The sequence below is a fragment of the Paraburkholderia kirstenboschensis genome, from assembly GCF_032806925.1.
Classification (GTDB): domain Bacteria; phylum Pseudomonadota; class Gammaproteobacteria; order Burkholderiales; family Burkholderiaceae; genus Paraburkholderia; species Paraburkholderia kirstenboschensis.
The window spans coordinates 1325711-1441053 of record NZ_CP136511.1 but is presented as its reverse complement, the minus strand read 5'-3'; the positions used below and the strand labels follow the sequence as shown (position 1 = coordinate 1441053).

Sequence of the window (115343 nt, the reverse complement as noted above, 5' to 3'; positions counted from 1 at the left end):
TCCGCAATCCGCACCTAACCAGCCGTTCGACGCGCAGCTATAGCCGTTTCAGGTAACCCGCGGCCGCTCCTCGCCCCTCGTGCGCAAAACCGCAGTCGCGCAACGCCGCGGTGACCGTCCTGCTCGGCGGGGCGAAGCGCACCCCGGCCCGGTCCTTGCTCACTGATCCTCGCGGGGGATGCCGGCAATCATCCAGTCATCGAACTGGCGCAACGCATGGTGAGTCAGCGCGATCGAGGCCGCAGTCGCCGGCATCTGCGCGAATTTCCCTGAAGAGGCGGTCGCGGCCCTGAAGATGTCGATCCGAATGCCTTAGGCACCCAGATTGCGCGAGGCATTGCTGATTTGTGGAGGCAGAAGATATGTCCCAGTCTAGTCCTCTACAGTGGTCCAGACGGTCCGCTCTCGTTAACTGTGCAGTTGCAGTTCTGTCGGTTGTTGCGGCCCTCGTCGCCGCGCTGCTACTAGAACCTCACATGCACAGTAGTCCGTTCGTATCGCTGTCTCTATGCGCGATCATGTTTAGTGCCTGGTTCGGTGGCTTCGGCCCGGGTTTGTTCGCGACCGCACTGTCGGTTGCGGGTTTCATTTATTATTTTGTCCCGCCGATCGGTTTCGCGGTTGCGCCTACGGACTTGCCGCGCATCGTCCTGCTTGCGGTGACAGCCCTGTTTGTAGTGTGGCTGAACGTCGCGCGAAGAGGAACCGAAAGCGCATTGCGGCGGAGTGAGGCCTATTTGGCTGATGCCCAACGGCTGAGTCATACGGGGAGCTTTGGTTGGAGGATAGGTAGCGGCGACATTATCTGGTCGAAGGAGACATATCGGATATTTGGCGTAGACGAAACGGTCAAGCCGACGATCGACCTCATCCTCCAACGTGTTCACCCGGATGACCGAGAGTTTGTACTGCATGAAATTGATCGTGCGGCACTTGGCAAGCCATCCTACGACTACGAACACCGTCTTCTGATGCCGAATGGAGCGATCAAACACCTGACCGTCCGGACCCATCGCGTGAAATACGAATCGGGCGAAGAGGAACTCGTTGGCGCACTGATGGACGTCACGGCAACAAGGGAAGCGCAGGAGGCATTGCGCACGTCACAGGCGGAACTCGCCCGCGTCGCTCGCGTAACAGCCCTTGGACAGATGAGCGCCTCGATTGCGCATGAAGTGAACCAGCCCCTCGCCGCCATCGCCACTGCCGCCGCAGCTGGCCTGCGCTGGCTGACCCGCGAAGTTCCGGAAATAGGCGAGGCGCGCGCCTGTGTGAGTCACATTGTCGAAGAAGCCAATCGGGCGGGCGAAGTGATCCGGAGCGTTCGCGATCTTGCCAAGCGGGCCGATCCGGAGCTAATCTCACTCGACATCAACGAGGTCGTCGACGAGGCGGTCGCTCTTGTAAAACCGGAGGCGCTCAGACATTGCGTGACCGTGGAGCTGCAGCTTGCGTCGGGCTTGCCCCTGGTGCGTGGCGACCGGGTCCAGCTGCAGCAAGTGATCATCAATCTTGCAATCAACGGGGTCCAGGCCATGGCGACAGTCACCGATCGCGCGCGTGTGCTAACCATCCGAACCGAACAGCGCGAATCCGACCAGGTGCTCGTGGCCGTACAGGACGTCGGCATCGGCATGGAGCCCGACGGTCTGGACCGGCTTTTCAGCGCGTTTTACACGACGAAGCCAGATGGTATGGGTATGGGACTCTCCATCTGTCGTTCGATCATCGAAGCTCACGGAGGGCGGGTGTGGGCGTCCCGCAATATCGGCTCGGGAATGACATTTCAATTTACAGTTTCCGCGCATCGGTGACGTTGCCGTGTCTAAAGGCGGCTTGTCTCGCGAGAGCGGCCGATCGCAAATCGATTGCGATGGACCGTTCCTCGCCGTTCGTTGCCTCATACGGTCTGCACCCCTACATCGGTTTGAGACGGAGCCGACCGGTGAATCCGCTCACCCTGAACTCAAATCTCCCTGCCACGGACGCTCATGAAACCTGAAGGTTTCCAGAAAATAATTCGCAATCGTTCCGGAAAAGATAGGCTCGACTTGGCCGGTCAGAACTACGCCGCCGCCTCCATCCCATTGAACCCTCACTGCTCCTCCGTCGCATTCGACCTCAACCATCTCATCCAAAAGACCGCGCCGAATTCCCCCGACAACGGCACCACAACCGCAAGAGCCCGATCCTAAAGGGATTCCACCTCCGCGCTCCCAAATACGTAAGCGAATACGATTGCGGTTGACCACCTGAACGAAATGCACGTTGGTCTTATTCCGAAAGAGAGGATTGGTTTCAATCTTTGGTCCGATAGCCGCCACGTCAACGATTGCCAGGTCATCAACGAAGAACGTGCAATGCGGATTGCCCATGCTGCAGGCAGTGGGACTGCCGGGAAGAGGCAATGTATTCGTATCTACTGCCTCAGTGAGCGGGATATCCTGCCAATCGATAAGGGGTTTTCCCATATCGACCGACACCCTTTGATCCGAGTCTCGCACGCAAGTCAGCAAGCCGCGATTGGTTCTCATCGCGACCGAGGATGTATTTGCCTCACGCATGATCACATCTGCGACTCCACGGGTTGCGCTGCCGCAAGCGTCGAGGATTGATCCGTCTGGATTCCAGAACTGGACACGGGCCATTGCGTCACCGCAATCGAGCAAGACCGCCAACTGATTGAATCCAATTCCTCGATTCCAATCACCCAAGCGACGAGCTAACTCGATATCGGATTAACTTTGCCGCGCGTGTCGACAACGACGAAGTCGTCTCCATAAGCATGCATCTTTACGAAACACAAGGTCATAGGCTGTCCTATTCTCGATAGACTGCGCGGTTCCGGGCGCGGTATTACGTCGACGATTGTCTGCCATCTTCATCGGGGTGTCGAACGTCTTTTACTGGCCGCGTCCTGCCTCATGCAATCGGCATACACCTCTTCAAGCTCGCCGAAACACGACGCCTTCGAACCGAAGCTGCTCCAGCAGATCGCCGCGCTCGATCGACTCGACGAGCTCGTCAGACCGTCTTGAGGTCGCGGAGCAAAACCGGGTATTCATTACATAAGCCTTTCTTTCATGGTACGCTGATGCCTGTCTTTGGGGAGTAGCCGGCTTCTACCCAGAAGCGCCTGCGTCAACATTCTCGGTCGCACAGGCCGTGGTGCAGGTAGCCCTTTGGTTGGCAAGACCATCGACACACCACGCGACCGGTCGGGCGCGGCGGTGTGTCGCGGTTTTCCGCCCGACCACGAGCCACTTCTCTTATGAATCCCGTCGCAACGCTTTTCCTTGCTTTTGCAATGTCGACCGATGCCTTTGCAGCAGCAATTGGCAAAGGGGCCACTCTTCATCGCCCTCACTGGCGCGAAGCTCTCCGGACCGGCATCATCTTCGGTGTCATCGAAGCGTTGACGCCTTTGGTTGGCTGGTTCATCGGACGAGCCGCTGCCCAACATGTCTCCGCCTGGGATCACTGGATCGCGTTCACACTGCTTTTTGTTCTCGGGGCCCGCATGGTCTTCAACAGCTTTTCCGTCAAGGAAGCCGAGGAGACGAAACCGGCCGCTCATTCGTTCTGGTTGCTCGCGCTGACCGGCTTTGCCACAAGCATTGATGCGATGGCGGTTGGCGCAGGCCTTGCCTTTGTGAACGTCAACATCTATTCCACTGCAGCTGCAATCGGCCTTGCCACAACGCTCATGGTCACGATTGGTGTCCTACTTGGCCGTGTCATTGGTCACGTCGTAGGCCGGCGCGCAGAACTGGCGGGCGGTGTCGTGCTCATCGGCATTGGTTGCGCGATCCTCGCCGAGCACCTGCAGCTGTTCTGAAGATCCTCCCGCTTCAAACGAGTGCATATCAACTCGCCCAGGCGAGCTTTCGTCCCCAACCCGTTAATCCTATGCGACGACCCAGTCGTGGCCGCTGGCGCGTGCGCCGCGACAATCTCGCTGGCGCCCTTGTCCCCCAGGTCCGCCAGAATCAATCGAGGCTCATATTGCGTAAAAGGGTTGGTGGTATCTACCAGAATGCGACCCGCCCAATTGGGCAGCCCATCCAGGGCCGACGGGACTTGAAGCCATGGAATGGCGAGCACGACCAGGTCGAGCCCGGCCACCTCCTGGACCGTATCTGCCGACGCGTTCGGACCGAGTGCGGCCATGATATCGCCCAAAGCCTGTGGCCCACGACGAGCGCTCAAGACAACCTCGTGTCCTGCTTGAATGGCACTCCTGGCGATGGACTGCGCTACAGCACCGGCTCCAATAAAACCAATCTTCATTTCGACACCTCAGCGGCAACGTGAGTCAACGAAGCCATGCTCCTCCAGGAGCACGGCACTTGGGAGAACGGCTTGATCAGGTTGATGAGTGCAGGTCGAGCAGCACCTTGCCACCCTTGATTGCGTGAGCGACGGCCTTCTGGTAGTCCGCAAGCGGATACACGGCAGCCACTGGCAGGTCAAGTTCGCCGCGAGCCATCAGTTCGGCAGACTCCTTGATTGCGTCTGCGATGTACGGCTGGTATTCGGGAAGGTCCATATAGATGCCGCGCACGACGATGCCGCGCAGATGCAGGTCCACGACCTTGACCGGCGTGACCAGCTCGCCGCTCGTGAACGCATACCCACATGGCGACCTCCCGCGCGTGAGCTTCCTTATAGTTCACGCTGGCTGCACATGAGAAGCGGCATCGAAACGCTTTGTAGATGACCGCTCCGATGGCTAACGATTTCCCTAACTGTCGCCGCTGCCAAGCTCGCTGTGCTTATGCGAATGCGTCGCACCGTGAACGAGTTCATAATGCGCGCCCTTCCCCGACCGGGTTGGCGGAAAGTGCTGACCTTCCGCGCACGTGACTTCAAATTCTGGGCCGCCACCACCCCCTTCACGACCTTGTAGATACCGGACGTCTTACCGTCTCGCCGGGCTTACCGCGCGGCGGGACTCGGTTCAGGCTACAGCAGTCACTCCGGGCGCAGGACATTCGCCACCCGACTGGTTGCCAATGGGCATTCTCTTGAGAGGGGAACAGACACTGTTAGGACACGTACACCTTGATCATGTGGCCCCGTATATTGACGTATTCAGCAGCGACATGCGGGAGACGATTGCTGCCGATCTTGCGAGTAATGCTCAAGCTCGGTGAGAACAAGGCCGTTAGCCGTGTGACAGGACGATTGCATTTTGTAGTTAGCTAGGCTAAACTAAGCTAACCCTGATGGAGGCATTATGCAGACTGTAAATATTCACGAAGCAAAGTCGCAACTCTCGCGTCTTATCGAGGCGGTTGTCAGTGGCGAGGAGGTCGTTATTGCGAAGGCCGGAACTCCGTTGGTGCGTCTAGTTTCCGTCGATCAAAAGCCCAAGCTTCGCTTGGGCTTGATGAAAGGGAAGATCAAGATCGCTGAGGATTTCGATGCGTCTTTGCCGGAAGATATCTTGGCAACGTTTGAGGGTCGGTAATGCGCCTTTTGATCGACACACATGTTTTTTTGTGGGCAATGGCCGGCGACAAAAAGCTTCCGAAACACGCCGAGGCAACCATGTTGAGTGCTGACGCCGTATTTGTCAGTGCTGCGAGCATTTGGGAAATCTCGATCAAGTCGGGGCTCGGGAAGCTTGATGCTGACGTGAACGAGCTAGTGGCGCGCATGGAAGAAGCGGGCTTTCGTGAACTGCCGGTAACAGCGGTCCACGCTGCGGCAGTTCGCGATCTGCCTGATATTCACCGCGATCCGTTTGATCGCATTCTGGTTGCACAGGCTATTACTGAACCGCTACGGCTATTGTCCGACGACGACAACGTAGCGAGGTACACGGACCTCGTAATCAAGATTTGATCGCGAGGCTGTTGCGGGAACGAGGAAGTAACACCCAAAGGAATGAACGGGCCGATGCGCGCGGACACATGCTCTCCGAAGCCGCCGATCACCTCACAATGTCTGTCTGCGAGACAGCGCTTGAGCGCGAAGAAGCGGGTCGACCTTCGGAGCGGCTGAGAAACCAAGCCGGTTTCTGGTTTCAGCGGGCGCGTCAGATCGAGCGCGACTTGAAGTCGAGCGCGGCATAGGAAAACGACGGCGAGCCGTCTTAGTAGAGCGACAGTGAAGACAGTGCCGGTTCTTAGCGCGACTATGCTGCTTGCCGCTTGCGTGACGGCGACGGGAACGTATGGCCCCGATGGGCGACCTGCATATACATTGAATTGTTGGGGTGCGGCGCCGTCTTGGGGGAGTGTGAATCGAAGGCTGGCAATATCTGCGGAACGCGCGGATACACGGTCGTTTCACGCAGCAGCGACCAAAATTCCACTGTCGGCGCGGGCGCTGGTGGTCTTTTTGGATCGAGCGCCAACAGCCGGTCGATGACTAGTGCAAGAGCTAGGAAAAGAGGAACCGAGCGTCATGGATAAAGAAGCCGAATGTCAAACACAAGCATTACGCGAGTTCGCTCGGAACGTTGCCCGCTTAAACGCGCATGGGGACAGGCTCAAGAATGGCGATGAAGTATTGTGGGACGGGGCCTAGCCTCTCTTTATCATCTAGAAGCACAGCAAAAGGACCCCGTTCTCTTCATCGGGCACGACCTCGACAAAGACAATGTGCAATTGTTACGTGACGGACAGATACAGGCTATTCTTCATCACGACCTGCGCCAGGACATGCGCTCGGCCTGTCATCACGTCATGCACTATCACAAGCTTCTGCCAGCGTCATCCGTCGCGACGTCTACATCAGTTGTTGTAGTGACTCCAGAAAATATTCCGGACTACATTGCCAGTCGGTTCCGTGACTGACTCGGCCGCTTGCAGCCCCCTTCGTCAGCGTGCGAGGTCCGAGCGAGCAACGTCTGCCGAACCTCTCGACGCCATCAGAACCTTGTCGCCAGGCCTGCAATTACGCCGAACTGGCTCTTCCCATAGTTAGGGTTGGTGCTTGAAGGGTTTCCGTTGACGGGGTCGTCATTGGTGTTCGCGCCGTACAGGCTGCCATCGAGGCCCAGGTTGGAGGTCGAGCTGTTTCGCACATAGGCAAGTTCAGTGTAGAGGAGCGTTCGCTTCGAGAGCGAATAGTTCGCGCCCAGTGTGTAAAGGGTTGCGTTCCCGTTCCCCTTATTTGCGTTGGCGTGATACACCGCGCCGGTGATAGCAAGCGCAGGAGTGGTCTGCCAAATCCCGCCAATCCATTCGTGATTGACCGTTGTGGGGAGACTGGTTCCGGCTGGCAACGCTGACGGCGCTGCGGTACCGAAACACCCCGCGTTAGATGCATCGGGAGCACTCAAGTGCTGGTAGCCGAGATACGCCGTCACAGGCCCGAAAGCGTACGTCAGGCCCGTGAGAATCGAGCGAGACGTGAGATACACGTTGCTGAATTGGCCATTCGGGTCGCGGACTTCGTCGTAGGTTGCTTGCCAAAAGAGGCCCCGGTTCGAGTAAGACAGTTTGATACCGTCGGAACGTCCCTGAGCGCTTCCAAGCCCGGTCGAGGTGCCCAGTTGACCCGGCGCGCTGCCGGGGTTGCCGGCGTTCCAGGTCGGAGCGTTGGTCAGGTCATACTGGCCTTGCAACGTGAACCCCGCAATCGTCGGTGAGAGGTACTCGACGCCATTTGCTGCCTGGGAGAAGATGCGGCCGCGAACCAATGTCCCAATTGCATACTTCTTCGTCTGCTGCGGGTCGACATCGCCTGAATATTGACTGATTTCAGCCGAGCCCATGTTCCCGAACTTGATTTGCCCCCACGTGTCGTTCTGGAGGCCCACAGTCGCCTGGCCCTCGAAGAAGCTCCCGTTCGCGAAACTTCCGTTCATCGTGTTCAGTCGAGATTCGAGCTGGAAGATCGCATGCGTGCCGCCGCCGAGGTCTTCGGCGCCCTTAAGGCCGAATCTGGATTGCGCCCAACCTCCGCTTTGCGGGCCGAACGTGCCCCTTCGGTTGATTCGTCTCGTACACGATACCATTGCCCACGATGCCGTATAAGGTGACGCTGCTTTGAGCGGTGGCGGTCGCAGCGACTGACAATGCGACGACGCTGAACAGAAGTTTTTTCATCCTCATCTCCATGAATATAGTTGTACTACTTAATCTTCCTATCCTAGGAAGCGTCAATCCATTCGCTTAATCGCGACTCGAAATCAACAGCTCCGCTGTACGAGGTCCTTCAATTGCTGGACCGTAGTCCCCGAGCAGTCGCTCAGGGGCGTTGGAAGCGGAAGAAAGGAGGAAGCCTTCAAGTGGCGGAAGCTTCCGTGAGGAGCGTCTCCTGCACTGCTCTGTATTTTTGCCCGAGTGTATATTCCCCATCCGGTTGAACAAAGAGCGGAAGAAGGAATCTCTTTCGCGGAACTCGGGAAAATAATTTGTCCTGCAATTCAGACCGGCCCTTCGGAGTTATTCTGTGCGTTGGCCCCGCGGTTAACCCTTGTTTTCGGAACCGGACGCATCGAGTACGTTTCGAGCGTTTCCATGGAAGCTTGGTTAGTAAGGAGCGAGACGAACACTCAATCTGCAACGTCACGTCGTCTAACGAGTCACAAGGGAGAATGTCATGGAATCTAAGAAGCTGAATGTCGTTGCTGTTTGGGCCATCGCAACCTTCGCCCTGGCAGCAGTACCCGGGCTCCAGGCGCGGGCCGCTACTGGCGATGTGGCAGCCTCGGGCGCCACTATGTCGAAGCAAGAACTGAAGGCGCAAAAAAAGCTGAGCGGCAAGCGCGTCGAGCAAAGAAAAATGCGGAGTTGAGCACGTTGGAAAAGAACGGCTACAACCCCGGAGGCAACCAGACCAACTACCCTCAGAATCTACAAAATGCTCAACAGAAAGCGGCAGGGCAAAAACCTACGAACGCGCCCGCAGTTGCGCCGTGAATCGCGATGGCGGTGGTGGGAAAGGCTAGGCAGTTCATGCGCACGCTCGCTCAGCGGGTGGTGCCCGGATAAGTCCGCTGCGCTCGAGTATTTCAATGATGACCGTCGGCGAACCGCAGTGTCGGCAAAGAAAGGTTGGGGAACTGTCGCGGTGGCTACAACGTCGGCACCGAGTTTGATGCCGGGAGGCAATTCGCTCAGCAAATCGCGTATCTTCGCCAGATACAACCAGCCACCGTCGAGCTTCTTGCCCTGGGCTCGGGCCACTCGCCACCAAACCCGCAGGCGTTCGAGCAGCACCGGCGAGAGCATCGCATAGCGATCCTTGCGACCCTTGCCCTGTTCGACGCGCAGTGTCATGCGTTGGCTATCGATGTCGCCCACCTTGAGCCCGACCACTTCGCTGGCACGCAACCCGTGCCGTAGACGAGCGACAACGCTGTCTGATGCTTCAGGTTACCTGTTGCCGGAATCAGTCGCCGGACCGACATCGGGCGAAATCACGCACAATGCGGAGGTAGCGCGCCTGAGTCTTGGGAGAAAGCTGGCGCATGCGCATGTCGTCTGTCATACGCTGACGCAATGGGCTGACGCCCGGTTGATTGGACGTCATGATGCAGCTCCGTTTGAAGAACGAGGCGGATTGCCTCGACCTCCAACATACGGAACTGCGCCGCGGACCTCATTGAACCGCGTACGGCTGGACGGAGCCCCTACCGCGCGAGCGGTTTCGTTCCCCGACCCACAACCGCCTTTGGACCTGGGGGCATCGCTAGGGCAGTTACCAAAGGTATAGCGGTCTTTCGTTGGACAAGGTTGCGGCGGCCGTCCTGCTCGGACTCAACCGCTCGACGTAGTGCACGGCGGTTCCCCTGCGGGTCGAACATGACTACAGCAACGGCCCACTTGATTAGCTTTGCGAAACGTTATCCGTCGCTTTTTTAACCGGCCACGGCGTCGACGTTCAACCAGGCGTCGAGGTCACCCGTCGCTTTGCCAAAGCGCTCTACCAGGAAGTCGAGAAGTGCCCGAACACGCGGTGCCATGTGCCGGCTGGGCTGATACAAGGCATGCACGGGGACATCCGGAGACCGCCAATCCGACATCAGGATAGTCAATTTCCCCACGCGCAGATCAGATCCAATGTCCCATATCGATTTCATGGCGATGCCGTGACCCGCCACCGCCCACTCGCGAGCAAGCGCACCATCGTTGGTCTCTCGGGAATTTGCCAGCGGTACGGTATAAGTCTCAACCTCCTCGTTGCGCGTGAACCGCCATTCGTTCGCAAGACCGGATGCTGACGCCAGGACGATGCAGTCGAAGCGATCCAAATCCTGCGGGCGCTCAGGCACGCCATGCGTTGCCACATACTCAGGCGATGCACACAGCACGCGTCGATTGGGCGCGAGGCGCCGCGCGACAAACGAACTGTCCGGTGGCAGGCCGAACCGGATGGCAAGATCGATGTCATCTTGCAACAGATTCAACAACGAATCCGATAACACAACCGCGAAACTGACCTCCGGATACTGCACGTTGAACTCATCAAGCCAGCCCTTGAGGACATGACGGCCAAAGTCCGATGTCGCCGAGATCCTGACCTTTCCGCGAACGATACTGCGACCGGCTTGTAACGCCGCATGAGCGTCGCCAAGGGATTGAAGCGCCTGCTGACAATGAAGCAGATAGATCCTGCCCTCCTCCGTCAGCCGTAACTGCCGCGTCGTTCGCTCGAAGAGCCGTGTATGCAGGCTCGTTTCAAGTTTGAGCAGACGTGCGCTCGCGGCTGCAGGAGAGAGTCCGAGCTTGCGTCCCGCTGCCGACAGCCCACCAAGGTTTGCTGCTTCGACAAAAAGCCGGATGTCACCGAGGTTGTCCACGATATTTCCGCTTTTTTTGAAGATGATTCAAATGGTATCCCAATTATCAAAAGACCCCTGGCTCCGCACAATGCGTCACATCGTCAACGAAGTCCGGAGATCAGCACCATGTCGACCACCCCCTCGCCGCTTTTCACGCCCGTAGTTGTTGCAGGCCACACGCTCGCTCATCGCGTCGTCATGGCACCCATGACACGCGCTCGTAGCACCCAGCCCGGCGACGTGCCCAATGCGATCAACGCCCGTTACTATGCCCAGCGTGCCTCGGCCGCCCTGATCGTGACCGAGGCGACCCAGATCTCACCGCAGGGCAAGGGCTACTCCTTCACGCCGGGCATCTACAGCCCCGAGCAGATCGCCGGATGGCGGCTGGTGACCGATGCGGTCCACTCGGCAGGCGGCCGGATCTTCCTGCAACTCTGGCATGTGGGCCGCATGTCCCATACGGACTTCCACAACGGCGAGTTGCCGGTGGCACCCTCCGCCGTCTCCTTCGATGGTCAGATCTGGAAGGTCGACCCCGCCACCGGCATGGGTGCCATGGTTGCCTCCCCGACTCCGCGCGCACTCACCCGCGACGAGATCGACGATGTTGTCGCGGATTTCCGCCAGGCCGCTCGCCATGCGATCGATGCGGGCTTCGACGGGGTCGAGATCCACGGCGCCAATGGCTACCTCATCGATCAGTTCCTGCGTACCACGTCCAACGTGCGCACCGACGAATATGGGGGTTCGCGTGAGAACCGCTTGCGCTTTCTCAAGGACGTCGTCAACGCCGTGGCGGACGAAGTCGGTGCGGAGCGCACCGCCATTCGCCTCGCGCCGTTTCTGACCGCCCGTGGCATGGCGTGTCCCGACATCCTGCCGACCATCCTCGCAGCCACCGAATTTTTGCAGGCACGCGGCATCGGCTATCTGCACCTCGTCGAAGCGGACTGGGACGACGCACCGCAATTCACCGAGGAATTCCGCGAGGCCATTCGCGCCCGGTTCAAGCGGCCCATCATCGTGGCGGGCAACTACGACAAGGCGCGTGCCGATTGGGTTCTGTCCAGCGGGTATGCCGACCTGGTCGCCTTCGGCCGGCCATTCGTCGCCAACCCGGACTTTCCGCGCAGGCTCGCCGAAGATTTCCCGCTGGCGAGCTTCGACGGCAGCACGCTGTTCGGCGGCGACGAGCGCGGTTACACCGACTATCGCGTTGCGCCGGAAGCAGCGGCATCCGACAAGGTCAGTGAAGCGCTTGGCCTTTCCTGAAGTCCGATGTTGCGCGCAGCCAATACCGGTCCAACCCGCAGCAAGGAGCAGAAGATGTTTGTCTATCGCGGTTCAACCGCTCTGATTACCGGAGCATCGAAAGGGCTAGGAAAAGTCTTTGCACAGACCCTTGCCGCGCGCGGCATGAACCTGGTGTTAGTCGCCCGATCCGCCGAGGCATTGCAGGCCCTGGCGACCGACCTTGCTGGGAGGTACGGCGTGGAATCCATCGCGCTCGACGCGGACCTCGGCGATCCCGACGCAGCTCAGCGGATCGCTCAGGAACTCGAGCGCCGTGGCGTTCAGGTGGATCTGCTGATCAACAATGCAGGGCTTGGTCTGACCGGCAGCTTTCTCTCGCATGACCTTCGGAAAAAGCAGTCTGAGATCCAGGTCAACGTACACGCGCTCACCGCACTCAGCCACGTGTTTGGCGGCGGCATGGCAAAGCGCGGCAGCGGCGGCATCATCAATCTCGCGTCCAATGCAAGCTTTCAGCCACTCCCCTATATGGCCACCTACGCTGCGACCAAGGCGTTCGTTCTTTCCTTCAGCGAGGCGCTGCAATTTGAACTCGCAGGAACGGGTGTTCACGTGATGGCTGCTTGCCCGGGGCCTACGGCAACGAGCTTCTTTGATGGGGTGTCGACCAACGTGTCACCCAAAGACATGGACAGCTCGGATTCGGTCGTTCAGCAAACACTGAAGGCGTTCGACCAAAGGAAAGTCGTCGCTTACCCCGGCCGGACAAGCGTGCGAGCCGCTACGTGGTTGTCGCGACTGCTTCCGCGAGCGCTGGTTGTTCGCATCGCAGCCATGGCCAGCGGCAAGATGGGACTCCACGGCTAACAGGACGTGGGGCGATGACAGCACAGGAAAGCGGATTGCATTCGCGGACCTACCTGACCAAGCAGGAAGCCATTGAGGAGCGGCGCCGACTTTCGCATTTCAGGCGGCACGCGACGCGAGTGATGACGAATCGGGTAGCCGCGAAATCCGAGGACATCGACCCGGTCGATCAACCCCGACATGGTTCTGTGTCGCTCAAGGAGCGCCGTCGGGTGTCAGCGAGTCGCATGGGCATTCGCCGGGTCCATACGGCGGTTTTAACTCTCAGATCAATTGGAAGTGGATATGAAACAGCAGGAAAGCATGCCGACCCCGGCAGAAAGAAACACGATGAAGATTCTGGTAACCGGAGCGACCGGGTATATCGGTGGCGCTGCCGCCAAGGCACTCGTCAAGCGCGGATACGAGGTCTTCGGACTTGCGCGATCGCAGGATTCCGCTGAGCGGCTTCGCATCGCCGGCATCACCCCTGTTGCTGGCGACCTCGCGGACACAGCGAGCCTGATCAGGGCGGTCGCCGAAGTCGACACGATAGTCAGCACGGCAAGCGTCGGATCGCTGGCGGGTAGTGCTGAAACGTTCGCGCAGGATCGGGACGCAATTCGCGCGATGCTCGGCGCTGTCGAAGGCTCGGGCAAGACCCTGATCTTCACCAGCGGCTCGGCGGTCCTTGGCATCGTCAACAGCGGCGAGGCAACGCATGACGTATTCAACGAAGATGTTAGCCTGCCTTTGCCACGCGCGGTCTTTGCGCCCGCATCGGCCAACGTACCGCCTGTGATGGCTCAGATGTTCGGCGCGGCCATGGCTGCACGCGTCGAGACGGAAAAGGAAGTCGCGAATGCTGCGGGGATCCGCGGCATCGTTATGCGTCCCGGCCTCGTGTATGGAAACGGCGGCAGCTATGACCTGCCCGGCCTGATCAGGATGGCTCGTGCCAAAGGCGTCGCTCCACACCTCGGATCAGGCGGTACGCTGCAGGGATACGTTCATGTCGATGACCTTGCCGAACTCTACTGTCTCGCGGTCGAGCGCGCGCCTGCGGGCGCGGTCCTGCACGGAGTGGCCGGTGAAGTGAGCCAACGCGAACTCGCCGCCGCCGTCAGCCGCATGATCGGAGCAGGCGATCACACGATGAGTCTCCGGTTAGAGGAAATGTACGCTACGGGCGGCCCGGTCGGCGTGAGTCTTTCGTTAAACAAACGCATGGCTTCAGAAACGACGCGGCGTCTGCTGGGCTGGTCGCCGACCCGCACGGATATCCTGCATGACATCGAGTTCGGGTCGTACGCCGCCTGAGTTCGTTGCGGTAGCGCATAGAAGCGATCGCCCGCGCCGCACGCGCGCGGCGGAGTGGCGATGATCTCCATCGTCGCCGGGCGTCAAGTTGCTCGACGATGAGGACAGAGAGGTCACCACCGGGCGGTCGGGAGATATTTGTGTCAAGCGACCACAAGTGATGCGCGGGTATAGGAACTACGACCGGCACCTGGGGTAAAGCAGCCGCTCCGATGTCCGGTTGCTGCGATGGGCGAACGACACTTCATGGCCGATCAGTGCCTGATGCGATTGCATATGGAGCCGCCCGCCAGCGAAGGTGGTCGGCTGTACGCGAGCCGATCCGGACGCCCGGGACGACCTCACCTCTACGGCAGCTTTTGGGCCATGACGGCCGTTCGCGTGCCCCCCACGACCTGGCGTTCGGGACGTCCGCTCCCGAGGGCGAGGAGATGCTGCGGCCGACTCATCCAGACGACCCAGGTAAGAAGAACGGCCGCCCCGCTGCTGACAGTCATGAATCCGGCACCGGAATGGTCAACCTCCGCCCACCGATATCAAGCGGCTGCTGAAGTCTGCCTATGTGCGATAAAGTCAATTTCGACGAGCGCGTCACGCGCCAATCCAGTCACGCCGATGCAAGTCCGCGCCGGCAATTTCGCAGGCGGGAAATAGGCAGCATAGACCGCGTTCATCGTCGCGTAATCGCGTTTGAACTCGGTCAGAAAGATCCGCGCGGAGACGACATCTTCGAGCCCAAGCCCGATCCCCTTTAACACGAGAACCAGATTGTCCATCACCCGGGTTGTCTGTGCGGCAACACCTTCGGGAAGCGGGGCGTTGTCATCGTCAGGCGATGTCGGCATTTGGCCAGTGAGGAACACCCAGCCGTGCTGCTCGGTGGCATGAGAAAAGGGACCGACTGGCGTAGGCGCATCCTCGACCATCCAGAATTTCGTCGATAAATCCATCTACCGTAACTCCATGAACAAAGAAAAGCGTCGTACGCGTACGACGCTTGGCAGCGCCATAGCGAACGTCACAAAACAATTAATCCGCGAACAAGGCCTTGCGGATAATCGCGTGCATCCCCCAGTTGCCGTCGACAACCTGTGTCACGCCGAAGTCGACCGCAACCGACATCAACGAGATTGCTTCATCTTCGGTGAGACCCTTGGTTGTCATCAGAAAGCGGCGCGTCTTGATGAACGCGTCGCGCATCGCGAGGTCTAGCGTCGACTTCTCGTAGACCTTGCTCTGCGCGTGCGTGCCGAATTCAGTCAGATAGTTTGCATGGCTAAAGCCGTGCAGCACCCACTCTTCGGGGGTTTCGACGAGCGGATACGTGAGGTCCGCATACGGTTGACCGGCAAGAGTCGCTCTCTTGTGCAACACCAGTTGGAAGTCGCCGGTCAGCGAGCATTCGATCGCGGTCCCACACAGCTCCGAATCGCCCTGCGACGCGTGCGGATCCCCGACTGACAGCAACGCGCCGGGAACGCCAATCGGCAGATAGACGCTTGCGCCCTGCGCGACGCGCCAGTTGTCCAGGTTGCCGCCGAACGCGGACGGCGGGATCGAATCGATGAGGCCGTCCTGTTGCGGCGCAACCGCGATCAGGCCGAAATGCGGGCGCACGGGGATCTTGACACCCTTCAGGATCCCGTGATTCTCCTCGACCGTCGAATGGTCGACGGGCACGCCCGGATAATCGATCGTTGGATGCACCACACCGAACGGATCGCGCTGCGGCGTCCAGCGGTAGTTGTAGACCGCACGCGCATATGGCGGACCGTCGTGCGGCTGCGGCTCGGCGTCGAGTTCATAAATCGTGACAACTTCGCGCGGTTTAGGCTCGGTCAACAACTCGCGGTAATGGAAGCCCCACCACGCGGCCGCATTGCTGCCGAACGCGCGCCCGCTGAATTGCGGATTCGCGCAGCGCCGCGGATGTACATCGAGAATCCTGACTTCCAATACGTCGCCCGGTTCGGCGCCGCGTACCGCGATCGGACCAGTGCAGATATGCACCCCGAACCCTTCGCCGGCGCCGCGTCCGTAGATCGATGCATCGATCGGTCCGGCACCGCGCCGGTTCACGTTCTTGCGCTCTGCAGTCCAGTGGAACACGCTTTCGGCGCCTGGGTCACCGGCAACCATGCGCGCCCAGTCGTCCGATGCATGCTGCGTCAGCGTCTCTATCGTCACGGTATCGCCGCTGTCGACTTCGAGCACCGGCTTCAGGTCGTGCGAAAAATAGCCCCAGTGCACCGTGTTTGCCGTCGCACGCAACAGGTGGTGGCGCGGCTTGCCCGGCCGGCGGGCGACGCCCCTTGTGGACTCAGTCCGCGTCTCGACGGTGGGGCTGGCCACGACCGTACCCGCATCGTCGAGCGTTGCTTCCCGCAGCCCCGCTTGCGCGCTGGCCTGCGCCGCGGCTTGCGCATGGAGCAGCAGCGCTTCCGTGTTGAACGGCAGTCCGCGCGAAATGCGCCGCACCAGATGCCGGGCCAGATCCGGGCTCGCTTCGTTACGGAAGGCGCGCGGCGAGGTGTGATACCGGTCGCGAAACGCACGGCTGAAATGCGCGGGATCGTTGAAACCCCAACGGAAACAGATATCCGAGATCGACATCTTTTCGTGTAGCGGATCGACTAGTTCGGCCCTGCAACGTTCGAGGCGGCGCAGCCGCAAATAGGTGGAGAAGCTCTGGCCGGCGGTTTCGAACAGCTTTTGCAGGTAGCGCTGCGAAACGCGCTCTTCTGCGGCGAGAAGCGCGAGACTGATTCTCGAGTCGCTGAGCCGCTCATCTATACTGCGGCACACGCGCCAGAAGATGGCCGCCTGCGACGATGTCAGCCCGCTGATCGGCGTTTCGCGCTGATGCACCGCGAGAATCGCTACTAGGAATTCAATCAGCGCGAGTTCGAGCGGACGCAACTCGTTGGCCGACAACGTCTCCACGCTTTCCGCCAGCGACTCCAGAAAACCGGAAAACACGTGTCCGACGCCGGCATCTCCGGCAATCCGCCCGGCACACATCGACGACGGCGCAAGCAGCCGCCCTCTGATCGCCGCACGCGGTATACGCACGACAAAGGCGCGGAAATCCGTGGCGAAAACCAGCGAGCAACCCTTACGTGACGGCAGATAGACGAGGTCGTTCACCGTCAGGGGCTGGCGTCGGCCGTCGGCGAGCAGCGTCGCCACGCCGTCAAGGTGCAGCATGATCAGCACACTGTCGCCGCCGGCAGCATTCGGCTCGAGCGTCTGCGCAACGGACGCCAGCAGGCTCAGATCGAAGCCCCCGACCGACCGCTGCGTCTGGATCGTCCCGTGCAACGCTCGTGCAGGAGGTATCGCGCTGCTGCGCCATCCCATCCTGTCGAGCGTTTCCCGCCACGCGCGAAGCCGTTCGACTTCCGGATAGGATTCGGTAGTAAAGCGCAGCAGATCCAAGTGGACTCCAAGGCCGATGCCTGCGGCGCGAGCGCGTCGCAGGGCGCCAGCTACCCTTGGATGGATGCGGGGAGCCGGACGGATCATTGCAGACCCTTCGTCGACGGCGCGGGGGGCTGAGCGTTCCCATGCGGGCCGCGGGGCGATGCGGAGTTCACATGGGTTGGCGTGCCGGGTGCATCGGCACGGTGCATATGCGCGCTGCTGGTGCAGCGTCGCGCACGACTGTGGCGGCCTCGCGCGCGCTGCCACTCAGGGCCGGCCGGGCATCATCGATGCGGTTCACGTGCTATGGCGCGAATATTGCTCTTCTTGCGAATCGAGCCATGCACGCCCCAGTTGCCGTCGACGACTTGCGTGACGCCGAAGTCCGCGGCGACCGACATCAGCGCGATGGCCTCGTCTTCGCTCAGCCTGTGTACGGTCATCAGGAAGCGGCGCAGCTTGCGGAACGCGTCGCGCATCGCCTTATCGAGGCTGGAGTGCTGTGCCACCTCGATCTGTCCGGCCGGGCCGAGTGCCGCCAGGTAGTTTGGGAAGGTGAAGCCGTACACCGACCATTGATCGTCGGTTTCCAGCATCGGGTGCGTGAGGCCTTCGAGGATCGTGCCGCCCAGGTCGTTCTTTTTGTGCAGCACGAATTCGAAGTCCCCCGTCAGCGAGGTCTCGATCGCGGTACCGCCGAGCTCGCTGTCGCCCTGAGCCGCATGCGGGTCGCCGACCGAAAAGAATGCACCTTCGACCGCGACTGGGTAATACATCCGCGCCCCCTTACCGACGCGCCAGTCGTCGATATTGCCGCCCGTGTAGCTGGGTGGATTGGAGCTGACGTAGTCGAGTTCCGTTGGCGCCAGCCCCATCGTGCCGAAATGCAGCCTGGCCGGCACCTTCACGTTCGACAGGATGTTCTCGCGCTTGCGAACCAGCGAATGATCGACCTTCACGCCCGGATAATCGATCATCGCATGAACGACGCCGTCCGGATCGGTCTGCGGCGTCCACACGTAGTTGTAGACCGCGCGTGCGAACGGCTCGCCGGACGTATCGAGCTCGAAGATGGTCACGACTTCACGCGGCTTCGGCTCCTCGATCAGATCGCGATAATGGAAGCCCCAGGAGGCGGCGACGTTCGAACCGAAACAACGACCGCGATAACACGCATTGCAGCTCGGCCTCGGTCTTACGTCGAGAATCCGCACTTCGAGCACGTCGCCGGGCTCGGCCCCTTCAATCGCGACCGGCCCGGTCAGCAGATGCACGCCGACACCTTCGCCGGAACCTAGCGTAAAGGGTCCATCGGTTGGCCCTGCGCCGCGGCGCGGCATGGCCTTGTGTTCCCGGGTCCAGTGAAAGATGCTTTCGGCGCCGGGGTCGCCCGCGACCATCCGTTCGTGATCGTCGTTTGCATGGTGCGTCAGCGTCTCAATCGTGATCCGGTCGCCGGAGCGCACCGTCAACGCGGGCTCGACTTTTTTGCTGAAATAACCCCAGTGAACCGTTTCGGGCGACACGGGGAGGGTATGGTGCTTCATGTGTGTTCGGACCTCGTAAGGCGCCCGGCGCAGGGCCGGGCGATGCTGAATGGTGCGTGCCGTCACGACGCGACTTCGAGCCGGTCGTCGGCGCCCATCACGCTCAAGAATCGCGCCGTCAACGGATGACGCGGCTGTGTGAGCACTTCGTGCGCAGGGCCCTGTTCGATCACCGCGCCGCCGCTCATGAACACGACGCGATCGGCGACCTGCTCGGCGAAGCGTAGCTGGTGCGTTGAGATGATCATTGTCAGACCGCCTTCGTCCACGAGCCGCTGGATCACGTCGAGTACTTCGCCGACGAGTTCGGGGTCGAGCGCGGACGTCGGTTCGTCGAGCAGCAGCACGCGAGGATTGGGCGCAAGCGCGCGGGCGATCGCGACGCGCTGCTGTTGGCCACCGGACAGATGGCGCGGCAGCGCATCGGCGCGATGACTGAGACCGACCCGTTCGAGCAGTTCGCGCGCGCGGCGCTCCGCATCGGCGGGCGCCGTGCCGTGCACCCAGCGCAGCGGCCCCGCGATGTTCTCGCACGCCGTCAGATGACTGAACAGGTTGAAATGCTGGAACACCATGCCGACACCGGCACTCGCACGTTCGTTGGCGATATCGCCCTGGGTCATCTGCTGACCATCGATCCGAAAACCGAGGCGCTTCCCGGCGATGCGAATTTCCCCCGAATCCCACTTCTCCAGGTGATTGATACAGCGCAGCAGCGTGCTTTTGCCCGATCCGCTCGGCCCCAGCAGCGCGATAACCTCGCCGAAGCGGACTGTGAGGTCGAAACCGTCGAGTACCGTCTGCCCGCCGTAACGCTTGCTCAGGCCCTTCACCTGCACGGTCGCGCTCTGCTTTTGGAGCGCCGTGTAGCGCTGCGCGCGCGCTGCCGAAACGTCACCCGCGTTGGGCATGGGGGACGGCGCCGGTTTGAACGGCACATCAACGGGTAACGTCGGGCTCGCGGCGGGCGAGTTCGCCGCAATCCCGACACGGCGCCACGGCAGCAGCCGGGCGAAGCGCCCGGACGGGCTGCGATCGAGATCCAGCGCGGTTTCGGCGAACAGCTGAATCGCGGCGACCACGCCGGTGAGCACGAGATACATCAGCCCGGACGCGAAGAAGATCGAAAAGAAATCGAACGTGGACGACGCGAGCTGGGTGCTGCGCAACGTCAGTTCGTCGACCGCGATCACGGAGGCCAGTGACGAGTTCTTCAACGCGCTGACCGACTCGTTGCCGAGCGCCGGTATCATGGTGCGGATGGCCTGCGGCGCGATCACGCGGCGCAGCAACACGGTCGGCGTCATGCCCAGCGCCTGCCCTGCGAGCAGTTGCCCGCGGTCGACGCCGAGCACGCCAGCACGCAGTATCTCCGCGATGAACGGCCCCTCGTTTGCCGCGAGCGCGAGACCCGCTGCGCCCATCGCACTCAACTTCAGCCCGATGTGCGGCAGCGCGTCGTACGCGAATACCAGTTGCAGGATCAGCGGCGTGCCGCGAAAAATCACTGTGTAGCCGCGCGCGATCGCAGCGAGCGGCCGCACCTTGCTCAGTTGCATGCTCGCGAGCACCAGTCCCACGATCAGACCGCCCGCGAGCCCGAGCGCCGTGACTGCGATCGTAAAACCGATGCCGCTTAGCAGATACGGCAGGCCGAGATAGTGCAGAAACAGATTCATCAGTTCGACGCAATCAGCTTGGGGGTTTCGAGGTTTTCAACGCCCAGCGACCACTTTTTCAGCAAGTCGGTCTGGATGCCGGCCTTCTGGATCGCGACAAGCGCTGCCATCACGGCTGCGCGCATTGCCGGATTGGTTTTCGGAACGCCAATACCGATCGAATACGGCAGCGTCACTGCGCTGGCTTTTTCGAGTTGGTTCGGATACGCCTTGACCGCCTGGTCCACCGTGTTCACATCGTTGATGTACGTATCGGCGCGGCCCGAAAGAATCGCCTGGATCGCGTTCGCGTTGTTGTCATACAGCTGCACGGCCGCTTCCGGCTTGTTCGCCGCCTTGCAGGCCGGCGCAAGATTCTGGATCAGCGGCACTTCAACGTAGCCGGTGTTTTCTGCCGCAGTGGTGCCGCACATTGTCGGGTTGATGCCGCTGATCTTCTTTGGATTGCCCTTCGCGACGAGCACGCCGTCGAACACTTTCGAATAGGTGATGAAGTCCGCCGCCTTCGCGCGCTCTTCGGTCGCATAGATGTCGGAGATCACGATGTCGGCCTGGCCGCTTTGCAGCGTGGTCAGCAGCGCCGCGAAGGAGACAGGCTTGTACGCCATCTTGAACCCAAGACAGTTGCCGATCGCGTCGCCGAGGTCGATGTCGAAGCCGATGTATTTAGTCGGGTCGTTCGGGTCCAGCGCTTCATAGCCCGGCGTGTGCGGATTGATCGCGTTGATTAGCGTCTTGCCCTTGAATTGCGGGTACTTCGCCTGTAGCGCTGCGCATTCGGCAGGCGCCGGCGCGGCAGCCTGTGCGTGGCCCGACATCAGCAGCGCCAGCAGACTGACGGCGCCAAGAATCAGCTCGCGCCAGCGGCGGCCGAGACCGCCCGCGCGCAAGACTACTCCATGCCCGTGACCGACAAGATTGGTATACATCCCGGAACTCCCTGAGCGGCAGATGTCAATGGCCCACACCATGTACGCCTTGTTGCATCGCACCAGCGCAAGGGTAGATAGACGAAATTCCGCATACTTGTTCCAGCGCGCACAAATGTTTGCACAGAGGCGAAGGAGGTTGGCATACAGCGAACCGCAATCGATCAGTAGATCTTCCGCGCGACCGAACTGTGGGCACGCTTCTTCGAGGCGTTGCGGCCGCTGCACTCCGAGTACGTTTCCTCCATTCTTACCGGTCGGTGCCCGGTTTGAAGACCGGCGAGGCATAGATCGCGTCCGTGTCGGACTCAGCCTTGATTTTTCGGGTCTGTTCGTCGTTGATGAATCCGTCGGCCGTCAACGCCGGCGCCGAATTTCCGGCATTCGGCGAGGTTGCTGTCGATCGCGCGCGGCGCCCTCGGCGCGTGCCTCCGAGGCAGCGAGCTTGCGGGCAGCACTCAACTGGTCATCAATGATCTTGCTGACGTCTTGCGGATTGTTCGACTTGTCGACGACCTCAGCGGCTTTCGCTTTCTTCCTGAGTGCTGCTTCTTCGTCGATCTTCGCGCTTTCCTTGACCTGGTAATAGAAGCCAAGCCGCGCGATCACAATAGCCGCGACACCACCTACCGCGAAGAGCGCGTTAGGCGCTGTTGCTTAAAACGGGTGCGGCTAAGGAATGTCCGCCTCCACTTGCCCCATTTTTTATTGGTCATTTTCGGACCGGGTGTCGTTCGCCCACGTTTGACACCGCGCAGAACGCCAAAAGAAATCGGCGATGAAATCGCTGAACCATCGAGCTTCGTACCGCGAACAGGCCTTGAGAAGTCGACTGTCCGATCCGTCGCGGAAATGAGATCATCCGAGTGGAAGATCTGTCATACCTTGCGCAGGTAGAGCCGATGCCGAATATTTGCTGTCGACTGGCGCGGCGCGTCCGTGCGGGGACTGGCAAAAGCTGCGCGAAAGCTCCAATCGGTCACTGAGGGCAGCGTGGCGGCCGGCCCAAGCCTATACGTCTCTCGACTCAGACGTCGGCCGTCGTTGAGCACGGGCTACCAATTCATCTACCGGATTTTCCAACAACGACAGCCGGACTAGAGGCTCTTGCCAGTCTTCGATCTATTGAACACATATCCGGCGAATCCGTCCTTGAGATCCGGGTATTTCTCAATCATTGCGTCTGACAAATCCGCGCCGGGATCGATGCCTAACCGCCGCAACGTCAGTTTTCCCGCCGGCGTCCCTTTATAGGTCCGCCGCCAGTCCTCCCGCTGCTTAATCGTCGCCGCTTCGTATGCTGCCCAACCGCGGCGGACCTCCTCCACCATTCGGTCTTGTGCGTGCACATCTTGCGCAGCGATTCGCAATGCCATACGGGTTTGAACGTGCTGCTTCTCTTCCAAATCGCGTTTCTCTGTCTGCGCTAGACTTTCTTGAATCTGGACCATCTGGCGTTCAGCGTCGGAAACGATCCACTGCTCCCTCAAAGCCTTCATGAAGAACCCCGCAGGGCTTTTCGATATATTGCCCAGTTTCAGGCTGAAACGAGTACGCTCGATCGCCTGCTCCAGACGTTCGTCCGTGTATGTGTCACGGTCCGCCGCAATCTGATTAAGCTGCGCGCTGGACAGTCCGAATTCCTGCTTCATCGTCCTGTATAGCGCCTGGGCTTGTTCATGCGTGTGCAAGACGCGCTCGGCCAACTCTTTGCGCTCAATGCGGAAGCGCAGTCGACCAATTTTACGGGAGCCGGGCTCGTTGCGAGTCTCGTAGGAGATCTTCAGGTCCGAAACCTCATTGATCTGGTCCACGGCCGGCGCGAGCCAGTCTCGCTTGAAATATTTGAACTCGTGCGCCTTGGCGCCCATTGCCCCCTGCCATGAGCGCAGCTCGTCTAGCTCAAACCAATCGGTTGCCCCATCGTCCGCGTAGGGCAATAGATGGTCATACATCACTCGCGCGTAGCTGAGCGTAAAGAGGGACGTTATGCGCAGGCTTAGCCAATGCGACTTCCCTGGTCCACGGATTATTCCTATGAGGTCCGGCGGAACCCGGAACTGGAAGCGTCCGCCCTGGTAAGAAATCCGGCCAATCAACTGCACGGAGCCAAAAGGCTTAGTCCCGTCGGCATCGGCCGCAGTGGTGGCTTGTATTAGGGCTCGTTGCGCCTCAGTGATGACCTGCTCAAGGTGAGCATTGTTGCGGCTAGAGTACCGCATGAGCCACTTGAAGTAGTCCAATTCAACGTCATACAGGTCCCGCGGCTGCTCTTCTTGTGCAACGATGAAATACGCTGCGTCTATCAGCCGACGAGCTGCCACGCCGAGATCAATGATGCGTATCAGGACGTTCTTTCGTGCGAATCCAATATCTGAACGGGCGGCATCGAGCGGCAAGTCTTCCGCAGTCGCATCCTCAAATAGCGCCAAGGCTAGTTGTCTGGACGTGGCCACCTGCCCTGCTGTCGACATTCGGCCTCCCGGTCTTTATTGACGTTTGATACCGGACCGTACCGTACCGACGCGAGGGTGCCCTGTCAACACAGATTACCTCACCTTAAACTAACGATTGAGCACAAGACGCCTCACCTTGCTGAAGTCGATGCTCAATTCACCTCACCTACCTACCAGTACGCACCTCACTTTCCTGCCCAGATCGCATCACCTTTCCGTACAAGACACCTCACCTAGTCGCTCAATCCACAGCACCTCCGACACACGATACCTCACCTTACGGCTATAAGTGATTGTTTTTTAAGAGTTTTCTAGTCGGCCGTTAGTAGTAAGTTGGTTTTCTTTTTTTGAAATGCTAACTACTCGCGCCCATTCCGACTAGATATCCAAAACCGAGGTACTGCCGGTTGCGTACGCGTGGATCAGGACTGTCTGGCGTGCGTATGCGTATCACCGTAACGAGGACACCGATATCGTTCGGGGCTCTCGGAGGTGAGGCGAATTGTGCACTGAGCGGAAAACCGCCCCAGCTCGGCAAGCTTTGCGCGTACAAGGTGAGGTCTTTTGTGATGGGAGGCGAGCCCGAACAGGGACCCTCCCTTCCCGTATTCTGCTCGGCATCGTCACTGTATAGGCTAAGTGTTTGATACATGGAGATTTTTTTTTGGGCTGGTTGGGATGGAGTTTAGTTTCGTGTTGCGATAGCCATTCTGCGGTTTGAAAGGTATTCTACGGTTCTGTGATATCTAGGTATGAAACCGTAAAAACCCATGGTGAGCGTGGAGAAAACACCTCACCGTCGAAAGCCATAAAGGGAAAATGCTAATGAATTTCAGCGAGTTGCCCGGGATTGACCGAAGCGTCAAGCTCTCTGACCTAGGAGACTTCTCCGAGCGCCTATCGGTCATGACGAACGAACTGCGTGATCAAATATTGGCCCCGCGACCGCGGAAAACACCGCCTGTATTTACGATTGGTGAGCTGTCGGAGCTTTGCGGAATCGACAGGCAAAAAATCAACTACCTTGCGACCAAAGAAGGTGGCGACCTGCCGTCGGGCGAAGCGCATGGCACAGGTCGAGCGCGGATATTCTCACTCAAGGACGCACGTACTTGGGTCCAGCAAGTATCCGACATTTATCAAACGCCGTTGGTCACAGGTACGCGTGAGCATCGTGGGCGCGTGTTGATCACGGCCAACTTCAAGGGTGGATCCTGCAAGACAACAACGACAATGTGCATTGCACAAGGGCTTAGCCTACGCGGTCGGAAAGTGCTCGTGATTGACCTTGATCCGCAAGCGTCATTGTCCGAGTTGTGCGGTTTGTATGCGGAAAAGGACGTGACTTGGGAAGATACAGTGCTTCCGTTTATCTATGATCCCACCATTGAAGGGGGATTGACTGCAAAGGTCCAAAGCACGTATTGGGACGGACTTGACGTTATCCCTGCCCATAACTATTTGCACGACGCAGAGTTCCACCTTCCGACGGCCCAGAAGACGAACCCGGGGTTCGAATTCTGGTCCGTGTTGCGCAAAGGTATTGAGCCGTTGCGCGCACAGTACGACTACATCGTCCTCGACACCGCGCCGTCGCTTTCGTACATGACGCTGAACGGCTTGATGGCGGCCGATTCGATGGTCATGCCGTTGGTGCCCGAGAGCTTGGACTTTATTTCGTCGGTATCTTTCTGGTCCTTGTTTGCGGAGGTGGCGAACGGCTTTGTCGAGCATGAGGTCGATAAAACATACGATTTCATTTCGGTTCTTCTGTCCAGAGTGGACTATGGCACCACGTCCTCCGCGCCGGTGGTCCGCTCATGGGCGCAACGGGCATACGGGGAGTGGCTGCACACAACGGAGGTGCCCGCTAGTTCCGTAATGAGTAATGGCGCCTTGGCATTTTCCACGGTGTTCGACCTGTCGCGAGCTGATTCCGTGGCCAAAACACTGGCGCGCGTGAAGCTACCGCTCATGGAATATTGCAAATGGATCGATGATCAATACGTAGCCCAATGGAGGGCCGGACAATGAGCAGTCTTCGCGACCGCATGATGAACAAGACTGCTGAGGTGCGAGCAGCCAAAGACATAAAAATTGAGCATCAGGACAAGCCATCTACTCCGCGCACGGCGCCCGGGATGGCCGGGGCCCTGGCAGCCGCGCAGCAGCGTATCGTGGAATTGGAGAAGTCGGGCGCGGCTTCAGAACTCCCTGTGAGCGAAATCGTCCCCAATCCGTGGCAGCCGAGGCAGGTTTTTAACGAAGCTAAGCTTGCGCAGCTTGCCGAATCTATACGGGAAGCAGGACTGGTCCAGCCCATTGTGGTCCGCCGTGCTGCAAACGGTTTTCAAATCGTGGCCGGGGAGCGGCGCTGGCGCGCGCACAAGATGATCGGTAAGCAGTCGATCAAGGTTGTCATCATCGAACTCTCCGACGAAGAGATGGCGATGTTGGCTCTAGTCGAGAACGTTGCGCGTGAAGATCTATCCGACTATGAGGTTGCTCGATCGATCCGGCGGGCGGAGAAGGAGTTCCCCAGTCGCAAACGGATGGCAGAAGCGTTGGGGATGTCTCGCTCGGAGCTATATCGATTCCTGGCATTCGGTGAATTGCCAGATTTCGTGCTGCAGGATTTGGACGTCCAACCACGACTTATCGGCGCGCACGCGGCGGAAGGAATGGTGTCTGCACTCCGAGAGAAAGATGAGCGCGCAATCCAACTTGCCCGCGGGGTGTGGAAGAAAGTGGTCAGCGGCGAACTGGACCAGACGAAGCTCGCACGGGCGCTCAAGGGGGCCATAGAGGGTGACGGTGGCCCGTCCGTCGGCGTCAGTGATCGAAGCATTGAGAAGATTTTCTCCGGGAAGAACCAGGCTGGGTCCATCACGAAGGACGCCGTGGGCTTCACGGTGAAGATCAAGGCGGGGATGCTGTCCCCCGACAGGGAGCAAAAGATCCGTGCGCTTATTGGAGAGCTTTTTTCCGGGAGCCAGGGCAATCCGGATTGAGCCCCGTGGGTACCCTTGCACACGGGCAACCCGATATAGGTACGCGCCGTGCGAGGCCATGCGCCAGTTTCGGCAGCGCTCGCTACCGTGTCCCCATTGGGGACATTGTGGGCGTCTTGCGGCACCGAAATTTTTCTGATGCTTTGCGTTGTCCCCCGAGTTCGCTGAACGCCAGCGAACTCGGCGCCCCAGCATACGCCCGACGCGCTCAACTTTCTCGCCCGAAGTCGCCTTGATTCGGCTCGAACGTGCATCGCGTGCACGTCGCGTGCACGGCATCTCTCACTTGCGCCGCTTGCGGGCCTAATTGCGGCCAGTTGTGTCCCCAGTGGGGACACCCTTCTACACCTGCAGACCGACGTCAGTGCCTTCAAAGCAGTGCGGACGTGCTCGGCACGCTTCCGAAACAACTTAACGACTGCCCCGCATTTATCTGGGTACGGCCACTGGCCCAGCGCGCTGCGCACACAGACCGGCGCTGTTGAACGCAATGAATGAATCTGGAATGCGTGTCAAACCAATGTCGAACTTCGGAGCGGCGGTGAAGCATCAGCGACATAGCTGCAAAGCGCCGCTGGCCGAGGGGCCCAATACGTTGCTCAACAGCGCGACTTAGTCTAGCCACACGACATCTAACGGAAACAGGGCCTGACGTGGCGACGCGCTCCTGTTGGCTACCAGTCAATGCAGATGTACGAGCACGCGCTGAGTGCCATGCACATGGAGGCGATAGGGTAGCGACCGTTCGGCTTGCATCAGAAGGGCCGCGACAACGTAGCCCGCACGTCACCTACCGTTTCAGCAACTTCACACTCCCCGCTGCGTGCGATTTCGGTCCTCGCATAAATGGCGACGGTGCCGCGGAGCTGCGGGATGCTCTTACCTCGGGCGCGAGGGCGGCCAACGCCTCATCCGCATCAGCGCCGCGCCCATGACTTGCGGACGCGTTCCGCCTAGGCCCATTGCGCCGGCAATGTCGGGACGAACTGAGACCCGGCCGTCGACCAGCAGAAGGAGCGGGAACCCGCGCGGAGGGCCGCGGTGATCGGGTACCCAAAGCGAATCGGCCCGGAGAGCAAGGAAATGCGCCGTCTCGCAGGGGGCCAAGGCGAGTAGCACACCGATGATGCCAAATTCTCGGGGTTGGAGGCTCTGGATCGACGAGTCTGTCCCGCGACGAACCGCCGGTCTTTGCGAGCGCGCAACCGCCATGAACCCAATATGCCGCTATCGCGTCATGGCACTTGTTCAGTGCCGTGCGTGCTGATGGCTCTCGACCCACGGCGACCACCACTCACAACTCTCCCGCGTTCGGCCGTCCACCTAGCACACCACGAACCTGGCGTTTGAAGGTCTCCGTGCGCTCACCAGCGTCTTCTATCGCTCTTGGTTCGCCCATTTTGAACGGCCGAGATCAGGGAATGAAGAACATCGAGCTCCACATGCCGAGAGGCTCACATTATGACTGCCAGTACCCTGCGGCTCGGCTCTGTGTGCGCCGGCGCTCGCAGTTTGATCTCGGAGCCGTCGAGGTTACGGTACCTCGAGGTAGTGGCGATCGGACGCGCACGGCCAGAGAGGGACCTCCGTCGGCGAGAAACTTCAATTACCGTTGCGGCTGCCGCGCCGGGGCGCGGATGACCGAAAGCACCACTCGACGGAAGTCGGCTAGTCGAGCAATCTCGGCTGTAGTGCCAGATACAGTTAACTGAGCGGAGAGATGCGCGAAGTATAGATTCGAAGTGCAGTAGGAAGGATTTGGTCGCAATCAGTTGGCACACCGAAATAACTCACCGCCTTGGCGAAGTCCGTTGAATTCAATTCGTGAAACAGGGGCGGCAACAGGTAGATGCTTGCAAGATGTTGTTTCTCCGAAGTTTTTAATGTTTTCGCAAAAATGTTCCACGACAAATGGCCAACCTCGGACCCGTCGTGGGCTTTAGATCGGCGATTTGTCGTGGAGGGGAGCATCCAGCATTGACGCGACACATGGTTGTAGCAATGCACACGTTTTTTGTGGTATTTGTTACGTGCCGGAGCGGAAGCCGAGCACGCCCGGGGAATAACCCGCTGGTGCTGTGGGTGATTGCCGCGGTGGCGACCGGACTGATATCCCTTCTTGAGACGTCCACGCTATTCTCTTTCCGCTTGTGTCAAGAGGCCGATCCCGCTGGTTGGTTTCGCTTGCGCCAGACTGCTGGTGCATGCGTCTGCGGTTATACATTGTAGGTCGTCGCAAGCTCGCAAGGTCTGCGAGGCCGCACGCTTGAGGACGATGTTTGTTGGGTAGCGCGATGGGCACATCACGCTCGGGGGCGCCCCCCGAATTTCGCACGTGGCCGCACGTCGGTTCGCCCGGGTAGCGTTCTCTTGTGTAGGAATGCGGCGCCTGCCGACGTGGAGCACGCTGTCCGGTTCACGACCGCGCTGTACGGATGCTTTCCGTCTGGCGCTGCCGCAGCGAGCCGGCTCGCTGCCCGCGGTGTGCACGCTCGCGCACGATGCTTGTGTGCCTTTCAGACCAGCTATAGCCGCAGAGTTTTGTTCCTCAGGCGGATTCCTGATATCAACGTGACCCGCGCCGGCAAGCCCGGCACCGATTGCCAGAAGCAGCGGGCCGCGTCTCGTTACCGTGGTCATCATTTCTCTGATTCACGGGCGCTGTCATTGGGCCGCACTGCGCGCTCGCCCATGGAGGCAAGAGCAGGGCGCCGTTCGCCACCTGGTTGGCAGTCACGCGTCCGCGCACTCCTTAGGGCCCGCTGCAGTACAACGGACCGTCACGGAAAGACGACGGAAGGGCAGGGGCCTAGGACACTAGAGTCGCCCATCGCAAATGATTTTAGACAATCTGAGTATGAGTCGGGGAGGGCGGCAGTTTCGCAGTCCCGAAAGCACCTTGAAAAATGCGAAGTTCTCGCCGATCGACCGCGCGTCGGCGGCGAAGCTACCTACAATGGCACATTGACTTGTCGGACATGGATATCACCACGATGAGCAACCCACTAAACTTGGACCTGCACGCACGCGCCAAACTGCTTGCCTATCTCGTTGCATCGCATCTTCTTGCGCGGCAGATGACGGGCGAGTGGCTATCGGTCGACCATCTGGTGGAGTCAACAGTGCTGTGGCTGAAGGCGAACGGTGGAGGAGCGGATGTGATGGAGCGCGTTATGCTGTCCGCCCGCGCTCATGATATCGCTCGAGGCCTTGAGAATACTTTGGGCTCAGCCGTCGCCCCGGATTCGGTGGCAGCGTTGTTCTGCGAAAATCTGCGCCTCGACTTCCGCTCGCCGGTCGCGCGAGATATTTACCAACACTGCCTTACGCCTCTGGTCCCGTCGAATCTCTCGTGGCGCACTACAGCTGCTTACAAATCTCACACTGACCTGGTGCACTGACATGAGCACCAACCTGACTTCCAGTTCACCGCAACGCAGCCGTAGCATCCTCTGGTTGCAGGTGCTGCCGTAGCCGTCATCCTGGCCAGCGCTACGGGTATCGCGGCGATGACAGGCCTTCTTCGACGTCCCGCGCTGTAACGGCGCCTTCGCAAGCTATGTTGGTCGCGGCACAAATCGCCAGCGCGCCGGTTGCTTCACCGCAACAGAACGCGGAGCAACGGGTGACCCGGGAGGAAGCGCCTGCCCAGCGGCGCGTCCATCACCACCCCAAGGTGCCGGTCGAGCAGGGTGCGAGGGATGCTCACAGCGACGCATATCAATTCTCGGCGACATCCACACCGAGGCCAATCGCCGTTGACCGAACGCCGGCGAAGTAGTTGCCGTCAACTGTTGGGAAATCAGGTCGGTGGGGGGCGTGGTCGCATTCTGACCACGGTTGCCGGCGCGGTCGGCGGCGGCCTCGCCGGCAATGGTATCGAGCATGCTGTGCGGAAGGCGACGAGCTACCAGGTGCAGATCCGAATGCAGGACGGTAGCTGCCGGAATTTCAACTACTCAACGCAGCCGCCGGTTTAGGTCGGTGAACGCGTTCATGTCTCCGGCGCCTCATTGAGCGCGTCATAATCGGCCTCAAAATGGGCGACGCTCTTAGCGGTGACCGCGGTACGGAATTGCCAATCGGGGCCGGACCGGGTGAATCACTCTTCAGGATTCCTCACAGAGTTGTCTGGGCCGTCCATCGCGAGTGAAATCGCGCGATGTACGGGTGGCCCCTGCAAATTATGCCGCCTGCTAAGCGAGTGACCCTTCGAATTTATTGGGTGAAACATATCCGAGCGTGGAATGCATGCACCGGTCGTTGTAGACGCCTTCGATGAACACTGGCAACTGCGATAGATATGTCTTTACTCATTCGTATCATCGAAGAGTCTCTTCAGACATTCAAGCCATTCAATGGGTGGGACTCTTTTTCCGATACGCAAACTGCACCGTGCGGATGCTGCAAGGAAGCCTCAGGCGTGCCGGAAGACGGCTCGCCTGGCGCAATTTGGAGCCTTTCGGTAGGCAGGTCAGGCGGTGAACTCAGCTATGTGCATCGACCCAGGCGCAGGCCCAATCCAGACCTGCGAGCTGGGCGTCCTCCTCACTTTCAAAGTGGCCGAGGACGCCCGATGCTTCGATTAGCTTGCCGCCCTTGGTGATGGTCCCGCTCGCCGCGTAACGTTCCGGCTGAAGGATGCCGTCCTGTTCGAGGATAGCGTGCCCCCAGACGTCATAGCCGTGGTAGTCTGCGATTGCATTAGCGCATAACCCGGGCAGATGCCGCACGGCCTGTCACGCGAAGGACGTTGCCTTCCGGCGTGATTTGCCGCGGAATGTCGGACATGCCCGGCTCGCCCTTGGGCATAGTCTTTGCCATGTTGCCGTGCTTCGCGACGAGCCTTGGTGCAGTTGCCGATGTGCGCCGCGAATGCACCTTCCCCGCACGCGGAACTACGTTCCGTCGTACTGCGAGCTTACGCGCGGCACCGACGCTGTGTGCGGCGGTCGCGCGCGCCTCCGGTGGATTCCAGACTTCCGAATATGTACCAGCCCCGGAAACAGCCGGCGCAAGTGTCGCCGTCAGTAACGCAAGTCCAAGTTTTCTCACGATGTCCCCTTGCCAGCCTCTCGTTGCTGCCACTGTTTGCATCCCATCGCCTGATTCATGCACCTCGCGCCCGACAAAATTGAAAGCCCGGATGGAATTTCGCTTCTCGAATGCATCGACACTCAGGCCGCGCGACCAGACGCCCTTTGACAGCAAGAGCAATGCGGTCAAAAGTTGCAGCCGTTGGGGCGCAGTGTGGCCATGTTGTAGCCGAATGGTCGACCAAGTCTACTCCCGTAGACTTGCGGTCTGTCGGCTCCGCTGTGTTCTGGCGCGTGTCACCGGTTCTAGTGATGCGCGTACAGTGGCAGAAAAGGGTCCTTCGACCGCGGAGCCCCTTCGCTGATGGGTCTCGGGTCACCACTCGCAGCAACGGGTGACGGGCATTGCGGGATATCGGAACGAGGGGTGGAAAGGCTCAACATCTTCGCGAAGTTGTCCGCTGCGCGCACGCGCGCCGTCAGGTTGAGCACCCCATTAAGCCCAAGCAGTGTATCTGTTGTTTTCAGAATCGAGCTGTGCTCATACACCGAATGGTCGATGGTGCCAGCGGGAACGAAAGGGGAGACAACGATGGCCGGCACCCGTACGCCGAGCCTGTCAAACGCAAAGCCGTGAGTCTTCAGGCGGGCATTTTCAGCGGAGCCCGGCGGCTCGGCATCTGGAGGCGTCACATGGTCAAAGAAGCCACCATGCTCATCGAAGACTATGAGCAGCACGCTGCTGGACCAAAGGTTAGAACCACTTATAGCGTCGTACACCTGCTTGACCAACGCTTCCCCGTTCCGAACGTCGCCGGCCGGATGCATTGAATTGCCGTTCCTGAAGTCATTCTTGGCATCGTACGTTGGCTCGATAAAGATAAATTTCTCGGTCAATGAATTATCGGCAAGCCGAGAAAGCAGCGTATCCGTTCGAACGAAACGACTGAGCAGATTTTGCATCCCGTGAATACCGCGGGCCTGTGCAACGTCGCCTTGCACGATAAGCCAGTCCGACTCCTGAAGCTTAGAGAAAACCGTGCCGTTCGGAAAGGTGAAAAGCGGTGCGTTGAAGAACACCGCTTCCACAACTTGCGCATCACTCGGAGAATGGTCGAGCCCGGACGAGGTGCCAGCCACGGCAAAGAAACGATTCGGCCACGTTGGTCCCGGAATCGATGCGAACCAGTTATCGCATACGCCGTACTGGCGGGCCAGGAAGTTCAGTACCGGGAGCTGGTCCGGTGTAAAGGCGTTAAAAGCGTCGGCTACCGCGTCGGAATGGTCTTCGTACGTCGCGGCAAAGCCCATCGTCGAAGTGTCCGTCGCAAATGGTGGATAGCCGTTCGGGCCGAAAACGAGGGAGTCATTACGCACGGTATCTCCACTGGCGACCTGTAGTCCGCACAGTTGGACACAGGCGTCGGTGAACTCGTGTCCAGGGTCGAAGCCAAGTGCATAGGGCGCACCCTTGCGTAGCTGATAAGCCGTCCCAGTTCGTCCGAAATTGACTATGGGCGTAGCGGGCAGTCCGTTGGGGGTTGTGGCCTCACCTCCAGGTGAGACGCCCGTCAGGTTGGACCATCCAAACACGCTGTCGTAAGAACGATTCTCAAGCATCAGAACGAAAACGTGCTGTATCGCCGACATAGGGCACCTCAGAATGTATTACCCGTGGGTCTTTCATGGCGGCGGCAAGCCAGCGCAGAAAGGCATTCGGGCCGTTATTGCCAGTCGGCTTCGCCCTAATTAGTCGGCCCTGAACAATTCGTCTTGAGTTCCGGCGGTCACACCATCGCGTCGGTGGCCATTCTGGACAAAACAGCAAGAACGAAGGCATAAAGAAGCCGTAGCTTCCTGAGGATCATCCGCAGGTTGTGGCCAGCGCCGCACAGCACGGCGTGCAGTGCATCGCCCAGCGCACCCTTCAACCAGTTGCGCCCGAGCTTGGCATCGCTCTTCATGTGACCGATGGCAGGCTCGATCGCACTTCGCCGTTTGATCATCGCGCGTAGTCCGCATGTGATGCCGCGCCGCAGGCCGGGGTGATAGATCTTCACGCCATCAAGCGCAACGCCCTTGTAACCACGGTCCACGATGGCGACCTCTGGCGTAACGTCGCTGAGGATCGCGGCCTGCTCCAGCGCCTCAGCCAGCGTGTGGCCGTCGTATGGGTTGCCCGGCATTGAACGCATCCCCACCACGAGCCCTTCCTTGTGAGTCGTCGTGATCGACACTTTCACGCCGAATTCGTACGGTATGCGCGCCTTGCCCTTGGCCAGACACTCGACTTCCGGCGCGTGCAGCGCATACAGCTTGTTCTTGTCCTTCAGCTTCTGCGACAGAATCCGCTTCGTGCGGCCAATCAGTTCCTGCAATGCCGCGCGGCTGCAATCGGCCACCGCGTCGACTTGCCGCTCGACGTCGCGCATCACCCGACCCACACGCGAGCGCAACGTGCGCAGTGTCTTTCTCATCCGCTTGTATTGCTTCGCATGCGCGTAACGACTGATCTGGCTTGCCAGCCGTGGCGCCTCGCGATTGTAGTTCTGCCGCAGCTTCAGGCCGTGTCTCGCAGCGGCCTTCACCAGGTGTTCGCGACATCGTTCGAGCAGGCGTGAATCGGTCGGATACGCAATCGCCTTCTCCATGACCGTCGTGTCGACGATTACGCGTTTTACGCTCGAGGCCTTGATCACGCCGGCGCGCTTCGCTGCTTCAATCGTCTCTGCCAGCAACTCTTCAACGCCGGCTTCACCCAGCCGCTTGCGCCAGCGCGTCAGGCTCGATGGGTCGATTGGTGGCTGCGTCTGCAGGTAAGTCTCGCCCGTGAACGGGTTCTCAACCCATTGCCACACAACCTCTTCGTCAGACAGGTCGAAGGCATGTTGCAGGTAGAGCAGACCCGCAATCAGGCGCGGTGATGTTGCCGGGCGGCCCTTGCCGGACACGAAGCTCTCGCTCATCGACGCGCCCAGCCGTTCCCAGTTGATCAGGTCCGTCAGGCGTACCAGCGGATGCTTCAGGTTGATCTGTTCACGCAGCGGTTGCCGGAAGAAATCTCCTTCCGTCACAGGTGTCTTGGGACCCATCCGCACCTCGTCAGAAATTGCAGGATTCCCGTACCAATATGCCAGGTCCCTGCAATTCCCACAACACCATTTCGGCCGTAAAGCCTCACCACACAAGGACTTCCGGATTGTTCAGGTTCGACTAATTACTGTTGAGCGCAACCAACTGGTTTATTTATATGCTCACGTCTGGAAAACACAATGACAATCCACCCCGTACTGCATTGCCCACAGCGTCGTATTCGGTTATTGGGTGGGCTTCATGTGTGCCCGCGACGCGCATGAGCGTTCGGCGAGCGCGTCGTCAATACTTCTGCAAGTCCGAATCGCTCGGCTTCTGATTGACGTCCGCTTATCGTGCCGTGCGGGGCTGTCCGACGCCCAAGGGCAAAATCAGCACATCTGCTCATTCGGGCGCGGACTGACAAACGGGGCTTACAACCGGGACGGCTTGCGCTGTTGCGACTCGATTGCATCAAGGCTCGCCTGCGCCGTCTCATCAGGGTACTGACGCTGATACGCCTCGAATAGGTGCGAGCAGAGTTGTGCCAATGCAGCGAGATGTACAGCCTGGTCCGCATGCTCGACCTCACCTGCATTGAGCAAGTCGTCGAGAACCGGAGCGAGACGGCGCAGTTGCCGGAAATCGGCGTCGTCGAGTTTCATGTTGGACTTCCTGTCTTCAGCCGACACGGCAGATGCCGCAGGAGCCGTAGCTTACGGCTTCCCTTGTGCCGTCCCGTGTCGGCAGAGGGACCCGTTATGACCCGAAGGATGTTTTGATGCCGTTACCTGGGAGGGACGCATAACATCAATGCAGGTACAGATGCGCCAGCGCCTGCTTCGACGTCCATACGCTAAAAAGGTACGGCTTACAGAACTCGGTGCTTCCAGAGTCGTATGTGCGGCCTGGCGACCCTTCTACGTACGAGCGCATGGTGCTCCTGGTGCGTCGTGTCGGTCAATGCCCGTGGGAAGTTCGAGTTGACTCTGATAGCTGGCGGACGAACTCGAGGCTCAATTGACTGTTGGCCTTTGCCTGGTTCCGTTTCTCTGGCCGCTCTGGTTCTGTCAGAGCGGCCGGCTTGGCGCCGCACTGCTATCACCACTTTTTCTTCGACCAGAAAAGCCTGAGTCGCCTACTCTAGAAATCGTAGCCCGGCATTACGGATGCTAGTGAGCGCTTGGGTGGGCTGTCACGTTTGTGAGGGTGCGCACATAGCTCGCCGTCGCCCGTTGCTAGTCTTGCAGACTTGGGGGAGGTACCTGCCATGCACGCAAAGCCGGTTGAGTACGCAGGCGCGACCATAGTGCCTGTGGCGTCGCTATCCGCGAGCGGATATGCCGCGATTGCCATCGTTACCACTGGACTCGGCAAACAGCGCGCCTATGGGCCGCTGAAACATTTCCCTACCGAGAAAGCCGCGTGCGAATACGCCGTGTCTTACGCAAAATCGCGGCTTGACCGCCGATGGAGACGCGGAGAAAAATGAGGATGGCGACGGCATTGCCGCCTGAGACGAAGCCCGGTTGGCAGACCATGAGAAACGCGCTGAGAAATCGGTCGAAACGGCTCCGGGAGAACACCGTGACTTCCGTTACCCACGCCTAGCATGCGAGGGGCGGCCCCTACTCGCTGTCGTTTGGAGGTGGCCACGGCTCTCGACTCTTCTACTGGTATTCGGCGCAATAACCACTTTTGCATCCATTGTTTTAGATGTCACGAAACTGTGACCAATCGCCGGAGCGTCACCAGCCTCTACCTGGAAGGCAAGCCGCGCTTCTTGTCCGGGCGTTGCTTGAGGAACTTGACGTGAAGCGTGGTTGAGAACGAGCGGCGGTAAAGTCCTGCACGTCGTCGTTCCGCTCGCGCCAGGACTGGACCACAAATCCGTAAAGGCGTTTTCGCAGGCCTTCGTCCGGCATCTGGCGAAAACCATCCCAGAGCGCTTTTCAGCAACATCAGGGGCAGGCAACCGAATCGGCAAAATCTATGTCGACTACCTGCGCAACGGTCTGGATCACGTCCCGGCGCCGATAAGTGCCCGGCCGTTCACGCAGGACCTCACTGATGAGATGCGGATCGGCGATCGCGACGAAGGGGCGACCCATCAGCCTGAACGTGTACATGGGCCGAACTCCCGGCACCACTGCTCCAGCACGAGGTGCAGCCTGCCAGGCTTGTACTGCAATGTATTCCCCAGAAAGGGAAAGCCTTTTGGGCCAGGAAGTTGCTCGACTGTACGAGCCGGGGACACACGGGTTTGCCGAACACTCTTATCTTGGGAAGACCGCTGTGCGTTCCACTCGAGCACCTCGCTTCGATCCACCTTTACTTCACTCTCTTCGGCGATGGCCTCAAACTTCTTCAGATCCGAGGTGCTTTGCCCCTGTCTGTATCCAGATGAACAGGCGAACTGCCAGCCGTGCGCCCTGCAGGTCAACAAACCGTCCTTCAACGTTCCTTCGGATAAGAGGGTGCCTTGGTGCGGACAGCGGCCCTGAAAGACGCAAATGCCGTTCGCGTGCAAGACAACGCCCAAGTCAATCCCGTCAAGGTTCGCCGCCTTGACGTTGCCGTCTTCCAGATCTTGCGTGCGCGCAATGACAACCATGTCTCTGGAACCCGATTGCGCTGCCTGAAGACCCGCATTCATAATCGCGCTCCTTCACACCAGATGTGCACTGGCCCATCCCAGGCACAAATGCGCGAAAGACGGTTTCACGTGACCACGGCCGCCGGCTGAGAATCGCGCCTTCCAGGTATCGGACGACACCCGATAGCTCAAATGGAAAGCAATGTCAGGCAGGCACAACCGGCAACCAGTTAGCACTGCTGCTTCAGTTCTGTGTAGATTCCGCACCGGCTTTGCATGACACATTCCAGAACATTCACTCAACAAGAATACTAGTCATTCAGCGATGCTAGCCAAGCACTCTTTGTAGTTTCGTGCCGCCCTTTTGACTTGTCCCGAGCGGTGCATTCAGTCACCTATTTGGGGGGCGAATCTGGCGTGTGCACAACCCCAAACACGGCGGGTCCCAGGCGGAATATGCATGGAACGGCTACTGAAACACCTACCGCTTCAACGGCGTGTCGGTTTCGTAAAAATAGATACTGGCGACGAAGCCATAGATCGCCGCGTCAACGGTGGCAGGATCGCGGCCAAAAACATAGCTGGTGTCGCCGAGCATGTCCGCCACGACGCGCAGATTCGCGATACCGCGCGCATAGATCTGCTCCAGTTCATATCGGCCGGTGCCCTGATAGTGGTACCGCAGGCGGTTGTATTCACGAGCGGCTTCAAGGCGGCTTCAAGATCATTCGCTTGAACGTGCGGGTGGGCGGCAAGCACGGCGTGGCGGAACAACGGCCAGAAGCGCTCGTCGAGCGTTGGGTTACGCGATGATCGATGAGGTGTTTGCTCCGCGCATGTCAGCTGTGGCGACGCCGGTGGTGAGTGGCTCGCGCTGCGTTGGCGTCATCAGTCTGGCCGGGCCACGAGTGCGCCTGACCGCCGGGAAAATACACGAGTATTCGGTACTGTTGCGCGAGGCGGCAAACGAGCTTGCTCAGTTGAGCGATGTGGCCGGCTTTCCGGGCCGGCCGCCGGTCGTCAAGGGATGAAGACAAAACGAGCGAATGATGGGCAGCCGCGAGTCACGTTCGCTAGGACTCAAGGCGACTGCCGTTGTACAGACGTTGTCACTTCGCCGGGGCGGCGCAGCATCTTGTCGACTTCGCCAGCGTGCATCTCTTCGACATTGATCATCTGGCGGGCGAACTCTTCGAGCGCGACAGAGCGGCCCTCGACCAGCGTGAGAAGTTCGCGGTAAAGCTCCAACGCGAGGTTTTCGGCTTGTAACGACTCACGGAGGATCGATGAAATATCGAAAGTATGTGAATCGAGGAGGGGACCGATCGCAAGCGACGGATAGGCGCCCAATGTGGTGATCCATTCTCCGGCTAGCTGGGCGTGCAACAGGGATTCGTTGGCCTGCTCGCGCAACCAGGACCTGATCGGAATGCGTCCGAACCCGAAGACGAGAAACGAATAGTGCGTGTATCTGACGACGCCGGCCAGTTCGGACTCGAGAATCCGGTTCAGCAACGCAACGACGCCTTCCTTATCGATCTCTGCCATCTTCACTCTCCTTTTAAGTCAATGCCACCGACCCGTGCGCGCCGAGCCGCTCGGATCACGCCATGCGAGGAAAAGATTCAGGTTGGCTGCCGCCGGCAGCAGGGTGGGCCAGCCGCGCTCCGCTCACCAAAGTTGCATCATATCGTGCAGGCTGCCGCTGAACCGATTGGAGAGAATGAACTCGCGTTTGTCCAGCGAAAGTGCCCCAGTAAGGTGAGCGCAAACGGATCGCACGATTGCCGTTCTGCACGGTTGCCTACCCGCATGCATCGACTGTTGGGTAAGATATCCCTAGACCACACATGGCCATCTGATTGGTAATCGGTAATAAAGACTTGAAAAACATTGCCATACAATCGCATCCTCGATTCCAGATCCACCCCTTGCGAGTGGAGTTCAGGAATGAAGACATCGAGCAGAATTTCCAAAGTCACCATCTGAACCGGAATCAGGCGTCTCTACATACGACGCTGATCTTCTGCTCATTCTTCTACCTCGCATTTGCTCTGACAGACCTCAGTGTTCTAGGTTATACGAGCGAGACACTGCTGCTTCTCGTTGCCCGCACCTTCGTTGCAATCACGGCCGCTATCGGGCTCTATATCGTCCGGGCACGTCCCGGTTCGACCAACGCGGTTCAGCTTGCCGCCACTGCAGCAGAGATCGTCGGAATGGGCACGTTCATGCTGATTGTCCGGCATCGACCCAGCGAGATTCCCTGGCACGCAATGTCTTTCTGCATCATGCTCATTGTGGTCTATGTGTTTATACCGAACCGACTGATCGTTTCCTTGAGCATTGCGTTGCTCGCAACGGCGGTGTTCATCATCGTCGTGTTGCATACGTCGACGCTCAGATGGTCCGACATGGTGACCATGTCGATGTTGCTCCTGCTCGCAAACAGCTTCGGGCTGGTGGCTGCGCGCCGTTATCATCGACTATGGCGCGATGAATACCGGGTCCAATCGCTTCTGACAGAGCAGGCAATGAAGGACCATCTCACCGGCTGCTTCAACCGGCGGCATCTGCATGAAGTTCTTCTTCCAATTGAACTCGAACGCGCCCGGCGTCACAATCTTTCGTTCAGCGTGATTTTGTGCGATATCGATCACTTCAAATCCATCAACGACACCTACGGCCACCTTTGCGGAGACGCTGTGCTCCGGAATTGCTCCGCTATTCTCCAGAGGTCTGTTCGTCAGCAGTTCGACTGCGTAGTTCGATATGGCGGCGAAGAGTTCCTGTTGTTGCTGCCTCAAACGGACAGAACGGGCGCAGCTGACCTCGCTGAGCGGCTGCGACGTGCGTTAGCAAAATCGCCGACTGTGAGTAGCCAACACAGCATTGCCATAACGGCGAGCTTCGGCGTGCTGGCAGTGGATCTGACTGACGGCGACTCGCATCTCACGGAGGAAATCATCATCGCGGCCGCAGACAAACTCTTGTATCGCGCCAAGACGGAAGGCCGCAACAACATTCAGTCGGACACTTTGCAGGACGCACCGGCTATTTAGTGACTGGTGAACTGGCAGGAACGGCTTGCGCGCAGGCATTCCTTGAAGGTCAGGCGATCATCACTTCGATCAGTTCGTGGGTTGTCTTCACGCCGTACTTCTTCAGAAGCGCGGAGCGGTGCACGTCAACCGTGCATGGGCTGGTCTTCAAGGCCCTTCCTATCTCCTTGCTGGTGCGGCCATCCACGAGCAGCGCCGCAGCAACGCGCTCGCGCCGTGCCAATGTGCTGGCCGTGTCCTCGCCGTGATGACCACCAGGACGATCGTCGAACGTCCACGTCGCGAGTTCGTAGGGTTCAGCGGAAATGGAGCCGTAGCCGCGTACCGCCAACCGGAAATGGCCTTCGTCGATGCGTCGCATGATGCGCGGTGAATGGATCTCTGCGAGGCGATGAACATACGGCCTTAACCGTGCAGCGCTTCCGAGATCTCCAGACGTTTGGCTGATGTTCGTCTTGTTTTGGCGAATGTGGTGGACCAACTGTCTGATAAACATCTAGGTTGGCGATCCAGGGCGGGCGTTCGGCGCGATGTCCACGGTGCGTCGACCGCTTGTTGATCGGCGAGCGACTGCAGAAGCAGAGGCGCTCCAAAAGGGACGGCAGTCAGGACGAAATCACGAGGGAGACTGTGATGAGACTGTTAATTTGCCCGAAATCCTGACCCCCAACGATTTGCCCGAAATCCCGACCCCCAACGCGCATTACCCTCCGCTTTCCAACACATCACCTTCGGGCCAGCACGCTTGCCCTGGCTTGGGGCCGCAGTGGGCCGAACAAAGCTTACTTTTGTCGGCCGCTCGTCAGTCGCTGGCGCACCAGGTGACATCGCGCGCCGGTTTGGACTTCAAACCTCGCTCACGCCCCGACGCCCCCTTGAAGCCACCTCGGAAGACAAGGGCAGCCGCCGGTTTACGGCCTCGGCCGAGTATGCAAGTATTTGCAAGCGCACACTGCACACCTTTGCGAGGTTCAGGATGGCCTGGAAGCTCTGGAAAACCGAGAGGCGACACAATGAGACGCAAATGTGGCCCAGCGATACGCATCAGTCGATACAGCAGCTTCTGGGCATGTACCTGGGCAGCGACGCCGCACCCTTCGCAGGCTGGGCCGCGCCTGGCATCACGTTCACGCAAGAGGTCGAACCGCTCGTACGTAACGGAGTCCAGGGATATCAGCTTGCCCTGTGGTTCTGGCTCTTTGCCGAGAAGCACGGCACTATTGCGGCACGAATGGTACGCGAGTCGTTCTGCCTGCTCGCCGAGGTAGCGCAGCCGTCGTCGGGCGACAATATTGATGCGCTCCTCGAGCTCGAAAACCGACTGGCGCATTCTGTCGAGGCGATTTCCCCTGAACAGCGCACTTTCCTGCAGGAGGGCCTGTCCGTGGAACTTCCGATGGAGTTTTTCCTGGCCGCAGGCTTCCTACGTCTCGCCCCCGAATCGCCTTATGCCGGTAACGAGGGTGCCAATCTGCAAGGGAACGAGTACAAGCTGGCGGACTGTTTTCGCCATGCAACCGAGGAGGCGCTGGCGGTGTTCCGACCGATGATAGCTGCAGTCGACTTCGACGCAAAATCACTGCCCAACTGGAAATGGAGCGCTCATCCAGGCGCTATCGAGCGGCACCTGCAACGACGCTACAGCAATCCGCTGTTTCCCCTGCATCGCCAGATGGTGACGGCTCACGAGGTCTATGAGGCCCGTCTCGCCGACGCGCAAGCCCTTCAGGACATCGGGAACGAGCTTAGCGAGGTGAGCCGCACGTTTTACCAGACGGCTGAACTGCCGTTGAACTGGCAGTCCTTCCTCGAAGGATATCGTGACCAGGTCGACAGACTCGATGAACGTCGCCTCGTGGCTGGCGGGCAGAATGCACCACTCGGCGACGCCATTGGACGCCTGCGCACCGACATCCTCACGACCTGGCGAGCTTCGATTCACAAGAACCGGCACAGCCTTGCCGCCCTTGAGCAGCAAGAGGCGCAAAGGACCGAGCGACGCGCGCTTCTGTACGGGTGCGACTGGACTGCACAGCTTCTAAGTCACGGGTCTCTGATACCGCCAGACGAGGTTGTTCCTGCCCTGTTGAGCGAGTCCCCGTCTGAACTGGAAAAGGTGGTGACCGGCCTGCAGGCCGAACCACGACTGCATGAGACGTTTGCGCAATGTCGTGCAGCCGCGCATCGGCTTGTCGACGAGTTGCGCGCGGGCGGTCACAATATTCCCGATTTCGGCAACAAGCTTTGCATTCTTGACAGCGCCTCGGGGCAGGCGCCGGCCTGACCTCGCCCTCTCTAAGGCGTCGGACTCCGGAGCTGGTTATGAAAACGCTGGATGTGGGCGGTGTCGTTGCGGTGGTCGTCCTGTGCGCAGCTTTGTCCGCTTGCTACTACTACGTGCCCTACGGTTACGTTCCGTACGGCGAAGTGCCGGCGGCAGCGCCGCAGCAGCAATATCCTTTCTCGATGACCGACGCAGCCCCGACCGGTGCGGTCGCGGCTGATGTAACTGCATCGACGAACGCCTATATCGCACCAGCCGCGCCCGTCTTCGTCGTGCCTCCATATTACTCAGTCGCATATCCGTACTACGGCTGGCCCGCGTGGTGGGGACCATCGGTGTCACTGAGCTTCGGCTACTGGGGCGGATGCTGTTATGGCGGGGGCCGGCACGGCTACTGGGGGCACCACGGCTATTGGGGCCATGGATATCGGGGCGGTTCGGGCGGTTGGGGCGGTCAGGGCAGCTGGGGTGGGCACGGATACCCAGGGCGTGGCATGGGCGGCGGCGGCCAATACTGGGGCGGTGGCGGCGGTCACGGGCGTTCGCATTGAACGCCAACTGCGATGAGCTCGTTTTCAAGAATTCCCCGACAGCTGAGGCCGTGGGTGAATCGGACGCAGCGCGCCAACGCGCGGCAGCGTCGGACCGTGCGGTGACCAGTTTCAGCCTCCATTGCACGTCGACGAGTCTTTTCAAACCAGGGACTAATGAAAGCAGCGGAGCCATTATCTGACGTCGTCGAGCGCTAGCCCCGGATAAGCTGCGAGCTGCCCATGAATCATTCGACGCCAGTGAATGTCGCCGCGTGGCAAGGTCAGAAATGCCCCCTTATTGCAGCGGCTAAATAGTGCTGATTATCGTATACAACATCAAGCAAGCGTCACACGCAGTCGCGAGCAGCGGATTGGCGGACATTGTCTGGCTACAACACTGGTAGGGCGCGGCAAAACGATTTAAGATATTAAGTACATTAGTTAGGATAATATAATAATAAGAAACGGTGTGAACCCGCTTTTCGAAATCGAGGAGAGTCTGGATGGATGTGCTGGTCGTCGAAGACAATGAGGATGTGGCAGACAGTCTGGCTTTCCTGCTTGACTGCTATGGTCATCACGCCACTGTCGCGCAAGACGGAGAGACTGCACTTTCGCTGCTAGGCGGCCATGCCTTCGGGCTGGTACTTCTGGATGAGAACCTGCCGGGAATCAAGGGAAGCGCAGTCGCACGGTCGATTATCACAACGCCTTTCGCTGGGCGGCCCTTCATCGTGTCCATGACCGGTGACAGTGAAGTCGGTGGACTCACCGGGCTTTTCGACGTCTGCCTGCGGAAGCCGTTTTCTCTCGATGCATTTTTGCAAGCCATTGAAGATGCCCGAATGTGGGAGCAGGCCAGCGCTCTTCTGGCAGCGTAGGCACATTGCCTTGCTGTCAGGTACGGTCCGCCGCAAATCCGATATGACGCTAGCCAACGTGGTTCTCAAAGGACCCCAAAGTTCTGCTTTTGCGCTCGTGCAAAGTCACATGCGAGCAGTTCTTTCATGTCTGACATGACTGTATATGCGGTGAGGTCGAGGGACCGACAACTCGCAAGCACTCAGGCTGCATAGAGCCTGCCGGCGCGAGTTCGGCATGGCATCACGAAAGCGTCATCAGGAGCAAATAGCCTGCGGCGCGCAGCCGGAAGAACTGGTAGCGAATTGCATAAAAACATCTATCTGAGAGAGCTGTCACATGATGAGTCCTCATTCCGAAAGCCTCGGTCATCTCGAGCGTAGTGCCGGGAACGACCGCCTCAGACGCGCCTTGGCCGCACGCCTGGACCGTGCATTGAAGCGGGCTGGCATCAGTTCGGCACGCGCAGCTAACTGGCTCGGTGTCAGTGAATATGAGGTGGAATATTGGCGTGGCGGAATCACTGTGCCGCCGCTGAACGCCTGCATGCGTCTTGCCACGGTCCTCCAGCTCGACGTTCACTGGCTTTGCACCGGGCAGCCACGGGCCCCCTGATTCGCACGTCGTGGCAATCGGGGGGCCATGCAGTTCTCTCCCTTGCCTATACGTTCTGACGTTCGCGGGCCGCTCGGCATCGCGGTCACAATCACGCCGCTGCGCGCTTTGTCTCATGCGAAAAGTCCTTTTTTCGCAGCCGGGGGTATCGATGTGACGAAGCCAGCGGAAAGAAACGGCGCCTTCGAGGAGACAGCACGTCTGAAGGTCTATGAGATGGAACTGGCGAGAGCCACCTCGCATATCGCGAGCACGCTGCACGAGCACACCATGCTGGAGGCGGTCGCAGAAACCATTCAGGACTTCCAGGCGTTGCACGGACGCGACGACCTTAGGGAATTTGCGCTCGCCCTTCGCGCAAGATTGGAGCAGCGCGGCAGGTCGGCCGCGGCGAGGGTGCTTCAGTACTTCGCGGAATGCGGAAATTTGCCAGATGCAATACCCAAGGCGCCACACGAACCGGTGCATGCTCCCCTGCCCGGCGTCCGGAAGCGAGCACGAACTCGCGCAAAGTGAGTGGGGGGCGACCGACGTCGGCCGCATGCATACAACATTAACGTTTATGGAACTGACATGACAACCGGAACAGTAAAGTGGTTTAACGACGCGAAGGGGTTCGGCTTTATCACGCCGGACGACGGCGGAGAAGACCTGTTCGCTCACTTCTCGGAGATTCAGGGCAGCCATTTCAAGTCATTGCAGGAGAATCAGAAGGTCAGCTTCGATATGAAGCAGGGACCAAAGGTAAGCATCTGATTTGTACCGTTCCCCGTCTTGCGTAGAAGATGCAATCATCGCCTGCGACGGACACGAGTGACCGACTCTGTCCACAAACAGCGGGAATGGACACAGTGCCCCAGACAGTCGAGTTACCTGCCAAACGCCAGAACCGACGGTATCCATTGGAATGGAAACGATCGGTCGTCGAGCAGACGTTTGAACCCGGCGCCTCGGTCGCGAGGGTCGCTCGCGACAACAGCATCAACGCCAATCAGGTGTGGGCCTGGCGCAAACTGTACGCTCAGGGCCTATTGATCGAAGATGCGCAGACGGAGACCATGTTGCCTGTCGTTGTCGATGTACAACCCGATCGACCGGCGGCCCGTGTTCCGGAGGCGACGAACGCGCCGGCACCTCGCCAGGCTGCAAAGGGCAGCATTCAGCTTCAGCATGGCAATACGTCGGTCCGGATAAAAGGCGTGCCCGACGCGACGATATTGCGCCTGGTCCTCGAGCGGATTCTGCGATGATCGGGCCGCCTGCAAACACACGGATCTGGATCGCTGCCGGCGTCACTGACATGCGCTCTTATGGGGAGTTGCCGGTTATGCGCAGTTGGCCGGCAGTACACGGGTCGGAAGTGGCCGTGGGCTTGATGACGCTGCGCATAATGGGCTAGTGCTTCGTTGATCTCAGCATCTCGATCAGAGCGTCAGGCGGACGGAAACGGCCTCGTCGAAGGTTCGGAATTCCGGTCGCGGCGAGCGCTTCCAGTTTCTCTGTCGGGTCTGCGCGGAGATAAATCTCCGTGCTCTGAACTCTGGCGTGCCCGAGCCAGAGAGCAACCCTTCGGACATCGTGTGTTGCCTGCAGGGTATGCAACGCGCAGGAATGTCGCAGCACATGTGGCGAGATGCGTTTCGCCGCAAGTGATGGCTGGAGTACTGCGGCAGCCTGCGCATGTTTGGCCAGGATGTATTCGAAGCCGGCGCGTGTCATGGCACCACCGCGTGCATTCAGAAACAGTTCTGGATCGCTCAGCTGCTCTCGCACGGCAAGCCATGCACGTATTGCCGTAGCGGTTTGCTTCCATAACGGGAGCACGCGTTCACGCCTCCCTTTGCCATAGACGTGAACCGCAGCCTGCGGCGGAAGCTCCAACTGGTCGAGCCGCAACGGAACCAGCTCTGAAACTCGAAGGCCTGCCGCGAAGGCAAGGTGCAACATGGCACGATCACGAATACCCATTGAAGTCGTCAAATCCGGTGCATCCAGGATGGACTGGATCTCGGCATAGTCAGGTAGTCAACGAGCGTCTCGTCGGTTCTCTTCTGAGGGATTGCATGACTGCGCCTTGCCTCTTCGCCGGCGGCGGCAATCTGTGCCGTCAAGATCGGCGTAGCCTGTAGATACCAGTACGTGTCTGCCACGTGGGCATGGCCCAGGTATGTGCTGAGGGCAAGCACATGTCGCGCTATAGAGCGTGGGTCCCCGGTGCACTGTTCCAGCGATCGCACGGCAAATGTGTGGCGTAAATCGTGAATCCGCGGTCCTGGTTTGCCGGGACCTTCGCGTAGTCCGCTTGAACGGACAAGCTTTAGAAACACAGACATAACTGTGTCGTAGCAGAGGCGATGCCCATTAGCCGAGACAAAGAAGTTCGAATCGCAGGCGCCGACTCGCGCACGTCTCGCAAGATAGGCGCGTAGTGCCAGATCGGTGGTCTCATGAAGCGGCACCAGCCTGTTCTTGCTGAATTTGGTCGCCCGGATGAGGAGCCCATCATCTGTAAAGTCGTCGATCGTCAGCGCGAGCGCCTCCGAGATTCTCAGTCCTGTTGCCGCGAGTAGCGCGAACAATGTACTGCCCTTTGCAGCCTGGCGAGGTGCCGGCGCGTTCGTCGCCTCCGGAACACGGGCCGCCGGTCGATCGGGTTGTACATCGACAACGACAGGCAACATGGTCTCCGTCTGCGCATCTTCGATCAATAGGCCCTGAGCGTACAGTTTGCGCCTGGCCCACACCTGATTGGCGTTGATGCTGTTGTCGCGAGCGACCCTCGCGACTGAGGCGCCGGGTTCAAACGTCTGCTCGACGACCGATCGTTTCCATTCCAATGGATACCGTCGGTTCTGGCGTTTGGCAGGTAACTCGACTGTCTGGGGCACTGTGTCCATTCCCGCTGTTTGTGGACAGAGTCGGTCACTCGTGTCCGTCGCAGGCGATGATTGCATCTTCTACGCAAGACGGGGAACGGTACAAATCAGATGCTTACGGTCGGTGCATGTGACAGAGCTTTGCATCAACATGCGCGCCGGCCATTGTGCGCGACTGGATTTTATTCAAAAAGCGGAGTGGGCATTACATTCCCTTTGCTCCATCTTCACGGGCCGTAGTTATAGAACCCGGTCCGTCTCCACCAATGACAGTATGGTTCACAGGCTGATTTCAGTCGGAAGGCTGAAGCTAAACGTCACGCCCCGACCCTCATTGGGAACGACCCAGATACGGCCGGCGTGTGCTTCGACAATCGACCTGCAGATCGCCAGCCCCATGCCCATGCCTGTTTCTTTTGTCGTGGTAAAAGGCTCGAATATAGTTTCCAGATTTGCCAGCCCTGTGCCCTCATCCCGGACGTCGACCACCACGTTGTCGCCGTCGCGCCGGGAGCGAATGACTAGACGCTTCTTACGCTCGATCATCGCCGACGCTTCGATGGCGTTACGCACGAGATTGACGATCACCTGCTGAATCTGCACTGCGTCGGCTTTGATCGTCGGCACGTCCGGGGCTAGCTGAGTCTCGAGCGAGATCACGTTTCCGTGAATGTCGTCAGCCATCAGCGTGCAGACCTGAAGTATCAGCTCATTGATGTCAAGTTCAACCTTTGCAAGAGGCGTGCGCTTGAACAGCGCGCGAATGCGGCTTATTACATCCGCCGTGGCATATCCGTCTCGGACGATGGCTTCCGCGCTGAGTCGGGCTTTGCCGATGTCGGGTGGCGTTGCGGCGAGCCAGCGCCGGCACGCCTGCCCATGGGCCACAACGGCCTGCAGCGGCTGATTGATTTCGTGGGCGATGGACGCGGACAACTCGGCCACTGTCGCCATCCGTGATGCCCGCGCAAGCTCTTCCCGCGCATGTCGCAGCGCGTCTTCGGCTCGCGTGCGCTCGATGAATTGCCCGACCTGGCAGCCGACGGTGGTCATCATCTGCAAGAGTTCGGAATCGGCGTCGCGGACCTCGCGGTTGAAGAACTCGATCACGCCCAGGACATCGCTCTTGAACATGATCGGGAAGGCCAAGGCGGCGCAGAACCCACCGTTCGCGGCCGATTCTGCGCGCTGGAACTCGCGATCGAGCGCCATGTCAGGAATCCAGACAGGTGCGCCACTCGACCATACTCGCCCGGGGAGCCTCATACCGGATCCGCCCGTCCCGGACACTGCCCCAGAGCTGGCAGACGGCCATGCCTGCACGTGCACCAGCACGCCCGCCTCGGGATCGACGCTCCAGAATGCGCCACCATCCCACTCGAGCGCCTCGCACATTTCGCGCAAAATGCGCCGTGCTGCCTCTTCAAGGGAGCCCGCTTCCGACAGCGTCCCGGTGACGCTGAATTGCGCGAGCTGCCGCTGCTCGCGGCGCCTGCGATCGGTGATGTCGCTCGCGAGTGCAATGGCAAAAAGACGTCCACCGCGGTCGAACGCCCGTGCACGCACCTCGACGGGAAAGAGACTTCCGTCTTTTCGCCGGCGGCGGCCGTTGAACGTCACACTTCCATCTTCGCGCAGCCGCTGCGCGATCCACTGGATCTTCTCCGGCGTGATGTCTCGGTCGAACTGGCAGACATGCATGCCGATGAGCTCGTCGCGCGTATAACCTAGCGTGTCGCACGCCTGCCGGTTGACGTCGAGCACGGTGCCATCCTCGTCGTACAGGAAGATGGCATCCGTCGCGTGGTCGACCAGGGTTCGGAAGCGTTCCTCACTTGTGCGCAGCGCGTCCTCGCTCGCGAGCAGGTTGCGGTGCGCGAGCGCGCTCGTCAACGCATCTTCCAGGCGTCTGCCTATCTCCTCGAAGAGCCGCCGCTCCATGGTGGTCCAGGAGCGCAAATGCGAGCACTGGTGCAACCCGAACAGATATGGCCGGTCGCCCCTTGAGTGAACCGCGATCGCGATCATCGACAGGACGTTGAACCGCTCGCGAATCTCCTGCGGGATGTCTGGATCTACCACCGCGCCTGGGGCGTGCAGAACGTCACGCAGGAATTCGGCTGTCCGGGCGTCCACGGGCAGCTCCTGGTCGAGTGCGAAGGCGCCCGGATAGTCGGGATGCGTATGCTCCATTACGGCGCGACAGGTCGGCGCATCGGGATCGCACGGGTAGAGTAGCCAGGCCCTGTCGCAATCGAAGATTGCCAGCGCCTCCTCCAGCACGCCGCGCGTCATGCCGTCGACCTCATTCGTTCGCTGCATCGCGCGGTTAATGCGGTCCATGCACTCGAGGAACCAAAGATGTTCCTCGCGCTCCTTTTGTGCGCGCTTCTGCTCCGTCACATCGATCACGGTGCCAATGTACTCGACCACCTGGCCCGAGCGGTCATGAATCGGATGCCCCACGGAACGGATGGTTCTCACTCCGGTATCGAAGTTCCCGAGTCGATACTCGGTCTCCCAGTCGGAGCCTTCGCGTACAGCCTTGCCCCAACTCTCCAGGACTCGGGGGCGGTCGTCCTGACAAACGTCCTCCACCAATTGCTCGAACGGAGGCGGACCCTTCGCAGGGTCGTGGCCCATCACGCGATAACACTCGTCCGACCAATACAGAATGTCATTCGAAATCGGGCTCCATGCCCAGCTTCCGGTGTGACTGACCTTCTGCGCTTCCGCGAGGTACTCGCGGCTGCGCCGCAATTCTTCCTCCGCACGCTTGCGCTCCCTTATGTCAACGACAAAGCCGACACCGCGCTCGCATTCGCTGTCGAAAGCGGCCACGCCGATCAGTATCGGTACCCGGCTGCCATCTTTGTGGAAATATTCCTTTTCATAGGCAGGCAGACTGCCGGTCCGCCTGAGCTGCTGCGAGTTTTGTTCCTGCTGCTGTTCGAGCCATTCGCGAGGTGTCAGGTCGGTCCACCGCAAGCCACCCGAGACGAGATCCTCACGCTCGTATCCGACCATGCGAAGAAACGCGTCATTGGCCTCTATGATCTGACCACCCCGGTCCCAAAAGATAATCCCGACGATGTTGGCATCGACCAGGCGGCGAATCTCAGCCTCCCGTTTCTGCAGTTCGTGGTACAGACTGCTGTTTTCGAGCGAAATCGCCGCCTGGGAAGCAATCACCTTCAGGACAGAAATCCTGCCGGGCGTGAAAACACCTGGAGCAAGCCTGTTTTCCAGGTACAGCAGGGCAACCAGCGCGCCCTGCTTGATCAACGGCAGGCAGAGTACCGAGTTGACGATCTGTGCGCCGATGTACTGATCGGTGGAATGCGGACCCGGGACTGAGGTATCGTCGAGAATCACGATTTCCCCGGTACGCGCGGCATAACGGACTACTGACTCGGGAAGCGTGTCGGCGGAAGCTCGCGTCTCTTGCAGGATGACTGCCACGGAGCTGCCGCTGGTCTTCGCCTCCGCCTGAATCAGTAATTCTCCGTCACGCGGGACGATCAGCAGCCCACGGTCCGCGCCGGCATGCTCGATGGCCGTACGCAACAGCGATTCGATGAGCTTTTCCGGGACAAGCTCGCCCGACACTGCCTGCGACACCTTGATCACAGTGGCCAGATCCAGACCTTCGACCGGCGCGTCTATGACGCCTGCGGAGCCAAAGGTACGATCGTCCTGCCTCTGAGGTTGACCCGGTTTGACGGACAGATTTGTAGTCAGCGATTCGATTTGGTCTAGCCTCCGTTAAGGGTTGACTCGCGGGTTGTCCACGGCCGGGCGGCGGGTCGCTTCTCTCGACCCTGACGCTGCCCGGCGGTGGGCAACCCGCGCTGTGGTGAGGGCTGATGCGGCGCATGCAGGTTTTCGAATTCGAGCGGCGAGCAATACCCGATGCTGCTGTGCAGGCGGCGTACGTTGTACCAACCTTCCAGGAACGAGAACACGCGCCGACGCGCCTGCTCATGAGTTGCAAGGTGTTCGCGCGATAGCAGCTCTGCCTCGAGCGTGCCGAAGAACGACTCACACATCGCGTTGACGCTCCTATGTCAAGCGAAGGCTTTGGAATCCGCTAGATCGGCGAGAATGAGAGGATAGAGTTCTCTGACTATGTACCGCTTCAAGCAGCGGTGAATTTCTTTCTTCGACATACCCTGATGGGTGCGACGTTGCACGTACGCTTTGGTTCTCGGGTCACTGCGCATGCGGACCATCGCTATTGTCCATAGCGCGTTGTTTGCAGAACGGTTTCCCCCGCGATTCAGTCGATGCCGTACTGTTTTACCAGATGACGCCTGGAGAGGGCTCGTTCCGCAAAGCGCTGCGAGAGACGCTTCATTTTTTAGTCGTTCAGGGTTGTCGCCCGCAACAGTAACGAGTATCGCGGCGGTGTGAGGTCCGACACCGAAGCGCCCCCTAAGCCGACGAGCGTACTGGTTGGTAAGCTTCTCCAACATTGCATCAAGCGCCTTCAGTTCATCCTCCAAAGCCATCCACCGCTTCGCCAGCAAGCGAAGCGTGATGGCCAGAGTCTGCAACATAGGAGTGTTGCCCAGCGACCTGACGCGAGCGCAGTTCGCAACGCATTCGGCGATCTTTGTGCTCGAAAGGCGCTCGCGAATGTCTTGAGGTGCGCTGACGAGCAAGCTTCTCAGCTGATTGATGGCTTGGGTTTTCGCCTTAACAGCACTTCGCCGTGAGACGGTGACAGCGCGCATAGCCTCAGCAGCGCCCGATTTGTCTTTTGGGATCGCTGCGGCCTTGCCTGAAAGCACGGCGCGTGCAGCGCTTTCGGCGTCGGTGGTATCGGATTTGCCTCGAAACCTGCGATCCGCGCGGTCCGGCCGATTTACCTCCCGGACTTCAATCTCATGATCCAGCAGGACGCGCGTCAGCCCGGCGCCATACGTGCCGGTCCCTTCTACGCCGGCGCGACGAAGCACGCCGAACGATTGCGCCCAGATGAGCAGATCCAGGTATCCGCTTGCACTTGCCGAAACAGTGAGGGTTCCGAGCAGTTTTCCCGTCTGATTGATGACGGCTCCAACATGAACATCCAGATGGGTATCAACGCCTAAAATCACTTCCACTTGTTCCATTCGTGTCTTCCTTGTGGGTGAACGCATCGCCAACCCCAATCGCAGGACAGGACACTCACGGCGCAATACGAAGCTCCTATCAGGTCACAGACGCTGGGCCCGGCAACGCTCGGGGAACGTCGAATCCAATCGACAGGTCAACGCGAAGGCAGCGCGGCCAATCATAGGCTGGGTCAGATCGGAACGACGTTCAAGGCGTATTTTGGACTGAGTGTCATAGGCGTCGCCGGCGGTCCCCATTGACGGTTGCACGCCGGCCTCGCGACAACGTCGGCCGAAGGCAATGGACGTGTACTGACAGCCCTGGACGCCCTTCTAAAGATCAAGCGGTAATTTGAGCCTGCGTGATCTGGCGGTTGCGTTGCTGGATTACGTAGTAGACCTCCCGCGCGATATAGCGCTTGAGGCAGCGGATTGCTTCAAGTTTCGAATGCCCCTCGCCGACACGTTTGGCGACGTAGGCCTTTGTGCGAGCGTCGGTTCTCAAGCGACCGATGGCAATGATGTGCAAGGCGCTGTTGGCTGCGCGATCCCCACCGCGATTTAACCGATGTCGCGTCACCTTACCGGAGGACGCCGGGACGGGGCTCACGCCACAAAGGGCGGCGAAGCTGGCCTCTGACTGAAGCCGGTCGCTGTTATCGCCTGCGGTCAATAACAGTTGCGAAGCCGACTCGTAACCAATCGAATTTCGCGAGACAAGATCGGGGGCGAGTTCGTCCACGAGCGTTGCGATCATGACGTCGAGGTCGGCAATCTCGTCGTGCAACTCCAGATACCGACGTCCCAGCGACTTCAGTGCAATTCGGCAAGCAGAGGTCAGGTTCCGATAGTCCGACAGATCCGGACGCCACGCAGCCAATGTTCGGATGAGCTGCATTCGTGTCATCGCGCGTAGTGATTCACGTAATTCATCGGGCGCGCTGATGATGGTACTGTGGATCAGCTGTAAAGCGACGCGACGCGCCGAAATGGCCGTCTTCCGGCAGACTTTCAGAACGCGTAGCGACTCAATCATGCCATCGCGCGTCTTGGGCGTGACGGTACGCACGCCGGCGAAGGCAGCGTGAGCCGCGTTGTAGGCGTCCAGCGTGTCGTCCTTGCCACGTTTGCGCCGGTCGCTCTTATCCGGTGCGGTGACCTCCAGCACGGTTACATGGGCCTGCTGCAGGTAGCGCAGTAAGCCCGCGCCGTAGCTCCCGGTGCACTCGACGCCGACCCGGACAAGCTCACCGAATGAGCGCATCCAAAGCAACATCTGCTTGTAGCCGTGCCGCGTGGTTGGGAAGCATTCGCTGCCGAGAAGGCGATCAAGTTCGTCAACCACAGCCGCGAAATGCAGATCCTTATGCGTATCAACGCCGCCTACGATGCTGCGACGGCCAGCAGTAGCCTGTTCTTCTTTCATACAGCCTCGCTCCGGTTGCCGATAGGATATGGGCGATCTCACCGGCATCGAGTACCTGGACAAGACAGTAAAGTGACAGGGCGTCAGGCCCTTCTTGAGTCACACGTATCGACGAGGTGAAACCTCGCCGTTCGGCAGTTCCAGAGGACCGACGGGTCCAGGGAAAGACATTGAGTCGATCGGAATGTGGGTCAGGTCGCCCGGAACGCTCTACGGCACCAGACCTCTCCCGAAAGCCCCTCTTTCGAAACGGTGACTGCCCGGAAACATCTGGTACCCGTATTCTTACTGTCCGAATGCAGAATCACCCCATCGTGGTGGCGCTGCTGCAATGCCATGTCCAGCGCTCGCAGCATCAGTTCCGTATACAGATGATTGGACATCGCCCAGCCAACGATGCGCCGGCTGAACACGTCGAGCACCACGGCCAGATACAGAAAGCCCTCGTCAGTCGGGATGTAGGTGGCATCTGCAACCCACAGCACGTTCATCGCATCAGCGCTGAAGTGCCGGCGTACCAGGTCGGGTGCGCGCCGTGCCCCCGCACGTTGCCGCGTGGTTCGTGGCCAGCGCCGCCGGCTGGCCCCACACAACCCTGCCATGCGCATGAGCCGCGCCACCCGCTTGCGTCCCACGTGCATGCCTTCGCGTGCGAGCTGCGCGTGGATACGTGGCGCGCCATACGTCCCGCGCGAGCTCGCATGCAGCGTACGGATGCGCGCCAGCAGCAGCGCATCGCTGGATGCTTGCTGCGATGGCTCGCGTACCAGCCACGCGTAGAAACCGCTCGTCGAGACCCCGAGCAGCCGTGCCATCCTGGCAATGGGCCAGCGGGCCCGGTTCGTTTTCATGAATCCGTACCCTTCGGTGGCACGGCTCCCGTCTCTCTCGCGAACCAGGCCGCAGCCTGCGAGAGAATGTCGCGCTCCATTTTTAACTGGCGATTCTCACGGCGCAGACGCGTCAGTTCCTGCCGTTCAGCCGTGGTCAGCCCGTCATGCCGTACGCCAGCATCACGCTCAGCCTGCGCGCACCAGTTGACGATGGTCTGTGCCGTCGGTTCGAACTCCAGCGCGAGCTCCTGCGGTGTACGCCCGGCCTTGACCAATTCCACCATATGCGCCCGGAACTCCGCCGGGTACGGTGTACGAGTCTTGCCCATTTCGACACCTCCTCTTCAAAAAGAATAGGTGTCCGTTTTCACGGGTCAACTTCAGTTTCGCTCGATGCACGCCTGCGTTGAGCGACACAAGGCATGTGGCGAAACGCGATTGCGTCAGGAACAGTATTCGCCAGAGGGGCCGTCTGCGCCATCGAATCGGTCTCGATGTTCTGTCAGGACTAGCTGATACAGTTTTATGTAATGGCGATGTTTCATATGGCCAACTAACATAAACGCAAACTGGAGATGTGGGCATGAAGAGCCCGGGCCACCTGACACATCAAGAGATTTTCCCGGCGCGGTTGTAGATGCGTACGGCCGCTTTGACGACGTGGAATCGGCCATGAACAAAGACTCTTCAGGCAACCCCAACGAACTGTCATCAGGCGGAAGCCGCCACCATCAGGTATATCCCACGCTGAACGAAACGCAGGTGGCGGTATTGGAACGCTACGGCGATCGACGCAAGCTGAAAGCCAACGACATCCTCTATTCCGAAGGCGACCGGCTCACGGGCATGTTCGCCATTCTTTCCGGATCGATCGAGGCGACCAGAGGGTACTTTCAGGGCCCTCGATTGCTTGCTACATATGGCCCTGGCAGTTTCACCGGCGAGGTTGGCGCGCTCGCCGGCCGGGTTGCGGTGGCCACGACACGCGCCCTGTGCGATTGCGAGGTCATCGTCGTCAATGAAGAATCCCTGCATTCGACGACTTGTCGTATCCGATGACGGGCGAAAGCGCTGTCACGAGCATCAGCGAACTGTCGACGTCTTCCTTAGTTTGCTTAGATTTGGCTTTGTCCCTTCGACGAGGAACTTGCGGAAGTTCGTGCACGAGTCGGTCATGATCGTGATCGAATGCGTGATGTCGAAAATGATCAGCGGCTTGTACACGTTCATTTCCAGATAGCCGCTTGCACCCCATACCGGTGGACACATCGTCGCCGATCACCTGCGCAGCGACCATCGTGAGCCGCCTCGGCTTGCGTCGGATTGACCTTGCCTGGCATGATCGATGAGCCTGGTTCGTTCTCGGGAATGATCAGTTCGGCGAAGCCTGCACGCAGACCGCACGACATCAGCCGGATATCGTTCGCGATCTTGAAGAGCGAAACCGCGAGCGTGCGCATCGTTCCTGACATATGGACCAGCGCGTCATGCGCGCCTTGGACCGTGAACTTGTTGGGCGCGGTCACGAACGGCAGCTTCGTGAGCCGGGCAATCTCGGCCGCCGACGCTTCCGCGAAACCGGGTGCCGAATTCAGGCCGGTGCCCACCGCCGTTCCGCCGAGCGCGAGACGGTAGGCGCCCTTCAGCGCGAAGTCGAAACGGTCGAGGTTGTCGGTCAGCATGCCAGCATAGCCGGACCATTCCTGACCGAGCGTGATCGGCGTTGCATCCTGCATATGCGTGCGCCCGATCCTGACAATGTTTTCCCATGCGATTGCCTTGGCCGCGATGGCGTCCCGCAACGCGGCCACTGCGGGTATCAAACGCTGTTTGACGTTTATCGCTGCGGCCATGTACATCGCCGAGGGAAACGAGTCGTTCGACGACTGCGACATGTTGACGTGGTCGTTCGGATGGACGGGTGACTTGCTGCCGAGCGGCGTACCTGCAAGCTGGCAGCAGCGATTCGAAACGACCTCGTTCACATTCATATTGAATTGCGTGCCGCTCCCGGTCATCCAGGCGTGCAGCGGAAACATGTCGTGGTATTGACCGTCGAGGATTTCGTCGGTCACCTGCACGATCAGCTTGTGTTGCAAACCGTTCAGGTGCCCGGCGGCATAGTTCGCATTTGCGGCCGCTTTCTTGAGGATCGCGTACGACATTATCAGCTCACCCGGCATGAGGTCGCCGCCGATGCTGAAGTGCTCCAGCGACCGCTGTGTCTGCGCGCCCCAAAGTTTGTCCTCGGGCACGCTTACGACTCCCATGCTGTCGGTTTCCTCCCGGTAACGAATAGACGCAGCGTCGCTAGAGGCGGATGCGGGCGACGTCAATCGAAGTGTCTCTCCGTGGTTAATGCAATCCTCTGCGATGCCGGACCGCGCCCAAACGCTGTTCGCGAAACCGGTGTGCAACACGAACTTCTCCCATCTGGTCTGCGCAACGGCACGCGTCCATGCCGCGTCGTGAGAATGCCCACCGTAAGCTGACCGTCGCGGCCGTCGATCGTGACGGTAATGCGTGCTTCTTCTGCCAGCTTGAGTTCCTGTCGGAAGCGCTCGCCATACGCTCGCACCTGTAAATGCACCGACCGTGCCGTCGGCGCACTCCGCGTTCCGATCGACCGGCGCGGGACCCGCGAGCCCCGCAGGGCAAAGCCGGTGGCGGCCATCGTCATTGGTTGTGGTTTGTGTGCGCCCCTTGCCAGCCATACGGATTTCGGAACACGGCGCCTCGTGGCAGCACGAAAATTCGTACGCGGGACAGCCCCCGTACAGGACGAACCCGCCGCGCGACAGTCCGTCAGATCGAAGTCAAAACGTTGGCCCGATCGAGGTGGGAACGCCGCCCAGCAAACCGTGTCGAGTGGACGAAGGTCCGGGCGAGATGACGACAACGGACCATCACGATGAACGCGATGGGTTCTCGGCACACGATGGGGAATCGTTGACGTCGTATGCCAGGGGACGTCCCGGCAGGTAGCCTCTTAGGGGGATCCCGTTGCGGCGGGCGAGGCTGAAGGCTGGCAGCTTCAGCGGTGGCGGCAGCGCCGCGGGCGACCGCTCAGGCCGGCTGCATGCGCCGGCGTTCGAGGATCGAATTGCTGTCGGAGTCTCCTGCGGCTGCAGGAGGTACCGGTCAGATGGTGTTTCGCGCAGCGCTCGTCATGGAAGGTGTTGGCGTCGCCGCCCGTGCCCTCGACACTTTGCTGCGCCAAGCCTGAATACTGGAAGCGATATGACCGGCACCAAGCTCGCCACGCTCAACACGCCTGACTCCGGTCCGCAGGACATCTCCGTGGAGTTCGAACATCTGTTCCCGGTCAAAGCGCCAGACGCGGACCTCGATGATCCGACGCAGCGCTTCCAGGGTGGCTCGTTCGTGTTGCCGGGCCAATGAAACCGAACTCCTGAACCCAAGGGCGCCGCCGCGGGGCAGTTCCGGTCCGGGGCATACTGCATCGCACCGCGCATCCGCACCAGGACTCCGTAAGCGGCCCAATCATCGCGGCCGCTTAGCGATGCGCGAAGAGCGCTTGCCCGCTCACGCTCTGAGCGCGGCGACCTGCATTCGACAGCGCGCTTGCCACTCCGCCGTATGCACTGCCATTCTCGCTGTACGTGGTCTGCTCAGCGGCGAGGGTCTGCGCGCTCTGGCCACGTTGCGACGCCGGGGCGCCGACGAGCGGGTTATACGACGGCGCCGGGCCGTAGCCGTTGCTAGCGAATGCGGGTGCTGCCACTGCTGCGGTAGCGACGACCAGAAGGGCTGCGATGAGATTACGGTTCATGAGATTCACTCCAATGTGCGTTAAGTGTCTTGTGATTCCGGTGGCTCTCCAGCGCGCGGAGACGGCGGCGAAGTATTGCTTGACGACTGCGCCGCGGCCGGATTAGCCGGGTCTTGCCAGAGTCTTACTTCAGGCGCGACTGCAACTCGTTGGCGAGCTGTTTGGTCGCAGCCTTCGTCGGTGCATCTTCAGCGAGTGCGTTGAGCAAACCGAAGTCATGGATGGTGCCGTTGTAGCGCACCGTGGTCGCCTCATCGCCTGCCGCGTCGAGTTTGCGGCCGTAAGCCTCGCCTTCATCACGCAGCACGTCGAACTGCGCGACCTGAATCAGTGCCGGCGGCAGACCCTTCAACTGGTCCAGCGAAGCATGCAGCGGCGACGCGTAAATCCCGTTACGCTGCTTCGGATCCTTGGTGTACGCGTCCCAGAACCACTTCATCATCGGACGGGTCAGGAAGTGGCCTTCCGGATAGGCGTTGTACGAGCCGTCGTTGAAATCGTTGTCCGTGACCGGCCACATCAAGCCTTGAAAGCGGATCGCGGGACCTTGCTGGTCCTTCGCCATCAGTGCGACGACCGCCGCCATGTTGCCGCCCACGCTGTTGCCCACTACCGCGAGACGGCTGCCATCCACACCGATGTCGTTGCCATGTGCCGCGACCCACCTGGTCGCCGCGTACGCCTGATTGATCGCCACCGGGTAGCGCGCTTCGGGCGACGGCGTGTAGTTGACGAACACCGCCACTGCGCCAGATTGCACGACGAGGTCACACACCAGGCGCTCATGGGTCTGGAAGTCGCCAAGGATCCAGCCACCGCCATGGAAGAACATGAAGACCGGCAACGTACCCGTTGCGCCTTGCGGTCGGACGATCGTGACCGGCACCGTGATGCCGTCCTGCTCAATGGTCTTGTTCGACACCTCGATGCCCGACAGATCGACCTTGACGCTGTTCTGCGCACCGATCAGCACCTGGCGCGCCTGTGCCGGGGTCAAGGTGTTGATCGCCGGTACGGTGCCGCTGTTCAGGGCATGGAGGAACTGGCTCGTCACCTGATCGGGCGTGGCGGGTGCCGCCGGGGTTGCAGCAACGGCGAAGGCGGTGCTGGCGGCCAGGGCCGCGGCGAGCAACAAAGGCTTGAAGGTCTTCATGGCAGATTCCAGTTTTTGAATTGATGGGGCGTGTGGGTTAGGCGATCGTCAGCGTGACGTCGATGTTTCCGCGGGTCGCGTTCGAGTACGGGCAGACGATGTGCGCCTTGTCGACCAGCGTCTGCGCCGCTTCACGCGCCATGCCGGGCAACGAAATCTTCAGTTCGACCTCGATGCCGAAGCCGTTCGGAATCGCACCGATGCCGACGCTGCCGTCAATCGCGACGTCCGCCGGGATGGCGATCTTGTCGCGTGCGGCGACGAACTTCATCGCGCCGAGGAAACACGCGCTGTAGCCGGCGGCGAACAGTTGTTCCGGGTTGGCGCCTGCGCCGCCCGCACCGCCCAGTTCTTTAGGCGTGGTCAGCTTGAAGTCGAGGTTGCCTGCGGGGACGACAGCCCGGCCGTCACGGCCGCCGGTCGCGTGGGCATGGGCGCGGTAGAGGACTTTGTCGAGGGACATGGTGAAACTCCTTTAAAGAGGTTGGGTTGCCAAATATTGACTATCTATGTGTAGATAGATTCATGCGTAAAAACGGGTGTTTCCACGTCACATCTGCCGCCTATCTATCTATGCAAAGATAGATAGATAGGCGGGCCAAGCAAGGAGGTGGCATGCCACCTCGCGTTCGACTGCTTTACCGCGTAATTCTCACCGAGGCTTCGACATCTTCCAGCCGAGCCCTGGTATGAAACAACCGGCTTGCCAGCACGCTACCCTGAAAAGCCGCGTAGAGCGCACGTGCCGCGTTTTCCGGTTTGCCGTTCACCGCCAGCGTCTTTTCCTGCGCACCCTGCGCGAGAACCTTGGCCAGCCAGTTTTCGTTCGCCTTGAAAAACGCCTGCACCGCTTGCCGGATGTTCTCGGGCAGCGACTCGATGTCCGCAGCAAGCATGCCGCACAGGCAGATCTGATCGCCGTCACCGAGGGTCCTGCCGAACATCTTCGTGTACTTGCTGAGCTTTGCATCGGCCGGCAACGAAGCGCCGATAGCGTGGACGGCGTTGAGTACCTCTTTGCTGTACTCGTTGACCGCTTCCAGCACCAGATCGTCTTTCGACGGAAAGTAGTAGTGGATGCTCGAGGTCTTCACGCCGACCAGACTGGACAGATCACGGTAACTAAAACCGTTGTAGCCGCGCAGCATGATGAGCGTGACTGCGTGGTCGAGGATCTGTTCGCGCACTGTCGTTGTCGTTTCCATGGATCGAACTTTATCTACTCGTAGATAGATTGTCAAGCGCGGAGGTGAAGAATTTTTGTGGGAGGACAGGAGCAACCCTGCAACCCCCGCACGTGCCTGCGGATTATTCGTTCACCAGTTTTCCGAGTCGTCGATCTGCTTGGCGCCGGCGACCGTTCCTGTGGCGCCGAACAACAGCAAGGTCAGGCCGCCATGCGGTGCTCGTAGTATGGCAGTTTGCGATCGTTGGGGATCACGTACTGCGCGGCGAGATCGCCCGGATCCTGGTTCAGCGAATCGCGGTGTCAAGGGCCAGCGACAAGCAGGAATCCGACGCCGAGTACCAGCCCGAACGAAATAAGCCACGCGCGCACCATCATTGGAATGACAGGCAGGAATGCCGTGTCCGAAGCGCTGGGGTATCTACCAGTCTATACGGTGCTTTTCCTCGGTCTCCCGGTGACGCTCTTCGTCGGGCGTGTGCAGGTAAAGGTTGGTGCTCGGCAGCGACGCGTGGCGCAGGTTGTCGCGCACCGTACGCAGATCGGCGCCCCCGTCGGCCATGTGCGATCCGGCGGTGTGGCGCAGCCAATGGCGGAAGCCTGTTCGAGCAGATCCGCCTGTCCCGCGAACCCGTCGCCGCGCAGACGGAGCCGTTCGGCCGCGCCGGCAATGGCCTTGACGATCGTGTGCAGCGCGGCGCGCGTCAGCGGCTTCATGGATTTGCCCAAAGGCAGCACGAGTGGCGTGTCTTCATGCCGCGAGGGCAGGGTGCACAGGCCGCGCTCGCGCCGGTAGCGCCCAAGTTCCACCATCATTTCTGCAGAGGCCGGCACCAGCCCTTCCGTGTCACCCTTGCCCAGCACCTCGAGCCGCCAGCGCTCGTGACCGTCGGCATCGCGCCGGCAAAAGAAGCATCCCATCGCGTTGCCGCCGACCTCCGGGATACGCAGGCCGCCGAGATACGCAGGCCGCCGAGATAGAACAGCGTAAACAGCCACCGTGCGCGCAGGTAGCGCTCCTGCTCGCGGGGCGTGTCCTTCGGCAGGCTGTCGATATAGGCCTTCACTGCCTGCCACAGCTCGCGGTCGAGATAGCGCGTGATCCGGGGCTTCGAACGGCGGGCGCGCTGGCGCGACAACGACAGGGGGTTGCCTGCCAGATAGCCAGCTTCGACGAGCCACGCGAACAGCGCGTTGATGATCAACACCGCCTGATACTGGCTGCTCGGCCGGAGTGTCCTGAGAACGGCCGCCATCGCGGATCATGGCGCGGATACTTGCGCCCGCTGTCGGCGACCCAGCGCGCGCGCGGCAGCGGATCCTTGAGGAATTGCCGGAATAGTTGCAGGTCTTCGTGCGTGAGCGACGACAGCGGTTTGCCCAGTTGCACGATCGCCCACAGCAGCAGCCGCTCGGCTTCCTTGCGGTAATTCTCGAAGGTGGTCTTTTTGTCGGCGACCCGCGCGAGCCATGCGCGCACCGCGGCGAGGTCGTCCTGGGCCGCATTCTGGGCGGGTCCGCGCGCGCGGTTTCATCGGCGTGGGAACCGATGCGGGCGGGGGTTCAGGGGGTGACGCGGTGATTGTCGCATCGGGACCTACAGATCTCAGCATTACACGGATAATGTCAAATTGAGGGAATAGGGCGTTAGAAAACATACGGTTTACGTAGTAATAGGTCGATCGCGGAACGTCTCCCGTCTCCCTTAATGCCGCGATCACCGGGCTGAAGTTCTTCTTCGAGATCACGCTTCAGAAGCCGGAACTGATGGCCCGGATGCAGCCAGTTCGTGTGCCGCGCATATTGCCGGTCGTCCTTAGTCCTGACGAGGTCCGGCGACTGATTGCGGCAACAGGTAACCTGAAGCATCAGACAGCGTTGTCGCTCGCCTACGGCACGGGGTTGCGTGCCAGCGAAGTGGTCCGGCTCAAGGTGGGCGACATCGATAGCCAACGCATGACACTGCGCGTCGAACAGGGCAAGGGTCGCAAGGATCGCTATGCGATGCTCTCGCCGGTGCTGCTCGAACGCCTGCGGGTCTGGCGGCGCGTGGCCCGCGCCCAGGGCAAGATGCCCGATGGCGGCTGGTTGTTTCCAGGGCTCGATCCTGTCGACCCGCTGACTCCACAGCAACTCAATCGCGCGATTCGCGCCGCTGCCGAAGCCGCACAGATCGACAAACGCATATCGATGCATACGCTGCGCCATAGAATGCCAGCGCTTCCCCGATATCGCCGACTTCCAGCGCTACGTGGTTGAGGGCGCGCGGCTTTGTAAAGGCGACCATTTAACCGGCCGATGGCCCCGCGATTGCACAACTGGCCGTCTTGGCTCGACGAGCCTACGGTCGGCCAGCCACGCGCTGCACCATCGCGTAGAGCACCGACATCTGCAAGCCGCTCTTGAGCGCGTAGTTCGGGTCGTATTGATTGGAGTAGCCCTACCAGTCGAAGCATGCATTCGGGTTCGTCGGCCCAGGCGCAGATGACGCGATCGTGCCGGGAGACACGACCACCAGTTCGTTCGTATCGGCCCATTCATTGATGCCGGCCTCGGCGACCCGGCGATTTCCGATAAGCGACGCGGGCACTGTCAACGTGCCGCGAGTAAGACGGCTGCGTCAAAGCAATGCTTCGACTGGTGGGGCTACTCCAATCAATACGACCATCTGTGTATTGAAACTTCGAAGGTGACGTTCGTGGCGCGCAGCCTTTACGGTTCGAGCAGGCGCAACAGGCGAAGCTCTTCGAAATCGAGTTCGGATTCGATGCGATGCAAGACCCCATCGTCGACCTTGCCGTCGCGATGCAGGCCAAGGAGCGCTTCGCGCGACACGCTGACCAGCTTAAGTTCAATACGCAGAAAGTGCGCGCGATCTTCGACCTGTTGCGCTCCCATCGCATACGCGTTTTCGTTCGCCGTGACGCGGATCCGGTATTCGGCGAGCAGGCGCTCGAGCGCTGCGCGTTCGATACCGGATGCGTGCTTGCCCATCTCTTCGAGTACGGCGAGCGAAGCCCCGAAGGTGCGCGCACGCGTCTCGTGCTCGGACATGGTCTGCCGCGCGACCGGGCGCAGCTTCAGCAGATGGATGAGCGGCGCAAGACTGCCACCCTGCACGACGAGCGTCGCAATGATGAGCAGGAAGGTACTGAAGACGATCAGGTCGCGGCCCGGGAAATTGCCCGGCAACGCGAGCGCGGCCGCGAGACTCACGACGCCGCGCATGCCCGCCCATCCCAGCACGACGGCTTCGCCGGTCGACCACGGCTGGTTGCCTGTACGCTTCGCGAAGATGCGGCTCGGCAACCAGATCGCAGCAAACACCCACAGGAGGCGGACCGCAGTCGCAGCCGCTGTTGCAGGCAACGCGACACGCAAGCCGGCCATCAAGACGGCGACGTCGTAATTCACGCGCGCCAGGATGCCGTGCAGCGCGAGGCCGATCAGGATGAAGACGAGCGCGTCGAGCGCGAACACGATAGCTTCCCAGGTCGCCTTGGCCTTGATGCGCATGCCGGCGTCGAACACGCGATGCTGGCGGATGCCGAGCACGAGACCGCAGGTCACGACAGACAGCACACCCGAGCCGCCGACCACCTCCGCAACCCCGTAGCTCGCCCACGCCATCACGAAGGTCAGGACGATGCCGAGCATCGCATCGGAGAGGCGCTGCAGCACCCAGCACAGCGCCTCTCCGCACGCGAGACCGACCACGACGCCGATCAGTGTCAGCGAGAAGAACAGGCCCGTTGCGCTCGCAACCGTGATGGTGGCGGCAAGCGCCGCCGAGACCGCCATCTGGTAGAGCAGCAGGCCTGACGCGTCGTTCACGAGGCTCTCGCCTTCGAGCACAGCGACGAGCCTCGCAGGCAGCGGGTGGCGCAGCAGGATCGCATTCGCGGCGACCGCATCAGGCGGCGAGACGATCGCGCCCAGCGCGAAGCATGCGGCCCAGGGCAGACCCGGGTTGAACGCATGCACGGCAACGGCGACCACGGCGGTCGTGACCGTCACCGCGCCCAGCACAAGAGAGACTATCGTCCCAAGCTCCTCGCGGAATTCCTTCCATGCCGTGTAGAACGAACTCGACATCAGGAGCGGCGGCAGAACAGCCGCGAGCATCAGGTTCGGGTCCATCTCGGGCGCGCGCTTGCCCGCGACCGCGATCACGCAGCCGCCGAGCAGCAGCACGACGGCGGGCGGGATCGCAACGCGCCCGGCGAGCCAGGTGAGCGCGCCCGCGCCGCAGATCAACAACAGCAGGTAATGAAAGAGCTCGACGTTGCTCATCCGTGTGCAGGCAGATTGTGCAGCACGGAACTGTGTGAAGGATGGTGGGTCACGATGGTTGCTTGTCCTTTGCAGCTGCATCGGCAACGTGGCCGCCGGGCAGTGGGCCGAACATGTGCTGGCTGCATTTCGCTTCGCTCCATGCGGCTTTGAGCTTGACGCCCAACAGCATTCGACGTGCGACGGGCAGGATCTGCTCGCCGGCGAGAATGCCGAGCAGGCCCGCCAGTGCGACGGTGGGCGGCGCCGGCGACTGCACGCCGATCGCGCTGTAAACGATACCGGCAAGAATTCCGGCGAGGAACGAGAGGATATACGGCTTCATGATGCGAGTCTCCTTGACGGTCGGCGGGCGACGGGCACTGCGCGACAGATCGTTCACAAGCGTTTCGGGTCTGATCGAGTAAGGAAGAGTAGTTAAGTTCACGTAAAGGTGCAATTCTTGAAATCGCACTCGTTTTTCGGGATGTTCTTTCGCCGGTTTTGGTATTAACTGTTAACGCTGGACGACGCATACCCCAGCGCAATGGATATCGGACTCCTCGCGGTCACGCCGGCGAGGCGAGGCTTTATTTTTTCTCCGCACCGAAGGAGATACACGTCATGAGCAATCCGAACCTTGAAGTACTCACCCCGCAGAACAGCCAGCTCATCATCATCGATCAGCAGCCACAGATGGCCTTCGGCGTGCATTCGATCGACCGTCAGATGCTGAAGAACAACGTCGTCGGGCTGGCCAAGGCAGCCAGGGTGTTCAAGATTCCGACCACGATCACGACCGTCGAATCGGAAAGCTTCTCGGGATTTACCTATCCCGAACTGCTCGACGTCTTTCCGGGCATGAAGCTGCTCGAGCGCACCTCGATGAACTCGTGGGACGACCAGAAAGTGCGTGACGCGCTGGCCGCGAACGGGCGCAAAAAAGTGATCGTGGCGGGTCTGTGGACGGAAGTGTGCAATACGACGTTTGCGCTTTGCGCGATGCTCGAAGGCGGCTTTGAGATCTACATGGTAGCCGATGCGTCGGGCGGTATGTCGAAGGATGCGCACGATTTCGCGATGCAGCGCATGGTCCAGGCGGGCGTCGTGCCGGTCACGTGGCAACAGGTCATGCTCGAATGGCAGCGCGACTGGGCACGCCGCGAGACCTATGACGAAATCATGGCAATCGCGAGGGAGCACTCGGGCGCATACGGCATGGGTATCGACTACGCCTACACGATGGTCCACAAGGCGCCGCAACGCACGGCTACGCCGCATGAGGCGCTGCCGGCCGTGCCGGCGAAGTAAGACGCGCTCACGTACCGCCCGCGGAACGTGCGCAAGATGCTCGCCGAGAAGGTCGAGCAACGCCGTAACGCGCGCGGTGCGATATGCCCAACCCGAACGACATCAGGGCGTTCATGCGCACGACGCCGTGCGACTCGAGCACGTGAGCGCGGACGTCTCGCTTGCACCGACCCTCGCTCCGCCGGACGGCTGAACCGCCCGGTTCTGCACCCTAATTTGGCAGAGAGAGGGATCATATGAAACCGTATCTGGTGTCACTGGGTGCGGGCGTGCTGATAGGGGTGATCTATAGCGTGATCAAGGTCCGCTCGCCGGCGCCACCGCTGATTGCCCTCGTCGGCTTGCTCGGCATGTTGATCGGCGCCCTGGCCGTCCCGACCCTCAAGCAGTTGCTCGGCCTTTGATTGAATCAAACGAATTTTGCGAATTGAGCGAAGTGAGGAGACGCACATGAGCGCTACCGGCACCCAACCCGATCTCATTCTGCATAACGGACGGTTCACCACGCTGAACCGTTCGAACCCGGTCGCTACCGCGGTGGCGATGACCGATGGCCGCTTCGTCGCGGTCGGCAGCGATGCCGACGTGATGCCGCTCGTGGGCGGCTCGACCCGGGTCATCGACCTGGGCGGCCGGCCCGCGCTGCCTGGCCTGATCGACAATCACCTGCATCTGATCCGCGGCGGCCTCAACTACAACATGGAGCTGCGCTGGGACGGCGTGAGCTCGCTCGCCGTGGCGATGGAAATGCTCAGGCAGCAGATCGCGATCACGCCCGCGCCACAATGGGTGCGCGTGGTGGGCGGCTTTACCGAGCACCAGTTCGAAGAAAAGCGCTTGCCGACCATCGAGGAACTCAACGCGGTGGCGCCCGACACGCCGGTGTTCATCCTCCATCTGTATGACCGCGCGCTGCTCAACGCAGCCGCGCTGCGCGTGGTCGGCTATACGAAGGACACGCCGGAGCCGCCGGGAGGCAAGATCCTGCGCGATGGCGCGGGCAATCCCACTGGCCTCCTGCTTGCGAATCCGAATGCAGCGATTCTCTACGCGACGCTCGCCAAAGGGCCCAAGCTGCCGCTCGAGTATCAGTACAACTCGACGCGGCATTTCATGCGCGAACTCAACCGGCTTGGCGTGACCGGCGCGATTGATGCGGGCGGCGGCTCGCAGACCTTCCCCGAGGACTACGAAGTCATCCGCAAGCTGCATGACGCGGGCGAGATGACGGTTCGGGTCGCCTACAACCTGTTTACACAGAAGCCGAAGGCCGAGAAGGAAGACTTTGTGAAGTGGACCAGCATGTCCCGCTATCACGATGGCACGGACTACTTCCGCCACAACGGCGCGGGCGAGATGCTGGTCTTTTCGGCTGCCGACTTCGAGGACTTTCGCGTGGCGCGACCGGACATGGCGCCCGAGATGGAGGGCGAACTCGAAGGCGTGGTGCGCGTGCTCGCGCAGAATCGCTGGCCGTGGCGGTTGCATGCCACGTACGACGAAACCATCAGCCGCGCGCTCGACGTATTCGAGCAGGTGAACAAGGACATTCCGCTCGCCGGCCTCAACTGGTTCTTCGATCACGCGGAAACCGTCTCCGAGCGTTCGATGGATCGTATCGCGGCGCTCGGGGGCGGCATCGCGGTGCAGCACCGGATGGCTTATCAGGGCGAGTACTTCGTCGAGCGCTATGGCGCAGAGGCCGCGCAAGCCACGCCGCCCGTCGCGAAGATGCTGGAGAAGGGCATCAAGGTCTCGGCCGGCACCGATGCGACGCGCGTGGCGTCGTACAACCCTTGGGTGTCGCTTGCGTGGCTGGTGACCGGCAAGACGGTCGCGGGTCTGCAGATGTATCCGCAGCGCAACCTGCTCGACCGTGAGACGGCCCTGCGCATGTGGACTGAGTACGTCACCTGGTTTTCGAACGAAGAAGGCAAGAAAGGCCGCATCGCGGTCGGCCAGCTCGCGGACCTGATGGTGCCGGACCGCGACTTTTTCGCGTGCGCCGGGGACGACATTGCCGGCACCACCGCGTTGCTCACAGTGGTGGGAGGCAAGATTGTCTGGGGCGCGGGCCCGTTCTCGCAGCACGATGCGCCGATTCCGGCCGCGATGCCGGACTGGTCGCCGGTGCGGCAGTACGGCGGTTTTGGCGGCTGGGGTCGCGGGGATGTAAGTCAGCAGCGCGAAGGCGCGCCGCTTCAGCGCGCGGCCGCCGCGGCGATGTGCGGGTGTGCGAGCGCCTGCAATTTGCACGGTCACGCACACGCGCGCGCATGGGGCAGCGCGTTGCCGACCGTGGATGCGAAGGGCTTTTGGGGCGCGCTCGGTTGCTCCTGCTGGGCCATCTGACATGACGGCATGGTCCGGCCGCAGCAACCCGGCATGGGTCAGCGCGCTGCTTGCGCAGCCATGGGTCGGGCCGCTCGTTCGCCTCGCGCTCGTATCAGCCTGGCTGATCGGCGGCTTCAACAAGGCGCTGCATTTCGACAGCGCAATCGCGGAGCAGGCGCATTTCGGCTTGCACCCGCCCGCGCTCTGGGCGGCGCTGGCGGTCGCGGTCGAGATCGGCGGATCGCTATGCGTCGTATTTCGCCGCTTCACGTGGATTGGCGCAGGCGGCCTCGGCGTACTGACTGTCGTCGCCATGCTGGTCGCCAACGACTTCTGGAACCAGACCGGCGCCGCGCGCTTCATGGCGCTCAACAGTTTCTTCGAGCATCTGGGACTGATCGCGGCGCTTGTGCTCGCGACCATGCTCGGCGATACGAAAGGTGCGGCCCGCGGCAGCCGCCTCTGATGATCAGGCAGAACGATGAAACAACAAGGAAATTCCGTCATGAAAACGATTCGCTCTGCGTTGCTCGCGGTGCTGATCGCGGGCGGTCTTGTCGCCGCGCCGGTTGCGTTCGCGACGCCACCCAGACCGGCCGTGTTGCCGCCGTACGTCAGCGTCGGTCCGCAGTACGATACGACGCACGTATATGTTGCGGAGGAAGATTTCGATCGCTTCACCGATAGCTTCGTTGCGACGTTTGGCGGCAGCAAGTCGAAGCAGGGCGTATTCCAGGTCACGCCAACGCCGAGCCAGACGATGTCGCAGCTCGTGTTTACGCCCTCGGGCACGATCTCCGTGTTCGCCTTCAAGACGCCCATTCCGTATCCTTTCGGCGAGGAGCGCACGGGCTACCTCGTGACCGACATGGACGCGGCGATGAAGTCCGCGCGCGCGCTCGGCGCGGACGTGATCGTCGATACGTTCCCCGATCCGATCGGTCGCGACGCCATCATCTCGTGGCCAGGCGGCCTCAAGATGCAGCTCTACTGGCATACCCAGGCGCCGCACTACGATGCGCTGCAGACCATTCCCGAGAACCGTGTCTATGTGTCGCCGCAAAACATGCGCAAGCTGGTTCACGCTTTCGTAAAGTTCTCGCACGGCCGGGTGGTGTCCGATGTGGCCAATGCGCCCGGTATCGAGATCGGGCGGCCGAACGACACGTATCGCCGCGTTCGTATCGAAACGGGCTTCGGCAAGATGACCGTGCTCGTGACCGACGGCCGTCTGCCCTATCCGTTCGGGCGGGAAGTGACGGGCTACGAAGTGCCGAATCTCGCCGCGACGCTGGAGAAGGCGAAAGCGGCGAGCGTGAAGGTGCTCGTGCCGCCGTTTACTTCGCAAGGGCGCGACGCCGCGATCGTCCAGTTCCCGGGTGGCTATATCGCCGAGATTCACGCGAAATCGGCGCAATGAAGTCCGAAGACACGATCCTCGCCGCGATCGCCGGCTTCGTCGATACACTGAGTTTCGTCGCGCTGTTCGGGCTGTTCACCGCGCACGTGACGGGCAACTTCGTGCTGATCGGCGCCGGCATGGCGGGCTTCGGCCGCGGCGTGCTCCTGAAGCTGATCGTGTTTCCCGCGTTCATCGGTGGAGTGGTCGTCAGCGCTTTGCTCGTGCGTTCGTTGTCAGAAAAGCATGCGTGCCAGGGCGCGCGACTGCTCCATGCCGTGCAGGCCGTGCTCATGTTCGGCTACTGTCTCGCCGGCGTCTGGGCGACGCCAGTCAGCCAGCCTGAAAGCCTCTCAGTGACGGTTGCCGGTGTCATCGGCGCGTTCGCGATGGGCGTGCAGAACGCGCATCCGAAGCTCATCAGGCGCCCCGGCGTGCCCAATACCGTGATGACGGGCAACGTCACGCAAGCGATCCTGGACGTAGTCGACATGCTGTCGGCGGACACGGCCGAGAGCGTTCGCGCAACGGCGCGCGCCCGATTCGCGACGATGATGCCGGCCATCGTTGCTTTCGCGATCGGGGCGGCGGCCGGTGCATTGGGCTACCGCTACACAGGATTCTGGGCGCTGCTTGCGCCGGCGTGCGCGCTGGTGGCGCTCGCATTGACCACTGGAAAACACGAGCGCGCGGCCACGCCAGGGCACGCGTGATGTTGCAGGACAGCGAGAATGGCCTCGATTTCGCCCGCCGCGCCGACCGGCGGGCGAATATAAGCCCACCCGGACAATGGCGAGGGGAAGCATGGTGTCGACTGCAATGCGCGAGCGTCGATTCGAAAAGGCCGCCAGTGTCATGGCCTTCGCGGGTCTGTTGCTGACGGGTGCAGACGCGGCTTTAGCGGATACGGTCGCGCAACCCGCAACCGGGACGAGCCTCGCGGCGGATGCCGCCGATACGGTAGCGCCTGCGAGCGGCAGCACATTGGCAGGCGCCTGCCATGCAAAGCGGCCCGTCGTCATGTTCAACCGCTGGCAGGAAGACTGGTCGGTGCTCGCGAATCCGTGCGTGCCGCGCGAACCGCTCGACGGCCTCAAGTACATTCCGCTCGGCGGCGACCCGGCATCGTATCTGTCGCTCGGCGTGAATATGCGCGAGCGCGTCGAAAGCAATAACGCACCGCTGTTCGGCATCGGCACGCAGTCGGATACGTATCTGATCCAGCGCGTCGAGGTCCATGCCGATGCGCATCTCGGCGAGCACTGGCAGTTCTTCGTGCAGATCGAGGATGCACGCGTGTGGGGCAAGAACGTGGTCACCCCGGTTGACAAGAACCCGCTCGACCTCGAACAGGCGTTTGTCACCTACACTGGCGCGCTCGGCGGTGGCACCTTCAAGTTTCGTGTCGGCCGCCAGGAGATGGCATTCGACCTGCAGCGTTTCATTTCCGTGCGCGATGGCCCGAACGTGCGCCAGGCGTACGACGCGGTCTGGGCTGACTACGAATTCCAGAAGTGGCGCTTTATCACCTACGCGACGCAACCCGTGCAGAACCGCGACGCAACCGTGTTCGACGACGTATCGAATCGCGACCTTACGTTCAGCGGCGTGCGTTTCGAGCGTCAGTCGGTAGGGCCGGGCGATCTGTCCGGCTACTGGTCGCGCTATAACCGCAGCAACGCGCGGTACCTGGATGCAAGCGGCGCCGAGCGCCGCGATGTCTGGGATTTGCGCTACTCCGGCACACGCGGTCGTTTCAATTGGGATGTCGAAGGGATGCTGCAGACTGGAACGGTCGGCAACAGCACGATACTCGCGTGGGCGATGGGCTCGATCGCGGGCTACAAGCTCGACATGCCCTGGTCGCCGCAAGTTGCTGTGCAGGTCGACGCGGCTTCAGGCGACCGGCACCCGCACGACGGCAGAATCGAGACCTTCAACACGCTGTTTCCGAACGGCTACTACTTCACGCTCGCGGGCTATACGGGCTATTCGAACCTCATTCATATCAAACCATCCATCACGCTCAAGCCGACGGCCAATCTCGCGCTACTCGGCGCGCTCGGCTTCCAGTGGCGCGAGACGACCGGCGACGCCGTGTATCTGCAGGCGAATCAGGCTGTACCGGGCACGGCGGGCAGAGGCAGCCGGTGGACAGGGATGTATGTGCAGTTCCGCGCGGACTGGACGATTGCGGCGAACCTCATTGGTGCGATCGAAGCCGTGCACTTCCAGGTGGGGAACTCGATCCGTCAGGCGGGTGGGCGCAACGCTGACTATGCCGGCATTGAGCTTAAGTACGGGTGGTAGGTTGGCGAATCTGAACGGGTGAGCTGGTTAGTCCGCGGTTGACTGTTGCAAGTATGCACGGCCGAGACCCCAAAGGGATATTGTTACCGCTGCGCGCCGAACGTAGCACGGGCCAGTTCGATGTCCGCTACCAAACTCGCGACTTTAACCCCAGGAGCCGACCCGTCACCTGACAAAACCATCGGATCGCGTCATATAGATCGGGTGGAAGTCGGCGTTCGCCTTCTTGAACTCGTCCGAGGGCGTGCCATAGATCACCCAGCGAGTGAGCTTGGCCACAGCGAAGAACTCCTCCGACAATGGGACGAAGCTTTCCGCTTGGTGGGACAGCGCCGCTTTCGAATCCGAGTAGCGTTCGAAGATGTCAACCGTCTTCTGGTCGTCCGAGATGTTGAACTCGAATTGCAGCGCGCCCGGCTCCTTCTCTGTCGCGGCCACAAGCTTTGGTATCAGCGGCGTGAACTTGTCCATCTGATCGACGGTAACGGTGAAAACCCAGTACACCTGTTCGCTCTGCATCCCTGCCTCCATGGTACGGTACCTCAAGGCTTACGCGACGCTGACAACCGGCGCAACCGCCAACTGCGGTATTGGATCGTAGTCCAATAAGAGTAGCGGCCGCGATGCTCGCGCTCAGGCCCGCGGGCACTAGAACTGCGCAACCAGTTTTCGCATGGCTGTGCGTCGTTTCAGTATATACACCGACATTCGCCCGCGACGATTTAAAAAACGGGATGCGCAACTCGCTGATTGTTCTGTAGCTCGCGAAATATGCCCAACATTGAGGCCATTGCCTGGCTGGCGCTGAAGTCCGACAGGCTGCTGGTAGCCACCCTTACGGGTTCCAGACGCGAGATCCAGGGCTGACGTCGAGCGTCGGAGAGATTCCCCGCCGCGGGCTTCGCCACGTCGAGTTGCGGCCGCGGGGCGCGACCGGAAGGTAGCGCGTTGGCGAGCGAGGTAGCACGTCGGTGAACCGGGAACCCATTCGAATCGCTCGAATCGTTTGTGCTCTCCAGCATGGCGTTCCGGAAAGCGGCTCACCACGCGACATCGGACGGAATATTTCGAGGCCCATTCACGTTCTATTACCGAGGTTCGCCTGCTCTGGCGAGCGCGGTCTTTCATCCGCGATGAATTCACGCGCGCAATGCATGCAAGCCCGCTTGCACGATTGCCTGAAGGCGAAGCGATGTGCGCCGCGAACAGTGGTCACCAGTGGCCACGACGATGACGAGGGTCCCTAATCATCCATATTGGCGAACGGGTCTGCTGACGCGCAACGGTCATCGAGAGAACAGCTGCTTCACTAGCCCTCGGGGCCGGCGAACCCGGCACCGTGGTTCAACGCGTCTTGCGGCGACGCGGTCCTTTCGAGGAGAAATATTATGATCGACAGAAACCATACTGCGTGCGTGCTGGCGGCGATTGCGCTCGGCTTTGTGCCGCTGAGCGGTCATGCGGACGAAACGGTCCATGTCAAGCTAACGGACCAGACGATTCAACTCGATCCTGGCACAGCGAAGGCCGGACGCGTCACGTTCGAGGTGAACAACGCAGCGAACGGCAATACCGAACATGAGTTCGTGGTGCTGAGGACAGACATGGACGACGCGCATCTGCCCGTCCACAAAGGCCGGGTTACGGAAAGCCGGTTCAAGAAAATTGGCGAGGTGGAAGACTTGGCGCAGGGTTCGACCAGGCGCCTGTCATTGAAGCTTGCGCCAGGACGCTACGTGCTGATTTGCAACCGTCCGGGGCACTATGAGATGGGCATGCACGCATCGTTCGTCGTTGCGCGGTAAGGCGAAGTACAGTTGTCCCGTCGTCGCAGCACATCCATAGCGACGCGCGACTTTGCAACGCCCATGGGGAAGGCGCTGGTCGAGCGGATCAGCACCTTGATTCCAACAGCCGGAATTCGACGATGATCAGTCATTCGGCGAGAGAATACCCAACGGCAGCAGCGGGTCGAGCTTGTGTGAAAACGCGCTGATCGCCTGAACTGGATTAACTCATTCAGCATGGGTGACCGGACAAAGCGATTCATAGAAGGTGAAGATCGCAAGCAGGTGACGCTGCTTCCAGAGTGCCTCGATGATTTGTACGCAGCCCGCTGAACTCGAAGCAAAGACAACGCGGCTGCAGGACAGGATCGCTTGCTTGCGTGAGCAGATGCGCAAACTTGAGCAGGTCAAGGAACAACTCAAAACGGAGCCTGACGGCCAGCTCTCGACGACTGATCCTGATGCCCGCTCCATGGCGACGAGCGGAAGAGGATCAGGCATGGTGGGCTACAACGTACAGGTGGCAGTAGACGCCAAACACCATCTCGTCGTGGTTCACGAGGTCACAAAGTCTGGCAGCGACCGGGCGCAACTTAGCCCGATGCCTAAAGCTGCGCGCGATGCCATGGGTAAGATCAGACTGCGGGCGGTCGCGGATCGTGGCGACTACAGTGGGCCTCAGATCAAGGAGTGCGCGGATGCGGGCATTGCAGTGATGTTGCCAAAACCCACGCCTATCGCCACCGGGCGGTCTGTTTTCTGAAATCGGCGCGACGGGCATCGTACGCAACCTGAACGTGCAGGGGACGATTGCGGGCCCGGCGTCGCTTGGCAGCTTCGGCATGCTGGCCGGCATCAACGACGGTATCGTTGCGTCGGATCACAGCAGCGGCACGATCGACCTTCCGGGAGCGGGACTCGACCTGCACGCGGGCGGTCTGGTCGGCCTGGCAGAAGGATTGATCTCCGAGTCCTATGCGACGGGCGCCGTCACTTCGCAGCAAGGCAATGTCGGCGGACTCGTCAATTTAACCCTCTTCAGCGATATCGAACGGTCTTTCGCGACCGGTCATCTGCAGGCGCCGGCGCCGCACTACGGCAAAGGCGGCATCGCGGCGCAGATCCTCGAGCCTGGCGATCCTGGACGCGACACGGTGTGGGATACCCAAACGAGGGGTACCAACATCGCCGTGGCCAGCGGTCCCAATGGCGGGACGGTCAATACGGCGCAGGGCCTGACGACTGCGCAGATGAGCACGCCGTCCAGCTTCAGCGCGGCCTATGATTTCGGGCCGAATGGCGTATGGGCGATGCCCGCCGGCGCGACGCATCCTATCCTGCGCTGGCAGCTCGCTCCGTAGATCGCGCACACGCATCCCGATCGCTATCGCATAGTCATTGGACTCAGTGCGTCCAAGAACGGCAATTCATCTCTTTCTTCGCAGCATCATCCGAGAGTCTGATAGCGGATGGTTAGCGGCCAGTAGGGAAGAGCACTGCAAGTACAATTCCCACAAGGCCACCCCACAGTCGCAGATATGAGTTGGTCCAGTCAGCCTCGGTCACGGTACCCGTTGTGCCATAAGGCGTCTGTACTTGCGAGTTCGGCACGCATCGGTTGTTTGCTGCAGAATCAACGCGCGCAGCGGCGACACCTTCGGATCGGTTTTCATGCCAAGGCTTAGCTTGCGCAGCTGGAACTTGACGGTGGCCATGTTCGCCAGCGAAGCCAGCGTCTTGTTCTTCCAGGTGATCGGAGAAAGTTCAGGAGCAATGTCTTTTCCTCCTTGCCAAACCCGCGGCAAGTTTGGTTCGATCGCGAGAGCGGTGCCCCGTCCGACCATGTCCACACCGCTCTGGACTACCTGTTCAGCGACCTGCCGACGACGGATCCCTCCCGTGACCATGACCGGCATCTCTGCCACCTTCCGGATGTCGCGTGCGAACTCCACGAAACAGGCTTCGCGCGCCAGCGTGCGACCGTCACGGGCTTCCCCTGCATGGCTGGCGCTTCGTAGCTGCCGCCGGACAGTTCAACCAGATCGACTTCGAAAGGAGACGAGAGAGATCGCGGCGCTCCACGCTCTGTACGAATCGCTAACGCCTCGTGAGCAGGAGCTTTTGCCGTTACTTGCAAGCGGTCTGCTCAACAAGCAGGCGGCGGCAGTACTTGGCATCACCGAATACACTGTGCAGGTACATCGCGGCCACATAATGAGAAAAATGCGAGCGAATTCATTTGCCACACTGGTCAGGCAGGCGAGCAAACTGCAACTCGAAACACCGTCGACGGCAACGTTCGATGTTTGACGCTAACAACGAATCTTTGTTGGACTCGATAACCCGGAGAAAAACATGGCCACGCCTCGGGTTCGAACCGTTGCCGTGATTGACGATGACCGGCGGGTTCTGACATCTCTTGCGAACCTGCTGGCCTCTGGTGGTTATGGAACACGGTCCTATGAATCAGCATCGGATTTTTTTCCGACGACTACTCGGATCTGGTCTGTATTATCACCGACCTGGGAATGCGGCCCATTGACGGCATTCAGGTGCTAAATAGAACGGTTGATTCGGACGCGGCCACGCCAGTCATCATTATCACAGGCAAACCGAGCGAGTATACGGAAGACTATTATTTGCAGAGAGGAGCGCTGGGTTTCTTCAGAAAGCCAATCGACGGGGACGCATTGTTGGATCTGTTGGACACAATCACTTGATTGTGTTGATGGTTAGTCCGCCCGGAATCACCTCATTACCTGTCGCTTGTACTGCCGTCGGTGTTTTCCGCCGTCTGCGGATTGCAATCGATGGTCAATCTATTTCACGTCGACGTGTGCCGGCTCCATTCCGACCGGGTGGTGGAACTCGTATGCCTGGGATAGCTGCGCACACAAGGCCGCAAGTACAGCCAGATTCACGGCCTGATGTGAATACTCAACTTCGCCAGCGCTGAGTACGTCGTCCAGTACGGGGACAAGAAGACGCAGTTGCCGGAATGTAGTTGCGTCGAGTTTCATCTCGGCATACTCCTGTGATCAGTCCGCACAAATCAATGACCGTGCGCGGACGAATTCGGGCGGTTGCTTATCGCTAAGAGATTCGTAAATCCTGTAGGAGGCGCTGTGTCTGCGCTGATCAAAGGCGCTCGTTCGGTGCGGCGAGCTTCCAGAATCGGGGGCGGCCCAGCCAAAAAACGGATTTGAACCGTCAGACGCCTTCCTCCAAAGCTATAGCTTCCATGACCGTGGCCAGAATCATCGCCTCGAAGTTTCGTGGTAGGGGTTGAACAGGCTTGGGTCGAAATACGGCATCGCCCTTTGCAATGCTTTGGCCACTCAGCGCGCAAATCCCGGCTTTCCTCGCAATGCAGCGCCGCCAGTGCTGCTCGCCGTAACAGCAGGAGGTCGAATCGCTCCACGCAACCGTTGCCGAGGTGCGCCCATTGCGCTCCAGAACTCGAATGACGCATTTCGAAAAATAGCGTTCGCTGTGCGTTGGGCTAGCGCGATTGGGCACGGTGGGCCGCCGTATTTTGACTTCGCTCGTGACGGGAGCGGTCGCTGACTGCGCCTTGCTGTCTGGTTCGAAGGGAGGTTGCATAACGCGGTTCCTCGATTCTCATTGGTAAGCGGGAGTTCCGGCGATTGAACTGAAACGATGCCGCCCGCAATCGATGTGACATGGCGGATTAGCGCAAACGCTCGACATTTGCTTGATGATAGGTCGCGGACCTGAGAGCCGCTACTACATGAATATGGAATGCGGAAATTGTCCATCAGCGTTATTGTGAAGTCTCATCTGACAGCTACAGGAAAGGCGTGGCTGATGAAGTCGTTTCCTTCGTCATCCAAAACGTATCAGTGTCAGGGAAAACGCATTGGCGTATCTGCAAGGTGTGGAATTGATTCAAACATTACGAAAAACGTTGAAGCGACTCATGCCACCTGCAAGAGGCAGATGCCGCAATCATGCAATCGGCTTAGCCGTGATCGCGGCGGTTCTGATGTCGGGCTGCGCGTACGCGCCGTCGGCTAGCGTTCTCGGTGCGTACTTTCCGGACTGGCTGTTCTGCGTCGTCGCGGGCGTTGCACTCACGGTCGTCATCTATCTGATTCTCAAGCGGCTTCACGTCGATCATCTGCTGGAGCCTCCAGCTTTGGTGTATCCCGCATTCGTCGCTTTCTTCGCACTCGCTGTCTGGTTGATGCTGTTCCAGATTTGAATCTCCTCAGGTGGATGTAATGGCAACGACTGCCAGAAGGACATCGAAGACCAAATGGCCGGCCATCATCCTGGTCGTGGTGACGCTGTTGCTGCTGTCTTTTTGTCATCCGGCTGCTGGACACGGCGCCTCGCACCGACGACGCCTGCGTCTACGCGGATACGATCGACGTCGTGCCGGAGGTCAACGGCCGGATTGTCGAACTGGCCGTGCGCGACAACCAGGCGGTCAAGCAGGGCGATCTGCTGTTCCGTATTGATCCACGTCCGTATCAGGATGCGCTGGCGCGAGGCAAGGCATCCGTCGTCGCGCTCGACCATCAGATTGAGCTGACGCAGCGGACGGTTAACGCTCAGCAGTACAACGCGGAGTCGGTGCGTGCGGCCGTCGAGCGCGCGCGTGCCGCTGCCGGTCAGGCGTCCGACACGCTGGCTCGTATGGAGCCGCTGCTGTCACATGGCTATGTGTCGGCGGAAGACGTCGACCGTGCACGCACCGCGCAACGCGCGACGCAAGCCGAACTCAGCGCTGCGCAGCTGCAGGCGCAGCAGGCGGCAGCGGCGGTGAGCGGTGTCGATGCGCTGGTCGCGCAACGTGCCGTCGTCATGGCGGAGATTGCGACTGCCGAACTGAATCTGGAGTATGCGACGGTGCGCGCACCGTTCGACAGACGCATCGTGTCATTGAAAACGTCGACAGGCCAGTTTGCCACGGCGCTCAAAACGGTCTTCACCCTGATCGACACGCGCCACTGGTATGTGGTTGCGAACTTTCGCGAGACCGAACTCAAGGGCGTCCGTACGGGAACCCCCGCCACGGTGTACCTGATGAGCGATACCGGCCAGCGTTTCCAGGGCACCGTCGATTCGAGCAGCTACGGCGTCGCGCCCGATGAAGGCGGCCTGGCAATGCCGGGTGGCTTGCCGCACATCCAACGCACGCTTAACTGGGTGCACGTGTCGCAGCGCTTCCCGGTGAAGATCCGCATCGACAATCCGAACCCGGAACTGTTTCGCGTCGGCACATCGGCGGTGGCCGTTCTACACCGCGGCGCGCGGCAACGACGGGAAGCCTCATTGAGGAGTCCATGATCATCGCCGACTACCTGCCCGTCACGCTGCGCGATGCAGTCGATTTCCTGAAACGCGAGCTTGCGCCATTTCCTGAGCGGCTCAACGTGATGTTGCGTAGCATGCTGACAAGGGCGATCGTGATCGTCGCGTCGATGACGCTCGAAGTGCCGGAACTCGCGCTCTCACTGCTGGTGGTCTTTTACGTCACGCAGTCGGACATAGTGGTCACGCGGCTGGTCAGCATGATGTTCATCGTCGGGTCGACGCTTGCAATCGGTCTGTCGATTCTGCAGCTGAAGTACACCTTCGACTACCCGTTGCTGCGCATCGTCATCGCGAGCCTGCTGTTCATCGGCAGCGCGTACCTGCTCCGGGTGCTCAGGATCGGCATCGTGCTCTTCATCGTAGCGATCATCGTGGTCTACGTACAGAGCCTCGTAGACCAGACCGATCAGGCAGATCTCCTGATCCGCGCAGTGTTGTGGGTGTGGGTCGCTGTCAATTATCCGATCGCACTGGCACTCGTGGTTAACACGTTGCTGCTGCCGGCTGAACCTCAATTGCAACTCAAGGCGGAAATCCATCTGCAACTAGCGGCGCTGGAAACGCGCTTGGCGCAACTGATCGACGGCACTACGAGCGCCGCGCCGATCACGCTGGCGGCAGTCCAGCAAGGCGCGCTGACGCTGCAAAAGCTGCTGCGATTCACCACGATGCGCGACGCCCACTATCGCGAGAATCAGGCGTTGCAGCTGGCGTGCGTCGCAACCGTGTCGCGCCTATATCGCGGCGCGAGTGAACTGCCGCCTGATTGGCCCAGTGCGACGGCAGCGCTGCTGGCGATGTTGCGCGAGTTGCGCGTGAATTGCCGCGCGCTCGATGAAGCGGTGATGTCAGACGAGCCGTATCGCTACGTGAGCACGGCAACACCTGAAGAGCGCGCTGCCGCCGACACGATTCCTGCTGCAGGCGAATTGCAACGGGCGCTGCATGCATTCGCCGATCGGGTCGCAAGCGGTGCCGACCCCGGCAAGCCGCCAGCGGGCGAGCCAATGGTCGCGGCAGACGCGTGGACCAATCCTGCGTACATGCGCTTTTCTCTGAAGACGCTGCTTGCCGTTCTCGTCTGCTACGTGTTCTACAACGCCGTGGACTGGCAGGGCGTCCACACGATCATGCTGACCTGCCTGATCGTCGCGCTGCCGAGCCTCGGCGCGTCGATGCAGCGCGCATTGCTGCGGCTGGCCGGCGCCGCCATCGGCAGCGCGCTGGCGCTGTTCATGGTTGTGTTCATCGTTCCGCATCTCGACGACATCGTCGGCCTGCTGTTGATGTCGGTGCCTGTCGTCGCGCTCGGGGCGTGGATATCGGCGGGTTCGGAGAGGATCGGCTATGCCGGCCTGCAGCTGATGTTCACCTACTCGCTTGCCTTGCTGGATCAGTTCAGCCCAAGCACGAATCTGACTGAAATCCGCGACCGGCTGGTCGGCATTCTGCTGGGAGTCGGCGTGGCGACCTTCGTACAGATGTCGTTCTGGCGCGAAGGCGAGGGCGACGTGCTGCGGCAGAAGCTCGCCACGATGCTGCGCGCCATTGCCGCACTGTTGCGTGCCCCCGAAGCTGGCGTTGACCATCGGGACGAGTTGCCTTATGCGCAGCGGCAGTTACAGGCGTGGGCCGTGCTGGCCGATTGCCAAGCGACGCTGTCGCGCGTCGCGCTCGAACCTGGCTGGCAGGAAAGCGAGCAGGACCAGGTGACACTGCGCGCGCAAACCGTCCTTGCGCAGGGGCGCGAAATCATGCTCGCTGGCGATGCGTTGCACAACACCCTCGCGGCGCAAGCGGGATCGTCGAGCCCGCACACGATCGGCACAGTGCGCGCGGCCCAGGAACAGGCATGCGCCGAACTCAACCGGTACGCGGACGAGCTTGCGGTCAATCCACCCGATGCGCACGCGCCGCGGCGCATCGAGATCGCGGCGCAAGCTGCCGAACTGGCTTGACTGACCGATCGGCCGCTCATTGTCGCCGCGCGGGACTTGTCGCGGCAGGTCTCGGGGCTGCCGGACTGGCGCGCGGATGTACGCGTCGAGGCACCCGTCACGGCCCCTGCATCACAGGCGGCAGGATCATGACTGCGCGATCAAGTCGCGGCGGCTCGTCGTGGTGCCGCCACACCCTCGGCGTTGCTGGGTTGCTGTGCGTCTGCCTGGCAGGTTGTGCACTGATCCACCACAACGGCACGCCCCGTGCCGAGATCGCGCCCGCGCAGATCAAGCTCGCGAACGACATCCACCTTGCCCGCGATGGATGGCCCGCCGCCCGCTGGTGGACGCGTTATCACGATGCGCAACTCGATGCACTGATCGATCAGGCGCTGGGCAATGCGCCAACTATGGTGATTGCGCGCACGCGCGTTGCGCAGGCCAGGTCGGACGTCGAGCTGGTTAGCGCGGGGTTGGGCCTTCAGGTGGCCGCGCTTGCGCAACTGGATCGCGAACATGTTTCCGCGAACGGCTTTCTCGGCCCGTTCGCGAGGAACGAACCGGCTTTGGGGCTGACGGGCCCGTGGTACACCGAGGGCATCGTCGGGCTAGGCGCAAGCCTGGACGTCGATATTTGGGGCAAGCAACGCGCGTAGATTGCCGCCTCGCTCGGCGTGAGCAATGCGCGGCTCGCCGAGGCGTCCGCTGTCGAACTCGAAATCTCGACGGATGTCGCGACGCTTTACTACGGCATTCAAACGACGTATCACCTCATCGATCTGCTGAACGAGTCGGGTGAGGTCGCGACGTTCGCAGTGCAGGCGCACGAAGCGTATGCGGCGCGTGGCCTCGAAGCCCTCACCTTGCCCGAAGAAGCACAAGCGCGGCAACTGGCCATCGAACGGCAGATCGTGTCGGCGCAAGGGCAGATCAAGCAATTGCGCGAGTCGATGCGGGCGCTGCTCGGCGCGGGGTCCGATGATCTGCCCGCCATCGAGCCCGTCGCGCTGCCGCGTTCGCACGCAGCCTTGCCGGCGACGCTCGCCTACGAACTGCTTGCCCGGCGGCCGGATCTGCAGGCGATGCGATGGTATGTGGAGGCATCGTTCGACCGGATCGACGCGGCGAAGGCGGCGTTCTATCCAAGCTTCGACATCAAGGCGTTTTTCGGCTTTAACGCCTTGCATCTCGCGGACCTCTTCACGCATGCAAGCCAGCAGATCAACCTGATACCGGGCCTGTATCTGCCGATTTTCGATGGCGGCAGGCTCAACTCGAACCTGAGCGGCGCACGCGAGGGGAGCAACCTGTTGATCGAGCAGTACAACCAGGCCGTTCTCAACGCCGTACGCGATGTCGCACAGACAGGTAGCCGTCTGCAGACTTTCGACGCGGAGACTGAGTTGCAAAAACGACGGATCGAATCGGTGGCGTTCGCGAGGGACAGCGTCGAAGCACATTATCGACGCGGGCTGGCGAGCCGGCTGGCGGCGCTCGAAGCGCGCCAGCCGGTGATCGCCGAACAGATTGCGCTGCTCACGCTCCGTGGTCAGATGCTCGGTCAGGAAATCACGTTGACGAAGACGCTCGGCGGCGGCTATCGCGCCGATCCGCCGGTCGAACCGAAGCCGCGTTGAACGGCGCGTGCACAGCGTTCAGAACTGCTGTGCACGCAGCGATTTGAGTTCCGGTGGTCCGCCGGCTCCGTTATGTCCTGCTCAACCAGCCGGATCGCGATGTTGTTGAACGGAATCAGGAAAATAATCGGCGGGCGGGGTCGCGGATAGATTGGTGCAACTGCGAAGCGCCGCATCGATTGACCCGACTACAACTTCGTGAGCGTGCACGGTGTGCCGGGCCATGCGCATAACCGCTTTAACGAAACCCGGGGCCGCTCGGCGATGTGCTGGAGAATGAAGTTCGACGCGAGCCCCGAACGGACCAACCAGCCGAAGGCGCGCGCCCGGCGGTGGCCATTCCTCAAGGTGCCGCGTTATAGTATGCCGGACAGGGCAGGCGCGATGGTGCGCCTCGATACCGGGCAGGGTGAAAGTTGATCAACGAGACAAAGAAAAGAGCGCCGCGTCGCAAATCGAATGCGATTTCCGTGATAGATGTCGCGCGCGCGGCACGGGTATCGACTGCGACCGTTTCGCGCGTGCTGAACGGTAACGCAAAGGTAGCGGCAGAACTGCAGAAACGTGTGCGCGACATCGCACAGGAACTGGGCTACACACCGCACGCTGCGGCGCGCGCGCTAGCATCGCAGCGCTCGAAAACGATCGGCGCGGTGATCCCATCGCTGGAAAACCAGAACTTCGCGATCGGGGTGTTCGCGCTGCAAAAACGCATCGGGGAAGCCGGCTACACATTGCTGCTCGGATGCTCGTACTATGACCAGGAAGATGAGCTGAAGCAGGTTCGCGCCCTTATCGCGGATGGCATCGCCGGGCTGATGCTCGTGGGCCGCAGCCACTCGCCCGCGCTCTACGAACTGATCGAAAAGGAACAGATTCCGCTCGTCAATGGCTGGACAGTCGACCACGACTATCCCTATGTCGGCTTCGACAACGTGGCGGTGGGCCGTCGCCTCGCCGACTATCTGCTCGATCTCGGGCATACACGCTTCGGCATGATTACGCAAATGACGCAGCACAGCGATCGCGCGGCTGATCGCATCATCGGCGTGCGCGCGGCGCTACAGTCTCGCGGGCTGCAGTTGCGCCACGAGCATCTGATCGAGATGCCGCACAAGATCATTGAAGGCCAGATGGCGATGAAGGCGCTGATGAACGGCCCCGACCGTCCGACGGCCGTAATCTGCGGCACCGATCTGCTTGCGATCGGCGCGCTGGCCGAGGCGCGCGAGTCGGGTATCGACGTGCCGGGCGACCTGTCGATCGCGGGCATCAACGACATCGAATTTTCCAGCTTCACGTCGCCGCCGCTGACGACCATGCGTCTCGCCGCCGATGAAATCGGCGCGCGCAGCGCCGAGTATCTGCTCGCACGGATCGAAGGACGGCCCGTGAGTTCGCAGTACATCGTGCCGACCGACCTGATCGTGCGCGGCACGACGGCACGTCCTCGCAACGCTTAGGCCGTCAACGCGCCGCGTGGGGCGGCGTGGCGTCGATAACAGGGCGTTCGTTCGAAGCGACTCGGGGTTTCGCGGCTGCGATTCCAGTCCGCGCCCTCTCGCCGACTAAGCCGGGATCAGCACTCGACTGCGTGTGAGCACCTCTCTTGCCAGCTCCACGATGGTATCGGCGCCGCTCAGACACTCTTCCTGATAGGCGACAAAGAACCCTTGCTGGGTGATCGGCCGTTCGGTGTCCAGCACGTGAATCAGCCCGGCATCGATCTCCGTGCGCATTATCGCGGGCGACAACACTGCCGCCGCATGTCCGGCAGCAACCAGCCGCGACATCATGGACAGGGAATTACATGAGCTGATGTTGTCCGGATGGCAACCGGCGCTGCGGAACCAGTTCATCACAAGCGAATGGTTTGATGACGGCTGCGAGACGGTGATGATCGGCACCGACGCAAGCTCATTAGGCGCGACATTGCAATTGGGCACGAGTCGCGGCGACGCAACCCAGTGTAGATCGGTGTAGCCGATGGCGGTCTCGACCACGTGTGGCGCATCGGTGGAATCGTTCAGTATCGCTATGTCCAGTTCGTGAGCACCAAGCTTGCGTCCGAGTGCTACGCCCACATCGATCGTGAGTTCTATCTTCATATGCGGATATCGCGTCTTGAGTTGCGTCAGAAGATCTGCAAGCCCCGCGAGGGCGATGGACTCGATCGCGCCGAGACGTAGCAGCCCGTACATGGGGTCGGTCCGCTTCGAAATCTGTTCGAGCTTTTCGGCGAGCTTTAGCACCTGTTCCGCATTGGCAAGCGCGTCGCGGCCTGCGAACGTGAGTTCGGAGCGCGTCCGGCTGCGCGTGAAGAGCTGCACGCCGAGATGCTCTTCGAACTCCTGGATGCGTGCCGAAATGGTCGGTTGCGTGAGGTGCTGATGACGCGCCGCCGCATGAAATCCGCCTAACCGCGCGACCCAATAAAAGGTTTCAATTTGCTGAAGAGAAATGCGCATGATCGAAGGTTTCTATCAGATGGCGTCGCTAGCTTTGATTATCTCCCGGGCAAATTGCATTCGTATACTGGGCCCTCTTTTTGTTGCGCCGGAACGTAGTGCGTTGTGGATCATGTTGCACCAGGACAGTCCGTCGCTCCGATTGACCCACCGGCTAAAGGAGATGTCGCTTGAAGCAAAAGAAGCAAGGCTACCGTGATGTACCCCAAGGCGGCGAAGATTCTCGCCGCGGCAACTGGACGACCGGCCTCGCGACCATGCCGCCGTCATCGGGCGAATCTGCTGTTCCCGAGGAGCCGGCACGGGTTGGCCGCACCGGCCAACCGCGCTTTCCCGTTGCGCCGAAGGCGACCGACAGTCATCACCACATCTACGATGCGCGGTATCCCGTCGATCCGTCAGCGCGATTACAGCCGCCCGACGCGACGGTCGCCGACTATCGCGCGCTGCAGCGCAGACTGGGCGTGGAGCGACACGTCGTGGTTCAACCGTCGACGTATGGAACCGACAACCGTTGCCTGCTCGATGCCCTGTCGCAGTTTGGAGAGACCGCACGCGGTATCGCGACCGTGCCCGCCACCGTGACTGATGGTGAGCTGTCCGGTCTTCACGATATGGGCGTACGCGGGCTGCGCTTTAACCTCGAATACCTGGTCGGCGTCACGGTCTCGATGATGGAGCCGCTCTCGAAGCGGATCGAACCGCTCGGCTGGCACATTCAAGTCAATGCCACCGCCGCGCAGCTACTCGCGCATCGGCAGTTGCTTGCGAGTCTGTCGTCGACGCTCGTCATCGATCATATGGGGCAGATTCCGCAACCGGGCGGCGCGGAGCATCCCGCATTTCAGATGGTCGAGGCGCTGCTGGCCGGCGGCCGAACCTGGGTCAAATTGAGTGGTCCCTATCTTGCGTCGCGAAGCGGAGCGCCGGGCTACGCCGACGCCGGCATGGTCGCGCTCAGGTTCACCCAGCTCGCCGCGGACAGGATGCTGTGGGGATCGGACTGGCCTCATCCGACGCAAGCGGCCGGCAACAAGCCGGACGCTGCCCGCTTGCTGGATGATCTCACGCTGTGGATACCCGATGAATTGACGCGGCATCGAATCCTCGTCGAAAATCCTGCGAGGCTTTACGGTTTTTAGCGTGCGTGCGGCGCGCCGGCCGGTTCAGCGCTTGCCGATGTAGGCAACCAGGTCGATCTCCACGAGCACACCCTGCAGACCGGCTTCCACGGTGGTTCGCGCCGGCTTGTGCTGGGCAAACCAACTCGCATAGAGCGCGTTGAAGCGGCTAAAGAGCGTCAAGTCGGTCAGATAGACTGTGACCTTGACGACGTCCTCCGGTCCCGCGCCGGCGGCGGCCAGCACCCGCTCGACATTGGCGAGCGTTGCACGGGTCTGCTCTTCGATCGAGTTGCCGACCACCTTGCGGTCGGCGTCGCGCGGCGTCTGGCCGGACAGGAAGACGAAGTCGCCGGCGATCATCGCGGAAGAATAGTGCCCGCCTGGTTTGAGGCCGGCTGGATTGACGCTACGCAATGCGCGGGGCGTGCCACTGTCGTTCATGTTTTTCGCTTCGCCGTGGTCTGTTGCTTTGCCGACTTGCCGCATGACGTGCGCGGCTGCGTCGCGTTGTATCGTTTCAATCGACGGTTACCCCCGCTGCCGGCCTCGCGACCTATCGACGGCTCCCGAGTTGCTCACGCGCCTCCCACGACCCTTCCATGTTAAGCACCATCGCGCTGGGGTAGAGATAGGCAGTCGTGCAAGCGTGGCGCGGCAATAACATGACCCGGTCGCCGACTGCCAGATCGGTGTTTTCGACTACGACGTGCTCTTCGCTCATCATGACGATTTTGCCGTCCCAGCGAAAGCGCTCGGCCAGCGGCTTGTCCGGCGAGATGGCCTTCGAGCCCGCATCGAGCGTGGCGGTTGTGCCGTTGCGTGAAATCACCGTTGCCAGTACATATGCGCTTGGCGTCCAGCCAAGCGCGGGCAACTCCAGGTCGTGTTGAGCGCTCGAATAGGTCCAACTGCCCGGGGATACGAAGTCGGCGAGTGTGCGCGGCCACAGATCGAACGTATAGCTGCCCCCGGCGATGAGCCTTGTCGACAGTCCCTCTGCCTCGGCTGCGTGCGTCAGCGCCGCCACTTTCTCCACGATGGCGGCCACTCGCGCGCGGCGTGTGGCACTCTCGAGATCATGGATATGGCCGTCGTAGACATGCCATCCTCCAAAGCAGCCGATCGTGGTCAGCTCACGGGCCAATTGCAGCGTCGCCGCTGCCATCGGCGCGCCAGTTCTGCCCATGCCGGCGTCCAGGTCGATGAGTAGCGCGAGATTAGTCGACGGCACCCCATTCGTCGCGAGACGCCACGCGGCTACGCCGGCCGCGGAGTCGACGAGCGCGTCGACCCGTGCGGCTGGATGAGCGTGCGCCAGCGCGAGCAAGGTGCGGATATGGGCGCGGTTCACGGTTGGATACGCCCAGACGACGTGTTTCGCGCCGGCCTCGAGCACCATCGCCACCTCGGCCACTGTAGCGGCCTTGAAGGCAGTTACGCCTTCGCGAATCAGTCTCCGGACGACCCATCCGGCGCGATGCGTCTTTACATGCGGCATGAGCCGTTCCACACCGCCACACGCACGGGCGGTCGCATGCAAGTTATCGACAATGCCGCGCTCGGATACGATGAAACACGGTGTCTGCAATTCTTCTGGCAAGCTGGCGGCCCACGACGGCGCACGTCTGAGGGTGGTACTCGAAAGGTCGGACATGGTTGGTATGTTAAGAAATCAAAAAAAGTTGCGTCACGCTCACGCGTGCAACGGCGCTGCGAGGTATCCGTCGACGTGCGCCCTGAGCTGACTCAGCACTTGTGCATGCTGTTCCCACGAGAGCCGGTCGACGCTCATCTTCGGCGTCGCGGGGCGGTCGATGCGGCTATCGTCAACCGCCTGCCCGATGTCGACGGCCGCAGTCAGATACGCCCGGTCGCGCTCTGGCGTGAAATCGGTGAGCAGCCGCGCCGCCGCGTCTCGCGGCGCGACCATCGCCATCGCGGATACCAGTCCCCAGCCGCCCCAGTTCGAGACGCTGGAAACGATCAGGTAGTCCGCGGGAATGGCCGCACTGATCAACGGGCCGTTGGGAATGTCGTCGTGGACGATCTGCTCGGGCAGCACGCCCATGCCGATTTCATTGCCGCCGTCGCCGATGCCGATCGTGACCCACGGACGCGACCACTCGGGATCCTCGAACAGAAGATGCAGCGGAGCGGTATCGTCGGACATGTCCGCGCCGTACTCGCGGTGCGGCTTGCCGTCGCTCGCGGGCGACACCCGCTCGATCGCGATCATATGCGTGATCGGACGTTCAGTCTCGCTTAGCCGGGCTCTCAGCGACTTGACCGATGTCGCGCTCACCGAGGTGATTTCGAACGCCACATCTTTTGGCAGTTCCGTGGTGACCGCCCAGACCGCCTTGGAGCATGGCGCGTCCGAGATCACCGTGACCGGTATGCCGAGGTTCGACAGTGCGGCGGCCAGATGGGCCATGCCGCCCAGTCCGTCCGTCTCCGGCGAGGGCGGGACGGCATTGCGGATGAAGAAGCCAGTGACGATACCGACGTGGGCGTTCGGCGTGTTCATGATCGAACGCGCGGCCGCTTCCAGCTGACCTTCAACGAACCGCTTCATGCGGCCAATGTCGCGCCGGACGGTTTGGCCAATGATGTCTTCGACTTTTGCTATTCCCATTTTCCAATCTCAGTAGCAACGTTATTCATGCGAGGCGCGGCGCTCGCTCAGACCGGAATCTTGGTCTCGTAATCGATTCCGATCGAACAGAGCAGCAGGCCGACGCCCATCGCAGCGAAACACATCAGCGCGAGGAAATAGGAGCCGGTATATTGCACGATTGCGCCGATCGCAATCGGGATCACCATGCCGCCGATATTCCCGCCGAAGTTGAGGAGCCCGCCAAGCGTGCCCACCTTGTTGCGTGAGGCGAGCATCGCGGGGATCGACCAGTACAGACCGCCCCAGCGCAGAAAAAAGAGCGTGATGGACAGCAGGATCACGACCATGGTGGGGCTCGTCGCATGCGCCACTGAAAACACCGCAATGGTGGCGACCACGCCGGCGATGCCGAAGAAAGTGCGCATGACGAGGTTCGGCGCGGCGCCGCTGGCGAGCCACTTGTCGGCGACGTAGGCACCGGAGAGTTCGCCGATGAAGCCGCAGAAGAAGATCACGAAGCTGGCGCCGCCCATTTGCTGAATGTTGAAGCCCTGCACTTTCTGCAGATAGGTGGGCATCCAGGTCAACAGGCCGTAGTAAAGCGTCGTGCAACACATGAAGCCGACGAACATCAGCAACACGGAGCGATATCTGAAGAAATCGAGCGAGTTGCCCGACAGGTTTTTGGCTTCCTTTTCGTCTTCCTTGCGCCAGGCCCGTTCGATGTGTTCCGCTTCGGCTTCATTGACCCCGGCGTGATCGCGCGGTTGATTCTTGATGTAGTACCAGGCGCCTATGCCGCACAGGACCGTGCCGACGCCGGCGATCGCGAACGCTGCGCGCCATGAGTGCGCGACCACGATCAGCCATGTGATCAGTATCGATCCAAGCGCTGCGCCGAGCGGCGAGCCGCCGTCCATCAGCGATGCACCGCGGACGCGCTCATGCTGCGTGAGCCACATCGCATTGAGCGCGCCTCCCGCCGAGGCCACGGGCGCTTCTGCCACACCGAGTCCGAGCCTCGTAGCGAGCAACGACATCGCGTTGGTCGTCAACGCGCCAAGACCCTGGAAGGCACCCCAGAGCAAAGTGCACAGCGCGAGGACCAGCCGCGGCTTGTAGCGGTCGACGGCCATGCCGCCAGGAATCTGCATCAGTGTGTACGACCAGAAGAACGAACTCATAATGAGGCCCTGCATGACCGGCGTAAGCGTGAACTCGCTTGCGATCATCGGCATCGCGACGGACAGCGATGCACGATCGATGTAGTTGACCGTAACCAGCAGCAACATCATGAGAAAAATCTTCCAGCGAACCGATGTCTTCGGCTGGGCGTACGCCACGACCGCTGCGGGTGCTCTGCTCATGCCTGTTCTCCTGATTCGCTGTTTGAATGTCAGATACACGCCCGGCGCCTTGCGCACCGGCGACGTGGAACCGGTCGTCTGCCACGCCGCAGGCGCCCGTTTCGTGCTGGTTGAAATTGAGTATAGGTGCGCGGGTCTGCGTGGAGATAATCGAAAGTGACCCGCGCAGTCGATAGAAATCGCCGATCACGTGAGCTCGCCTCGGGCGGGTTTTACGTGCTGCATCGCTTTAGACGCAATGGTCGTTTCGATAGCGACCATTGCCATTGACGTCATGGCCGATGCCAATAACGAGCGGTCGCGCTGTTTCTGGGGTTGTGACGTGCGTTGCTTGCCCAAGGGATGTCGCCCGCGAATAATGTGTTATCCCTGCGCTCGGACAAAACGCGCGCGCGCTGGCTTCAATACGAACATCGCAAGCACGGCGGTGCTCAGATCGAGCACAATCGCGCATCCGAACACCGGCACCCAGCTGCCGGTGTGCTGATGCAGCAGCGCGGCCAGCGGGCCGCCGAAGATCGAGCCAATCCCGAACGAGATGTAGAGCCAGCCATAGTTCGCAGTGGCATAACGGGTACCAAACGTGTCGGTCAGGGTCGAAGGGAACAGCGAAAAAATCTCACCCCAGCCGAAGAACACCACGCCGGACAGCAACACGAACAGAACCGCGTTGTCGCGCGTCATTAGCCAGAGCGCCATCGCCACACCTTCCAGCGCGAACGCGAAACACATCGTGTTTTCGCGCCCCAGGCTATCCGATATCCAGCCGAACAGCGGACGGGTCAGGCCGTTCGTGAAGCGGTCGATTGTCAGTGCCAGCGGCAACGCAGCGAGCCCGAAGACCAGTACCTTGCTGACGCCGAAGTCAGCGGCGAAGCTTGCCATCTGCGACGTGACCATGAGGCCTGAAGTGGACATCATCGTCATCATCACGAACATCAGCCAGAACAGCGGCGTCTTGAGCATCTCGGACGGGCGGTAGTCGCGCGTCGCGACCGCTGTCCGGGATACTGCCGAGCCGATACTGTCCGCCGCGGGCGGTACCCGCAGGCCCTGCGAGGCGAGCAGGCCAATCACTGCGAAGATAAGGCCATACAGCCACAGCGTGGATTCGACGCCGCGTATTGCCAGCGATGCAGAGATCGGAAAGGTGGTGACAATGGCGCCCATGCCGTAGCCGGCGGCCGCTACACCGGCGGCGAAGCCGCGTCGATCGGGAAACCAGCGAACCACGAACCCGACGACACCGACGTAGACGATGCCGGTACCGAGACCGCCGATGACGCCATACGTGAGGTACAGCATCGACATACTGTGCGCATACGAAGCCAACACCCAGCTCACGCCTGCCAGTAACGTACCGATCGAGATCAGCATGCGCGGCCCGAAACGATCAATCAGCGCACCCTGGAACGGTGAAAAAAATGCCTGCAGCAACACCAGCAGTGAGAATGTCACTTGCAGTTCCGGCAGCGCGATGCCGAGCTTGGCCATGAGCGGCTTCGTCATCAGAGTCCATACATATTGCGGACTCGAAATCGTCATCATGCAAACAAGACCGAGTCCGAGCTGGATCCAGCGGGTATGCGCGGCTGTTTGCGCGCCGGGCGAGGCGGCGCCGTTCAGTGATTGCGTGCGGGTGTTCAATGTGTTTCTCCGTTTCGGATTGAAGTATCGACAGATGCACAGGCGTGCGCCGTCCTTGCCGTCGGCACGAACGCTCGCGGGTCGTCGATTCAGAAGGGGGCGGGCGGAGCGGCCGCCCGCCGTCTAGCAGGCGCGTCTACCAGCCAGCCGCGGCCCCGTCGCTGCGCGGGTCGTAGCCTGCTTCCAGACATCCGTTGCCATGCCGGACGATCGCGCCGGCGTGGCCCATCGCTTCGTCGTACGGCCGCATCTGCTCGACGTCATGGCCGAGACGACGCAGCGCATTGAATGTGTCGACGGGAAACCGCGCCTCCAGCTTGAGTGATTCATTGGTTTGCCCCCAGGTCCGACCCAGCAGCCAGCGAGGCGCATCGATAGCGGCTTGCGGGTTCCAACCGAAGTGCGCGATCCGCGAAAACACGGCGCTTTGCGATTGGGCTGGCCGTCGCCGCCCATGTTTCCGTACACCATCGTGCGCCCATCGGCGAAGCGCGCCAGTGCCGGATTCAGCGTGTGAAATGGCCGTCGCCCCGGCATAAGTGGATTGCGCGCGGAGGCATCGAGCGAGAAGCTACAGCCGCGGTTTTGCCAGTTGATGCCCGAATCGGGAAGCACGAGGCCGCTGCCAAACTCGTGATAGATGCTCTGAATGAAGCTGACGGCCACGCCATCGGCGTCGATCACGCCGAGCCACACGGTGTCGGCCGGTCCGAGTCCGCGACCCCACGGCGCTGCCGCAGACATCGAAATCCGCTCGGCCAACGAGTCGAGCACACGCGGCGCAAGCAGCGCCTGTGGATCGATCTCCATGTAATCCGGGTCGGTGATGTGCTTGTCGCGTATGGCGAACGCGAGCTTGGTCGCCTCCACGCACGCGTGGACGTACTCGGGCCCGAGCGGATCCATATCATCGCGCAAGACACGGTCAAGCACACCGAGAATCTGCAGCGATACAAGCCCTTGTGTGGGCGGCGGCATGTTGTAGATCATGCCGAGCGAATGCGTGAGTGCTAGTGGCTTGCGCAGTCGTGCGCGATGCTGTTCAAGGTCCGCCAGCGACAGTGGACTTTCAAGGGCACCCAGGTCGGCCGCGATGCTGCGTGCGAGGTCGCCCCGGTAGAAGTCGTCGAGACCCGCATGGGCGAGACGCTCTAGCGTCGCGGCGAGGCGTGGCTGCATGAAGCGGTCCCCGACGGCCGGTACGCCTGCCGGGTTGTCGCTCGTCAAAAACGTCTCGGCGAACCCCGCGACTGATTCGAGTTCGTGCCGCTTGAGCGCGGTGCATTCGGACTGACTCCGCGTGACCGGAATACCGCTTCGTGCGTAGGCGATCGCGTCTTCGAGCAAGCGCGCGACGGGCAGCTTGCCGCCGAGGGTGTCAGTCGACCAGCGGTGCGCCAGCGACCAGCCCGACACTGTTCCGGCCACCGTATTTGCCGCCAGCGGGCCGCGAAATGGGATGGATTGCAGGCCGCTTGCGCGGTAGGCGTCGATTGTCGCCGCCGATGCCGCCGCTCCACACGCCTCGATGCCGACCGGCTCTTCGCCCGGCCGCGAAATCAACCAGAAGCCGTCGCCGCCGATGCTGTTCATATGCGGATACACCGCTGCGATAGTTGCCGCGGCGGCAACCATCGCCTCGACGGCATTGCCTCCGTCGCGCAGGATCGCGAGCGCGCTTTGCGACGCAAGCGCATGGGGTGTGACTGCCATCCCGCGGATGCCCCGCACAGGATTTAAAGATTCAGCTGACATGTTTCCTCAAAAATCGATCGATCATCGATACCCGCCGAGCCGCGACGGGTTCTCATGATCACGTGATACTTGCTACACACAACGAAGCTGGCATCAGCGAGAAGCAACTGCAATGTTCCAGCCGGCACTTCGCGCTTCGCCCACGTGTCCGCTCCGGGCAGCGTCGGTAGACGGCTGTTTGCCGCTCGTGAAGCATCTTTCATGGAAGCACCCAGTTACTGTTTTCGTCGGCTGTCGGTTAAATAGGTGCAAACAGAAATAATTGAAATGTCCACATTGATTCTATTCGCACAAAGCGTGCCATCATGCGGAACCCCATACATATGTGCGAATCTACTGCTTTTGGATGGAAGTGAGCACATTGCCATGTTCTGGAAGTGTGCAGATACGCGCGAGGAAGGTGCATTGGGAACAACAAAATCGCCGGTGCACCGCCTTTGGGCGAAACGCAGCCGCAAGATATTCACGATTGGAAACCGGTGCGAGCGCCGCTTCAGAATTGAAGTGCCGTGCCAACGCGATCGCATCGGAACGTCTCTATTGCGGCTTGCGCGCGCTGGAGACAGCGCCTTGCCAGTTCGATATAGTCGCCGTGTTGGCTATGGGGCATGCCTGCAGCGCGGGATTCGACGGCATGCCGAACACAATGTAGCCGACGAAAAGATGAACTCAAGCTTGCGGTGGCGGTGCGCTGGATCACCCGAGCGCATGTTGAGAAGTTTTTCGGTTTGGTCCAATCAGCATTGATCCGCTTGCCGTACCGTCATCGTGCGCGCTTGTCCCTTCGTGCACAGTGCGGCGTGCTCCTGCCGTGTGGCAAGCGCCCAACTTGCCTGCATGTATGGCAGTTACCACACGACGACATGTTTCGTGCACGAAACGCTTAAAATTCAAATGTTGTAGTGTGCAACTGAATCGGAGTAGCTAAATGGGAGAACAGCATGTCGAAGGCGCCGTATCCAAGACTGGAGCATTTGAATTTCCGCCTCGACGTACTAAGCGAGCTGGCCAAGGGCGTGGCGTCGGGCCTCTACGAAGCCGAATGCGACGTCACCCTGCGCGACCTGCGCGTGCTGCGTTTCGTCGACATGCAGCCGGGTATCTCCCTCGGTCCGCTGATCGAGCTGACATACCTTGAAAAGACGCTGGTTTCAAAGCTGGTCACGACGCTAGCCAATCGCGGGTTGCTGACGCGTTCTACCGGCACGACGGACGCGCGTGTCATCAACCTGCACTTGACCAGGAAGGGCACGACAATTGTCCGTAAGTGCGATCGGATCGGCAAGATCTTCGACGAGCAGCTCATGTCCGTTCTGTCAGCGGAAGAAAAGCGAGTACTTTTTCACTGCGTGGACAAGCTGACGGAACACCTCGAGGAGGGCGGTGAATGGACGCTCCCGCCGAGCCGACGCAAGCGCACAGCCTAGATCATTTTTATGATTTGTTGCGCACGACTCTGCAGTCGTTCGTCTTGCCAAACGAGGCTCATGCGCGTTTGGCCAGATAGGCATTGGCCAACGCGACCAGCCGTTCTCGCCCGAAGCTAACGTCGTGTCCCGCGTGTACGACCTGCACGGGCAATTCGCGCAAGCGCTTCATCGTGCGCACATAGGTTGGGATATCGGCGCCACCGATTTCGTCCAGAAGCGGGCCGTCGTAGATCGCATCGCCGGAGAATAGGGTACCGGATGCCGCCTCCCATAGACCGATGCTGCCCGGTGAGTGGCCGGGCAGATGCAGTACCTCGAAATGTCGATTGCCGAGGTCGACAATATTCCCTTCTTTGACAATTTCCGTGACTGTTGCCGCACGTATCTCGTAGTCGGACATCACGTACTGTGCGCTCGGAAGGGCCGTGATCAAATCGCCGTCGAACGGATAGCCCGCTTCACGGTACCGGCGTATCGCGTTCTCGCCCAATACCGATGCCAGCAGCGTGCCGCGCTCTCGCGGCGAGCGCAGGTTATCGGCCTCCGACTCGTGGACCAGCGTATGCGCGAACTCATGATGTCCGCCGACATGATCCGAGTGCGTATGCGTTGCAACGGCTGTCACGTTGTTTTGCAAAAGATGCTGGGCTGCCTCCCGCAGACTGGCGATGCCCATTCCGGTGTCTATCATCAGATCGCGGTCGCGACCGCGTACGTGCCAGATATTGCAGCGCATCAGTGGCACGACATGAGGCTCCCAAAGCAGGGTGATATCGTCGCTGATACGTTTTAACTCGAACCATCGGTCGGCAATCGGCAGCATAGTTATCCGGCGTTGGTAGCATTCAAAATGCTACTCTGACACAGTCTGCTGCGTCGATCTAGAGCCGGCTGCCAGTGTTCCCTGTCGCGCGCAGTTATTCAGACGCGCCCACGGCGATTCGTGCTAGCGCGCCGAGACCTCGACTGCTTTTTCCAGGTGGTTCGTCCACCGATAGCCGGCCTTCAATCGCAGGCAATCGTCGTAGGCGCCGCCCTGGCGAACAGATGTCCTTGGGGCGAAACCGATACCCTCGGCGCGTGCCTGCTCAAATATAGGGCGCGTGCTGACGCGAAGGTGGCCGGTGGCGGGCAACTTTAGCCAGAGAACGAATCCGCCGCGTGGGTGGCTTATTTCTGTGCCTTCGGGAAAGTGACGGAGGACAGCATCAGTAGTGCACTCTGCTGGTCCTGCAGCGCACCTTTGAGCCGTCTCAGGAGCAAAGCGAAACCACACTGGAGGGCATCCCGGCGACTGCGGTCTGCTGCAATTCGGCCGTGGCCATGCTGGTGATGTACTTCAGTGCCCGAACATTATCGCTAAACTTTCACGCCGCAATCCAGCGGAGGCGGAAGCCGGGACACAGACTCTTCGAGAAGCAGCCGCATAGAAGCACATTGCCGGACGTATTGAAGGCCCGTGCCCGACGCTCCTAAAGCCTCGGTCACCGTTGTGGGCATCGAACTGCCGGATGCATTCGCAACTCACAAGCTTCAACGGTGCCGTCTAAAGGGTCGCCCCGTCAGGTGACCGTGAGGTGTCGGCCCGCTTTTCTCTACCGTCGAACTGCAGGCGCGCCGCTTCCATTTCGGTCATGTGACTTTCGGCCCAATCCCAAATCCCGCAAATTTTGTCCAAAAGGCTGTTTCCGAGCGGTGTCAGCCGATAGTCGACGCGCGGCGGTATCACTGGATGCACGTGGCGCGAAACCAGGCCGTCGCGCTCGAGTTGGCGCAGCGTCTTCGTGAGCATCTTCTGACTGACGCCACGGATGTGTTCGCGTAGGCGCGAAAAACGCATCTCGCCATGAGTCCCAAGTGCATCGATCACCAGAATGCTCCACTTATCGGCGATCTGCTCAATGATGTCGCGCGCAAGATCATCGGTTTTCTTTTGCGCATTGTCGTTGGCGCAAAGCGCATCGTTGAAATTTGTTTCCATGGGGGAGAAGGTATGGGGCCGCGAGGTGTTTTGTGGCCGCGTGAAGCGGCTAACATGAGTGGCTGACATGATTGTTAGCGCGTTCTCTTACTCAGTATGCCTCAGTTCCTCGGACAGCGTGCGACACGGGTGCGGCTGTCAAGCAACAAGTGTCGCATGACTATCGAAACACTTGCGATTGAATTTATGTACGCCCGTTTCAAGCCTTGACCCTCGGACGCGTGCTGTTTGCGAAGGGAAGTGGGTGACACCAATTAAAGGCAATCGATCGCGGTGATCCGCTTGCCGGAGCCGCGGGTGTTCGCCACCCTCGACGATGAACGTCAACGTCGCAAGCTCAAACTCGCTGCGGCGGCATTCACTGCGGCGTCCATGGCGCAATTCCCGATGTCGTTGCGGCAGCCCATACACATACGCCTTCCGGCCGCGCGTTTTCAGCGCGCTCTCAGTTCCTTGCGCCGCTGAACGAGGAAGCGTCTCTTCGATGACGATCACCTGTCACCTACTATGTCGCGGCGACCTAGTCGTGCTCGCCACCAAAGAGGGTCGCTGAATCGCGAAGAATCGACTTTGCGGGCAAACGTCACAGATCGAGGCGGGCGCCCTGGCGATCACCAATTCGCCCCGGACGTGTTCTCAGTCAGCCACCCCCTTCCCTCCCAAAACCGCCGATCCGGTATCGGTAGGGCTCGCAGTCGATGGCGTGCGGCCGAGAAATAACAGCACGCCGAGCGCGGAGGCCAGTGTAAGTGCCACGAGAATATGGAGCAGGATGTGGAACGCGCCATCGTACGCCTGCGCGAGAATAGGCTGCCCCAGCGCGGGCAGAAGAGCGACGGCATGTGGCAGATCTCCGGTTGCCACGCGTTGGGCGGCTTCCGCGGCGGCATCGCGCGAAACGGGCGGGAGCGCTGCGAGTGCATCGGATAGCTTTAGACGTGTGAGGACCGCCAAAATCGCGCCGGCGATTGCAAGCGTCATGCCCTCTCCCGCTACACGTGTCGTGCTGAAAATGCCGGTTGCCATGCCCGCGCGTTCCTTTGGAACGACGCTGACCGACAAGCCATCCATCAGCCCCCACGGCAGGCCCGCTCCCGCTCCGATGATGAAGAGCGGAAGCGTCAGGGTATCGGATGGCGCATCAGGCGCGAGGCCACTGAACCAAAGCATACCGACCGCCGCTATGACGAGGCCGACCGCTGAAATGGCACCGGCCGACATCCATCGCGTGAGAAATGCAGCCGTGAGGGGTACAAAGAGCATCGGCGCCGATAGGGAGACCATCATCAAGCCGGCGTCAATCGCAGAATGTCCTTCTATTCCGATGAATCGCGTCGGCAAGACAAGAAGCAGGGTAACGTAACAGAATGCCGTCGCTAGCGGGAGCAGTTGCACGCCCACGAAGCGCGGATAGCGAAACAGCGACAGGTCGAGCATTGGCCGGGAAGCACGCTTTTCGATCCAGACGAACGCGATGAACGTTCCGACGGCGCATGAAAACAGTCCGATGATGAGAGGGCTGCTCCAGCCGCTTTCCGGCCCTTGCAACAGCGCGAATGTGAAGAGTGTCAGCGCGGCCGTAAAGCTGGCGGCGCCGGGCCAATCGAGACCCATCGCAGCGGGGTCGTACGACTCTGTTAGCTTCGGAACACCGAGTGCAAATCCGGTCAAGCCGATTGCGGCATCCACCAGGAAGAACGAACGCCAACCGAACGTCTCCGTGAGAAACCCGGCGAGTAGTGGGCCAAGCGCCAAGCCAAGGCCGAAGGTAGTGCCAAGCATGCTGAACGCGCGGGCGCGCCCACGTCCGTCGAACTCCTGTGCGAGCGCTGCCGACGCGCCGGCCAGGACCAACGCGGCGGCAATGCCCTGTAGCGCGCGAAGAAAGTCGACCCACAGCAGAGTCGGCGCCGCGGCGATCCCGAGTGACGTCAACGCGAAGAGCACCACGCCTATGGCCAATACACGTTTTCGTCCGAACAGATCGGCAAGCGCTCCCGAGGCCATCAGACTGCTGCCGAAGCTCAGCATAAAGGCGTTGAGAATCCAGTTGACCGCCACGGGGCTGCCCCCCAAGGCGGTGCCGATGGCAGGCGCGGACACGGCCGCACCGCCGAAATTCAGCGGCAGCACGAGCACTGCGATGCAAATGCCCACGAGGATCAGCATCTGTCGTGAGGCGCTACGGGGGGGTGCTACGTCTACTGTCGGCATGACACTGGCCGGGGCGGCCGGTCGTACTATGGACGGGGCACTGCTCTCTTTCTGCACTGGTTATCTCTCGGTTCGACTTCTAGCATTATGCTCATCAAGACACGCGAATTCGCTGGGTTCAATTCCGTGCTATCGCGATTCGGTCCGCGTATGGCCGCTCACTTTCCGGCCTGCATTTCGCGCCGGCGGGACGTCCGCAAACGCGAGCGTGTTGATGCTTGTGAACTGCATCGACCGCCACAGGCCGCCGACCAGCAGCACCAGCATGATCAGCGCGCGAGGTGTGTCTGGCGAGCGGAGGCTGCACAAAGCGATTGTGGTCGTGGTAAGCACCCCGTTGCCGATCATTAAATAGCAACGGTAACAGGAAGGGTGAGACGCTAACCGATACGACATATATCGATCCGCCGTCTAGGGTCACGCGGAACGTTGGAATTCGCCAGGACGAAAGATCGATCAACGGATGTTCGACGCGGCCGAAATGCCGTATGGTCTGGACTGCAGCCACAAAGCCGGAGATCAGCGCTGCGGTCGTGATGCGCCAGTCGCTATGCAGTTGTCCGATCAGGATCATGCCGTACATCAGAACGGCAGCGCGATACCGCTCAGCGCGAACCCGGACACATCGAAGGGGCGGCCGGTGGGTTCGCGGTAGTTCGGAATGAATAGGGCGGTTAGCCCCAGACCCAGCAAACCGATCGGTACGTTTAGCAGAAAGATCCACCGCCAGTTGAAATAGGTCGAGATGAACCCTCCGAGCGCGCGTTGCCCAAAGCGGTCGGCCACCCATCCGCTGATTGGAATGAAAACCGCTAGCGCCAGCAGATAGGCAGTCATGCCGATATTTAGGCTTACGGACGTGACGCCGAACGTGGCGGCCATGTGGGGCAGGGCGGTCGCGATCACCGTCGCATCCAGATTCTCCATGAAATAGGCACTGGCGACGATCAGCGCAATGATGACTGACTGGCGGCTTGACAAAGACATGGACGGAGAACGGAATTCGGGTTGTGCGGTAGGCCCTCAAACGCTTCCGGCTGGAGCGTTTGCATTCGGTGGCAGTCAAAGATGAGACTCGCTTCGGGGGTCGCCTGAGATAATGCATGACCGCGTCCGGGCACCTGGCGAGACCCTTCCTCGTACCCGGACGATATACTCTACCAAAACACAAGTCGTCACGTGAAGACTTAATTTTCTAAAGTGATAGACACAGGAGCATCATGAAGGCCAAACCCAGGGATGTTGCAGAGCCGGGCAGCAAGACTGTAGCGGGTCGCGCGCCGATCAAGCGGTCGATGAAAAAAGCACCGCAGCGTCTACCACGCGCCGAGCGTCAGGCGCGCGTGCTGGAGAAGGCCGCCGAATATTTCGCCGAGCACGGTCTGAACGCGCAGACTCGCGCGATTGCCGAAGCCTGCGGCGTGTCGCAACGTTTGCTGTATAGCCTGTTTCCTAGCAAGGCTGCGTTGATCGACGAAGTTTATAAGCGCGAAATTGTGGGAACCTTCAAGGCCATTTGGTTTGTTCAACTGAAAGACCGCAGTGTGCCCATTGAAAGCAGGCTCAATACTTTTTATCGCGAGTACTACGACACCCTGCTGACGCGTCAGTGGCTGCGCCTGTTTCTTTACTCTTCGCTTGAAGATCTGCAAATGGCGCCGACGTACACGAATGCCGTTGTCGCGCATGCGCTGGAGATCATTGTCACTGAGACGGCGCACGAATTGGGACGCGGCGTACCGGCCGATCCGGCAAATCTGACGGAGGTGGGCTGGCTGCTGCATGGGGCGGTATCCCACCTTGCGATTCGCCGCCGAATTTATTCGAACGACAACACCGCGCCGAGCGACGCGGTGATTGCGATGCACGTGCGCGCCTTCCTCACGAGCGCGCCGGCGCTGCTTCCTGCGCTGGAAGGCTCCTGAGCGTGACGCGCTGGCGGCTTCATCCAGCGCGGAAGATAGCCATCAACCGACGCGCGAACGGGCGCGTCGTGGACCGCTTCGCCGCACGGTACGAATTGAACCGAAGTCGCCCGCAATTCACCTATTCGTTTCCAGGTGGTCGCCGCCGACGCTTCTTCAAGCGGGTTGGCGCTCGAGCTGCAAGGGGTTTCGTGTTTAGTCGCCGATCGCTGCGGCGTCTGGCTTGCAGTTCGTTTGCCCGCGCATCAGCAGGAGCAGCGCGATAAGCACAAGGACTATCGTCAAGCCCACAAAGAGCAGCGTCGCGCGTTGAATGCCGACGAACTGCACGGCGATGCCCAGACCGATCACAGGTAGTGAGATCGCCACATAAAGCACGACGAAAAAGCTCGACGTCACTTCCGCTCGCCGGTGCGCGGGTGCCGCCGACGCGATCTCGCCCAACCCGGCGCGGAAGCTGATGCCTTGCCCGATTCCCGCCAGGGCGGTGCCGAATAAAAGCGCGCCGAGCGACCGTTCGGGCACGCACAGGCCGACACTCACCAGTCCCACGACGAGTCCAATGCAGCCTGCCGCTTGCCGCCACCGGGCAGCAATGATCGTCTGCACGATCTGCCCGAGAGCGGAGCACGCGAACAGCAGGAACACAATCGAGCCGGTCACGATGCCGCTGTGAAAGCCGAGGACGACCCGAATCAGTTGAGGGGCGACCGCCGCAAAGAAGCCCACCACGACGAAACCGGCAAACCCCGCTAGCGCTGCAGGAATGAACGCGGGGCGTACCTCGGCGGGAAGCGAAATTCTCTGGGTGCCGAGCTTCACCCGCGCGGGAATCGTGGCGGTCTCCTGCACGCTGAAGACGGCGAGTGCGGCGAAGCCGACCAGCACCAGATGCACCGTATAGGGCAACTGCATCGGCCAGGGAAATAGTTCGACCAGGATGCCGCTTAGCAAAGGACCGCAACCTAGCCCGAGCATATTGGAGGCGGTAGCGGCGAGCATGGCTTTGCCGCGCCACGCGGGCGGCGCGAGTTCGATCACGGCTACGGTGGCGGTTCCTGTGAAGATGCCGGCAGAAACTCCCGACAGCAGGCGGCCCAGCATCAGAAGCGCTAACCCGTCACTGAGCAGGAACGTCAGCGCCGACGCGGCCGACGCACACAACCCCGCCAGCAGCATGCGACGACGGCCTAACTGATCGGACCAGTTGCCGATCAGTAGCAGCGCACCCAGCACCCCAATTGCATATGAGGCGTAGATCACGGTGATGACGGTCGGTGTGAAACCATACTGCTGCTCGTAGTACCGATAGATGGCCGTCGGCAGTGTTGTGCCCATCATGTTGATCGCGAACGCCAACGCTACAGCCAGAAATGCGATCGGGGATTGCGGTGCGCCAGAAACTGCTTTCATCAAATGTCCCAACGGTTGCTCGAAGACTGCGCGCAATTATGGGCAATTTCTCACGGCTTTGCTGAGCGCACGACGATGGCGGTCAGCGTCGACCTCACGCGGCAGCTTCGCTAAGCGATAGGGCTACGCCCCAGTGGTGTCAGCTCATAGTCGACCTGCGCCGGATCGTCGCGTTTCGTTTGCGTGTTTGTCGTGCGCGTAAGCGCCGACGTAGCCATTAGTTTCCATCGGGAAAGTATGAAACCGTCAGGTGCCTTCTTGTGATCGCCGGATGCCGCTGAAATAATCGGTTCGCCTGCCCGTTCGATGGGCACGTCGCCATTTGTCGGATCGCATTCGACCCGGCCGCGGTGCTTGATATAGCGCTTTGATTTGAGAGCTTCACATGACTATTGAAACAATCGCAATTGAAGGTTTAACGACCCCCGTCTCACGCGTCGGCCTTGGCACTTGGGCCATTGGCGGATGGATGTGGGGTGGCACGGACGAGAAAGACTCGATCGCGGTGATCCGCCGGGCGCTGGACAGCGGTGTCAATCTGATCGATACAGCGCCGGTGTACGGTTTCGGCGCCTCGGAGGAGATCATCGGCAAGGCGCTCGCCGACGGGTATCGGCACAAGGCGATCATCGCAACCAAGGTCGCACTGGAATGGCACGACGGCACGGTATTTCGCAATTCGTCACCGGAGCGCATTCGTCAAGAAGTAGAGGACAGCCTAAGGCGCTTGCGGACAGATTACATCGATCTGTATCAGGTCCACTGGCCCGACCCGCTCGTGCCGATCGAAGAGACGGCCGCGGTGCTCGACGATCTGCGCAAAGAAGGCAAGGTGCGGGCGCTAGGCGTCAGCAACTTCTCGCCTGCGCAAATGGATGCATTCCGGCGCGTGGCGCCGCTGGCGACCACTCAGCCGCCTTATAACCTGTTCGAGCGAGAGATAGACCGTGACGTGCTGCCGTACGCAAAACAGCATGGGCTCGTCGCGCTTGCCTATGGGGCCTTGTGCCGCGGCCTGCTGGCGGGGCGCATCGGCGTCGACACGCGCTTCGAGGGCGACGATCTGCGCCAGCTCGATCCGAAGTTTCGCGAGCCGCGTCGCGAGCAATATGTCGCCGTCGTGAAAGCGCTGAACGTGTTCGCGCGCGATAACTTCGACAAGTCGGTGCTCGCGCTGGCGGTGCGCTGGGTGCTCGATCGGGGCCCGACGATCGCGCTATGGGGCGCACGTCGACCGGCGCAACTGGACGGGATTGAAGAGGTGTTCGGCTGGCGCCTCGACGAGAAGGCGTTCAAACAGATCGACGCGATTGTCGCGAACTTCGTCAAGGACCCCGTGGGGCCGGAGTTCATGGCGCCACCAGAACGCGTGCTCGTAGCGTAAAAGAGAGACATTGAACATGCGAACCCTTCGACGCACCTTCATGATCCATTCGATCGGCGCCGCTGCGCTTGCGGTCACCGGACGCTCCGTCTGGGCGGCACCCCCGCAGCTTCAGGAAAGCGATCCCGCAGCACAGGCGCTCGGCTACAAGGCCGATGCGACCCGGGTCGACCACACAAAATACCCCCATTTCAGCAACAACCAGCGTTGCGCGAACTGCCAGTTCTACCAGGGTAAGCCAGCTGACGCCAACGCGCTGTGTGCGCTGTTCGGCGCGAAGCAGGTGAGCGGCGCCGGATGGTGCCAGGCCTATCAGGCAAGAGCATGAACGGCGTGCGCAGGTAAGGCGATCATCAGGCAGCGCCGGCAGGTGTGGCGTGCGTCGACAACAAGGAGTGAACGGATGGAACTGATTGTGAACGGCGTGCATCACAACGTCGACGCCGACGCGAACATGCCGCTGCTGTGGGCGGTGCGGGACCTGTTGGGACTGCATGGCACCAAGTTCGGTTGTGGCGTGGGCGCATGCGGCGCGTGCACCGTCCACCTGGACGGGGTGGCAGTGCGGTCGTGCGTCACGTCGCTTGCAGATGTACAAGGCAAGTCCGTGACGACGATCGAAGGCCTGGGCAAAGGCGGCGAACATCCCGTACAGCGAGCGTGGAAAGCCGCGAATGTGCCGCAGTGCGGCTACTGTCAGCCTGGCCAGATGATGCAGGCTGCGTCGCTGCTCAAACAGACGCCGAAGCCGAGCGACGAGCAGATTGTCGAAGCGATGTCTGGCAATGTCTGCCGCTGTGGCACCTATCAACGCATCAAGGTTGCCATCAAGGCTGCGGCGGAGCAGGCGTCATGAGCGAAATCGTCAATTTGAGCCGACGCCGGGTACTGATGGGCACATTGGCGGGCGGCGTGGTGCTGGGTCTGCATGTCGGCGGCGCGGGCCTGGCGTTTGCGGCGGCGCCGCTCCCCTTGGCAAACGGTGTCAAAGCAGTGTTTGCGCCGAACGTCTACGTGTCGGTCGCGCCGTCTGGTGAGATCGTGCTCGTCGTGCACCGCTCCGAGATGGGCACCGGCATCCGTACGAGCCTCGCAATGATCCTCGCAGACGAACTCGATGCTGACTGGAACACAGTCAAGGTCGTGCAGGCGCAAGGCGATTCGAAGTACGGCGACCAGAATACCGATGGCTCGCGTAGCATCCGTCAGTTCTTCCAGCCACTGCGCGAGGCAGGCGGCTCCGCGCGGCAGATGCTGATCGCGGCCGCCGCTGCGCAGTGGCGCGTGAGCCCTGCGAGTTGCGGGACCGAACCCGGCCACGTGGTGCATGCGGCGAGCGGGCGGCGCCTTTCATACGGCGCGGTGGCGGAGGCTGCGGCGCGTCAGCCGGTGCCCCGCCGCGACACGCTGCAGTTGAAAAACGAGGACGCCTGGCGCTATATCGGAAAGTCCCTGCCAATCGTCGATCTCGACGACATCGTTCATGGCCGCGCGACGTACGGCGTGGATGTCGTGTTACCCGGGATGACGTATGCGTCGGTCGAACGTTCGCCCGTGTACGGCGCAACGCTCAAAAGCGTCGACTCGACCGAAGCGATGAAGGTACCCGGCGTGCTGCACGTGGTGCGCATTTCTTCGGCGCCGCTGCCCGCCGGCTTCCGCCCACTGGGCGGCGTCGCGGTTATCGCGACAAACACGTGGGCCGCGCTGCAAGGGCGCCAGAAACTCAAGCTCGAATGGAACGTCGGGCCGAACGGCACGTACGATAGTCAGGCGTACCGCAAGGCGCTTGAAGACACTGCGCGGCAGCCCGGGAAGGTCGTGCGCAACAACGGCGATACCGCGGGAGCGTTGAAGAACGCCGCACGACACGTGTCGGCGGACTATTACGTGCCGCATCTGGCGCACGCGGCGATGGAGCCGCCGGCTGCAACTGCATCGTTTGCGAAAGGCGCAGTCGAGGTCTGGACCGCAACGCAAAATCCGCAGCAAGCCCGCACGACCGTCGCGCAAGTACTCGGCGTGCCGGAACAGGCCGTGACAATCAATGTGACGTTGCTCGGCGGCGGCTTCGGCCGCAAGTCGAAGCCGGACTACGTGGCCGAAGCCGCGTACCTGGCGCGCGAAGTCGGTGCGCCCGTCAAGCTGACGTGGACACGCGAGGACGACATACGTAACGACTATTTCCATGCTGTATGCGCGCAGCACATGGAAGGCGGCCTCGATGCGCATGGCAAGACGATTGCGTGGCTGCACCGGAGCGTGTTTCCGTCCATCGGTTCGACGTTCACGCCGAACGTGATTTATGGTTCGGCGGGCGAGCTCGGTCAGGGCGTGACCGACATGCCATATGAAGTCGCCAATGTGCAGTGCGAGAACGGAGCGGCGCCGGCGCATACACGTATCGGCTGGTATCGCTCGGTGTACAACATTCCGCACGGCTTCGCACTGGGCTCTTTCGTCGACGAACTCGCCGCTGCGGCGCGACAGGATCCGGTGCAGCATCTGCTCACGCTGCTGGGCAGTCCGCGCCATGTCGATCTGCATGCGCTGGGGGTCGATTATCCGAACTACGGCGCGTCGATCGACGAGTATCCAATCGATACCGCGCGCTATGTCGCAGTGGTCCGCGCGGCGGCGGTGCGTTCGAATTGGACCGCGCCGTTGCCCGCTCGCCACGGGCGTGGGATCGCTGTCCATCGCAGCTTTCTGACGTACGTTGCCGCGGTCGCGCAGGTGGAGGTGGCCGAGGATGGCTCGGTGCGGGTGACGCGTGTCGATCTGGCGGTCGACTGCGGACGTATTGTCAATCCCGACCGCGTGATCGCGCAGTTCGAAGGCGCGGTGGTCATGGCTCTCGGCAATGCCCTATACAGCGAACTGACGTTCAGTCAGGGGGCGGCCGAGCAGTCGAACTTCACCGACTATCGGGTCGCCCGCATCGACTCCGTGCCGGAAACCCACGTCTATATCGTGCCGAGCGCCGCGCCGCCCGGCGGAGTTGGCGAACCGGGTGTGCCGCCGACAACGGCGGCGATCTGCAACGCGATCTTCAATGCGACGGGCACGCGGATTCGGGCGTTGCCGGTTGATAGTGCGCTGTTGAAGCGGGCGTGACGAGCACAGAGGTAAAGGCCGAATGCGAGATATCCTGGGGGCGAATGCTTTGGATACCTTGACGGCTCTTCCAGTGAAACTTCACGTAGTGAACTTCGCCTTTCGCGTTGACGAACTTGAAGGCGCACACACCGTAGCCGTCCATGTGGCGATACGAAACCGGCATGCCCTCGTCCGTGTAGAGGTGCGTGAGCATGTTGGTCGCTTCGGGCGAATGGGCGAAAAAGTCGAACGCCAGATTCGGATCCTGCACACCCGTTACTGCCGATGGTTTGTTCGCATGCACGAAGTCAGGAAACTTGATGGCGTCCCGAATGAAGAAGATCGGCCAGTTGATGCCGACCATGTCCCAGTTCCCTTGCTGCGTGTAGAACCTGATAGCGAAACCGCGCGGGTCTCGTGCCTGCTCGGGAGAACCGCGATAGTCCATCACCGTCGAGAATCGAACGAAGACCGGGTCTTCGATCCAGGCGTGACCACCTGGGCAGTGGTCAGGGAGCCGATGTCTGTGGTCGGCACGAACTCGCCAAAGATACCCGTGCCACGCGCATGCACGACGCGCTCGGGTATGCGCTCCCGGTCGAAGCGCTGCAGTTTCTCGATGAGATGAGAGTCCTGCAAAAGAACCGGACCTTCGGGGCCCGCGGTCTGAGAGTGATGGTTGTCGCCGACGGGCGACCCGAAAAGATACGAGTTTACGGGCAATGTAGTCTTTAATTATTATTAAACGCAATTTACATTGTTCGGTATATCGAATTAATTGCGCTTGATAGTTGCGTAATCGGATCGGCGGCCGGGTTGGCGACAGCGCCATAGCGCCGCCTTTGCTCGACGAACTCAAGCCTGCCAAGACAGTCTGGCTGCCCACAAGGCCTCCGATTCGAGCGCGATCCTGCAACGTTTGCAATAGACGGGCATTCGAGCCGTAATCCCTAGTTGTGCCAATCGCGTGAACAACGCCCTTTCGGACGAGCGTTTCTACACCTCACCAAATCTGGTCGAGTGAGTCTACGACCTCACAACGCAATGTAAGTCGGTTATGCGAAATATAAAACGGAGGCGCGCGAGGAGACATTCCGCAAGCGCAACCGGCTCGTAGGGCGGGAGCGGCAACCTCATCGCTACGCCGGCTGGTTTCTGAACGACAAGTCCCGCGAGGCTGCCCAGTTTGACTGTCAGCAAGTCGACAGGGCCCGCGCGAGCCCCGACCGCGGCGGTGCATCAGCAGTGGCATCCCAGCGGCGGGTGCAAACGGAATGAACAGTGTCGTGGCCAGCGGCCGCTAGCAACGCCGAGATAGACAGCAAGAAAATGCAGTTTGTTCAGCAAGAACATTGCTCGCAAATGAACTGTCTTCATTCTGCTGACACACTTAGTTTTTATTCTCTGTGCCGGTACCCACTGATTTCCAGCTTTATCGCGGTGTTGGACTAGACCAGATCACCTCGTAGATCGGACAACTTCCGCAGTAATCAGGTTTACTAATTATCGACCAGCCCATGAGATCCCGCCAATGACCCAATTCCTGTTGTACGGCCGTGCTGCGGCGGCCTGCATCCTTCTTAGCCTGTCCCTAGCAGCCTGCGGCGGGTCTTCGACGAACCCGCAAGGCGCCGACAACTCCGCTTCAGGCGTTCAGGCGTCGGCCGCCCCGTCCCGCGCCAAGCTGAGTTGCGCGCCCTGAGGCCGCGAAGTGTAGCCCCGCGCTCAATCCCCACATAGTCACGACCATGAAACAATTCAATCGACGCAGTTTCCTCAGCGGTGCCGCCAAGTCGGCAGGCGCCGCCCTCGCGCTGGGCATGCTGCCGCCCAGCATCGCCCGTGCGCTCTCTGTTCAAGCTGCGGTAGACACCGGCACCATTAAGGACATCAAGCACATCGTCATCCTGATGCTGGAAAACCGTGGCTTCGATCATTACTTCGGCACGCTGAAGGGCGTACGAGGCTACGGAGACCGCTTCCCGATTCCACTCGAGAGCGGCAAGGATGTGTGGTACCAGCAGGACGCAAGCGGCAAGGAGATTCCGCCGTATCACATGGATATGACCAAGGTTAAGGCGCTGCAATCGCCCAGCACGCCGCACAGCTTTTCTGACATGCAGGCCGCCTGGAATCAGGGCAAGTCAGGTCATTGGCCCGTTTACAAGACGCAGTACACGATGGGCTATCTTGCCCGCAGCGACATCCCGTTCCATTTCGCGCTGGCCGAAGCGTTCACGATCTGTGACAACTACTACTGCTCGACCACGAGCGGCACGGACCCGAACCGCGTGGTTTTTTTCTCGGGCTCGGGCTTCGACCCGAAGCTGGCGAAAAAGGGCATCAACAGCGACGACCGAACCTCGGAACCCAACAACGATCGTTGCTGGATCACCGGCACCATGCCGACGCCGGGCTATACTTATCCGGACAACGCACTCACCTGGCTTTCCCTGCCATCAGTGCTCGAGAAGGCCGGCGTGAGCTGGAAAATCTACCAGGACACCAACGACAACTGGACCGGGGCTATGCACGGCGGCCTGGCTTTCGAAGACTTCCGCACCGCCAAGCCCGGCGATCCGCTGTACGTGAAGGGCCTGACGGACTACTCGATTGCGGACCTGAAAAGCGATGTGATGAGCAACAAGTTGCCCGAAGTGTCGTGGATCTTGTGCACGGCAGCCAACTCGGAGCACTCCGGTAACAGCAATCCAGCGATCGGTGCGAACTTCACGGCCGAAGTGCTCGACGCGGTCACCGCCAATCCAGATGTCTGGGCCCAGACCGCATTCTTCCTGACCTACGACGAGAACGACGGCCTGTTCGACCATGTGGCGCCGCCAGCGCCACCGTCGTACAACGTGGACGGCACACTGGCAGGCAAGGCCACGTTGCCGCTGGACGGTGAGTACTTCTCCGATCCGGCGAGAAAGTACCTGAACCCCAATGACACCATCAGCGGTAACCTGCGGCCGTGGGGTCTCAGCGCGCGGGTGCCGATGTACGTAATCTCGCCGTGGAGCAAGGGCGGATGGGTCGACTCGCAGGTTTTCGATCACACGTCGATGAGCCTGTTTTTAGAGAAGCGCTTCGATATCACTGTCGACTCGGTCAGTCCGTGGCACCGCGCGGTCTGCGGCGATCTTACGTCGTGTTTCAACTTTGTTTCGCCGAACGATCCGGTCTTTCCTAAACTGCCGGATACGAGCAACTACCAGACCGTGCTTGCCGCCCAGGCCTCACTGCCCATCGCAGCGCCGCCCGCCACGCCGCAGCCGCTGTTCCAGGAGCCGGGCACGCGCTTTTCGCGCGCGTTGCCCTATGAACTGCATACCAGCGCACGCGTCGAAGGCTCCGGTCTCGTCAAGCTGATGTTCAGCAACACGGGTAAGCAAGGAGCGGTGTTCCATGTCTACGACAAGAATCACCTGGACCGCATCCCGCGCCGGTACACGGTCGAAGCCGGCAAGACGCTCGAGGACTACTGGGACGACACGCTAAAGAACGACCTCGGCAGATACGAGCTTTGGGTCTACGGCCCGAACGGTTTCGTGCGCACCTTCGCGGGCAATGCTGTGGCCGCCCGTGCCGCGACCTTCAGGCCAGAAGTGCAGGTCTGCTATGACACGGACGCCGGTCAGATCTACGTGAAGTTGCACAACACCGGGACCGCGCCCGGCACGGTGACGGTGCAGTCCAACGCGTACCGCACCGATGGCCCTTGGCAGATGAATGTTCGTGCCCGCGATGTCGGCATGCTGCACTGGGACCTCTCGGGCAGTGGCAACTGGTACGACTTCACCGTAACGGGCGACAACTTCATGCGCCGCTTTTCGGGTCGTCTGGAAACGGGCAAGCCAACTGTCACCGATCCGGCGATGGCGCTTCACTTGAGCTGATGGCCCCGGCCGGCGGAGGCGGCCTTCGGCTTCCGCCGGCACGCGGGATCGTGGAGATCACAAACTTCATCCAACTGGTCGTTATCAATGCGGCGGATTTTGCCTCGCCTTTTGATGCGCATCGCTTTCATCACGCCCGGAAGTGACGCTATCCTTGCCGCTACCCTGTTGGGCCCGGTTGCGTATCGCGCACTGCATGGCCCGAGCCGCGCCTCGCGCGACGTGCCAGCGGCTCGACGAATTCTCTCACAGGAGCTTTGATGAAACCCGCAAAGAAGGGCGCGCCGAGTGCTGGGGCCGCGGCCGGGGCGCCCGCCCAGCCGAACTCGTTGTCGGCGATCCTGTCGCGCATCGAGCAGCTTTATCCGACCTTCGGCGCCACCGGCCAGCGCATCGCCAGCTTCATCCGCCAGCACGCGCAGGAAGTGGTGCACATGTCAGTCAGCGATGTCGCCGAGCGTGTAGGTGCCAGCGAAGGCAGCGTAGTGGGCCTGTGCAAGGCGATCGGCGCCACCGGTTTTCAACAGCTCAAGATCGTGCTCGCACAGGAAATCGTGCGCCCGGTTCAGTTGATTCACGAAGATCTCGAGCCCAGCGACAACGCGGCGGCGGTAATTTCGAAGATCTTCAGTTCGAACGTGCAGGCCCTGCATGAAACCCAATCCACACTTGACGTGGGCCAACTGCAGCGGGCGGTCGAGGTGATGCGCAACGCCCGCCGCATTGAAATCTACGGCGTGGGCAGCGCGGCGTCGATCGCTGAAGATGCGCACTACCGCATGCTGCGTATCGGGCTGGACGTACGCGCGGTGATCGACCCGCACATCCAGGTCATCAGCGCGTCGCTTTGCGACCCCACCGTGGCGACGCTCACCATCTCCCACTCGGGCAGCACACACGAAACAGTGATGGCAACGCGTCTCGCCAAGGAAGCCGGCGCGCGCACCATCTGCCTCACGAACTTCGGGCGTTCGCCGATTCAGGCCTTTGCCGATATCGTGCTGTTCACGATGGCGCGCGAGACCAAATTTCGCACGGAGGCCATGACGAGCCGTCTCGCACAACTGGCAATCATCGACGTGCTGATTGCGTGCCTGGCGCTATCGGACTACGAGAAATCGGCGGAAACGATCCGCCGCACGTTCGACGTGCTGTCGCTCAAGCGATATTGACGGCTAGGGGCAGCGCCGCCGCAGGCTCCGGGTCGAGCAGTTCTGCAAGCGACGCGACGCCGGACTGCCCATGCGTTCCGAGTAGGAGCGGCATCGAGAGCCGTGCGGCGCCCGTCGCGTCGATGGCCGGATTTCCTGTCGGATATTCCCGAACTTTGCACAAAAGAGCACCACGCGAAGCCAGTTTCATCTTTGAACAAACAGCGGCGATCTCGCACAGGGTCGTAGCCGTGTCACGGATTCAGCGGACTCTTCCGCGGTCTCCGCCGTTCAAGCCCATTGCGCAACTGGCCTGCGACGAACGCGCTGACGATTAGAGACAAGTAGAAGGTTACGAGATCGTGACGCCAGATATTCAACGCGAGCTGATGCGCAACGAGTTTAGGATCGGGCGCCGCAAGCACTGCGCCTTGAGCCTCGACAGCTCGCATCATCCGGATAAAGCCTGCCGCGGACAGCAATGGCAGCAGGGTCACCAATGCCAACAGCGCGGGCTTCATACGGCGCGCCAGCGGGAGGTGACGCAATCGAAACCATATTCCGAGGCACCCGTGTATCCATCCGGGCGCGAGTAGGGCAAGCTGCAAACCCTGCGTACCACTCGTTAGCAGGAGGATAACGACGCGCTCGTAGTCAGGCTCGAAGCCATAGAGCGAGGACGCGAGGCGGGTCGTCACGGCATGGCGGATAAGCAGCAGCGGCAGGCTGAGTCCTGCCCACAGGCGAACCCAGTCAGCCAGCGGTAAGGCCCAGTGACGACGCCCGTATATCGTGCGCACGGCCAGCGCAAAATGGAGCGCAGCCGCACCGTAAAGCGCGATCGTTCCAGGTGCGCTACGCCAGAGCCATAGCGCTAAGACAAGACCGCGTCCGGCAAGTTCGAGTGACCAGATCCCGAGGGCGTGATTGATCAGATGGAGAAGGAGATAGACCAGCAACACCACGCCAGACCCGAGTTGCAACCGACGCGCAACGGCCTGCATCTGCACCGTCATGCCAGCGTCCGTCGCGCGTTGTGCGACACGCGACGCGCAAACGCCGCCCGGCCGCCAGATATTCCCGCATCTCCAACAGAGCTGCGGCGTAACTGTCCACACAGATCAGCCGCAGGCGACCGCAGCGCAGCGGATTTGCGCTGACTCGCCGCGCCCTGACGTACCGCTTCGGCGAATCGCTGCAATGCCGATACCGAACCGCATACGCTCTGGTATTCTTCGCGGCCGATTCTGCCGTCGAGGATGACGACCAATCCCGATGCCCGGGCCATATCGACGATGTTCATTTGATCACCCATTTCGTGTCTGTCCTACCTGCAAGACTGCGGGGATGCGTCAGTTATTCCCTGATTCGAACGGATGCAAGTGCGCCCAGTCGAACGCGCCTGATACCGGCGGCTCAGGCCAGCGGGCGGACGTTTGGGCGGAAGGTGAATGTAGCGGCTTAGGGGTCGTGGTGAGACGGCCGCCGTTCCGCCGCGCCAGATAACCACAACGTTGCCGTCCCATTACAAATTCGTTATCTGACATATCTGTCGATCGCCACTGCGAAGGCACAGGCCCTTACGCATGGCCAATCCGGAAGGATTCATAGCCACCGTCAATGAGCTTCATCGATAGAACCTAATTCACCTCGCAATTGCTTATCGACAGACTGTGCAGATCTCATTGTTCTCAGGTGGAAAACCTCGATGCTTCAGTTCATCAAGCGATTCAATTCCTGCAATTCGAACGACAGGTTTCACGGCAAAGGTGCGAAGAGCGTGACGGCGGATTCGTACCTTCGACATCTCGTTTCGCGCGGGGCACAAGCGGGTCTCATCGCCTCACTCGGTGCGTTCGCGAGTATGTGCTTTGCGCAGAGCAACGGTGCAACCACGGA

97 protein-coding genes, 11 pseudogenes and 1 riboswitch (1 of these 109 cut by a window edge) are annotated in these 115343 nt (G+C 60.6%); of the genes and pseudogenes, 52 read left to right on the top strand and 56 right to left on the bottom strand.

What is annotated here, in order from left to right:
- Positions 1-362: 362 nt before the first annotated feature.
- Positions 363-1814, top strand: coding sequence for an ATP-binding protein (locus RW095_RS07040; protein ID WP_317015355.1), 1452 nt, complete (start codon positions 363-365; stop codon positions 1812-1814).
- Positions 1815-1955: 141 nt separating this feature from the next.
- Here the strand turns inward: RW095_RS07040 and dapF are convergent.
- A pseudogene (dapF, locus tag RW095_RS07035) lies at positions 1956-2812 on the bottom strand (diaminopimelate epimerase).
- A gap of 282 nt (positions 2813-3094) precedes the next feature.
- Positions 3095-3261: riboswitch (yybP-ykoY riboswitch) on the top strand.
- A 10-nt stretch (positions 3262-3271) separates the two neighbouring features.
- Between dapF and mntP the strand changes: the two are divergent.
- Positions 3272-3838, top strand: a complete 567-nt coding sequence (mntP, locus tag RW095_RS07030; protein WP_317015354.1) for a manganese efflux pump MntP — start codon at positions 3272-3274, stop codon at positions 3836-3838.
- Here the strand turns inward: mntP and RW095_RS07025 are convergent.
- Positions 3745-4290 carry an NADPH-dependent F420 reductase gene (locus RW095_RS07025; RefSeq protein ID WP_317015352.1) on the bottom strand — a complete coding sequence of 182 codons (546 nt, stop codon included), beginning with the start codon at positions 4288-4290 and terminating at the stop codon, positions 3745-3747. The two genes, mntP and RW095_RS07025, sit on opposite strands and share 94 nt — an antisense overlap.
- 76 nt (positions 4291-4366) lie before the next feature.
- On the bottom strand, positions 4367-4591 hold the full coding sequence (locus RW095_RS07020) for an MDR/zinc-dependent alcohol dehydrogenase-like family protein (protein WP_317015351.1): 225 nt from the start codon (positions 4589-4591) through the stop codon (positions 4367-4369).
- 648 nt (positions 4592-5239) lie between these two features.
- Here RW095_RS07020 and RW095_RS07015 point away from each other — a divergent pair.
- Both RW095_RS07015 and RW095_RS07010 read left to right on the top strand, forming a co-directional pair.
- Positions 5240-5473 carry a type II toxin-antitoxin system Phd/YefM family antitoxin gene (locus tag RW095_RS07015; protein ID WP_317015349.1) on the top strand — a complete coding sequence of 78 codons (234 nt, stop codon included), beginning with the start codon at positions 5240-5242 and terminating at the stop codon, positions 5471-5473.
- Positions 5473-5850 (top strand): type II toxin-antitoxin system VapC family toxin, encoded by a 378-nt coding sequence (locus RW095_RS07010; RefSeq protein WP_317015348.1) that lies wholly within the window; start codon positions 5473-5475, stop codon positions 5848-5850. The genes RW095_RS07015 and RW095_RS07010 overlap by 1 nt, the downstream gene beginning before the upstream one ends.
- Positions 5851-6880: 1030 nt before the next feature.
- Here the strand turns inward: RW095_RS07010 and RW095_RS07005 are convergent.
- Positions 6881-7972, bottom strand: a complete 1092-nt coding sequence (locus tag RW095_RS07005; RefSeq protein ID WP_317015346.1) for a porin — start codon at positions 7970-7972, stop codon at positions 6881-6883.
- 587 nt (positions 7973-8559) lie between these two features.
- On the opposite strand from RW095_RS07005, the gene RW095_RS41355 reads away from it, so the two are divergent.
- A complete protein-coding gene (locus tag RW095_RS41355; protein WP_394365009.1) occupies positions 8560-8754 on the top strand; it encodes a hypothetical protein in 195 nt (64 codons plus the stop codon).
- Between the two features lie 347 nt (positions 8755-9101).
- Here the strand turns inward: RW095_RS41355 and RW095_RS06995 are convergent.
- Positions 9102-9492: pseudogene (locus tag RW095_RS06995) on the bottom strand (tyrosine-type recombinase/integrase); the annotation flags it as partial.
- Positions 9493-9820: 328 nt separating this feature from the next.
- The gene (locus tag RW095_RS06990) at positions 9821-10762 is read right to left on the bottom strand and encodes a LysR family transcriptional regulator (protein ID WP_317015345.1); all 942 of its coding nucleotides are present in this window, start codon (positions 10760-10762) and stop codon (positions 9821-9823) included.
- A 108-nt stretch (positions 10763-10870) separates the two neighbouring features.
- Between RW095_RS06990 and RW095_RS06985 the strand changes: the two genes are divergently transcribed.
- From RW095_RS06985 to RW095_RS06975, 3 genes are all read left to right on the top strand, one after another.
- Complete coding sequence (locus RW095_RS06985) at positions 10871-12019, top strand: alkene reductase (RefSeq protein ID WP_317015344.1); 1149 nt, start codon at positions 10871-10873, stop codon at positions 12017-12019.
- A gap of 54 nt (positions 12020-12073) precedes the next feature.
- A complete protein-coding gene (locus RW095_RS06980) occupies positions 12074-12868 on the top strand; it encodes an SDR family NAD(P)-dependent oxidoreductase (protein ID WP_317015342.1) in 795 nt (264 codons plus the stop codon).
- Between the two features lie 285 nt (positions 12869-13153).
- On the top strand, positions 13154-14167 hold the full coding sequence (locus RW095_RS06975; protein ID WP_317015340.1) for an NAD-dependent epimerase/dehydratase family protein: 1014 nt from the start codon (positions 13154-13156) through the stop codon (positions 14165-14167).
- A 536-nt stretch (positions 14168-14703) separates the two neighbouring features.
- On the opposite strand, the gene RW095_RS06970 is transcribed toward RW095_RS06975, so the two are convergent.
- The 7 genes from RW095_RS06970 to RW095_RS06940 form a co-directional block, all read right to left on the bottom strand.
- Positions 14704-15117 (bottom strand): RidA family protein, encoded by a 414-nt coding sequence (locus RW095_RS06970; RefSeq protein WP_317015339.1) that lies wholly within the window; start codon positions 15115-15117, stop codon positions 14704-14706.
- A 79-nt stretch (positions 15118-15196) separates the two neighbouring features.
- On the bottom strand, positions 15197-17605 hold the full coding sequence (locus tag RW095_RS06965) for an acetamidase/formamidase family protein (RefSeq protein ID WP_317015338.1): 2409 nt from the start codon (positions 17603-17605) through the stop codon (positions 15197-15199).
- A gap of 269 nt (positions 17606-17874) precedes the next feature.
- Complete coding sequence (locus tag RW095_RS06960) at positions 17875-19137, bottom strand: acetamidase/formamidase family protein (RefSeq protein ID WP_317015337.1); 1263 nt, start codon at positions 19135-19137, stop codon at positions 17875-17877.
- 62 nt (positions 19138-19199) lie between these two features.
- Entirely contained in the window at positions 19200-20816 is a 1617-nt protein-coding gene (locus RW095_RS06955; RefSeq protein ID WP_317015335.1) for an amino acid ABC transporter permease/ATP-binding protein, read from the bottom strand.
- Positions 20816-21745 carry an ABC transporter substrate-binding protein gene (locus RW095_RS06950; protein ID WP_317015334.1) on the bottom strand — a complete coding sequence of 310 codons (930 nt, stop codon included), beginning with the start codon at positions 21743-21745 and terminating at the stop codon, positions 20816-20818. Before RW095_RS06950 ends, RW095_RS06955 begins: the two co-directional genes overlap by 1 nt.
- A 357-nt stretch (positions 21746-22102) precedes the next feature.
- A complete protein-coding gene (locus RW095_RS06945; RefSeq protein WP_317015332.1) occupies positions 22103-22354 on the bottom strand; it encodes a hypothetical protein in 252 nt (83 codons plus the stop codon).
- A 488-nt stretch (positions 22355-22842) separates the two neighbouring features.
- Positions 22843-24219: a RepB family plasmid replication initiator protein gene (locus tag RW095_RS06940; RefSeq protein ID WP_317015331.1), complete on the bottom strand. Its 1377-nt coding sequence runs from the start codon at positions 24217-24219 to the stop codon at positions 22843-22845.
- Between the two features lie 807 nt (positions 24220-25026).
- Between RW095_RS06940 and RW095_RS06935 the strand changes: the two genes are divergently transcribed.
- From RW095_RS06935 to RW095_RS06920, 4 genes and pseudogenes are all read left to right on the top strand, one after another.
- On the top strand, positions 25027-26235 hold the full coding sequence (locus tag RW095_RS06935; RefSeq protein WP_317015329.1) for a ParA family protein: 1209 nt from the start codon (positions 25027-25029) through the stop codon (positions 26233-26235).
- Positions 26232-27212 (top strand): ParB/RepB/Spo0J family partition protein, encoded by a 981-nt coding sequence (locus RW095_RS06930; protein ID WP_317015328.1) that lies wholly within the window; start codon positions 26232-26234, stop codon positions 27210-27212. The genes RW095_RS06935 and RW095_RS06930 overlap by 4 nt, the downstream gene beginning before the upstream one ends.
- A 2978-nt stretch (positions 27213-30190) precedes the next feature.
- A complete protein-coding gene (locus RW095_RS06925) occupies positions 30191-30613 on the top strand; it encodes a hypothetical protein (RefSeq protein WP_317015327.1) in 423 nt (140 codons plus the stop codon).
- 1 nt (position 30614) lies between these two features.
- Positions 30615-31192 (top strand): annotated as a pseudogene (locus tag RW095_RS06920) (glycine zipper 2TM domain-containing protein).
- A 507-nt stretch (positions 31193-31699) separates the two neighbouring features.
- On the opposite strand, the gene RW095_RS06915 reads toward RW095_RS06920, so the two are convergent.
- From RW095_RS06915 to RW095_RS06900, 4 genes are all read right to left on the bottom strand, one after another.
- Positions 31700-31945, bottom strand: a complete 246-nt coding sequence (locus tag RW095_RS06915; RefSeq protein ID WP_317015326.1) for a hypothetical protein — start codon at positions 31943-31945, stop codon at positions 31700-31702.
- 609 nt (positions 31946-32554) lie between these two features.
- Positions 32555-33898 (bottom strand): alkaline phosphatase family protein, encoded by a 1344-nt coding sequence (locus tag RW095_RS06910; protein WP_317015325.1) that lies wholly within the window; start codon positions 33896-33898, stop codon positions 32555-32557.
- A 137-nt stretch (positions 33899-34035) separates the two neighbouring features.
- A complete protein-coding gene (locus RW095_RS06905; RefSeq protein ID WP_317015323.1) occupies positions 34036-35340 on the bottom strand; it encodes an IS5 family transposase in 1305 nt (434 codons plus the stop codon).
- Between the two features lie 414 nt (positions 35341-35754).
- Entirely contained in the window at positions 35755-35985 is a 231-nt protein-coding gene (locus tag RW095_RS06900) for a hypothetical protein (RefSeq protein ID WP_317015322.1), read from the bottom strand.
- Positions 35986-37143: 1158 nt separating this feature from the next.
- On the opposite strand from RW095_RS06900, the pseudogene ligD reads away from it, so the two are divergent.
- Positions 37144-37311 (top strand): annotated as a pseudogene (ligD, locus tag RW095_RS41715) (non-homologous end-joining DNA ligase LigD); the annotation flags it as partial.
- Here ligD and RW095_RS06890 read toward each other — a convergent pair.
- Positions 37282-37449: a hypothetical protein gene (locus tag RW095_RS06890; RefSeq protein ID WP_317015320.1), complete on the bottom strand. Its 168-nt coding sequence runs from the start codon at positions 37447-37449 to the stop codon at positions 37282-37284. The pseudogene ligD and the gene RW095_RS06890 sit on opposite strands and share 30 nt — an antisense overlap.
- The gene (locus RW095_RS06885) at positions 37431-37976 is read right to left on the bottom strand and encodes a Rieske (2Fe-2S) protein (RefSeq protein ID WP_317015319.1); all 546 of its coding nucleotides are present in this window, start codon (positions 37974-37976) and stop codon (positions 37431-37433) included. The genes RW095_RS06890 and RW095_RS06885 overlap by 19 nt, the downstream gene beginning before the upstream one ends.
- 400 nt (positions 37977-38376) lie before the next feature.
- On the opposite strand from RW095_RS06885, the gene RW095_RS41710 reads away from it, so the two are divergent.
- The gene (locus RW095_RS41710; RefSeq protein ID WP_449406527.1) at positions 38377-38652 is read left to right on the top strand and encodes a hypothetical protein; all 276 of its coding nucleotides are present in this window, start codon (positions 38377-38379) and stop codon (positions 38650-38652) included.
- 73 nt (positions 38653-38725) lie between these two features.
- Positions 38726-38947 carry an IclR family transcriptional regulator gene (locus RW095_RS06875; RefSeq protein ID WP_317015317.1) on the top strand — a complete coding sequence of 74 codons (222 nt, stop codon included), beginning with the start codon at positions 38726-38728 and terminating at the stop codon, positions 38945-38947.
- Positions 38948-38996: 49 nt separating this feature from the next.
- Here RW095_RS06875 and RW095_RS06870 read toward each other — a convergent pair whose 3' ends face one another.
- Positions 38997-39464: a ferritin-like domain-containing protein gene (locus RW095_RS06870; protein ID WP_317015316.1), complete on the bottom strand. Its 468-nt coding sequence runs from the start codon at positions 39462-39464 to the stop codon at positions 38997-38999.
- A gap of 335 nt (positions 39465-39799) precedes the next feature.
- On the opposite strand from RW095_RS06870, the gene RW095_RS06865 reads away from it, so the two are divergent.
- Positions 39800-40978 carry a GGDEF domain-containing protein gene (locus RW095_RS06865; RefSeq protein WP_317015315.1) on the top strand — a complete coding sequence of 393 codons (1179 nt, stop codon included), beginning with the start codon at positions 39800-39802 and terminating at the stop codon, positions 40976-40978.
- 49 nt (positions 40979-41027) lie between these two features.
- Here RW095_RS06865 and RW095_RS06860 read toward each other — a convergent pair whose 3' ends face one another.
- A complete protein-coding gene (locus tag RW095_RS06860; protein WP_317015314.1) occupies positions 41028-41339 on the bottom strand; it encodes a LuxR C-terminal-related transcriptional regulator in 312 nt (103 codons plus the stop codon).
- 663 nt (positions 41340-42002) lie between these two features.
- Here RW095_RS06860 and RW095_RS06855 point away from each other — a divergent pair.
- The 5 genes from RW095_RS06855 to tnpA all read left to right on the top strand — a co-directional run bounded on the left by RW095_RS06855 (position 42003) and on the right by tnpA (position 46521).
- On the top strand, positions 42003-43262 hold the full coding sequence (locus RW095_RS06855; RefSeq protein ID WP_317015313.1) for a tryptophan leader peptide: 1260 nt from the start codon (positions 42003-42005) through the stop codon (positions 43260-43262).
- 38 nt (positions 43263-43300) lie between these two features.
- The gene (locus tag RW095_RS06850; protein WP_317015311.1) at positions 43301-43813 is read left to right on the top strand and encodes a hypothetical protein; all 513 of its coding nucleotides are present in this window, start codon (positions 43301-43303) and stop codon (positions 43811-43813) included.
- A gap of 485 nt (positions 43814-44298) precedes the next feature.
- A complete protein-coding gene (locus RW095_RS06845) occupies positions 44299-44676 on the top strand; it encodes a response regulator transcription factor (RefSeq protein ID WP_317015310.1) in 378 nt (125 codons plus the stop codon).
- A 1168-nt stretch (positions 44677-45844) separates the two neighbouring features.
- The gene (locus tag RW095_RS06840) at positions 45845-46027 is read left to right on the top strand and encodes a cold-shock protein (protein WP_317015309.1); all 183 of its coding nucleotides are present in this window, start codon (positions 45845-45847) and stop codon (positions 46025-46027) included.
- Positions 46028-46122: 95 nt separating this feature from the next.
- Positions 46123-46521 (top strand): IS66-like element accessory protein TnpA, encoded by a 399-nt coding sequence (gene tnpA, locus RW095_RS06835; RefSeq protein WP_317015308.1) that lies wholly within the window; start codon positions 46123-46125, stop codon positions 46519-46521.
- A 145-nt stretch (positions 46522-46666) separates the two neighbouring features.
- Here the strand turns inward: tnpA and RW095_RS06830 are convergent, their stop codons facing one another.
- The 8 genes from RW095_RS06830 to RW095_RS06795 all read right to left on the bottom strand — a co-directional run bounded on the left by RW095_RS06830 (position 46667) and on the right by RW095_RS06795 (position 55834).
- A complete protein-coding gene (locus RW095_RS06830; protein ID WP_317015307.1) occupies positions 46667-47251 on the bottom strand; it encodes a tyrosine-type recombinase/integrase in 585 nt (194 codons plus the stop codon).
- The gene (locus RW095_RS06825) at positions 47248-48168 is read right to left on the bottom strand and encodes a tyrosine-type recombinase/integrase (protein ID WP_317015305.1); all 921 of its coding nucleotides are present in this window, start codon (positions 48166-48168) and stop codon (positions 47248-47250) included. The genes RW095_RS06830 and RW095_RS06825 overlap by 4 nt, the downstream gene beginning before the upstream one ends.
- 258 nt (positions 48169-48426) lie before the next feature.
- Positions 48427-51777: a PAS domain S-box protein gene (locus tag RW095_RS06820; protein ID WP_317015304.1), complete on the bottom strand. Its 3351-nt coding sequence runs from the start codon at positions 51775-51777 to the stop codon at positions 48427-48429.
- A 125-nt stretch (positions 51778-51902) separates the two neighbouring features.
- Positions 51903-52196, bottom strand: coding sequence for an IS3 family transposase (locus RW095_RS06815; RefSeq protein ID WP_317014817.1), 294 nt, complete (start codon positions 52194-52196; stop codon positions 51903-51905).
- An 18-nt stretch (positions 52197-52214) separates the two neighbouring features.
- Complete coding sequence (locus tag RW095_RS06810; protein WP_317014819.1) at positions 52215-53264, bottom strand: IS110 family RNA-guided transposase; 1050 nt, start codon at positions 53262-53264, stop codon at positions 52215-52217.
- 322 nt (positions 53265-53586) lie between these two features.
- Complete coding sequence (locus RW095_RS06805) at positions 53587-54672, bottom strand: IS110 family RNA-guided transposase (protein WP_317015302.1); 1086 nt, start codon at positions 54670-54672, stop codon at positions 53587-53589.
- A gap of 191 nt (positions 54673-54863) precedes the next feature.
- On the bottom strand, positions 54864-55523 hold the full coding sequence (locus tag RW095_RS06800; protein WP_317014820.1) for an IS3 family transposase: 660 nt from the start codon (positions 55521-55523) through the stop codon (positions 54864-54866).
- The gene (locus RW095_RS06795; protein ID WP_317016305.1) at positions 55520-55834 is read right to left on the bottom strand and encodes a transposase; all 315 of its coding nucleotides are present in this window, start codon (positions 55832-55834) and stop codon (positions 55520-55522) included. The genes RW095_RS06800 and RW095_RS06795 overlap by 4 nt, the downstream gene beginning before the upstream one ends.
- Before the next feature lie 343 nt (positions 55835-56177).
- On the opposite strand from RW095_RS06795, the gene RW095_RS06790 reads away from it, so the two are divergent.
- On the top strand, positions 56178-56564 hold the full coding sequence (locus RW095_RS06790) for a cyclic nucleotide-binding domain-containing protein (protein WP_317015301.1): 387 nt from the start codon (positions 56178-56180) through the stop codon (positions 56562-56564).
- A 167-nt stretch (positions 56565-56731) separates the two neighbouring features.
- On the opposite strand, the gene RW095_RS06785 is transcribed toward RW095_RS06790, so the two are convergent.
- Positions 56732-57775 carry a class II fumarate hydratase gene (locus tag RW095_RS06785; RefSeq protein WP_317015299.1) on the bottom strand — a complete coding sequence of 348 codons (1044 nt, stop codon included), beginning with the start codon at positions 57773-57775 and terminating at the stop codon, positions 56732-56734.
- 970 nt (positions 57776-58745) lie between these two features.
- On the opposite strand from RW095_RS06785, the gene RW095_RS06780 reads away from it, so the two are divergent.
- Positions 58746-58907, top strand: coding sequence for a hypothetical protein (locus RW095_RS06780; protein WP_394365007.1), 162 nt, complete (start codon positions 58746-58748; stop codon positions 58905-58907).
- 115 nt (positions 58908-59022) lie between these two features.
- On the opposite strand, the gene RW095_RS06775 is transcribed toward RW095_RS06780, so the two are convergent.
- The 5 genes and pseudogenes from RW095_RS06775 to RW095_RS06755 form a co-directional block, all read right to left on the bottom strand.
- Positions 59023-59298, bottom strand: a complete 276-nt coding sequence (locus tag RW095_RS06775) for a hypothetical protein (protein WP_317015298.1) — start codon at positions 59296-59298, stop codon at positions 59023-59025.
- A 124-nt stretch (positions 59299-59422) separates the two neighbouring features.
- The gene (locus RW095_RS06770; RefSeq protein ID WP_317015296.1) at positions 59423-60451 is read right to left on the bottom strand and encodes an alpha/beta hydrolase; all 1029 of its coding nucleotides are present in this window, start codon (positions 60449-60451) and stop codon (positions 59423-59425) included.
- A gap of 37 nt (positions 60452-60488) precedes the next feature.
- Positions 60489-60914 carry an organic hydroperoxide resistance protein gene (locus RW095_RS06765; RefSeq protein WP_317015295.1) on the bottom strand — a complete coding sequence of 142 codons (426 nt, stop codon included), beginning with the start codon at positions 60912-60914 and terminating at the stop codon, positions 60489-60491.
- Positions 60915-61089: 175 nt separating this feature from the next.
- Complete coding sequence (locus RW095_RS06760; RefSeq protein ID WP_317015293.1) at positions 61090-61656, bottom strand: TetR/AcrR family transcriptional regulator; 567 nt, start codon at positions 61654-61656, stop codon at positions 61090-61092.
- Positions 61657-62058: 402 nt separating this feature from the next.
- Positions 62059-63168 (bottom strand): annotated as a pseudogene (locus RW095_RS06755) (tyrosine-type recombinase/integrase); the annotation flags it as partial.
- 146 nt (positions 63169-63314) lie between these two features.
- On the opposite strand from RW095_RS06755, the pseudogene RW095_RS06750 reads away from it, so the two are divergent.
- Positions 63315-63845, top strand: a pseudogene (locus tag RW095_RS06750) (tyrosine-type recombinase/integrase); the annotation flags it as partial.
- Between the two features lie 504 nt (positions 63846-64349).
- Here RW095_RS06750 and RW095_RS06745 read toward each other — a convergent pair.
- Entirely contained in the window at positions 64350-65930 is a 1581-nt protein-coding gene (locus tag RW095_RS06745) for a cation:proton antiporter (RefSeq protein ID WP_317015292.1), read from the bottom strand.
- 49 nt (positions 65931-65979) lie between these two features.
- Positions 65980-66255, bottom strand: a complete 276-nt coding sequence (locus tag RW095_RS06740) for a XapX domain-containing protein (protein ID WP_317015290.1) — start codon at positions 66253-66255, stop codon at positions 65980-65982.
- Positions 66256-66533: 278 nt separating this feature from the next.
- Here RW095_RS06740 and RW095_RS06735 point away from each other — a divergent pair, with 278 nt between their 5' ends.
- The 7 genes from RW095_RS06735 (at position 66534) to RW095_RS06705 (ending at position 73263) form a co-directional block, all read left to right on the top strand.
- Complete coding sequence (locus RW095_RS06735) at positions 66534-67220, top strand: hydrolase (protein ID WP_317015289.1); 687 nt, start codon at positions 66534-66536, stop codon at positions 67218-67220.
- A 236-nt stretch (positions 67221-67456) separates the two neighbouring features.
- Positions 67457-67624, top strand: coding sequence for a DUF1427 family protein (locus tag RW095_RS06730; protein ID WP_317015287.1), 168 nt, complete (start codon positions 67457-67459; stop codon positions 67622-67624).
- 46 nt (positions 67625-67670) lie between these two features.
- Entirely contained in the window at positions 67671-69572 is a 1902-nt protein-coding gene (locus RW095_RS06725) for an amidohydrolase (protein ID WP_317015286.1), read from the top strand.
- 1 nt (position 69573) lies between these two features.
- The gene (locus RW095_RS06720) at positions 69574-70020 is read left to right on the top strand and encodes a DoxX family protein (protein ID WP_317015285.1); all 447 of its coding nucleotides are present in this window, start codon (positions 69574-69576) and stop codon (positions 70018-70020) included.
- A 39-nt stretch (positions 70021-70059) separates the two neighbouring features.
- Positions 70060-70974, top strand: a complete 915-nt coding sequence (locus RW095_RS06715; protein WP_317015284.1) for a glyoxalase — start codon at positions 70060-70062, stop codon at positions 70972-70974.
- On the top strand, positions 70971-71666 hold the full coding sequence (locus RW095_RS06710; protein ID WP_317015283.1) for a YoaK family protein: 696 nt from the start codon (positions 70971-70973) through the stop codon (positions 71664-71666). Before RW095_RS06715 ends, RW095_RS06710 begins: the two co-directional genes overlap by 4 nt.
- Before the next feature lie 91 nt (positions 71667-71757).
- Positions 71758-73263: an alginate export family protein gene (locus RW095_RS06705; protein ID WP_317015282.1), complete on the top strand. Its 1506-nt coding sequence runs from the start codon at positions 71758-71760 to the stop codon at positions 73261-73263.
- 165 nt (positions 73264-73428) lie between these two features.
- Here RW095_RS06705 and RW095_RS06700 read toward each other — a convergent pair whose 3' ends face one another.
- Positions 73429-73782, bottom strand: a complete 354-nt coding sequence (locus tag RW095_RS06700) for a putative quinol monooxygenase (protein ID WP_317015280.1) — start codon at positions 73780-73782, stop codon at positions 73429-73431.
- 869 nt (positions 73783-74651) lie between these two features.
- On the opposite strand from RW095_RS06700, the gene RW095_RS06695 reads away from it, so the two are divergent.
- The 3 genes and pseudogenes from RW095_RS06695 (at position 74652) to RW095_RS06685 (ending at position 76411) form a co-directional block, all read left to right on the top strand.
- Positions 74652-75068: a cupredoxin domain-containing protein gene (locus tag RW095_RS06695; RefSeq protein WP_317015279.1), complete on the top strand. Its 417-nt coding sequence runs from the start codon at positions 74652-74654 to the stop codon at positions 75066-75068.
- A gap of 301 nt (positions 75069-75369) precedes the next feature.
- Positions 75370-75780 (top strand): annotated as a pseudogene (locus tag RW095_RS06690) (IS5/IS1182 family transposase); the annotation flags it as partial.
- 112 nt (positions 75781-75892) lie between these two features.
- Positions 75893-76411: a GLUG motif-containing protein gene (locus RW095_RS06685; RefSeq protein ID WP_317015277.1), complete on the top strand. Its 519-nt coding sequence runs from the start codon at positions 75893-75895 to the stop codon at positions 76409-76411.
- A 201-nt stretch (positions 76412-76612) separates the two neighbouring features.
- Here RW095_RS06685 and RW095_RS06680 read toward each other — a convergent pair.
- Positions 76613-77115 (bottom strand): annotated as a pseudogene (locus RW095_RS06680) (2,4-dienoyl-CoA reductase); the annotation flags it as partial.
- Between RW095_RS06680 and RW095_RS06675 the strand changes: the two are divergent.
- Together RW095_RS06675 and RW095_RS06670 are read left to right on the top strand one after the other, a co-directional pair.
- Entirely contained in the window at positions 77055-77360 is a 306-nt protein-coding gene (locus RW095_RS06675; protein ID WP_317016777.1) for a LuxR C-terminal-related transcriptional regulator, read from the top strand. The pseudogene RW095_RS06680 and the gene RW095_RS06675 sit on opposite strands and share 61 nt — an antisense overlap.
- 218 nt (positions 77361-77578) lie before the next feature.
- Entirely contained in the window at positions 77579-77770 is a 192-nt protein-coding gene (locus RW095_RS06670) for a response regulator (protein WP_317015276.1), read from the top strand.
- Between the two features lie 99 nt (positions 77771-77869).
- Here RW095_RS06670 and RW095_RS06665 read toward each other — a convergent pair whose 3' ends face one another.
- Both RW095_RS06665 and RW095_RS06660 read right to left on the bottom strand, forming a co-directional pair.
- Complete coding sequence (locus RW095_RS06665) at positions 77870-78070, bottom strand: hypothetical protein (protein ID WP_317015274.1); 201 nt, start codon at positions 78068-78070, stop codon at positions 77870-77872.
- A 190-nt stretch (positions 78071-78260) separates the two neighbouring features.
- Positions 78261-78653 carry a DUF3331 domain-containing protein gene (locus tag RW095_RS06660; protein ID WP_317015272.1) on the bottom strand — a complete coding sequence of 131 codons (393 nt, stop codon included), beginning with the start codon at positions 78651-78653 and terminating at the stop codon, positions 78261-78263.
- 337 nt (positions 78654-78990) lie between these two features.
- Here RW095_RS06660 and RW095_RS06655 point away from each other — a divergent pair, with 337 nt between their 5' ends.
- The 6 genes and pseudogenes from RW095_RS06655 (at position 78991) to RW095_RS06635 (ending at position 85433) form a co-directional block, all read left to right on the top strand.
- A complete protein-coding gene (locus RW095_RS06655) occupies positions 78991-79275 on the top strand; it encodes a YtcA family lipoprotein (protein ID WP_317015271.1) in 285 nt (94 codons plus the stop codon).
- A 19-nt stretch (positions 79276-79294) separates the two neighbouring features.
- Positions 79295-80355: pseudogene (gene mdtN / locus RW095_RS06650) on the top strand (multidrug transporter subunit MdtN).
- Positions 80356-80362: 7 nt separating this feature from the next.
- Complete coding sequence (locus RW095_RS06645) at positions 80363-82351, top strand: FUSC family protein (RefSeq protein ID WP_317015270.1); 1989 nt, start codon at positions 80363-80365, stop codon at positions 82349-82351.
- Between the two features lie 128 nt (positions 82352-82479).
- Positions 82480-82989, top strand: coding sequence for a hypothetical protein (locus RW095_RS41345; protein WP_394365006.1), 510 nt, complete (start codon positions 82480-82482; stop codon positions 82987-82989).
- An 18-nt stretch (positions 82990-83007) separates the two neighbouring features.
- Positions 83008-83970 (top strand): TolC family protein, encoded by a 963-nt coding sequence (locus tag RW095_RS41340; RefSeq protein WP_394365005.1) that lies wholly within the window; start codon positions 83008-83010, stop codon positions 83968-83970.
- 470 nt (positions 83971-84440) lie between these two features.
- Positions 84441-85433, top strand: a complete 993-nt coding sequence (locus tag RW095_RS06635; RefSeq protein ID WP_317015268.1) for a LacI family DNA-binding transcriptional regulator — start codon at positions 84441-84443, stop codon at positions 85431-85433.
- A gap of 105 nt (positions 85434-85538) precedes the next feature.
- Here RW095_RS06635 and RW095_RS06630 read toward each other — a convergent pair whose 3' ends face one another.
- A complete protein-coding gene (locus RW095_RS06630) occupies positions 85539-86438 on the bottom strand; it encodes a LysR family transcriptional regulator (protein ID WP_317015267.1) in 900 nt (299 codons plus the stop codon).
- 170 nt (positions 86439-86608) lie between these two features.
- Between RW095_RS06630 and RW095_RS06625 the strand changes: the two genes are divergently transcribed.
- Complete coding sequence (locus RW095_RS06625) at positions 86609-87580, top strand: amidohydrolase family protein (protein WP_317015265.1); 972 nt, start codon at positions 86609-86611, stop codon at positions 87578-87580.
- A gap of 24 nt (positions 87581-87604) precedes the next feature.
- Here RW095_RS06625 and RW095_RS06620 read toward each other — a convergent pair whose 3' ends face one another.
- The 6 genes and pseudogenes from RW095_RS06620 to RW095_RS06595 all read right to left on the bottom strand — a co-directional run bounded on the left by RW095_RS06620 (position 87605) and on the right by RW095_RS06595 (position 94948).
- Positions 87605-88003 carry a RidA family protein gene (locus RW095_RS06620; RefSeq protein ID WP_317015264.1) on the bottom strand — a complete coding sequence of 133 codons (399 nt, stop codon included), beginning with the start codon at positions 88001-88003 and terminating at the stop codon, positions 87605-87607.
- Between the two features lie 112 nt (positions 88004-88115).
- Positions 88116-89216, bottom strand: coding sequence for an alanine racemase (locus tag RW095_RS06615; protein WP_317015262.1), 1101 nt, complete (start codon positions 89214-89216; stop codon positions 88116-88118).
- A gap of 39 nt (positions 89217-89255) precedes the next feature.
- Entirely contained in the window at positions 89256-90197 is a 942-nt protein-coding gene (locus RW095_RS06610) for a glutamate cyclase domain-containing protein (RefSeq protein WP_317015261.1), read from the bottom strand.
- 47 nt (positions 90198-90244) lie between these two features.
- Positions 90245-91546, bottom strand: coding sequence for an MFS transporter (locus RW095_RS06605; protein ID WP_317015259.1), 1302 nt, complete (start codon positions 91544-91546; stop codon positions 90245-90247).
- Positions 91547-91909: 363 nt separating this feature from the next.
- Positions 91910-93193, bottom strand: a complete 1284-nt coding sequence (gene oxlT, locus RW095_RS06600) for an oxalate/formate MFS antiporter (protein WP_317015258.1) — start codon at positions 93191-93193, stop codon at positions 91910-91912.
- Between the two features lie 136 nt (positions 93194-93329).
- A pseudogene (locus RW095_RS06595) lies at positions 93330-94948 on the bottom strand (gamma-glutamyltransferase family protein).
- A 941-nt stretch (positions 94949-95889) separates the two neighbouring features.
- Between RW095_RS06595 and RW095_RS06590 the strand changes: the two are divergent.
- The gene (locus tag RW095_RS06590) at positions 95890-96375 is read left to right on the top strand and encodes a MarR family winged helix-turn-helix transcriptional regulator (RefSeq protein ID WP_317015256.1); all 486 of its coding nucleotides are present in this window, start codon (positions 95890-95892) and stop codon (positions 96373-96375) included.
- Positions 96376-96433: 58 nt separating this feature from the next.
- Here RW095_RS06590 and RW095_RS06585 read toward each other — a convergent pair whose 3' ends face one another.
- The 5 genes from RW095_RS06585 to RW095_RS06565 form a co-directional block, all read right to left on the bottom strand.
- On the bottom strand, positions 96434-97201 hold the full coding sequence (locus RW095_RS06585) for an MBL fold metallo-hydrolase (protein WP_317015255.1): 768 nt from the start codon (positions 97199-97201) through the stop codon (positions 96434-96436).
- A 723-nt stretch (positions 97202-97924) separates the two neighbouring features.
- Positions 97925-98428, bottom strand: a complete 504-nt coding sequence (locus RW095_RS06580) for a winged helix-turn-helix transcriptional regulator (protein WP_317015254.1) — start codon at positions 98426-98428, stop codon at positions 97925-97927.
- Positions 98429-98497: 69 nt separating this feature from the next.
- The gene (locus tag RW095_RS41705; protein WP_317015253.1) at positions 98498-98854 is read right to left on the bottom strand and encodes a hypothetical protein; all 357 of its coding nucleotides are present in this window, start codon (positions 98852-98854) and stop codon (positions 98498-98500) included.
- Positions 98855-98995: 141 nt separating this feature from the next.
- Positions 98996-100528 (bottom strand): MFS transporter, encoded by a 1533-nt coding sequence (locus RW095_RS06570; RefSeq protein WP_317015251.1) that lies wholly within the window; start codon positions 100526-100528, stop codon positions 98996-98998.
- 627 nt (positions 100529-101155) lie between these two features.
- Positions 101156-101500 (bottom strand): MFS transporter, encoded by a 345-nt coding sequence (locus tag RW095_RS06565; protein WP_449406526.1) that lies wholly within the window; start codon positions 101498-101500, stop codon positions 101156-101158.
- Between the two features lie 293 nt (positions 101501-101793).
- Here RW095_RS06565 and RW095_RS06560 point away from each other — a divergent pair, with 293 nt between their 5' ends.
- Positions 101794-102498, top strand: coding sequence for a TetR/AcrR family transcriptional regulator (locus RW095_RS06560; protein WP_317015248.1), 705 nt, complete (start codon positions 101794-101796; stop codon positions 102496-102498).
- 195 nt (positions 102499-102693) lie between these two features.
- Here RW095_RS06560 and RW095_RS06555 read toward each other — a convergent pair whose 3' ends face one another.
- The gene (locus RW095_RS06555; RefSeq protein ID WP_317015247.1) at positions 102694-103911 is read right to left on the bottom strand and encodes an MFS transporter; all 1218 of its coding nucleotides are present in this window, start codon (positions 103909-103911) and stop codon (positions 102694-102696) included.
- A 385-nt stretch (positions 103912-104296) separates the two neighbouring features.
- On the opposite strand from RW095_RS06555, the gene RW095_RS06550 reads away from it, so the two are divergent.
- From RW095_RS06550 to RW095_RS06535, 4 genes are all read left to right on the top strand, one after another.
- Positions 104297-105295, top strand: a complete 999-nt coding sequence (locus RW095_RS06550; protein WP_317015245.1) for an aldo/keto reductase — start codon at positions 104297-104299, stop codon at positions 105293-105295.
- Positions 105296-105311: 16 nt separating this feature from the next.
- Complete coding sequence (locus RW095_RS06545) at positions 105312-105623, top strand: high-potential iron-sulfur protein (RefSeq protein ID WP_317015244.1); 312 nt, start codon at positions 105312-105314, stop codon at positions 105621-105623.
- A 75-nt stretch (positions 105624-105698) separates the two neighbouring features.
- Positions 105699-106151, top strand: coding sequence for a (2Fe-2S)-binding protein (locus RW095_RS06540; RefSeq protein ID WP_317015242.1), 453 nt, complete (start codon positions 105699-105701; stop codon positions 106149-106151).
- Complete coding sequence (locus tag RW095_RS06535; protein ID WP_317015241.1) at positions 106148-108412, top strand: xanthine dehydrogenase family protein molybdopterin-binding subunit; 2265 nt, start codon at positions 106148-106150, stop codon at positions 108410-108412. Before RW095_RS06540 ends, RW095_RS06535 begins: the two co-directional genes overlap by 4 nt.
- A gap of 19 nt (positions 108413-108431) precedes the next feature.
- Here RW095_RS06535 and RW095_RS06530 read toward each other — a convergent pair.
- Positions 108432-109117 (bottom strand): annotated as a pseudogene (locus RW095_RS06530) (catalase); the annotation flags it as partial.
- A 1025-nt stretch (positions 109118-110142) separates the two neighbouring features.
- Between RW095_RS06530 and RW095_RS06525 the strand changes: the two are divergent.
- A complete protein-coding gene (locus RW095_RS06525) occupies positions 110143-112293 on the top strand; it encodes a phosphocholine-specific phospholipase C (protein WP_317015239.1) in 2151 nt (716 codons plus the stop codon).
- Positions 112294-112553: 260 nt separating this feature from the next.
- On the top strand, positions 112554-113465 hold the full coding sequence (locus tag RW095_RS06520) for a MurR/RpiR family transcriptional regulator (RefSeq protein WP_317015238.1): 912 nt from the start codon (positions 112554-112556) through the stop codon (positions 113463-113465).
- 233 nt (positions 113466-113698) lie between these two features.
- On the opposite strand, the gene RW095_RS06515 is transcribed toward RW095_RS06520, so the two are convergent.
- Entirely contained in the window at positions 113699-114460 is a 762-nt protein-coding gene (locus RW095_RS06515; RefSeq protein WP_317015237.1) for a hypothetical protein, read from the bottom strand.
- A gap of 692 nt (positions 114461-115152) precedes the next feature.
- Between RW095_RS06515 and RW095_RS06510 the strand changes: the two genes are divergently transcribed.
- Positions 115153-115343: the 5' portion of a c-type cytochrome gene (locus RW095_RS06510; RefSeq protein WP_317015236.1), read on the top strand. It continues 553 nt past the right edge of the window; the window shows 191 of its 744 coding nt (coding positions 1-191); its start codon is at positions 115153-115155; its stop codon lies beyond the right edge, outside the window.

What these genes read in the sequence shown, in the direction of transcription:
- RW095_RS06930 (WP_317015328.1), top strand. Translation starts at nt 26,232, where the DNA reads ATGAGCAGTCTTCGCGACCGCATGATGAACAAGACTGCTGAGGTGCGA.
- RW095_RS06740 (WP_317015290.1), bottom strand. Translation starts at nt 66,255, where the DNA reads ATGAAGCCGTATATCCTCTCGTTCCTCGCCGGAATTCTTGCCGGTATC.
- RW095_RS06620 (WP_317015264.1), bottom strand. Translation starts at nt 88,003, where the DNA reads ATGAACGACAGTGGCACGCCCCGCGCATTGCGTAGCGTCAATCCAGCC.
- RW095_RS06975 (WP_317015340.1), top strand. Translation starts at nt 13,154, where the DNA reads ATGAAACAGCAGGAAAGCATGCCGACCCCGGCAGAAAGAAACACGATG.
- RW095_RS06725 (WP_317015286.1), top strand. Translation starts at nt 67,671, where the DNA reads ATGAGCGCTACCGGCACCCAACCCGATCTCATTCTGCATAACGGACGG.
- RW095_RS06565 (WP_449406526.1), bottom strand. Translation starts at nt 101,500, where the DNA reads ATGGAGAATCTGGATGCGACGGTGATCGCGACCGCCCTGCCCCACATG.
- RW095_RS06545 (WP_317015244.1), top strand. Translation starts at nt 105,312, where the DNA reads ATGCGAACCCTTCGACGCACCTTCATGATCCATTCGATCGGCGCCGCT.
- RW095_RS06770 (WP_317015296.1), bottom strand. Translation starts at nt 60,451, where the DNA reads ATGAAGACCTTCAAGCCTTTGTTGCTCGCCGCGGCCCTGGCCGCCAGC.
- RW095_RS06815 (WP_317014817.1), bottom strand. Translation starts at nt 52,196, where the DNA reads ATGTGTGAGTCGTTCTTCGGCACGCTCGAGGCAGAGCTGCTATCGCGC.
- RW095_RS06515 (WP_317015237.1), bottom strand. Translation starts at nt 114,460, where the DNA reads ATGACGGTGCAGATGCAGGCCGTTGCGCGTCGGTTGCAACTCGGGTCT.
- mntP (WP_317015354.1), top strand. Translation starts at nt 3,272, where the DNA reads ATGAATCCCGTCGCAACGCTTTTCCTTGCTTTTGCAATGTCGACCGAT.
- RW095_RS06950 (WP_317015334.1), bottom strand. Translation starts at nt 21,745, where the DNA reads ATGTATACCAATCTTGTCGGTCACGGGCATGGAGTAGTCTTGCGCGCG.
- RW095_RS06935 (WP_317015329.1), top strand. Translation starts at nt 25,027, where the DNA reads ATGAATTTCAGCGAGTTGCCCGGGATTGACCGAAGCGTCAAGCTCTCT.
- RW095_RS06555 (WP_317015247.1), bottom strand. Translation starts at nt 103,911, where the DNA reads ATGAAAGCAGTTTCTGGCGCACCGCAATCCCCGATCGCATTTCTGGCT.
- RW095_RS41345 (WP_394365006.1), top strand. Translation starts at nt 82,480, where the DNA reads ATGACTGCGCGATCAAGTCGCGGCGGCTCGTCGTGGTGCCGCCACACC.
- RW095_RS06695 (WP_317015279.1), top strand. Translation starts at nt 74,652, where the DNA reads ATGATCGACAGAAACCATACTGCGTGCGTGCTGGCGGCGATTGCGCTC.
- RW095_RS06540 (WP_317015242.1), top strand. Translation starts at nt 105,699, where the DNA reads ATGGAACTGATTGTGAACGGCGTGCATCACAACGTCGACGCCGACGCG.
- RW095_RS06705 (WP_317015282.1), top strand. Translation starts at nt 71,758, where the DNA reads ATGGTGTCGACTGCAATGCGCGAGCGTCGATTCGAAAAGGCCGCCAGT.
- RW095_RS06760 (WP_317015293.1), bottom strand. Translation starts at nt 61,656, where the DNA reads ATGGAAACGACAACGACAGTGCGCGAACAGATCCTCGACCACGCAGTC.
- RW095_RS06610 (WP_317015261.1), bottom strand. Translation starts at nt 90,197, where the DNA reads ATGGGAATAGCAAAAGTCGAAGACATCATTGGCCAAACCGTCCGGCGC.
- RW095_RS06560 (WP_317015248.1), top strand. Translation starts at nt 101,794, where the DNA reads ATGAAGGCCAAACCCAGGGATGTTGCAGAGCCGGGCAGCAAGACTGTA.
- RW095_RS06905 (WP_317015323.1), bottom strand. Translation starts at nt 35,340, where the DNA reads ATGGGTCCCAAGACACCTGTGACGGAAGGAGATTTCTTCCGGCAACCG.
- RW095_RS07040 (WP_317015355.1), top strand. Translation starts at nt 363, where the DNA reads ATGTCCCAGTCTAGTCCTCTACAGTGGTCCAGACGGTCCGCTCTCGTT.
- RW095_RS06840 (WP_317015309.1), top strand. Translation starts at nt 45,845, where the DNA reads ATGACAACCGGAACAGTAAAGTGGTTTAACGACGCGAAGGGGTTCGGC.
- RW095_RS06790 (WP_317015301.1), top strand. Translation starts at nt 56,178, where the DNA reads ATGAACAAAGACTCTTCAGGCAACCCCAACGAACTGTCATCAGGCGGA.
- RW095_RS06800 (WP_317014820.1), bottom strand. Translation starts at nt 55,523, where the DNA reads ATGAAAACGAACCGGGCCCGCTGGCCCATTGCCAGGATGGCACGGCTG.
- RW095_RS06785 (WP_317015299.1), bottom strand. Translation starts at nt 57,775, where the DNA reads ATGGGAGTCGTAAGCGTGCCCGAGGACAAACTTTGGGGCGCGCAGACA.
- RW095_RS06735 (WP_317015289.1), top strand. Translation starts at nt 66,534, where the DNA reads ATGAGCAATCCGAACCTTGAAGTACTCACCCCGCAGAACAGCCAGCTC.
- RW095_RS06700 (WP_317015280.1), bottom strand. Translation starts at nt 73,782, where the DNA reads ATGCAGAGCGAACAGGTGTACTGGGTTTTCACCGTTACCGTCGATCAG.
- RW095_RS06850 (WP_317015311.1), top strand. Translation starts at nt 43,301, where the DNA reads ATGAAAACGCTGGATGTGGGCGGTGTCGTTGCGGTGGTCGTCCTGTGC.
- RW095_RS06825 (WP_317015305.1), bottom strand. Translation starts at nt 48,168, where the DNA reads ATGGACACAGTGCCCCAGACAGTCGAGTTACCTGCCAAACGCCAGAAC.
- RW095_RS06605 (WP_317015259.1), bottom strand. Translation starts at nt 91,546, where the DNA reads ATGAGCAGAGCACCCGCAGCGGTCGTGGCGTACGCCCAGCCGAAGACA.
- RW095_RS06550 (WP_317015245.1), top strand. Translation starts at nt 104,297, where the DNA reads ATGACTATTGAAACAATCGCAATTGAAGGTTTAACGACCCCCGTCTCA.
- RW095_RS06910 (WP_317015325.1), bottom strand. Translation starts at nt 33,898, where the DNA reads ATGTCGGCGATACAGCACGTTTTCGTTCTGATGCTTGAGAATCGTTCT.
- RW095_RS06745 (WP_317015292.1), bottom strand. Translation starts at nt 65,930, where the DNA reads ATGAGCAACGTCGAGCTCTTTCATTACCTGCTGTTGTTGATCTGCGGC.
- RW095_RS06985 (WP_317015344.1), top strand. Translation starts at nt 10,871, where the DNA reads ATGTCGACCACCCCCTCGCCGCTTTTCACGCCCGTAGTTGTTGCAGGC.
- RW095_RS06580 (WP_317015254.1), bottom strand. Translation starts at nt 98,428, where the DNA reads ATGTCAGCCACTCATGTTAGCCGCTTCACGCGGCCACAAAACACCTCG.
- RW095_RS06670 (WP_317015276.1), top strand. Translation starts at nt 77,579, where the DNA reads ATGCGGCCCATTGACGGCATTCAGGTGCTAAATAGAACGGTTGATTCG.
- RW095_RS06685 (WP_317015277.1), top strand. Translation starts at nt 75,893, where the DNA reads ATGCTGGCCGGCATCAACGACGGTATCGTTGCGTCGGATCACAGCAGC.
- RW095_RS06810 (WP_317014819.1), bottom strand. Translation starts at nt 53,264, where the DNA reads ATGGAACAAGTGGAAGTGATTTTAGGCGTTGATACCCATCTGGATGTT.
- RW095_RS06925 (WP_317015327.1), top strand. Translation starts at nt 30,191, where the DNA reads ATGGATATCACCACGATGAGCAACCCACTAAACTTGGACCTGCACGCA.
- RW095_RS06665 (WP_317015274.1), bottom strand. Translation starts at nt 78,070, where the DNA reads ATGAAACTCGACGCAACTACATTCCGGCAACTGCGTCTTCTTGTCCCC.
- RW095_RS06940 (WP_317015331.1), bottom strand. Translation starts at nt 24,219, where the DNA reads ATGTCGACAGCAGGGCAGGTGGCCACGTCCAGACAACTAGCCTTGGCG.
- RW095_RS06870 (WP_317015316.1), bottom strand. Translation starts at nt 39,464, where the DNA reads ATGGCAGAGATCGATAAGGAAGGCGTCGTTGCGTTGCTGAACCGGATT.
- RW095_RS06775 (WP_317015298.1), bottom strand. Translation starts at nt 59,298, where the DNA reads ATGAACCGTAATCTCATCGCAGCCCTTCTGGTCGTCGCTACCGCAGCA.
- RW095_RS06570 (WP_317015251.1), bottom strand. Translation starts at nt 100,528, where the DNA reads ATGCTGATCCTCGTGGGCATTTGCATCGCAGTGCTCGTGCTGCCGCTG.
- RW095_RS06795 (WP_317016305.1), bottom strand. Translation starts at nt 55,834, where the DNA reads ATGGGCAAGACTCGTACACCGTACCCGGCGGAGTTCCGGGCGCATATG.
- RW095_RS06805 (WP_317015302.1), bottom strand. Translation starts at nt 54,672, where the DNA reads ATGAAAGAAGAACAGGCTACTGCTGGCCGTCGCAGCATCGTAGGCGGC.
- RW095_RS07005 (WP_317015346.1), bottom strand. Translation starts at nt 7,972, where the DNA reads ATGGTATCGTGTACGAGACGAATCAACCGAAGGGGCACGTTCGGCCCG.
- RW095_RS06630 (WP_317015267.1), bottom strand. Translation starts at nt 86,438, where the DNA reads ATGCGCATTTCTCTTCAGCAAATTGAAACCTTTTATTGGGTCGCGCGG.
- RW095_RS06730 (WP_317015287.1), top strand. Translation starts at nt 67,457, where the DNA reads ATGAAACCGTATCTGGTGTCACTGGGTGCGGGCGTGCTGATAGGGGTG.
- RW095_RS06855 (WP_317015313.1), top strand. Translation starts at nt 42,003, where the DNA reads ATGTGGCCCAGCGATACGCATCAGTCGATACAGCAGCTTCTGGGCATG.
- RW095_RS06960 (WP_317015337.1), bottom strand. Translation starts at nt 19,137, where the DNA reads ATGAAGCACCATACCCTCCCCGTGTCGCCCGAAACGGTTCACTGGGGT.
- RW095_RS06535 (WP_317015241.1), top strand. Translation starts at nt 106,148, where the DNA reads ATGAGCGAAATCGTCAATTTGAGCCGACGCCGGGTACTGATGGGCACA.
- RW095_RS07015 (WP_317015349.1), top strand. Translation starts at nt 5,240, where the DNA reads ATGCAGACTGTAAATATTCACGAAGCAAAGTCGCAACTCTCGCGTCTT.
- RW095_RS06585 (WP_317015255.1), bottom strand. Translation starts at nt 97,201, where the DNA reads ATGCTGCCGATTGCCGACCGATGGTTCGAGTTAAAACGTATCAGCGAC.
- RW095_RS06615 (WP_317015262.1), bottom strand. Translation starts at nt 89,216, where the DNA reads ATGTCCGACCTTTCGAGTACCACCCTCAGACGTGCGCCGTCGTGGGCC.
- RW095_RS06885 (WP_317015319.1), bottom strand. Translation starts at nt 37,976, where the DNA reads ATGAATGCGGGTCTTCAGGCAGCGCAATCGGGTTCCAGAGACATGGTT.
- RW095_RS06590 (WP_317015256.1), top strand. Translation starts at nt 95,890, where the DNA reads ATGTCGAAGGCGCCGTATCCAAGACTGGAGCATTTGAATTTCCGCCTC.
- RW095_RS06890 (WP_317015320.1), bottom strand. Translation starts at nt 37,449, where the DNA reads ATGTACACGTTCAGGCTGATGGGTCGCCCCTTCGTCGCGATCGCCGAT.
- RW095_RS07010 (WP_317015348.1), top strand. Translation starts at nt 5,473, where the DNA reads ATGCGCCTTTTGATCGACACACATGTTTTTTTGTGGGCAATGGCCGGC.
- RW095_RS06900 (WP_317015322.1), bottom strand. Translation starts at nt 35,985, where the DNA reads ATGAAACTCGACGACGCCGATTTCCGGCAACTGCGCCGTCTCGCTCCG.
- RW095_RS07025 (WP_317015352.1), bottom strand. Translation starts at nt 4,290, where the DNA reads ATGAAGATTGGTTTTATTGGAGCCGGTGCTGTAGCGCAGTCCATCGCC.
- RW095_RS06765 (WP_317015295.1), bottom strand. Translation starts at nt 60,914, where the DNA reads ATGTCCCTCGACAAAGTCCTCTACCGCGCCCATGCCCACGCGACCGGC.
- RW095_RS41710 (WP_449406527.1), top strand. Translation starts at nt 38,377, where the DNA reads ATGGAACGGCTACTGAAACACCTACCGCTTCAACGGCGTGTCGGTTTC.
- RW095_RS06660 (WP_317015272.1), bottom strand. Translation starts at nt 78,653, where the DNA reads ATGCAACCTCCCTTCGAACCAGACAGCAAGGCGCAGTCAGCGACCGCT.
- RW095_RS06955 (WP_317015335.1), bottom strand. Translation starts at nt 20,816, where the DNA reads ATGAATCTGTTTCTGCACTATCTCGGCCTGCCGTATCTGCTAAGCGGC.
- RW095_RS06875 (WP_317015317.1), top strand. Translation starts at nt 38,726, where the DNA reads ATGATCGATGAGGTGTTTGCTCCGCGCATGTCAGCTGTGGCGACGCCG.
- RW095_RS06845 (WP_317015310.1), top strand. Translation starts at nt 44,299, where the DNA reads ATGGATGTGCTGGTCGTCGAAGACAATGAGGATGTGGCAGACAGTCTG.
- RW095_RS41355 (WP_394365009.1), top strand. Translation starts at nt 8,560, where the DNA reads ATGGAATCTAAGAAGCTGAATGTCGTTGCTGTTTGGGCCATCGCAACC.
- RW095_RS06720 (WP_317015285.1), top strand. Translation starts at nt 69,574, where the DNA reads ATGACGGCATGGTCCGGCCGCAGCAACCCGGCATGGGTCAGCGCGCTG.
- RW095_RS06645 (WP_317015270.1), top strand. Translation starts at nt 80,363, where the DNA reads ATGATCATCGCCGACTACCTGCCCGTCACGCTGCGCGATGCAGTCGAT.
- RW095_RS06710 (WP_317015283.1), top strand. Translation starts at nt 70,971, where the DNA reads ATGAAGTCCGAAGACACGATCCTCGCCGCGATCGCCGGCTTCGTCGAT.
- RW095_RS06860 (WP_317015314.1), bottom strand. Translation starts at nt 41,339, where the DNA reads ATGCGACGCATCGACGAAGGCCATTTCCGGTTGGCGGTACGCGGCTAC.
- RW095_RS06655 (WP_317015271.1), top strand. Translation starts at nt 78,991, where the DNA reads ATGCCACCTGCAAGAGGCAGATGCCGCAATCATGCAATCGGCTTAGCC.
- RW095_RS06525 (WP_317015239.1), top strand. Translation starts at nt 110,143, where the DNA reads ATGAAACAATTCAATCGACGCAGTTTCCTCAGCGGTGCCGCCAAGTCG.
- RW095_RS06970 (WP_317015339.1), bottom strand. Translation starts at nt 15,117, where the DNA reads ATGGATTTATCGACGAAATTCTGGATGGTCGAGGATGCGCCTACGCCA.
- RW095_RS06980 (WP_317015342.1), top strand. Translation starts at nt 12,074, where the DNA reads ATGTTTGTCTATCGCGGTTCAACCGCTCTGATTACCGGAGCATCGAAA.
- RW095_RS06780 (WP_394365007.1), top strand. Translation starts at nt 58,746, where the DNA reads ATGACCGGCACCAAGCTCGCCACGCTCAACACGCCTGACTCCGGTCCG.
- RW095_RS06520 (WP_317015238.1), top strand. Translation starts at nt 112,554, where the DNA reads ATGAAACCCGCAAAGAAGGGCGCGCCGAGTGCTGGGGCCGCGGCCGGG.
- RW095_RS06715 (WP_317015284.1), top strand. Translation starts at nt 70,060, where the DNA reads ATGAAAACGATTCGCTCTGCGTTGCTCGCGGTGCTGATCGCGGGCGGT.